The organism is Psychrobacillus sp. MER TA 171, assembly GCF_023713305.1.
In the GTDB taxonomy this organism is placed as follows: Bacteria; Bacillota; Bacilli; order Bacillales_A; family Planococcaceae; genus Psychrobacillus.
In genome coordinates, this window is the sequence record NZ_JAMAWN010000001.1 from 173,015 (window position 1) to 288,357 (window position 115,343).

A 115,343-nucleotide genomic window follows, 5' to 3' on the forward strand; every position below is an offset into this window, starting at 1 on the left:
AAGCTTCGATAAATCGAGCGCACTGCCGCCGCCGACACCGATGACCATGTCAAAGGCATGCTCACGAGTATAGGAAACTAGCTTTTCTCCGATAGCTAAAGGGGGCTCAGGCACAACCTCTGTATAAATATCAACCGTGTAGCCGGCAGACTCGAGTGGCTCCGAGACTTGATTCGTCAAACCGATATCCTTTAAAAATGGATCGGTGACAATCAGTATTTTCTTTACTTTAAAGCGTTCCACTTCAGCTAGTAGATGGGACAGTGCATCCCATCCTGTGTAGCTGATTGGTGTGAACGTAATTTTTTCTGACATACTGCTCACTCCTTATTGATTATTCCAAACAACAAGCTTCGTTTCCGTCATTTCGTGGATCGCGTATTTGATACCTTCCTTTCCGGTACCGCTATCCTTCACACCGCCGTATGGCATTTGGTCCACACGATACGTAGGAATGTCATTGATCATGACACCGCCAACCTCTAGAAGCTTGGCTGCCTTAAAGGCTGTCTTAATATCGTTTGTGAAAATGCCTGCCTGTAGACCGAAGCTTGAATCATTGATTGCTTCAATTCCTTCTTCAATAGAAGAAATGCGGCTCACGCCAACGATCGGAGCGAATACCTCCTGACAAGAAACCTTGGAAATTGCATTCACATTTTTCAAAATCGTAGGTTGGAACACATCATTTTCAATCTTCCCGCCTGTAATAATTTCAGCACCGTGACCGACTGCTTCCTCGACCCATTCCAAAGCACGTTCCGATTCCGTAGTAGCAATCATTGCGGATATATCTGTAGCTGGATCGAAGGGACTTCCAACGACAAGCTTTTTCGTCATTTCACTAAATTGTTCAATAAACTCATCGAAAATTTCATCCATCACATACGTGCGCTGTAAGGAAATACATACCTGGCCTTGATTGGAAAAGGCACCCATTACACATTTTTGCACGACATTAGCAAGGTCTACATTTTTATCGATGATCAAACCAGCGTTAGAACCAAGCTCCAATGCAACCTTCTTCAAGCCAGCCTTGTTACGGATTCCCTTACCTACAGCAGGACTACCAGTGAATGTAATCATCTTTACCTTGTCACTTTCTACTAAAGCATCGCCAACCTCGCGACCGCTACCAGTTACAACATTAAAAGCACCTTTTGGTAGAGCCGTTTGTTCAATCAATTCAGCTAAAAATAAAGCGGACAGTGGAGTCTGAGACGCTGGCTTCAATACAATCGTATTCCCGGCCGCAATCGCAGGTCCCACTTTATGAGCTACTAAATTTTGTGGGAAGTTGAACGGAGTGATAGCTCCGATGACACCGATCGGCTCCTCAATCGTATAGCCAAATCGATCGACGCCATTTTTTGCAGCGTCCATTGGAATCATCTCACCCGTTAAACGCTTCGCTTCCTCGGCAGCAAACTTATACGTTTCAATCGTACGGTCAATTTCCCCATACGCATATTTCAGTGGCTTTGCGGCCTCTAATGAAATAATTTTTGCAGCCTCTTCACGATGTACGGCGAACAGCTGAGCAATTTGCTCCAAAATAGCAGAGCGCTCGAATGCTGTCAGAGCTGCCATTTTTTCTCGCGCACCATGTGCCACTTCAATTGCTTCATCCACTTCCTCACGAGTTGCCTGTGGAATCTTCGCGATTAGCTCTTTCGTATGAGGGGAATATAGCTCCGCATATCTTTCAGAAGATTTCCATTCACCGTTTACATAGTAGTTTTTTTCCATGTCGATCATCCTTTCATTCGTTACAGCTGTAACAATATTTTACCATGCGAGGATGCCATATATGTTTAGTCCGCTTTCTGATCCTTCATGAAGGTGTTGTCGACCTCACCTCTAAAGAAATGCTTACCGTAGATTAATAAACAAAGTATGATTCCTACAGCAAACGCCCAAGCAGCACCCTTTATGCAAAGTACGGCACCAATAATACCAGCGATACCTAGGTCACGTTGACTACGTGATTCTAAAATACCGACCTTAACACTAACATACCCTTGAATGAGTAAAGTTAAAGCTAAGGCTACTCCTAAAATTGGCTCTACTAAACTAACGATTGGTAATAAAAGTAATCCAGTGTTAGTTCCCCAACGGAATGAGCCAACTCCACCAAAGAACGAATCCATTGCTTTTCGTCCTTTTTTAAACCGTTCAACCATCACGACCTGCATAGCTGACCATAATGGACCACACATCGTTACGTCTGGACCTAAAATACTCATCGCACTATTACGTATTCCAAATATCAAGTGAGCACGACTCGGATTGTATTCGATTTTTTCATCAGGACGTGAAGCAGCCCCTTCTTCCACTAATGCTTTCGTTTGTAGCACGTCTCCGAACAACACGATATACGCTGCTAGCACTGTTGGTAAACCAGTAAGGAACATCATCAGTGGTGGGAAACCTAAACCAAATATTGTATATTCATTCCACAGCGTGACGAAGTCAGGTGTTGAAAAGCCCCATTGAAGTGTTGGCCATGGTGCTTCTCCAAAAATTGGAGCGATCACGACCGCCAAAATAATAACAGGAAATATCCCGAGCTTAGCAATCGTCCCCCAAAACGGATTTCGGTTTTGGAAAGTAGCAAAATGGTTAGAGAATAATAGATAGAAAGCTATGCCGATTGCAATTGTGATCGTCCATGGGAAGGACTCAAATCTTCCTCCGATTTGGAAAACAGAGATAACAGCTGCAAAACCTGCCCCAAGGATAACCCCTGATTTAATGGCAGGTGGGATTAGCTTAACAACCTTAGATGCGAGACCGGTTGAACCGAGCAGCAAGGAAAGAATCCCTAGCGTCATCTGGAAGGCGATCAAGGCATGAACCCGTTCTGCACCTTCAGGGAACTGCTGGCAATAAAGCATGATCAGCGGTATAGCTGGAGTAATCCATCCCGGAACTGCTGGGTCACCAAGTAAATGATGTAACAAATAAAAGATTCCGTTTAATAATACGATTGCCATAGCAACCTCAAATGGCATTCCCAGCAACTCGATTAAAAGTGGAATCGCAGATAAATCGACTGCACACATGAGCAAGCCTTGCACATAATCTGGCCATTCAAAACGGTAGTGAATAAAAGGTAAGCGGATCTTAAAAGGGCCCGCTGGTATGTACGGGGATTCCTCTCCATACTTTCGGTTTTTCCATAACATAAACTAAATCTCCTCCCAATTTTTAATGTAACCCCTTACATAAAACCCCTTTTGAATACGTAACCATTTTATTGGAAAGTAAAATGGTTACGTATTCATTGCTAGAGAAAAAATAAAACAAACCTGGCTTCATTAGTTTGTTTTAAGTGCTCTCGTCGTGCTTCTTTTAAATACTTTAACAGACTCCGTAATTTGTGTGCAACTATTTTTTTTATTTTCAATCATTTCTATTAATTCCTGAATAGCTAAAAATCCTAGATTCTCCTCAGAGATGCTACCCACTGTTGTTAGTTGAATCGACCCGTGCATACTCATATCCACGTTATCAATTCCTATAATACTCAAGTCATTTGGGATCGATAGACCGTGCTGAAAAGCTTCATCCATTAAAAATAACGCGAGCGAATCCGAGCCTCCACAAATAGCTGTAGGACGATCCTCTAAATTTTTCAGCTTTTCAAAAGCCAAGGCAATATCCTGTTTGGAGGTATCTGTATTAAATATATACCTCTCAGATACATGTAGTTCAAAATCCTCCATAGCCTTCTTGTAGCCAAGATAGCGATTATGGAAGGTACTAACAGACAATGGGCCACCAACCCAAGCAATCCTTGTATGGCCCAGCTCCACCATATGCTTGACTGCTAAATAACCGGCTTGAAAATTATCGATTTCCACAAAATACTCATTATTTTTATGCTTGCGGTTATAGGTGATAAAAGGAATGTTCATCCGCTTGAGCTTATCAAAAATAGGATCATCCAATAAAATACAAGATAAAATAATGCCGTCAATTTTATGCTCAAAGGCAGTCGCATATGCTTCACTAAGCTTTTCATCGTTTACAAACTGTACGCTTACACGATATCCCATTTCATTCGCATAATTGACGATAGCAGTAGTACTGTCCACAAAAAATGGATTATGTAGCGGTCCAGATAGAAGGGCAATCGACCCTGTCTTATTTTGAACTAAAGAGCGCGCATGAAGATTCGGCATATAGTTTAACTCATCAATCGCCTTCATAACTTTTTCAAGAGTGGGCTTCTTAACTAACTCCGGTGTATTTAAAACACGAGATACTGTCGTTTGGGAAACACCCGCATGCTTTGCAACGTCTTTTGAGGATACCAAGACAAAACCTCCTTTTAGGTCTATTCTATATCGTTTCTCCCAGAAAAAGAAGGATTATAAATACCCTTGTGGAAATAAAGGAAGGAGGGGAGAGGAAGAAATGTTCCAAACTATAATAGAACCAAGAGTCTCAGAAACCGATGGAGTAGGGCATATCAACAACACCACCATTCCGATTTGGCTAGAGGGTGGCAGAAACCAATTATTTACCCTCTTCAACCCGGATTTAAGCTTTCATAACTGGAAAATGATTATCCTAAAAACAACCGTAGAATATAAAGCGCAAATCTATTACGGAAAACAAGTAGAAATCAAATGCTGGATCAAACGAATCGGCAACTCCAGCCTCGAGCTATACGAGGAAATCTGGCAGGAAGAAAAGCTAACAGTCCAAGCCACCACCATTTATGTAAATTACAATGTACAAGAGAATAAAAGCGAGGTAATTCCAGACGATATAAGAAGAGAGCTGGAGAAGCATATGTATGTGGGAGATTGAAGAAAATTGATCAGCATCAAACTCTTTAAAATCTAATTGGTGCATTCGAGCAAGCTCGAATGGCATTTCAGTCTTGTTTCTCAAGGTATATCTGGGGCATCATTTCGAATCCATGTAATATATTACATAAATATCCCTGCAATACTACTTAATAGATACATAGGAATGACCTAGTATTATCAGAGTAGTCTTTGTGATATAATGTCTATATAGTTCGAATTTTGAAGGGAATGTTTTCATGTTTAAACCAAACCAACCAAAGACATCCAATAGATTGAAAACAATACTAGAGTTCAGTGACCTATGGGAATTAGATCAACAGGAGCGCTATGTTTTCCAATACTATCACAATAAGCTTAAGGGATTAGACCCAAACCAAATTAACATCCATGGTGTGGCATTGCATAAAAATGATAACGGGTTTATTATGACTGCAATCATTCGTCACTCCCTACAAAAAACATTGAATATGGAAGTCATTAGATTAGTAGTAAGAGATAAGGATGGCAAAGATATAGCACGTAAGGAGTTCAATATGGAGGTATTCGGTCTATTAAACTCTTTAAGAGCACGTCCTTGGATTTTTGAATTCGACAAAGATTCCTTGCTTGTGCCAGAGGAAGAAATAAAAGACAAAATGGAATTCGAAGTACTGTTTGAATACCAGCAGCCAGTTGTATCTGATTTCACATTACAATTAGATGAAAACTGGTCCAATGGGCTGTCTCCAGAGCAGATTGCTTCACTTGAGGCTTCATTAGCTTCCATGGAGGCTGTGGAAGAAAACTCCCTTTCCGTTAATGCCTTTCACTTTGCAGAAGTTGAAGACGGCGTTCATGTATACGTGGTACTACGCAACGGATACAAAGAAGAAATCACAATCAGCAACCTTCCAGTTCAACTATTAGACGCGGCAGGCGATGTAGTTGCAAAACTAGGCTTCCCATTAGAACAATTTGCTGTAGGATCTCATCAGGCTAGACCAGTAAGTCTTCACTTCCCGAAAAACGTATTCCAAAAAGAATCACCAGATTTCTCAAGCTGGAATGTTCAGCTAACACCACAAAACTAATCCAAAACTCCCTACCATTCACTTGGTGGGGAGTTTTTTTGTGGGAAAGATATAACTGGCGACAAAATTTCATGATATAATCCCTTTATTGTAAGAATATTGTAAAATAATTAATATCAATCATGCAGGGCGATGAGCTCATTTACTCAGCGAGCAAGATTTACAACAATCAAAGCATAATTGACAACAATCAAAGTAAAATTTACGACAATAGGCAGCTAAATTACTACAATCAGCGTCTACTTTACTACAATGGCAATCCAGTTCAACCCGCCAAGCCAGATTTACGACAATCAAGGCAAAATTTACAACAATAGGCTGCTAAATTACTACAATGAGCGTCTAATTTACTACAATCCAACATTACTTTACTACAATCACGAGCAAACACGAAAAGAAGCTCTTCAACTAGAGTGCTACTACTAAAAGTGATGCTCTTCAAGAGACAACCCCAATGAGGAGGACGACCATGACACACATTCTATACATAGAAGACGAAATAGATATAGGCACTTGGGTTACGAAGGATTTAACAGAAAGAGGATATGAGGTGACGTGGCTGAAGTCTGGGGAGGATGCGGAAAAGTATGTTTCGCAGGTGGATCTTGCTATTTTGGATGTGATGATTCCAGGGCTCGATGGCTTTTCGGTTGGAAGGCGGATGAAGAAGGAGAAGGGGGACCTGCCTATTTTAATGCTTTCGGCGCGGACGGCGGTGGAGGATAAGATAGAGGGGCTTCATTTTGCAGATGATTATTTGACGAAGCCGTTTCATCCGGATGAGCTGGCTGCTCGGGTGGAGGTCCTTTTACGGAGATACCAAAAGAATGACGATGTATTAAAGCTTCAGCATCTAACCATACATACAAAGGATATGCGCATAGTGGACAATGAAACAAATGAAGAAATCCAGTTAACTGGCAAGCAGTATCATCTGCTGCAGTTTTTTATTCGTCATCTCAATCAAATCCTAACGAAGGAACAGCTGTATGAAGGGGTTTGGGGAGAGCGATATATGGAGGGCGATAAGACGCTGATGGTTCATATTCGTTACTTGCGGGAAAGAATTGAGCGGAATCCGGCAAAGCCTCTAATCATTGAAACGATCCGCGGAATTGGATATAGGGTAAAACTATGAAGAGATTATTCCAATCCTTACTAGCGAAGTATATGCTGCTGATTTTGTTAGCGATGTTTATCGTTCAGGCTGCATACTTGATTATTGCCTTGTTTGTGTTTGGTGTTTCCTATAATTCTGGGGAAACGCAAAATAAAGGTGCGGTTGAGGAAAGTGCAGTAGAGGACAAATGGCATCAAGAAGCAAACGCCATGCAAAATGCAACGACCGAATCCGTTCAACAGGTTTTTGATCGTTGGAAGGAGCAGTATCCACGAGCATCCATGTTTTGGGTGGATGGACAAGGGAAACTCGCGAGCCAAAAGGACGTACAGGAGCAGCTCCCTACTGAGTGGTCGCCCGCCTATACGGCAAAGTTTATCAAACAGCGTTATGGAGGGAACCCTTTTACCGTTATTGCGTTTGTTGGACAAGATGAGACGAACGGCTTCGTTGTACTCGAGCTGCCAAGGTCCGAGTTTGATCCGCCACTTGCCAATATGTATGACAGATATGGACTCATTTTCATAACAGGTGTGATGGCTATCATTTTCCTGTTCCTATTCATGTCCTTTCTATTCTTTAGAAGCATTCGAAAGCGGTTATTGCATTTACAGGAGGCAATGGAAATACGGGATGTAGACGGGCTGCCAATTGGAATTCCGGTAAAAAAGAAGGACGAAATTGGACAGCTTGAAAAGACATTCAATCAAATGGTAGGCGAGCTGAGGGAGAGCAAGCAGAGGGAACAGAAGGAGGAGCAGCTACGTCGAGAGCTGATTGCCAATCTGTCTCATGATTTGCGAACTCCGTTAACGAAAATAAGAGCTCAAGCGTATTCGATTGCAAAAGAGGATTTATCTGACGAAGGAAAGAAAGCGATCCAATCGCTTGAGTCCTCGGTTGTGAATGTGGACAGACTCATTGAAAATCTGATGTCTTACACGCTACTCATGGCTAGTAAATACAAATTTGAATCGAAGGAAATGGACGTTGTCCGCTATGTAAAGGAATGTCTAGCTTTATGGTATCCCGTATTCGAAAAGGAAGGGTTTGAAGTGGACGTCCACTTGGTTCCTTTTGAACGAAATAATTGGAGGATCGACCCGATTTGGTTAGGGAGTATACTAGATAATTTATTGCAAAACGTGCTTCGCCATGCAAAGAATGGAGCTTATGTTTGCGTCAAAACGGAAACTACCGACCAATATGATGCTATCGTTATTTCCGACAGAGGGAAAGGGATGAAGAACGAATCCGATGAAGCTGGGGCTGGAATAGGCTTGTCCATCGTCGATATGATGGTGAAGGGCATGAAGCTGGACTGGGACATGGAGTCTAGTGAAAATGGAACGACTATCAAATTGAAAAAATACAAGTAATGGTGTAGGAGAATAACTGAATAAGTAACCGAAAAACGCATAGATACTTACGTCTATGCGTTTTATTATGCATATTTCACATTGTACAATCGCGATTCTTGTTAACACTCTAGGTACCAGAATCTACAAGGGTGATAAGCCTACCAAGGTGGCCTTTTTAATTGGAAACGGTCGGTTTTTGCTCGTAATCGGTCGGTTCGAGTCAATAATCGGTCGGTTTCTTCGAATAATCGGTCGGTTCAGGTCAAGAATCGGTCGGTTATCTCGAATAATCGGTCAGTCAAAGAAGATCAAGTGGAAGAAATACAAGTAATGCAGTATGAGGAAAAAATATAACTAAATAAGTAACCGAAAAACGCATAGACCATTACGTCTATGCGTTTTTCCTTTGCCTTATTTTCTACAATCATTGTCAGCTATAATTAACCAATAATAGAACAAAGAGTACACAAGAGGTTACAAGATTGACAAGGGTAATAATATATTGTCTTTCTTCTCGTTCGTATTTATATTCTACATAAGCGCGGAGACTAAGTAAAACAACGCCAATAGTAATTAGTAAATAGACCCATACCCAATGCTGCACAAACCAAAATAAACCAATGATAATAATTACTAGAACAAACAAGAATATTTCTATCCATTTATGTGTATTATTCACAAATTTAAAAAATCTATCAGGAGTAGTAATGTTATATTTCCGTCTTAAGAAGTACTGTAAAACGAAACTGATAACCATTAGTAAAAAAACTAAAGCAATATACATATCGACAGTCATCATTCAACACCCCTTTCTACCTGTAATGTTCATTTCTATATAATGTATTTTAACACAATAAATACCTGAATATTCAAATACTTTCAATATAACAAGCTCCCATTGTATAGCGCCCATTCCCACCACCATTTTTAAACAAAATTTAACCTTTCCCCTTACGTTCTTTTAACCTTTCATCTTTAACATAGATAAAGAGGTGAGGGAAATGGAATATGTAGTACAAACAAATAATTTATCAAAACGTTTTGGAAAGGAAGTAGCCGTAGAAGGGCTAAATATGAAAATACGTAAAGGAGAGATTTACGGATTTTTAGGACCGAATGGAGCGGGGAAGACAACGACGATCCGTATGCTGTTAGGGCTGATGAAGTCGTCGTCCGGCACAATTCAAATCTTTGAAAAGGATTTACATAAAGAGCGCATCAATATTTTAAAAAGAGTGGGCTCCCTAGTAGAGAACCCATCATACTATCCCCATTTAACGGCGTATGAAAATTTAGAGGCATTACGGAAGATCCTAGGGGTACCGACATCAAGAATCCATGAGGTATTAGAAATTGTCCGATTATCTGAGGTGGCCAATAAAAAGGTCAAAGGATTCTCGCTAGGAATGAAGCAACGCTTAGGAATAGCGGCTTCCTTATTAAACAGTCCGGAGCTATTAATATTAGACGAGCCAACAAACGGATTGGACCCATCCGGCATTATAGAAATTCGTAACCTAATCAAACAGCTGCCCGCTGAAACTGGGATGACTATTTTAATCTCCAGTCATTTATTGTCCGAGATTGACCAAATGGCGACGACCGTTGGAATCGTTTCAAAAGGAAAAATGATTTACCAGGACTCCATCGAGGCTCTCCGCATGCATGCGAAGCAAAAGATTTTACTGAAGGTGAGCAATAGTGAGCAGGCATGGCGTTCGTTATTAGGGAACGGGATAAAAGCAGAATGGCAGGAAGGGGTTATCCTACTGTCCGAGCATTCCGATGAAAAAGTAGCGAAGGCAATCCAGACCCTCGTGCACGGAGGCTACTCCATTTACCGAGTGGAAGAGGAAAAAAGATCGCTTGAAGATACGTTCCTTCAAATGACCGCAGAGGAGCAGTTCGTATGATTGGAAAACTAATAAAGGCAGACTTTTTGAAGATAAAACGAAAAGGATTATGGTTTCTAGCATTTTTAGGGCCGTTCGGAGTGATTGCGCTGCAAATGGTCAACTACGGCGTTCGGAAAGATTATTTACTAAAGCAAAGTGATGATGATTGGGGCTATTATTTAGCAAACGTACACTCGTTTACCCCATTAGCACTTGTATTAGGAATCGCTATTTTAACTTCATTTATAGCAAGTATAGAAAATGAGACGAATGCTTGGAAGCAGCTGATTTCATTGCCGGTCTCCAAAATGGGCGTGTATTTATCGAAGTTCACGGTTCTCGCAAGCCTGCTTTTTGTATCCTCCTTGCTTGTAGGAATATTTTCTTTAGTATATGGCATTTTTCTGAACTTGGGAGATGACATTCCTTACTTGGAGCTACTCAAATATAGCTTTTATCCTTATTTGGCAGCTCTGCCAGTACTAGCGCTACAGCTATGGATTGCGTCCGTCAGTCAAAACCAAGGTATTCCCATTACAACAGGAGTGTTAGGTGTCATTTTTGCCTATTCGGCCTTCGTTTTACCAGACTGGATGATTTGGAAGTGGCCATCTTTGATGAATGAGTGGGATGAGCCAATCATTAATGTCCTGCTTGGGGTTGGGGTAGGGCTTGTATTGTATATCGCAGGAATGCTCGACTTTATGAGAAGGGACGTGAAATAAATGCTCTCGATTTTACAATCAGAATGGTTTAAGTTTCGCCATTCCAAAATTTTGTTCATGATCTTGACCGTGCCCCTTGTTGGTATTTTTCTTGGATTTACTAACGGTTTTTCAGATGACCGTGTAAATGAATGGTATCTATCCTTACTAACGATGAATTTTACGTATGGCTTACTATTTTTACCTTTGTTAACAGGAGTTTTAGCAAGTGTGATTTGTAGATACGAGCATCAGGCAGGGGGCTGGAAGCAGCTGCTCGCATTGCCAGGGACAAGAGGAAAAGTATTTGCAGCGAAGTATATATTGTTATTATTGCTAGTGCTGGTCATTCAATTATTATTTTTTGCTTCCCTTTACGTAGTAGGTATCATGCAAGGGTTCACCGATCCATTTCCCATGCAAATTGTATGGAAAAGCTTAGTCGGGGGATGGGTGGCGACATTACCGTTAGTCGCATTACAGCTATGGATGGCTATCATGTTCAAGAGCTTTGCGGCACCGTTCGCGGTTAATGTAATTTTAACATTGCCTACGATACTAGTTGTAAACTCCGAGCGCCTTGGCTCATTCTATCCGTGGGCTCAGCCATTTTTGATGATGTATATCGGAGGGGACACGAGTGATACGTTCTTCGTTCCATGGGATCAATTATTAACGGTAGTGGGCGGAAGCTTTTTATTATTCTTCATTGGAGGATATATCTATTTTCAAAGGAAGGCGGTATAAAAAATGGAACGGAATTTTATAGTAGTTATGGTTATCTTGCTTGCAGTTATATTGACGGGGTGCAGCAGTAAAGCAGCTGATAACGCAGAATCATTTATTTCAACCGTAGAAGCGATGGATATCCCGGACGGTGTGAAGGTCATCGGCTTAGGGGAGGCGACACATGGGAATGTGGAGTTTCAAGAGCTGAAAAAAGGTGTATTTGAATCGCTAATCAAACAAGAAAACGTTCGAGTATTCGTCATCGAGGGTGACTTTGGTGGCGGCCAGCAAATAAACGATTTCATCTTAAATGGAACGGGCACAGCTGAAGAAGCGGTAAACACGCTGGACTACGCTATTTATAAAACAGAGCAAATGGTCAATCTCGTACAATGGATGCATGATTATAACGCAACCGCAAGCGAGGAAGAGAAGATTTACTTTTACGGAAACGATATGCAGCGCTATGACTATAGCAAAAAAGGCGTGCTGGACTTTTACCAAACGGTTAACGAAAATGCGTTGACGAACTATGAATCAAAGCTCGAGCAAGTTTCTAATGAGAGCATGCGTGAACTAACAACAGAGCAGCTAAATGATATCAATCAAACAGTAGAAGAGATTATTCAAGATTTACAATCTAACGAAGCAGCTTATATAGAGAAATCAAATAAAGAAGCTCACTCTCTTGCGCTACAATATGCTCAAATCATGAGGCAGCGTACTCAGCTATTCTTAAATGAAAAGGATTATATGCAGCTACGAGATGAATACCTGGCTCAAAATCTGCAATGGATCATGGAGTTCGAGACAGCCCGTGGCAACGAGAAGGTTTTCTTTAATGGTCATAACGGACATGTGGAAAAAACGTCTGCATCGGTAGCTGGCTACAAATCGATGGGGCATTATTTAGACGAGCAATATGGAGAAGCGTACTTTGCAATTGGTACGGACTTCACCGAGAGCAAGTTTCAGTCCAAAAATGGCAGTGGAGAGCGTAAAGACTATAAAGTAAAAAACAACAATGACTTAACCGATGCCTTTAGAAAGGTAGAGTCCAATATTTTCTATGTGGATTTTGAAAAAGCAGAAGAGTCGGAGGTATTAAAGGATATTATATCGAAGGAGCAAAAGATGGCTAATATCGGAGATGACTTCCGTTACTGGTACAAGTTTTTGAAGATGTTCTATACAATCGAAATGACGCCAAATGAAGCATATGATGGTGTCATTATCGTTAAAGAAGCAACACCGACAAGAGTGAATGAATAGAAATAGCAAGAATCCATTTTATTTTAGAATGGATTCTTGCTTTCTATTCCACGATAATCGAAAAAGCATAGTTCCCATCTCCATTGTTCCAGAAAGCTGTCAGATTGTAGAGATAGAGCCCTTTTTCTTTTGGAGCTACGAAGATATGATCATGAATCGGAATTTGAGTGACATTATTTTTGCCTTGCTCCACCTTCAGGGATTCCGCAACTGGTTTCATCCTAAATTCTATGTTAATTTCTTCTCCTGGCGAAACCGAGGTAGGAGAGTCTAACGGTCTGACTGGGTTAGCGCAGGCAGTAGACAGGATTCCACTCCAACAATAGTAACCTTGTGTAGTAGAGATATGTGTGTCGCCTGCCGTAATAGAAGGTAAGGGAGGCTCGGTACGAAAAGGCTCGAATACAAGCAACCCCATGATTATCAATCCAATTATACTAATGACAGTGAATATCTCTCTAATTGAAATCGCCTCTTTATCTACAGTAGAAGTTTATTTATCTATCACTTTAGTTTATTGGGCAATTACCTTTGCAGGCTCGATGTCTTCAAAATGTACTGCACCGCTTCTAGTTAGCTTGTTCCAATTGGTTCTGCTTCCGAAAAAGTATAAAATAGTGCCGTAAGTAAAGAAAAAGGTGTCCAGAAAGCGATAGGTGATGGACTCCCACATCGTGAATAGGATGATACGAAGCCAGTGTAAAACAGAAAATTTATAGCCGTAATGTCCTGCTCTTTGAACTGCCACTAAACGGAGTATAAACTCACTAAACCAAGCGATAGCCATCAACAAAAATGTAATGCCGGATACGTTTCCGAGTATGATGGAGATTGGAAATATGACGAGTGCTACTGTCCCCACTATACTAAGCGTGATTGATTCAAATAAGAGAAAACTAGAAAACTTCTTACCCAAGTTAATGAAAAAGTCTTTCTTATATAAATTAATGCAATCTATGAATCCCTTTTGCCAGCGAATACGCTGATGCATGAGGGATGCAAAATTCTCTGGAACTTCTGTGTAACAGACAGCCTCGGGTATAAAAATCATTTTTTCTCCCAAATTTCTATTGTGTATATATTTTTGAAGTCGGAAGGTGATCTCCATATCCTCACCAAGCGTATCCCGATAACCACCAATTTGTTTAAGGACATCTCTTCTAAATGCCCCGAAGGCCCCAGACACTACATTTAACACATTTAGTTTCGCTTGTGTGACCTTCCTTACGTAAAAGGATGAAAGATAACCAGAAACCTGATACTTTATAATCCAGTTTTTAGTGTAATGAATAAGGCCTTGTTTATTTATTTGCTGTCCGACGTGGACCATCCCGCCACCGGCTATCACCTTTGGATCAACAAATGCTTCATTGATCTTGTTTAAGCTATTCTTTTCTAATATAGAGTCAGCATCCAAGGTGATGACAATTTCACCAGTCGCTATAGATATTCCTGTGTTTAAGGCTGCTGATTTCCCGCCGTTATACTGATCCACAACTAGAATGTCAGGATATTTTTTACTTAGGTAAACATTTTTAATCACCCCAGAATCTAAGAGACTAGCAGAGTCTCTAAGCGCATCCTCTAGGTCAAGCATCTCCTGTAATACCTTCAAGGTAGAATCAGTAGACCCGTCATTTATAAAGATGGCCTCTTTTTTCATATAGTCCAACCTAAACCAGCTATCTAAGCATTGCTTGAGAACCAGCTCCTCATTGTAGGCTGGGATTAATACAGAAATCTTTTTCTCCGGCAGAATAAGAAGCTTCGTTTTAGTTGTATTCAGAGAGCTGTATATATACTTTAATTGTAGGAGCAAATAAAGTATAAAAATTATGATTAAGCCAATAGATAGTAAATCCAAATAAATCCTTCTTTCTCTATTTATTATTTTTGATAAATTCTTACGTAATCCACTTCCATATAGGCTGGAAATTGTGTTGTTGCGTTTGGGTCACCAACCCATGTACCACCAACTGTTACATTCATGAGTAAATACATTTCTGTATGAGAAACATTACTTATTCGGAAGGTTATTTCGTCATCTATATAAAAAATGAGCTCATCCGGTGACCAATCGAGCGTATACGTATGCCACTCGGAACCATCTATTTGTTCATTCAGATGAAATGCACGGCTACCTTTCTTCTGATGAGCGACATGCCAAAGCTCATTTGGCAATTGGCCAAGCATCTCCACTATGTCGATTTCCGGATAAGATGAATGGTCGGTAGGGAGCAGCCAGATAGCAGGGAATAGCCCCTGACCTTTAGGAAATCTCGCTCTTATTTCAAACTTTCCATACATTTGCTCGTGTAAGCCCTGTGTCGTAACGGCTCCGGAACGGTAAGGGTAGCTTTCATAGGGGGTATCACTAACCTCTAGCTTTAGAACACCAGAATCGGAGGTTACCTCATCTGGTAAGTAGTGATGTAATCTACCATGATCTTTGTAGCCACTATTTAAAAGGTTCCAGTTAGTAGAGGAGACCTGACTCACGTCAAATTCATCTCGAAAGGTAAGCCTCCAGCCAGCTTCAGTGTGCTGATCCACATATGGTACTTCTACTATTGCTGGCTCAGTTGGATGCTTGATGATTTCCACCTCTTCTTCCTTTTCATTTATTTCTTTTACCTCATCCTTAGTTATTGGATTACTGCTGACCGGCTCACTATTACAACTGCATAAAAGTATTATGAAAACAATAAAAATTGCCCTGATTAGTTGCCCCTCCTCGATGAGAAGTGAATTTACAAAAAATGGTTTTTAAGGATTTCTAAGAGTAATGAAAATAGCAAATGAATGATAAATATTACATTGCATTTCTTAAGTACTTACTAATATTAAAATAGTTTTCAATTAGCTAAAACTGAGTTTTGTTAAGAGTTTTTCATTTATAATATTGAGGAATGTTAAGGTACAAGCCATAATCGAAAAAAAGAGCACTCCAATAGGAGTGCTTTTTTTAGTATTTTAATATAATAAATTTAATGGGGTATATAAACGGAACATAGTATATTTTGTAGATTTTTAACTACTGTTGTTAGCTAGATATACACATTTTGCCGAAAAAACATAAAAAACCCTCCACAAAAGTGAAGGGTATAAAAGTGTTAAGTATTAATTCAAATATCTTCGTGCCCCTGCATAATTCGTCTTAAAAGTCCCAGCATTCATCGACTCGATTCTTACTTTAGAGGAAGAGCTCGGTGCATGCAGCATTTTACCCTCGCCTACGTAAAGCCCTACGTGATATACCTTTCCTTTCCCACGGTTGCCAGCGAAGAATACTAGATCCCCCGGCTGGAGGTTGGCTTTCTTTACAGCAATCCCTTTTGTTGCTTGAACGAAGGAATCCCTTGGAATAATGATTCCATGATTTTTATATACAGAATAGATGATGCCTGAGCAGTCATAGCCATAAGAGGACGTACCAGCCCAAAGGTATGGGAGGTTTAAAAACATTTTAGCGCTGTTTACAATATCCTTTTGAGTCGGCTTCGGAATAGATTTGTAGTTTTTGAAAATCTTAGAGTCTTTCTTTAGCATATACTTCACGCCGTTTTGTGGCGTCTGTACATGCAGCCAGTCGCCCTCCTCTTTGACTACTGGAAGGATAGTAGAGTAGCTAATGCTGATATATTTATTCTTCTTAGCAGTGTCGCTATAGAGTGTTGTGCTTTTTGCATTTACAACGGCAATGGCACAATCGGAATAGTCCTTTATAGTTTCATAAATATGTGATTTTGGAACCCATCCTGGATAACCTTCCTTTTGGTGAGGAACATATTGATCCTTAATAGCAATTTTAACCCAGCTACCACTTGTCTTTAAAATCGTAACCTCGTCACCAAACAGTGCTTGGGTGTCGACTTTATTTACTAGCCACCATTTTTCCTTGATGCTCATATTTTTCGTCCATTTATGGATATCCACTGGAGCAGAAATCGACGGCTTATCTACTGCACGATACGCGTTTGGCGTCTTCCAAAGAGAGGTGACCTGGACGTTTACCTTCACTATTTTCTTGTTGCTTGGCTTTTCGCAAGATTTTGCAGGAGGGACGGGCTGGGCTGGTTGAGCAGTTATCTTACGTAAACTTGGCTCCATACTATGAGCTAACCAAACGACGAAATCTCCTTTTGTCACATTTTCGAGTGGTCGAAATGTATTGTCGGTAGTCGAGCTTATGATGTTGTGGGATTGAAGAGTTTTGATAGCATCCGATACCCAATACTCCGGTAGCACGTCTTGAAAAGTCTTCGAAACCGTTCCAGTCAAACCAAAGCCTTGAACTAAAAAGACGGCAGCCTCGCCACGAGAAAATGGCTGATCTCTATTAAACGCATGATCACCATCGAGATTCATTATCCCTTTTTCAACTAAAGCAGCAACTATTGGGTAGCTTGGGTGATCTCGATCAAAATCTGATATGAGTACATCAAATTGCTTTTTGGTATCGATATTTAATGCTTCGACAAGTAGCTCGGCAGCCTCTAATCGATTTATTTCCTTGGTGACTCCAAAATTACTAGTGGCATTTGTAATGATAAGACCTTTATTTGCTAGGTAATCGTAGGCAGCTTTGTCGGGATGGGAGTCATCCACATCCTTAAACAATGCAGCAGCAGAGGCAGTATTGAAGGTAGATAACAGCAAAATAAACAAGGTGATAATCATGGTGAGTTTTTTCAAAAGTAAGGTTCCTCCTATAAATGAATTACCTCTAATATTACTATAAAATGATTACATAATGTAACCTAAAATGGTAAAAATTCACTTTTGGTATATACATATAATGAAGTAGTAGTAAGTTCATTCTTAATAGCGTTCCTCTTTTTTTCAAGCAAGTCGAAATAACTCAATATAATTAGCTAAAAAACTATAAATTTCCCTAAAGTCCTCCATTTTTCTATCAAACACTAAGTAAAACAAACATAATATGTAATTTTATAAGTATTTTTGTAATATATTATTATGTTATAAGTTGAAGAGTTTAAAAATTAAGGGTATTATGGAAACGTGAGTAGAAGGTAATATTTTCATAATTACCCAAAAATAAAAGGAGGAATACTATGAGTAAAAACTTCGTAAAAAAATCAGTGGCAGCGGCTTTGTTAACAACATCGGTATTATCATTTGCACCTGCTGCACTGGGGGCAACTTCGGTTGACCAAACAGTGAACAAAGTAAAAACAGAATTGAACAAGGCGACTACACACTACGTGTATCCTTCCTTGGAACGAAAGCTTGTACCGAGCAGCACGTTATATCCAGCTCTAAATAGTGCAAAGAAAAATTACCAAAATGCTCGAAAATCCATTCAAGGAGCTTCTGGACTTTCCACAGCTCAAAAGAATGCAAAGCTGGGTGAAATCGATTCCCTTTATAATGAAAAAATTTCTGGAGGATTAGTGCCATATATTGATGCGCATAACTATGCGACAAAATACTTGGTGCCAATCATGAATGAATTAAACGAAGCACAAGCAAGAAATGACTTCGCGGCAGTAGAAAAAGCGTACCATAAGCTTTCTTATCAGCTAAAAGGTAGAACTGCAATTCTATACCGTTTCTCTGGTAAAGCAGCTCGCGATCTATTATTAGAGCAGTACAAAAAACCTGCAGATGCAAAACGTGATGAGTTAATGGTTCCTGTCACAATCTACATGGAGCTTGTTAAAATCAATGATTTCTTAGCTACAAACAAATTGACAGAAGCAAAAGCTTCACTAGCGGAAGTGGAAGCTCTTTTACCTCGCTTAACTACGAACAAATTCACAGCTGCTCTTATTGTAGAAGTGGACAAGGCTCGTAAAGCGGTGAATGGTACGATTACACCGGCACCAACGCCACCAATCACTAACCCTGGTAATCCGCCTGCAGATGGTGGAACGACGACACCAGCTCAGCAGCAACAAATTTTAGATACAAAAGTTGCGGCTATTATTGCCACTTTAAATGCAACTCAATCTGATATTGCAACAGTGGAGAAAACTGGAGCAAATGCTTATACAGTAACTATTAAAGAAGACGTAAAGCCTGAAGCGATTAATAGCTATTTAGGCAAAGGTCTCTTTGCACAGCTTGTTACACAAGTGGGCGTAACACATGTGAACGGTCTAAATCCACTATCACCAGAAGGTGTTAATTATCTTAAAAACCAAATTCCTACAGATATTAAATCTGCAGACGAATTAAAAGGTAAATCATATTCTCTTCCTGTGACAGTGAACAACGGATCGGCTATTGACGTTACTTTCTCTGTAACTTTTAAATAAGTTTAAATTCAAAAAGCCCATTTCTTGTATAAAGGATGGGCTTTTATACATATTTTTACTAATTTCGACACTATTCTACTAAGTATCGTGCTAAACTAGTTGTACTTTTTACTAGGAAAGGAGATATTCTATGAAAAAATTAAAAGTATTTTCTATCATAGCTCTTGCCGTTATTATTGCAGGTGGTGGGTACTTATTGTATCTATTTAATTTCAAAGAATATGATGTAGCAGACGAGGAAGTGAAAGAGATCGTAGAGAAGGAACCATACAAGGTGGAACTCCCAGGTGGTATCACGATCTTAATGGATGAAAATGGAGAAGTTGTAGAAGAAACTACTGAGGGAACAGAACCAAATGGAACTACAGGTACCTCAGATGGTGATACACAAGCAGTCTCCGGTCCTGCAAGTGCAGCTTCCAATTCTAATAATGCATCGACACCCTCTCAGAGTACTGGGAAAACAGCAAGCTCTGGAACTTCAAGTTCTCCAAAGCCAAGTGTGGGTGGCACGGATTCTACCTTACAAAGTGAGTCAGTAGATACGATCATGGAGAAATATCGTCCAGCAATGGAAGGTCTCGAAAGCCAAGCAGACACCAAGATTAATGCACTAGTTGGACGAGCTAAAACGGAGTACAGTACGAAAAAAGCCAACGGGGAAAGTATCGACTACGGTTACTTCTACAATAAATATATGGCGGCTGCCAAGGACTTAGAGGGAAATACAGATAAAGTATTTAACGCAGTGTTAAAAGCTGTTGAAAAAGACCTAGCAGCAAATGGGCATGATCAATCACAAGCTAAGGCAATGAAAAAAGAGTATGAAGCGAAGAAGAAGGCTCGCCGTGACGGGATTCTGAGTCAAGTGATGGGTAATTAATATCAAACAAAAAGGCTGCCAGTATATACGGCAGCCCTTTTTATTATTACATCGCAAGCTCACTCTTCAATGTAGTTTGAATCGTGCCAAGCTCATTTTCGTCCATTATATAGTACCAAACGCCATTAATCATTTTACCTTGTCCTTTTTGGATATAGAGCTGATTGACATTACCTACAGCTCCGCGGTAATTGGATTGGATAGATACCATTTCATCAAATGTTAAATTTGTTCGTATATTTTTGCCTAACGCAGCAAAGATGGTCTTATAATTCATAATACTTCCGACAGAAGCACCTTGCTTCAAAACTCCCTGGATCACTTGCTTTTGTCTGTCCTGGCGACCGAAGTCTCCACGTGGATCCTCATAGCGCATGCGTATGAAGGACAATGCCTCTTCGCCATTTAAGGAAAGTGCCCCTTTAGCGAAGGTATGTCCACCAGCAGCAAAGTCGATGTCATTATTTACGGTAATTCCACCAACAGCATCCACTATGTCCTGGAAGCTTTCCATGTTCACTTGAACGACATAGTCAATCGGGATATCTAATAAGTTTTCAGTTGTTGCCATAGACATCTCAATCCCACCAAATGCGTATGCATGGTTGATCTTGTCTTGTATGCCTTTTCCTACGATTTCCGTATACGTATCTCGCGGAATGCTGACCATTGTTGTTGTATTCGTTAAAGGGTTAACGGTCATGACGACCATCGTATCGGAACGTCCCTTGTCATTGTCTCGCTCATCTACACCTAGCACTAATACAGAAAAGGGGTCCTTTTCCTTGAATGTAACAGGCTCCGTACGTTTCTCAGAAACCTTTCGATCTATCGGCTCATGCATGTCTTTCACTGTATCAGTGACATCTTTATATAGGAAATACCCTAACAAAACAGTACCAACTACTAATATCCCACTAATTCCAAGTATCCACGACCATATTTTTCGCTTGTTTTTCACTGTTTTCCTCCATTATTGACTGGTAAAGTATGAACTCAGAAAACTACTCCACAAATTAGCACCATCACTATTTGGGCTGTTATCTTCCGTCAGAAATTCTGTGATTGCCACATCATCCGTCGCTGGCCAGTCAGTCCAGTGATTAATATAAGGGATATCATTGTCGTTTGCAAATGTTTCCAATGCTCTAACTTGTGTTAAATAGAACTGAGCTTGATAGAAGGGATGTGGGGGCTGTAACATCACTATTGTATCCTCAACTTCCTCTCTAGCTCTTTCCTGTACGGCTAAAATATGATCATGCTCATCCTCGATTGTCACTAGCCCGTTATTGTTTAGTGTAAATGGTTCCATTAGCACTAAGTCATATTCGGTATCCCATGCGATTTCTTCTAAATGCGTTTCCACGAACTCTTCTGAGGTGACATCCCAAGGTGAAAGTGTAATCTCAAATAAGCTGCCATATGTATTAGTTAGTGCCTCACTAAGCTGCTGACCGTATCCAGGGTTACCATCATTCATAACCGTAGAACCAACAATAAGCATTTGAATATTCTCGCTCTGGTCATATCGATCTAATACTAGCTCCTGTATTTTGGCATCAGCATTACTAAGTGCCGCGACCAATTCTTCTCTTGTTAACTCTAGCTCTTCAGGTAATGATGTCGTCTCCCCGCTGGAGGTTGGTTCCTCTTTTTGAACCTTTTCAATTTGAGGATCTATAGCAGTTTTTGACAAATTCTGTGCATTTTCTAGCTTATCCTTCCACATAAAGTAGCTCAATATTAAGATGATGACACAAAGTATCGATAGTACTAGCATAATAGACTTATGTAAATTCAAGTAATAACCTCCGTTTGGTTAAATAGGTATTATTTTATTTCAGATGGTTTTATTATACTGCCCTATGATAGAATAATAAAGATAATATATGTTATACTGAGTCAAAATTCGTAAAAGATAGAGAGAAGGAGTTATCAATTAATGGAAGAAACAATCAGTCTCCAGGATCTTTTTAAGACGTTAAAAAAGAGATTAGGGCTCATCATTGTCATGACAATTTTAGCAATAACAATTAGTGGTGTCGTTAGTTTTCTATTACTGACACCGATATACCAAACCTCGACACAAATTTTAGTGAACCAAGAGAAGACAGACGCAACTAACTTTAACTCCCAGGAAATACAAGCAAACCTACAGCTGATTAATACATACAATGTCATTATTAAAAGTCCAGCTATTCTTTCCTTAGTTATTGAGGAGTTAGATTTAGATACAACTACTACTGCCTTAACGGAGCAGATTACAGTAAATAATGCGGAAAACTCGCAGGTAGTCAATATTACGGTCCAGGACCCAGACCCAAAACGAGCAGTCGATATTGCCAATATGACGGCCGAGGTATTCCAAGCAGAGATTAAGAATTTGATGAAGGTAGATAACGTCAGTGTGTTAACACCGGCTATTCTATCGGATAATCCATCTCCAGTGAAGCCCAACCCGATGCTGAATATGGCGATTGGAGCAGTTATCGGCTTAATGCTAGGAGTAGGAATTGCCTTCCTAATGGAATATTTAGATACGACTGTGAAAAATGAGCAGGACGTAGAGGACGTATTAGGCTTACCAGTATTGGGACTGATCAGTGTTATTTCCGATAAAGATCTTCAAAGCACGAAGCTTGAAGTAGCAAGCAGACGAAAGAGGGCATAAAATGGCTAAGAAAAAAAAGAAAATCATCCAAACAGCAGCGAGAAAGCTCATCGCAGCAGCTAACCCTAAATCGATTGTTTCTGAGCAGTTTCGAACACTTCGAACAAATATCAATTTTTCCATGCCGGACAAGCCGATTAAAACATTAGTATATACTTCCGCCTCTCCAGGAGAAGGAAAATCGACGGTCGCTGCAAACACAGCGGTAGTATTTGCACAGGAAGGTAAGAAGGTACTGTTAATAGACGCGGATATGCGTAAACCGACCGTGCACTACACGTTTCACTTAACGAATACAGTAGGGTTATCCAATTTGTTAACTAGACAAGTATTACTAGAGGATGCGCTAAAGCAGACCGAAACGGAAAACTTACACATTATTACGTGTGGTCCTATTCCTCCAAATCCTGCAGAGCTACTAAGCTCCAATACAATGGGAAAACTAATTGAGCAATTAAAAGAACAATATGACCTAATCATTTTCGATGCACCGCCGATATTATCTGTGACAGATGCACAAATACTTTCGAACATATGCGATGGAACAATCTTAGTAATGAGTTCTGGAGAAACGGAAAAAGAAGCGGTCGTAAAGGCGAAGGAAGCATTAGTTTCTTCCCAAGCGAACATATTAGGAGTCGTTTTGAATAATTTCGTTCTTCAAAAGGATCATTATTATCAATATTATGGTTCGGGAGAGTGATTGGGCAACAATACCAATCACTCTTTTAATTTACAAAAAAGGGGATAAAGGTTATAAAATGGTAGATATACATGCTCATATACTCTATGGAGTGGATGACGGGCCAGCTACATTAGAAGAATCGCTTGGTTTATTATATCAGGCGGAAAAAGAAGGGCTAACTGATATTATCGTAACACCACATGGCTATCACCCACAATTTAATGTTCAAAGAGAAATCGTTTTGGAAAGATTTAATGAAATTCAAGAATTGGCAAAGGATAGAGGCATTTCGATCAATTTGAAGTTAGGTCAGGAAATTAGAATTGGTGAATCTACTATTCAACAAGTAGAATCTGGAGAGGCTTTTACATTAGGCAGCTCCAAATACGTTCTATTAGAATTACCTTCTTCTAGTATACCTGCGTATACAGTTCCAATTATCCAAGGAATTTTAAGCTTAAACAAAGTCCCGGTTATTGCTCATCCAGAGAGAAACAAAGCGATTGCAGAAAATCCAGGGAGACTGTTGAAGCTTATTAATCATGGAGCCATTGCTCAAGTAACAGCAGGAAGTCTCGCAGGACATTTTGGGAAAAAAGTTCAAAAACAATCCCTACAATTAGTAGATTGTAATTTAGTCCATACATATGGATCGGACGTACATAATTTGAAAACACGCCCATTTTTATTTGATGTTGGGCTAAGCTATTTGGAAAAACATAAAAGATTGAATGCGGTAGATATATTTTTGGAGAATAATGCACGAATTATGGAAAATGGAGAGGTCATTATGCTAGAGCCTGGGTCTCCTAGCACTAAAAACTGGTGGAGTCTATTTTAATGGAAATGTAATATTCGTAAAAAAATAGGGTTTGTCGAAGTGATGAGGATATTTGAATCATCACTTTTTTACTGTTATTAAATAGATTTTTGTTGTCTTTATGAACGCAAAGACCCTTTAATAAACCAGTAAAAGGTAAAAATAAAATAAGTTCGAATGAACTATAAAAATAACATTAATATTAAATAACGAACGTACGGCTCATATTTTACATATTTTTGATAGAGCTATTGATAAAAAATGTTAGTATAATAAATCATATCGATGATAGAGGTAGTAAAATAGTCTTTGTTATGACAGAATGTTTCATTTTCATGACGTTGAAACAACTAACTTCTTCTATCAAAAGTGCTATAATAATATGTAACTGGAAAGTTGTATATACACTGGTACTAGAATGGGAGAGTGCTCCATGTCATTAAAAAGAAGAATGTCGATGCTGATTTTTGTAGATTCCTGTATAGTTTTGTTCTCTATCTATATAGGATATTTTTTATTGCATCCAATCGACAACCCCTTTACGGATCTCGTTCTGTTGGTTAGCGCGATTTCCATATTTGTAGCCCACCATAGCTTTGCAATGTTCTACGGTCTCTATCGCAAGGTGTGGGAATATGCCTCCATTAGAGAGTTGCTCTCTATTTTCAAGGCTGTGAGCTTTTCTATCCTAACCGTTGCTGTTATTCAATGGCTAGCCATGGGCGATGTACTCTTTAGAGCGTTATTCATCACATGGATGCTGCATTTACTGCTGATCGGCGGGACAAGACTCTCGTGGAGAGTGTTCCGTGATACTTTCATAACCGGACAAAAAGCAAATGACACGAAAAAAAGAACCTTAATCATTGGAGCGGGAGCAGCCGGTACGATGATTGCCAGACAGCTACTAAAAAATGTAGATTCACCTCTTAGACCAATCGCTTTTTTAGACGACGATGTGGCCAAAAAGGGATTAGACATTTTTAATATGCGTGTCCTTGGTGGAACGGATAGCGTAGAGGACTTTGTGCTCGAGCAAAACATTGAGCATATTATCATCGCCATACCTTCCATGGAAAAAACACGTCGGGCTATGCTACTACAGCAATGCTTAGACACAGGCATACGTACACAAACGATGCCGCTGATTGAGGACCTACTAACTGGTAAGGTCTCTATCAATGAAATACGAGATGTTAAGATTGAAGATTTACTCGGTCGAGACGAGGTAGAGCTAGACTTGGCTACCATCTCCTCGAAGTTAACTGGCAAAAGAATACTAGTTACTGGAGCGGGCGGCTCCATCGGCTCAGAGATTTGTAGACAGGTTGCAAGATTTAACCCAGAACAAATTATTCTTCTCGGCCATGGCGAAAATTCTATCTATACAATAGACATGGAATTGCGTCAAAAGGTTGCATCTGAAACGAAATTAATTCCAATTATCGCAGATGTGCAGGACCGCAATCGTATATTCGACATTGTTTCGGAATACAAGCCGGACGTGATTTATCATGCCGCAGCACATAAGCATGTCCCGTTAATGGAATACAATCCAATGGAGGCAGTGAAAAACAATATTTTTGGAACTAAGAATATTGCAGAGGCAGCGGATGTGTTTGGCGTGGAGTACTTCGTTATGATTTCCACAGATAAAGCAGTGAACCCACCAAACGTCATGGGCGCAACGAAACGCTTTGCCGAGATGATCGTTCAAAACCTCGCGAAGGAAAGCAATACGAAGTTTGCTGCTGTTCGTTTTGGGAATGTATTAGGATCACGTGGAAGCGTAGTGCCTCTCTTTAAGAAGCAAATTGCTGCAGGTGGACCAATAACTGTAACAGACCCTGAAATGACAAGATACTTTATGACAATACCCGAAGCATCGCGCTTAGTTTTACAAGCGGGAAGCCTAGCAAGTGGTGGAGAAGTGTTTGTGTTAGACATGGGAGAGCCAGTCAAGATTGTTGACTTAGCCAAAAACCTGATCAAACTATCCGGCTTTAGAGAAGGAGAAATTGGCATTGAATACTCTGGCATTAGACCCGGAGAAAAACTATTTGAGGAGCTTTTAAACGACAACGAGATTCAAAGTCGATTTGTCTTCCCAAAAATCCATGTAGGAAAAGCAAACCCAATAAGTGAAGCAGAGCTGAAATACGTAATGGAAAAGCTCCCTGAAATGGATAAAGCAACATTAAAAGAAACATTAATCGGATTAGCTAACCATAAATTTGTAGATTCACCGATTAAGGAACATGTCTGATTTCAATTATCTGACAAATGAAGGAGATCGAGGATGAAAAAAGTAAGAAAAGCCATTATTCCAGCAGCAGGTCTAGGAACTCGATTCCTACCTGCTACAAAAGCAATGCCAAAGGAAATGCTACCAATCGTCGATAGACCGACGATTGAATATATCGTAGAAGAGGCAATTGCTTCTGGAATTGAAGATATTATTATCGTTACAGGTAAAGGGAAACGATCCATAGAGGACCACTTTGATCGTAACTTCGAATTAGAAGAAAACCTTCGAGAAAAAGGAAAATACGAGCTGTTAGATAAGATTAACCAATCTTCCGAGGTAGAAATTCATTATATACGTCAAAAAGAACCAAAGGGGTTAGGACATGCTGTATGGTGTGCTCGTAACTTCATAGGAGACGAACCATTCGCCGTATTACTCGGAGATGACATCGTCCAAGCAGAAAAACCATGCCTTCAACAGTTAATGGAGCAGTATGATGAAACGGGCTCATCTGTCATTGGAGTTCAACAAGTGGCAGAAGAAAATACACACCGCTACGGAATTATTGATCCAAGTGGTCAAGAAGGCAGGCGTTATCAGGTTAGTAATTTTGTTGAAAAGCCAGAACAAGGTACCGCACCATCTAATCTAGCTATTATGGGACGCTATGTTCTCACACCTGAGATTTTTGGATTCTTAGATAAGCAGCAGGCTGGTGCTGGTGGAGAAATACAGTTAACTGATGCTATTCAAGAGTTAAACCAAGTTCAAAATGTGTATGCTTACGATTTTGAAGGTAAGCGATTTGATGTTGGAGAGAAGTTAGGGTTTATACAAACTACGATAGAATTTGCTTTGGATAATGAGGTCTTAAGAGAAGAATTATTAATTTATCTAAACCAACTTACAGAAGTACAAATGAATGAAGTAAAAAAATAGTAAAAAAGAGATTTTTAAAAGAAAATTTGAAAGTTCTTTACAGTTGCTTCGATAATCAATCTGCACCTGGAATCGTATGATTAGCTTACAAGTGACTTTGAAAAAAACATGATAATTCATACTTAGGTGCAAAATAAATAAGTAAGTAAGGGTGTATATAATGTACATGAAATTTAAAAGGTTAATCGATATTGTTTTATCTTTATTTGGGCTTATTATATTTTCTCCAGTATTCCTAATATTAATTATAGCAATAAAATTTGAATCCCAAGGTCCCGTTCTTTTTAAACAAAAAAGAATAGGGATTCATAAAAAACATTTTTTTATATTAAAGTTCCGAACAATGAGATTAAATTCACCACAAGATACACCCACTCATTTATTAGACAATCCAGAGCAATACATTACTAAGATAGGAAAATTTCTTAGAAAAACTTCTCTTGACGAACTCCCACAGATTTGGAACATCTTCATAGGCGAAATGAGTATAGTTGGTCCTAGGCCAGCACTCTGGAATCAGTATGATTTAATTGAAGAAAGAGATAAATATCGAGCTAACGATGTAAAGCCTGGATTAACTGGTTGGGCACAAATTAATGGAAGAGATGAAATTACTATAGAGGATAAAGCTAAATTAGACGGAGAGTATGTTCATCAAATTGGATTCGGAATTGATGTGAAGTGTTTCTTTAAAACGATAATTAGTGTTGTCAAGAGTGATGGAATTAAAGAAGGTAAAACCGTCTCGAAATAAAATAAGAAACTAATAGATACAAAGGAGTTTATGTAGATTGAAAAAGATATTAATTACAGGAAAAAATGGATACATCGGAGGAGAATTTGTAGCCTGGTTAACTCACTCGACTAATAACTATCAAATAGAAATGATTAGTGTAAGGGATAACTCCTGGAAAGATGTCGATTTTTCTACATATGATACTGTTCTTCATCTAGCAGGAATCGCTCATGTTTCACGAAATCCAAAAATGGAAGAACTATATTATACGATTAATCGGGACTTGACATTTGAACTGGCTAAAAAGTCAAAGTTAGAGGGTGTTAGTCAATTTATATTTATGAGTAGTATCATTGTATATGGTGAGAGTACAAAAGCTAGTCAAGTTATAAATCAAAATACTCTCCCTAAACCAAGCAACTTTTATGGAAATAGTAAATTCCAAGCAGAAAATAAGATTAAGGATTTAGAAGATACTGATTTTAATATAGTTATTATTCGTCCACCAATGATATATGGAAAGAATTCAAAAGGGAATTACCCTAAATTATCTAAAGTCGCAAGGAAAACACCTTTTTTTCCTAGTATAAAAAATCAGCGTAGTATGTTACATATAGATAATTTATGTGAATTTATTAAACTTATGATAGATAACAAGGAATCAGGTTTATTTTTCCCACAGAATCAAGAGTATACTGAAACTAGTGAAATGGTACGTATGATCGGTGAGGTTCATGGGAATAATATACGTCTTATTCGTATGTTTAATCCATTAATTGTATTTTTTATTGAGAGAATTGATTTTTTGAATAAAATGTTTGGTAACCTAGTTTATGATAAAGAACTTAGTTCTTATAAAGATGTCTATCAGATCAGAAATTTTAAAGAGAGTATATACTTAACAGAAAGAGGGGAAAATATTGATAAAGAAAAGAGTCCTAATTTTAGTAAATCATGATATTGTAATTTATAATTTTAGGAAAGAATTGGTAGAGCGTCTTATTAGTGAAGGTGCTGAAGTTTATATATCATCCCCATATGGTGAAAGAATAAAAGAGTTAATATCCATGGGTTGTCAATACCAAGAAATAAATTTAGACAGACATGGGACTAATATTATTAATGAGTTAAAACTAATAAAGCTATATAAAGATTTGGTTAAAAGAGTTAATCCAGATGTTGTTTTGACTTATACAATAAAACCTAATATATATGGAGGAATAGCTTGTAAATCACAAGGAGTTCCATACATTGCAAATATAACTGGATTAGGAACAGCTGTAGAAAAAAAAGGTATTTTGCAGAAAATTATAATTCTTTTATATAGACACTCTTTTAAAAAAGTTCAAACTGTCTTCTTTCAAAATAAAGAAAATAACCAATTTTTTGAAGACAATAAAATAGCATTAGGGAAACATAAGCTTATTCCGGGATCTGGAGTTAATTTAAATGATTTTTGTTTGCTAACTTACCCACCAGAGGAAAATATAGAATTTTTATTCATTTCGAGAATTATGAAAGAAAAAGGTATTGATCAATATTTAGAGGCTGCACAAAATATCAGAAGTAAATATCCAAATACTAAATTTCATATATGTGGTTTTTGCGAGGAGGCATATGAAGAAGTATTAGAGGAATTACAAAAAAAGGATGTAATAAAATATCATGGCATGCTTAGGAATGTTAAGGAGATTCTAAGCAAAACTCATTGTACTGTCCATCCGTCCTATTACCCTGAGGGTATTTCAAATGTGCTACTTGAAAGTGCTTCTTCAGGGAGACCTATCATTACTACTAATCGAAGTGGCTGTAAAGAGGTTGTTGAGGAGGGGGTCAATGGTTTTCTGGTTGAACCGAAAAATGGTAAAGATTTAACCGAAAAGTTAATTACATTCATAGAAATGAAGTATGATGAAAAAAGAGATATGGGTCTTAATGGAAGGCAGAAAGTTGAAAGAGAGTTTAATCGTAATATAGTAGTTGAAGAATATCTAAAAGAAATTAAAAATATATAGAGGTGTAGTATAAGTGAACTATAAGAAATTAATACGGAGTCAGAAGTTAAGACTAAAAATATTAAAATCTATAGATTTCTTACCAGATATTTTGATGATTAAATTGCAGTATAAAATAAGTACTGGTAGGAAGTTAAATATAAAAGAACCAAGAAGGTTTACTGAGAAAATTCAATGGTATAAGCTCAATTATCGTGATCCTTTAATGGTTAAGTGCTCTGATAAATACGAAGTAAGAGAATATATTTCATCAAAAGGATATAGTGATATCTTAGTTCCATTATACGGGGTTTATAATACCGCTGAGGAAATCAATTTTGAGGAATTACCAAACCAATTTGTATTAAAAACTACTAATGGAAGCCATACTAATATAATATGTGAGGATAAATCTACATTAGACATTGAGGCTACAAAGAATAAGTTAAATAATTGGTTAACAGCATGGGAAGGCAAAGTAGGAAGAGAATGGGCTTATTATGGTATAAAGCCAAAGATTATTTGTGAAAAGCTATTAGAAAAAGATCAAAATAATGATTTAATAGATTATAAATTTTTTTGTTTCAACGGTAAGCCTTTTTCTCTATATGTAATTGTTGAAAGATACCTTAAAGATGGTATTAAGCTAGGGATATTTGATACAGAGTTTAATAAACTCTCTTATCATAGGGATGATATACCCGAACTAAAAAAAAGTATTAACAAACCAGAAAAATTTGAGGAAATGTTAGAAATAGCCAAAGATTTGTCGCAAGACTTTCCCCATGTAAGAGTAGATTTATATAATATTAATGGGAAAATTTACTTTGGAGAGCTAACTTTTTATACTGGAAGCGGTTATCACGGATACTCTCCGGATGAATTTGATTATATTCTTGGAGAAAGATTTCATATACCAGCACAAATCAAATAACGAATGAGAATAGTAATCCTTCTAGGATGAGTCAATCAAAGAGAATTGAATTATTTATAATGGGAGAAACTAAAGATTAATATAATTTGAAATGGGGAGTTTAAAAACTTTATAGAAGAAATATTTTTTTATTAAGGGGAAATAATATGAAAAAAGTAACTATTTTAATGTCTACTTATAATGGTGAAAAATATATCAAAGAACAAATAGAAAGTATTCTTAACCAAAGTTATGAAAACATTGATTTAATCGTTAGAGATGATGGTTCTAGTGATTCTACAATTGACATCCTAGAGGAATATTCTATGCAAGGTAAATTGAAGTGGTATGGAGGAGATACAAATCTTAAGCCTGCTTATAGTTTTTTAGAATTAGTAAGGAATGCTAGCGATACTGATTTTTACGCTTTTGCAGATCAAGATGATGTATGGGATAGAGAAAAAATTGAAGTAGCAATAAACTATTTAGAACCTTTTAAGCAACAAACTCCTATTCTATACTGTTCCACTACAAAATTAGTTGATCAAAATTTAAATGAAATTGCCCCAATTGCTTACAATAAAAGCTATAGACTTTCATTTGGAGAATCACTCGTTCAGTCTGTGTCACCAGGATGTACATTTGTTTTTAATTATAGTTTAAAAAAACATATATCCAATTTTAAAGGTGAGGATATTATTATGCATGATTCATTAGCTTATAAACTTGCTTGTGGATTAGGACAAGTAGTATTTGATAAACAACCACATATCAGTTATAGGCAACATGGAGGTAATGTTATTGGAAATGAAACTTCTTTTATAAAAAAAAATATTAATAGAATGAAAAGATTTATGTTTCCTAGGGTCCCAAATAGTAGGTTAAGATCGGCTATAGCTTTAAAAAAAAATTATGGTGATATATTTGATGAAAAAACTTTAATAACTCTAAATTTATTAATTAATTATAAAAGTTCTTTTTTGAATAAATTAAAATTGATTAGAAATAAAGATATACAAATGGTTAATGGATTAGACAATTTTTTCCTTAAAATTTTAATTTTGTTGGGGAAAGTTTAAGAGGAGAATAGATTAATGGAACAATTGAGAAACAAAGAAGTTAATCTTAGAAATATGCTTTCTGGAATTTTATTAGGAGTTTATTTTTTTTCCCTAATTATTTATCTTGGTTTCCCTGTAAATATATTGATTTATTTAAGCATATTATCTTGTATATTAATTATAATTATCAACAATAATAATGCTGAGTATATAATATCCACTTATCTTGGAATTTTTGTTATTACTTTAACTACCCAAACAAATTACCTAATACCTTTCACTATAATAAACTTCTTTATCTTGATATTCTTTTATAGAAAAAAAATAATTAAATCAATATCCAAGCCTGTACTCTTATTGATTCTTTTAGTATGTTGTATAGCAATTTCAATAGTAAACTCTATAAATTTGAAATTAGCTATAGATGGTCTGACTTCCTATTTTATAGCTACCCTAATATTCTTTAATATTGCTTTTTTGGCAAGAAGAAAATTAGATTTGTCAAATCTGTATTGGTTATTTACTTTTTTTATTTTTACTATGCTATTTGTGTTTTTTTATAGTCATTCTATAAGTGAACTTTCCCAAACACATAGAGCACTAATATATTTTATCGGGGATAGTGGTACACGATCAAACACATTGGCAGGATATCTAGCTGCTTTAATTTTTATTTGCTTTGGCTCTTTTAAACTTAATAAATCTTACTTTAAAAAAATAGTTTCTTTGATATGTATGGGGGCTATTATTTTAATGATGTATTTTTTCATTTCAAGAGGAGCCTATTTGGGTATGTTAGTTGCTATTATACCCTTATTGATTATTAAAGTTTCTCGGACAAGATTTTTGTTAATTAACTTTCTAATAATAATAGGCTTAATATCTATTTCTTTTTCGAACCTAGCGGAGAATAGAATATTTAATCTTAGTAAGGAAGATTATTCTAATGGAAGGATAGAATACTATACATTAGCATTAGAACAACTTAAGTTACATCCTTTGATTGGGAACGGTATGAATCAATTTGGTTTTTTGGCAGGTATGAACAAATTAGAAGATCCTCATAATTGGTTATTAGCATATCTGTCAGCTATAGGATTAGTAGGAACAATCATATTTTTGTTTTTTATATATTATATAGTGAAGACGATTTTTCTTGTTAACCTAAGAGAAACGAAATCTAACAAGGAATTATTAGTAATGGCACAGGCTGTGTCTGTTCCAATAGTTCATGGTATGGTAGAACCGACTATGTCTACAAGTTTGCCCTTCATGTTTTTTTGTATCCTAGCCGCTGTTCTTTATGGAAATTACTTCAAACCAAATAAAAGATTAAATAGTTTTTAAAATGAGGTTGGATATGAAAAATAACATAAATACTTTATTAAAGAATAGTATTAAAAATATGTTTTATACTTTTTCTGTGCAAAGTTTAGCTTTAATAATAAATATGGCAAGAGTACTTTTAATACCTAAAGTAATTGGTATTGAAGATTATAGCTACTGGCAGCTATTTTTATTTTATATTGGATTTGTAGGTTTTTTTCATTTTGGTTTTAACGATGGAATTTATCTTCGATATGGCGGTGTAACCTACAAGGAATTAGATAAAGAAAAATTAAGGTCATATTTTTATATTCTAGTTACTAAGCTGACATTAATTGCATCTGGAATAATTATTTATTCATTAACATTCTATGGAGGGGAAGAGAGATTTACTGTATGGATTGGCACAGCAATTTGTTTAATAGTAAATAATATTATCGGTTATATTGGAATTATACTACAGTGTACAAATAAATTTAAAGATTATTCAAAAATTATTCTATTGGATAAGTTAGTTTTTTTAATTTTATTATTTTTATTGTTATTTTTCAAATTCTTAAATTATGAATATTATATTATTGCTTATGTTACATCAACTTTTATTAGTCTAATTTTTGCTTTGTATATTTGTAGGGACTTAATTTTTGGAAAAGTAATCTCTCTTATGCCTTCCTTAAGAGGGTATCTAATTAACATTAAAATTGGAAGCTTTTTAATGGTAGCCAATATTGCCAGTATGCTCATTTTAGGTTTTGGAAGATTTCTTATTGATGAGATATGGGGAATAAATACTTTTGGGGAAATCTCTCTTTCAATATCAATAACAAGTATGTTATTAATTTTTATTAATGCTATTAGTATAGTCTTGTTTCCAGCACTCAGACAAACAGCTGAAGAAAATCATGCACAAACCTTTGTTACCATTAGGGTATTGTTAACATTTTTATTAATGTGTACTTTGTTATTATACGGCCCGATTGAGTTTTTTTTACAATGGTGGTTACCAGAATACAGTGAAAGTTTGAGGTTTCTAATAATTTTATTTCCACTTTGTATATTCGAGGGAAAAATGCAGATGTTATTAGGTACTTATCTTAAAGTACTAAGATATGAGAAAATTTTACTTCGAGTTAATTTAATTTCTTTGCTTATCAGCGTTTTATTATGTTTATATTCGGGTTACATATTAAAGGATATTAAATGGATTCTAATTTCTATGGTAGTTGGAATAATTATAAGATCTATAATTACTGAATTCTATTTAGCAAAAAAATTTAATGTATCTTTTATAAAAATTTCTCTTAGTGAAATGTTTTTGACAATTATCTTTATGATAGTTACTTGGTACTCCCCAGTTACATTATTTAGCTTTTTCTTTTACTTATTAAGTTTAATAATTTTTACTACAATAAATAAAAGGGAAATTAGAAATTCTTTTAACATAATAAAAAAATATTTTTAGATAAAAAAGTGAATCTATTTATAAAGGAGATTTTATAATTGAAAGGTATAATTTTAGCCGGCGGAAGTGGAACACGTTTATATCCTCTAACGTTAGTAACAAGTAAACAGCTACTTCCAATTTATGATAAACCTATGATTTATTACCCACTCTCCACTTTAATGTTAGCTGGTATAAGAGATATATTGATAATATCTACTCCAGAGGATACACCTCGTTTTAAAACATTGTTGGGAGACGGTTCACAGTTCGGTATAAATTTAAAATATACAGTACAACCTTCACCTGAGGGTCTAGCTCAAGCATTTATTCTAGGTGAAGAATTTATTCAAGAAGATTCTGTGGCTATGGTATTAGGGGACAATATATATTATGGAAGTGGTATGAGAAAAATACTTCGTAAGGCTGCCGAAAAAAAAACTGGAGCCACAGTATTTGGATATCACGTTCAAGATCCCCAGCGATTTGGTGTTGTTGAGTTTAACGATAATGGGAAAGTGATAAGTGTAGAAGAGAAGCCAAAGTGTCCAAAATCAAACTACGCTATTACAGGATTATACTTCTATGATAATAGAGTAGTTGAAATAGCTAAAAATGTTGAACCATCTATCCGTGGTGAACTTGAGATTACTTCTATTAATGAGGCTTATTTGAAATCAGGAGAATTAAATGTTGAATTATTAGGACGTGGATTTACTTGGTTAGACACAGGAACACACCAAAGTCTAGTAGAAGCTACAAATTTCGTGAAAACGATTGAAGAACATCAAGGTATGAAAATTGCGGCATTAGAAGAAATCAGCTTTATTAATAACTGGATTAGTAAAGAAAAACTAATTGAATGTGGAAATATGTTAAGTAAAACAGAGTATGGCCAATACCTCCTTAAAGTAGCAAACGGTGAAATTAAATACTAATTTGGAAAGTGTGAGAAAAGAATGAATTTTATTAACACGGTAATTGACGGATTAATAGTAGTAGAACCAAAGCATCATGGTGATCATCGTGGTTGGTTCATGGAAACATATAATGAGGAGAATTTTTTTGAAGCTGGAATAAATGTAAAGTTTGTTCAGGATAATCATTCTTTCTCGGCTGAAAAAGGAACTCTAAGAGGGTTACATTTTCAATTAAATCCGAAAGCACAGACAAAATTGGTCCGTTGTACAAAAGGGGCAATTTACGATGTTGCTGTGGATATACGAAAAGGTAGCTCTACTTATGGAGAATGGTTTGGAATAGAGTTAACAGCAGAAAACAAAAAACAATTACTTATTCCAAAAGGGTTTGCTCATGGTTTTATGACGTTAACTCATGATGTGGAAGTTCAATATAAAGTGGATGAACTTTATGCACCTGAGTGTGACAGAGGAATCATCTGGGATGATCCTGCAATTGGAATCAAGTGGCCAATGGATATTAGACCTATATTGTCAACAAAAGATGATATGGCACCACTATTAAGAAATGCAGAGAATAATTTCAAGTATGGGGTGTAGTTCGATGAAGATATTAGTGACAGGCTATACAGGGCAACTTGGTTATGATGTTGTACAACAAGGATTACGGTTAGGTTTAAATATGGTAGGAATTGGATCAGAAGATTTAGATATTACAAGTAAGGAGGCCGTTTCTTTATACATAAAAAAAGTGAAACCAAGTGCAATTATTCATTGTGCTGCATTTACAGCTGTTGATACAGCTGAAGATGATAAAGCAAAGTGTCAGCTTGTAAATGTAGAAGGAACAGTTCATTTAGCAAAAGCAGCAAAAGAAATCGATGCGAAGTTTATGTATATAAGCACAGACTATGTTTTTAATGGTGAAGGAGATAGACCATTTGTTGAAACTGATCAACCTAGTCCAATAGGTTACTACGGAAAAACGAAGTTAGAAGGAGAGGAAGTAGTAAAAAAACTATTGGAAGAATGGTTTATTATTCGAATTTCATGGGTTTTTGGTATCAATGGTAACAACTTTGTTAAGACAATGCTAAGGCTGGCAGAAACTAGGGATGAATTAAATGTTGTTGGAGATCAGTTTGGTTCACCCACTTATACGTATGATTTAGCGAAATTATTGATTGATATGATTAAAACTGATAGATATGGAGTTTATCATGCTTCCAATGAAGGTTATTGCAGTTGGTCAGAATTCTCCCGAGAAATATTTAGACAAGCCAATATTCAAGTAAATGTGAACTCCATTTCTACAGAAGAATATCCTACTCGGGCTGTACGACCAAAAAATTCCCGAATGTCAAAACAAAAACTTGTAGACCACGGTTTTAATCCATTACCTACCTGGCAAGATGCTGTTATGCGATATCTAAAAGAATTAAAAGAAGAGGTGAAATAAATGTCAAAAAAGAAAGTGCTTGTTACTGGCGGTGCAGGGTTTATTGGAGGTAACTTTGTACAGTACATGGTTAATAAGTATCCTAACTATGAAATTTTTAATTTAGATTTATTAACTTATGCAGGAGATTTAACAAAGCATTGTGATATTGAGAAAAAAGAAAACTATCACTTCGTAAAAGTAGATATTACGGATTATGAAGCAGTAAGTTCTTTATTTAATGAAAAGAAATTTGATTTTGTTGTTCATTTTGCTGCAGAAAGTCACGTTGATCGTTCAATTACAGACCCAGGAGTTTTCGTTAAGACTAATGTACTTGGAACTCAAGTATTATTAGATGCTTCCAAGCAAATTGGAGTTACAAAATTTGTACATGTATCCACGGATGAAGTTTATGGGGAGTTAGACTTTGACCCGACTACATTTTTCACTGAGGAAACTCCGCTACAACCAAATAGCCCATATAGTGCAAGTAAAGCATCCTCTGACCTCTTAGTTCGTGCTTATCATGAAACCTATGGATTACCGATTAATATTACCCGCTGCTCTAATAACTACGGTCCATATCATTTTCCAGAAAAATTAATCCCTTTAACAATTTCTAGAGTATTAAACGATCAGAAAGTACCAGTTTACGGTGACGGAAAGAACATTCGTGATTGGTTACATGTTATTGATCATTGTGCTGCAATTGATCTAGTGATGCATGAGGGCTTAAACGGTGAGGTATACAATGTTGGTGGTCATAATGAGCGTACAAACCTGGAAGTAGTTAAAGCTATCATTAGTGCTATAGGTAAATCAGAGGATTTAATAGAATTTGTAAAGGACCGCCTTGGTCACGATAAACGATATGCTATTGATCCAACTAAATTAGAAGAACTAGGTTGGAAACCAACGTATACATTTGAAACAGGTATTACTCAAACCATTCAATGGTATCTTGATAACAAAGAATGGTGGGAACAAATTATTAGTGGGGAATATCAAAATTACTTTGATGAACAGTACAGTTTGTAATGCCTGAATGGTAAGAAAGGAAGGCGTGTCTATGTATAAAATTGCAGTAGCAGGAACAGGATATGTAGGTTTAGTAGCAGGTGTATGTTTTGCAGAGGTAGGTCATCAAGTAACTTGTGTAGATATTGATCAAGCTAAAGTAGAACTTATGAAATCTGGTAAGTCTCCTATCTATGAAACAGGATTAGAAGAATTAATGCAAAAAAACTATGCTGCAGGTAGAATAAATTACTCTACTGATTATCGAGCAGCCTATAAAGATGCGGATGCAATATTTATAGGTGTCGGTACACCCGAACAGCCAGATGGTTCTGCAAACCTTTCCTATATAGCAACAGTAGCAAGACAAATCGCAGAGTCTATTGAAAAAGACTGCCTAGTAGTAGTTAAATCGACGGTGCCTGTTGGTACGAATGATAAAGTTGAACAGTTTATCCAAGACTTTCTAGTGAATGATGTTCGTGTAGAAGTAGCTTCTAATCCAGAGTTCTTAGCACAAGGCTCGGCTGTACATGATACGTTACATGCAGAACGAATTATCATTGGTACTGAAAGCAAATGGGCTGAAGAAGTTCTAAAGGACATATATAAACCATTTAATTTACCAATCGTATCTGTAAATAGAAGATCAGCAGAAATGATTAAATATGCTTCGAATGACTTCTTAGCACTTAAAATTTCGTATATGAATGATATTGCTAACCTTTGTGAACTGGTTGGAGCAGATATTCAAGATGTTGCAAAAGGGATGAGCTTTGATAGTCGTATAGGAAGCAAGTTTTTGAACGCTGGTATTGGCTATGGGGGATCTTGTTTCCCAAAAGATACAAAGGCTTTAGAGAATCTTGCAAAACAAAATGGTTATGATCTAAAAACCGTTTCTGCTGCAATTGATATTAATAAAGAACAAAAAACAAAGTTATACAAAAAGGCTAGCAAAAGACTTATTACTTTCAACGGTCTTAAAGTGGCAGTATTAGGCTTAACCTTTAAGCCAGGTACAGATGATTTAAGAGAAGCGGCTTCCTTAGAAAATATCCCTCTTCTATTAGAACAAGGTGCGGATATTTATGCTTTTGATCCCGTAGGTGCTGAAAACTTTGCTAAAGTTCATCCAGAAGGAAAAATTGGCAAAGGTACTATTACCTATGTATCGAATTTAGAGCATGCTTTAGCTGACGCCAATGTTTGCTTTATCTTTACGGAGTGGGGAGAAGTAAAAGCTGTTACTCCTGATAAATATAAAGAGTTGATGAGAACTCCTTTAGTCTATGACGGAAGAAATATTTACTCAGTAGAAGAAATGGAAGCAGCAGGCGTAGAATACTACTCTATTGGCAGAAAACCAGTAACTAGAGATGTATTAGAGCTACAAAAGGAGGCAAAAAGTAATGGGTTACCAACCACTAGACATAAATAAAACCTATCTGGTCACAGGAGCAGCAGGATTTATTGGATACTATCTATCTAAAAAGCTGTTAGATGAAGGGTGCCAAGTCATTGGTTTTGATAATATAAATGATTACTATGACGTCAACTTAAAATACGCTCGTCTAGAAAAGCTTGAACCATATGATAATTTTACTTTTATCAAAGGAGATCTTGCAGATAAGGACGCAGTTACTAACCTATTTGAAAAATATTCTCCTAATATAGTTGTTAACCTAGCAGCTCAAGCTGGGGTACGTTATTCAATAGAAAATCCAGATGTGTATATACAAAGCAATATCATTGGTTTCTATAATATATTAGAAGCTTGTCGCCATTACCCTGTAGATCACTTAGTATATGCTTCCTCTAGCTCTGTATATGGTGCCAATAAAAAGGTCCCATTTGAAGAAACAGATTTTGTGGACAATCCCTTGTCTCTTTATGCTTCTACGAAGAAGTCTAATGAGTTAATGGCACATACTTATAGTCATCTTTACAAAATTCCAGCTACAGGTCTTCGTTTCTTTACCGTATACGGACCTATGGGTCGTCCTGATATGGCATATTTTGGATTTACTAATAAGTTATTTGCGGGGGAGTCTATCCAAATTTTCAACAATGGAGACTTTGAAAATGATTTATACAGAGACTTTACATACGTTGACGATATTGTAGAAGGCATCGAACGTTTATTGAGCAATCCACCAACTAATGAAGGTGTCCAGCATGATGTATTCAATATAGGAAATAATAATCCAGAAAAATTAATGGTCTTTATCGAATCATTAGAAAAAGCATTAAGTAATGCAGCTGGAAAAGAAATAACCTTTGTTAAAGAATTTCAACCTTTAGTAGCTGGAGATGTACCTGCTACCTATGCTTCAACAGATCGCCTACAAGAAAAAGTAGACTTTAAACCTAAAACATCAATTCAAGAGGGTCTGCAGAAGTTCGCTGATTGGTATGTAAACTATTATCAAATTAATAAATAATAAGAAAGCAACTGAGAATTCTTCAGTTGCTTTTTTATTTGTCCTCAATTTTTATGATAGCATTAGCTTCTATATATTAAACCTTCAACTTCTCAATTTTTCATATTAAATAATAAGATTTATTAATAAAACAAAATATGGAATTATTATGTATAAATAGTATAATATGAGTGTAGGTTACACACAGTAATGCAAAATATTAATCAAATAAGAATTGGAGAATTATATGGATAGTAATTGGGTAATGGAGCAATCCAAAACAAGTCACCATAAGATGGCGATTTATCTTTTACCTTTAGTAGTTTTTCTAGGTTTTTTACATCCTGCACTTTTCATAATAGGAATTGTTATTTTTTTTCTTTTAACTTCCTTTAAGATGCTTAAATCTATGTTATTATGGGTGATTATATTAGGTGTTATTTCACTTGTCTTACCTTTCTTAGCTCCTATTATATTTATCATTATGATTGTTTTATTCTTTTTAAGAATTGGTTACGTGCTACAAAATTGGAGACCAATTTTAGCTGGAATTCTCTTATACGGAATGGCATTTATACTCATTTCCCGTTCATTTGATTTGTTTGATTCTAATCATGGAGAATTACTAGTAGATACTATTACTGAAGGTTTAGCTATGAGTGTTTTGAGTTACTTTTTGCTGAGACATTTACTTAAGTGGCTTTATGAATTTAATTATACTAGCTATGCAGCATTAGGTATCATGGGAAGTGCTCCTGTAATAATTATTACATTTGTTTTACCTTTTCTAAAATTACATATAGGTAGTGATTTTTTCACTACTGAAACACCTATTGAAACAAAACCTCTTGCTGGACAAGCAACAGTTACTGCCAGCGAGGTATATAGCTCGCGGACAATCGTTTCCGCAATACAAAATTATATGTACGTAGATGAACACATAAGGACAGCACCTGATGGAGATATTACAAATAATTTATCCTATAATGGACCGGATAAAACAGCTCCAAGTGACGATTTAGTTACTGTAAAATCACATTTAAAAACTAGCACTGATGCTGACTTAACAAATAACTTCTCCTATAGAGACCCTCTAATAGTAGAAGAAACGAGCATAAATACAAATTTAGAGACTTCTACAAAAGATAAGCTTATTGAAAATACACAAGTAACAATTACAGGTCAAGTAGCAATTGTTAGGTTAATAGATGTTTTAAAGAAGCAGCAAAATAAAAAAGAGGTATAAGAATATCTACTTCTGTTTAATCTCATAGAAATGTTAGACCACACTTTGGTTCTAGCCAATACTTATAATCCATAGTCATTAGAAACAGTCTGGAAAGTAGATAGAGTCTTAGTTTTAAAATTAACATGATAATAACAGGGGGAGTTTTTGATGGGTGTATTCCGTGGTGGTGGTAAAATTGCAACTACAGTTCTTGGGGGAGTAGCTAAAGGCGGGGTTATGCTAGTTAGCAAAGCAATATCTACGAAGAATGAAAAAGTAGGTCGCTATGTAGGAGAATTAGGCGACAGTGTTATTGAGGCATCCAAGTATGCGGTGGATTCTGTCGGGCAGTTTGCAGATGGCACCGTCCAAAGGGTTTATGGAATCGTCAAAAAGGATAGTTATCATAAACAACAAGGCTGGGGAGATATGAAGGATTCCACAAGTCGTACTATAAAAGGCATTGGATCAAGTTTGAAATACACGATTAAAAGCACGGGGATTACAATGAATGGCATTCGTAACAATGACAGACAAGAGATTCTCCGTGGAGTAGGGAACTTAGGGAAGGTTGTAGTAGTCAGCACTTTTGCCATTGGAGTTATCGATATTGTGGATGGATCAGACGTTGCACAAGCTGAAGCCTTAGAAACACGGAATGATCATTTACTAGGGTTAGAGCATCCCGAAACTGGGGTTAAATTCATAAACAGTACAATTGAATTGCCCACTGGGGAACTAACAGAAGGAACATTTCCTGTATTCGATTCTCCATTTAGTGTCCTATTAGTGGAAGAAATGTATTTAGAAAATGACAACACACATTTTTTAATTGCCAATGAAACTCTTTACCAAGCAATACAAGAGTCACCAAACGTGGCAAATGATTTGGGGTTGTCCCAATTGGATATACAAGCATTAGCTAATGGAATCACACCGGAAGGCTACGACTGGCACCACAATGAGCAGCCAGGAGTTCTCCAGCTTGTAAATGAAGAGACACATCAAAACACTGGTCACACAGGCGGTAGAGAAATCTGGGGTGGTGGGAGCGAATATCGTTAGTTAAAATAAACATTAAAGCAATTATGGAAGAGTCACTCTTAAGGGGGTGGCTCTTTTTTTTCAATTTTTGAGGCTTTATTTAAAAATAAAGGTATTTTTATAGTTATATAGAAATAAGTATATGTAACTATTTTAGTTGAGGGAGGAATACTATGATAAGTGGAAAGGTATTAAACGAGCAATTTATCGTCATGGCTAGATTTGGGTATAAACAGTTTGAATTGCATCAGGTTTTAATTAGACCAGAGGCTAGAATTATAAGAAAAGGTACAGCAATACCTGAGGATTTATCTAATAGAAAAGCTGATGCATTAATCGTTATGCAAAACCCTGGAAGTTGTCTGCCAAGAGAAGAGTTAAAAGATGGATGGCAGGAAAGTATTCCAGATAAAACTCAATACCAGCTTATGCGGTTGATGGAGCGGATGAATTGGGATGAACTAATTATAGTGAATCTATCCGATATGTGTGAGGGAGACTCCTTTGAATTCAAGCGATTGCTTAAAATATGTGAACTACAGAATCTTCCTAACTCGTGCTATGCCAATAACATCCAGGAATTTATAGAGATGACCAATCTAGTGGATCATGTGCTGTATGGATGGGGATCAAAACCTGAAGCTAAGAGACTTGCAATGGAGCATGGGTTTTTACCGATTGACGGTCTGAAGTTGAATGGAAAAGAACCAAAGGCATACTGGAACAAAGCAAGAGATTATCCAAGACATCCGTTCCCATATTTGCCTAATAAGTGTGAGGAGTGGATCGATGAAATGGCTGCTGTTTTAAAAGGTCTACCAGAAGTGAGTCTAGGAGAGGCTTAAACTTGTAGTGAAACAAAGGAGCAGTTGTTTTAATGGCGGATTAAACTGCTTCCTTTCGATTGGGTTTTAGTGCTGTCCACAAACCTTCTTATAAAATTGCACCCCTCACAAGCCATGCCAATTTGTTTATTTGTTTCCGGATCCACATAGTAAATCTCATCGAATCCACAAACTTCACATTCTTTAATATGCAATATCCGCCTAGGACCTAATTCCTTGTCTAGCTTGCCGTGAAAGTCAGATAACATCTTTTACACCCCATTTTGAAAATTCTTACACAAGTATATTTCGGTCAAATATTTATTTTATTAATAAAAATGTTTTAAAAAAAAGAAATTTTATAGGTTTTTAGTAACTATTTATAAATTGTTGAATTATATTATTTTTATTCCTAAATCTAACATTATAATGAGTTTAATGGTTATTAGGGGTAGGTATACGGAAAGTGTAATATCATATAATAAGCACCAATATTAAAGGGGGGATATATAGATGGATAAGAAATATCCGGAGTTAGATGAGTCGTTACTTGGGGCATTTGTAGGAGCTAGCAAATGGGAATATTATTCCCGCAAGTGGAATTAGGGGCTATCATGGAATTGGGCAGCTTTTTTCCTTTCGTTCTTTTGGTTAGGTTACCGGAAAATGTATGCGTATATTTTAATCATACTAGGTCTTTTTCTTTTATATGATCTGATCATTGTCTTGAGTGGGGTCGATTTTGGGGTAGATTCGACCATAGGAATTACAGTAGGGATCATCTGTGGTTTTTTAGGAAACTATTTATATTTGATGCATGCGAATAAGGAGATTAAGAGAGTCACGGAGCAGCAACATGGCAGCGAGGAATTCGTGCAGTCAGAGCTTCAACTGCGTGGGGGTACTAGCTGGCTTGGGGTGTTGGCTGCCTTTGGGTTGCTGATTGTTTATGGGGTTCTTGCTGGGATGATTTATGGGTTTGGGGGATAAATAGGAAGTCACTCACTTTAATGAGTGGCTTTTTTGTATTTAACTGAAAATTTTATAAATTCATTTAAATTATAGTGAAATTATGATAGCCTTTTTATATAGATAGATAGATAGATTGATAAGGAGGAAGACTATGAACGTTCAAACAGCAAAAGTCCATCATTTTCCGGAGGAGATTGTGCATTACGCGTGGGAGAAGGATCCGAAGCCGGTCCTGACGATTGAAAGTGGGGACACGGTCATATTTAAGACGAGAGAGGTAACGGACAACCAGTTTTCGATTGATTCTACTACTGAATCTATTGCTAGCTTAGATTGGGACAAGGTGTACCCGCTTGCAGGTCCAGTCGCCATTGAGGGGGCAGAGCCTGGAGATACGCTGGAGGTGGAAATTGTAAATCTCGAGACAGGAAGCTGGGGCTGGACGGCTATTTTGCCTGGACTAGGGTTGCTACCAGAGGAGTTTCCAGATGCGTATTTAAGAACCTTTGATTTGACCGATGGGGAGTTTATACATTTCCGCGAGGATATTAAAATTCCGATCGAGCCTTTTTTAGGGACGATGGGAGTGAGCCCTAAGGATGCTAGTGGTCAGCCGATTATGCCTCCAGGAACGTTTGGAGGGAATATGGACGTTCGCCAGCTGACGATTGGAACGAAGCTATATCTACCAGTGCAAGTGGCTGGGGCATTGTTTAGCTGCGGGGATGCCCATGCAGCTCAAGGAGACGGGGAGGTTTGTGTTTCCGCATTAGAGTGTCCGATGACCGCTACCTTAAAGTTCAACCTGATTAAAGGCAAAACGATTCCTTCGCCTCAGTTTTTAACGAGTGGTGAGCTTACTCCTAAGGTTAACCATAAGGGATTCTTCGGTACCACTGGCGTTGGTCCAGATTTGATGAAGGCTTCGCAGGATGCGCTTCGGGCGATGGTAGATCACATTTCAACTACATATGAAATGGAGCCAAAGGATGCCTATTTGTTGTCTAGTCTTTGCGTGGATTTAAAAATCTCAGAGATTGTAGACGCGGGACAATATATCGTAAGCGCTGTTTTGCCGCTGGCGGTGTTTGAGGATTAATGACCTCAGTTAATAGGTATTGAAATATAGATAGTAAAACCGTAGGGACGAGATACTTGTTCCCACGGTTTTTTTGAGTTTATGGGGATCATAATTTATTAGATTATCTGTTAATAAAAGTCATTCTTAACGAATACATTATAGGAAGGAAGTAGCTTTGGTAATTTCCTCAATCTTATAAAAGGGGGACAAGCGTTGAAGAAGAATATCATGTTGGCCATTATTACGGTTTTTGTCTTGAGTATACTAGCAGGCTGCGGGTCTGGAGAAGGTAAAGTGCTAGAGCGTATGGAGAAAAAGAAGGTACTGAATGTTGCTTTTGAGGGAACGTATCCACCGTTTAACTATTTAGATGATCAAGGTGAATTAACTGGCTTTGATGTAGATATTTCCAACGAGCTAGCGAAAAGATTAGGCGTGAAGGCCAATTTTATCACTTCTAAGTGGGAGGGTTTGATAGGTGGTCTGAAGGCAGATAAGTTCGATATTATTATCGGGCAGATGACTGTGACAGAGGAAAGGAAAAAAAGTGTAGATTTCACGGATCCGTATGTTATTACAGGCTCGGTGTTAATCACTCGTGAGGAAACGAATGATATTAGCAAGCTCGAAGATATCAAGGGTAAAAAAGTTGGTGTTGGCGGAGGAACTACCTTTGAGGAAATCGCAAAGAGTGTAGATGGTGCGGATGTGAAGCTATATAAGGCATTTACGGATTATTTAGAGGATCTGAAAAATGAACGATTAGATGTCATCATTAATGACCAGCTGTTAATGAGCTATAACATAAAAGAAAATAAGCTGCCAATCAAGGTTGCAAGCGAGATTCTAAAGGTGGACGAGGTTGGGATGGCAGTGAACAAAGGGAACGAGGATTTTATCGAAAAGGTCAATGAGGCTTTACGTGACATGAAAGAGGATGGGACGTATAACGAGATTTATAAAAAGTGGTTTGGCTCAGATCCTGTGGAGCAATAAAACGATGGGAGGAAATAACACTTGCATATTGTAGTTTTAGGTACGGGAATGATTGGGACGACCGTCGTGAGCGAGCTTGCTAAATTCTCAGAAATAGATGTCATTACCGCGGTGGATGTTAGACAGGAAAGTATTGATAAATGCTTAGAAATCGCTAATAGTCCCAAAGTGACTGGCAGGGTTGCCTCCTTAGAGACTATGGAGGATATCGCGAAGGTGTTGACAGGTGGGGATGTTGCGGTTGCCTGTCTGCCACATTCCTTAAGTCTAGTTGCTATACAAGCAGCAATAGAGTCTAGCTGTCATTTGGTAGATTTAGTTGGGTCTTTATTCCAAGAGAAAATAGAATTACAGGAAGCGGCGAGAAATGCAGGGGTGATCATCGTGCCAGGCTGTGGTGTAGCTCCCGGAATAACGAACTTTTTGGCAGCCCAAGGGATCGAGATGCTAGACGAAGCAGAGGAAGCGATCATGATTTGTGGAGGGATTCCGAGACATCCCGTTCCACCTCTATGGTATCAGGTCGTTTTTCGCTTAGAGAGTGTGCTAGGCCTCTACACAAAACCTGCTATTGCGGTTGAAAACGGACAGCTTGTGGAATTAGCTCCTTTGTCTGGTTTAGAAAAGATGACGTTCCCCCAGCCCGTTGGGGACTGTGAGGCAGTGATTACGGATGCGCATAGCACGGCTTTTATATTGAAGGACAAGGTGAAAAACCTATACGAAAAAACAGTTAGGTATCCTGGGCATTGGGACAAGATGAACGTTTTGAGGGAGCTAGGGTTTCTAGACAATAAACCTATAACAGTCGCAGGAGTTATTACAACTCCTCGAGCAGTTGCAGAACAGATTTTAGCGCCTAAAATGGTTGGTGCCTCCCATGAGGATATAACGGTGCTAAGAGTCGAGGTTAGTGGAATGAAGGAAGGCAAAGCGACTAAATTTACATGGGAAATGGTTGATGTCTACGATCAGGAACGAAACATTACGTCCATGGCTAAAACAACTGCCCTTCCTGCAGCAATTCTAGCGAAATGGATTGCATCTGGAAGGATTGAAGAGACAGGGGTTGTACCGGTAGAGAGCCTTATTGTTAGGGAGAGATTCGACCCGTTTATGAAGGAACTACAGAATTTAGGAATTCATATAGGTTTTAAAGAAGAGGCTGTAATCTAATCCTATCATTTGTCGGAAGGAGGTCGATCTATGGATGTTACGATAATTATTGATTCCCTGCCATCCCTACTGAAGGCAACGCTCATGACTATCTTTTTGGCAGCCATATCCATTATCATAGCGCTCATTATTGGATTTTTCGCCGCAATCATTAGAATTCTAAAAGTAAAGGTTTTAAACGGCATTGCCACAGGCTATGTTTCTATAATTCGTGGAACTCCTTTACTTGTTCAAATATTCGTTATTTACTATGGCTTACCTCAGATCGGTATTTCATTAGATCCCATATCGTCGGGGATCGTAGCATTGAGCTTAAACGCTGGCGCTTATCTATCAGAGTCATTTAGAGCTTCCATTCTTGCAGTGGACAATGGCCAAATGGAAGCTTCATTATCCATGGGAATGACGTATTCACAGGCGTTAAGGAGAATTATTCTCCCGCAAAGTCTTCGCATATCTATTCCTACGTTATCAAACACATTTATCGTACTTATAAAAGATACCTCGTTGGTCTCAGTTATTACCGTTACGGAACTATTGCAAATGTCGAGCTTAATCATTGCCAAAACATTCGAGCCACTTACCATCTATTTAATAGCTGCAGCTATCTATTGGGTATTAATAACCTTCTTCACTACTATTTTAGATAAATTAGAAGTTCGTACATCCAAATACTTGGTCCGATAAATACGAATGATAGGGGATGGCTATGAGTATCATTCAGGTTAATCAATTAAAAAAAAGCTTTGGAACAAATGAAGTATTAAAAGGTATCGATTTGACGGTTGAGAAAAGCGAAGTAGTTGTCATTATGGGCCCTAGCGGTTCAGGCAAATCCACGTTATTGCGCTGTTTAAATTTCTTAGAGGAGCCAACGGAGGGTGTCATTCGCATTGGTGATTTCCAGGTAGATACCGGTGGCAAGTCAAATCGTAGACGTAAAAAAGAAATAAGAGAGCTACGAAAGAAAACTGGATTCGTCTTTCAATCGTTCAATCTGTTTCCGCATAAAACAGCCATCGAAAATGTGATGGAGGGACCAATCGTCATACATGGGACCAAGCTAGAAGAGGCAAGAATAGTAGCGAAGGCACTTCTTACAAAGGTAGGGCTAGGGGACAGATGTGATTATTACCCAGCGCAGTTGTCAGGCGGTCAGCAGCAAAGAGTAGCCATCGCACGCTCATTGGCATTAAACCCAATGGTCATGCTCTATGACGAGCCGACCTCTGCATTAGACCCAGAGCTTGTAAAAGAAGTGCTCCAGGTGATCAAGGACCTGGCGCGTGAAGGAATGACGATGATTATCGTGACTCATGAAATGAGCTTTGCCAAAGACGTAGCGGACCGTGTCATTTTCATGGACAAGGGTGTAATCGTGGAAGAGGGAACATCAGAGGAAATCTTTCTTCAACCGAAGGAAGAGAGGACTAGACAGTTTTTGTCGATCGTGGAGTAGTTTGGTTTTGTGTGCGTCCCTGTGTCACAAACAATTCACTACAATTTGTGTGTGCGTCCCTGTGTCAGACACAATTCACTACAATTTAGAAGGTATGCCTGTGTCAGTAGCGTTTGGAGGCTGACACAGGTATTTTTGTTTGTAGGTTTGTCCCTGTATAAGACACAATTTACTACAATTCGTCGGGTTACCGTGTGTGTCCCTGTCAGACAAAATCCTCTACAAATTTACCGTTTTCTACTTTAGTACTAGGCAATAAAAATGGAAAACGTCTTGACTAAAGAAATATTCTTAATTACTATTAATATAATAATCAGAATATATTATTATTTCGTAATATTATGTCTAATTATAGCGAGTAGGAGGTCTACATGAAAAATACAGTAGTAGAAGAGAATGTTTTACTTAAAGAAGCGCTTGAGATTAAGGAGAATTTAATACAGTGGCGCAGACATCTTCACGTGAATCCTGAACTATCATTTGAAGAATATGAAACCTCCAAGTTTGTTTTAGAAAATTTAAAGGATCTTGGTTTTGAAATTCAAGCACCGGTTGCCAAAACTGGAATTGTGGCTCTTCTAAGAGGCACTGAGCCAGGTCCGACAGTTGCATTAAGGGCAGATATGGACGCTCTTCCTATACAGGATGAGAAGTCGGTTTCATACGCATCATCGGTTCCAGGTGTTGCACATTTATGCGGACATGATGCCCATACTTCGATGCTGCTGGGGGCAGCTAAAATACTAAGTAAGCATAGACCGACAAAGGGAAATATCAAGTTGATATTTCAGCCAGCAGAGGAAGGGCTAGCAGGGGCCTTACATATGGTTCAGGAAGGGGTTCTTCAAAATCCCGATGTGGATGTTATTGCCGGTTTGCATGTACATCCTACAGCACATACAGGGTTTATAACGGTTGCGAAAGATGTCGCAATGGCATGTGCGGATTCTTTTGATATCGAAGTGATCGGAGAGGGGGGACATGCGGCTCATCCACATATGTCTATCGACTCGATAACAGTAGCAGCGGAAGTAATATCTTCCTTACAGCAAATTGTAAGTCGGTCGATTGACCCTCTAAAGCCAGCCGTTTTGACAATAGGAAAAATTGAAGGTGGCTTTAAGCGAAATGTTATCGCACCGTCCGTTCGACTAGAAGGAACGGTTAGAGTGCTAGATCCTTCGCTGCGTGAGGTCATTTCCAAAAGAATGGAGCAATATATTAAAGGCGTTTGCGAAGGGATGGGGGCTACTTATAAGTTCGATTATCAATTTGGCTATCCTTCCGTGAAAAATGATAATCGATTGATTCCATTATTAGATGCAGTCTCTGAAAAAATATTGGGAGCCAATACTTTATCGATTATTAATCCGAGCATGGGAGGAGAGGATTTTGCTTACTATGCGGAAAAGGTGCCTGGGATCTTCTTCCGATTAGGTACTTACAATGAAACGAAGGATTGCATCTATCCCAATCACCATCCTAAATTCGATATTGATGAAGATGCGCTGCCGTATGGCTCGGCTTTATTGGCCCAGTTCGCTCTTGATTACATAGAGAGTAATACGAACGAATAATAAGTATAGGTTCAATGAAATTATATATATAAAGGGGAATGACTATGAAGAAATGGGTAGGATTAGCAAGTTCTGTACTTTTGACAGTAGGATTGCTAGTAGCTTGTAGTGGAGATGATTCTTCTACTTCTACTTCTACGACTAAAAAAGAGGATGACAGGACATTGACGATTGCAATGGGAACGGACATGGTAACATTTGATGTTCATAACCATGTTAATACTTCTACAGAAGCGATTCACGTGAATATGTTTAACTATTTGTTTAAACGAGACAATGAAACTGGTGAGATTTTACCAGACTTAGCAGAGGGTTATGAAAAAATTGACGATAAGACGTGGGAAGTGAAATTAAAAGAAGGAGTTAAGTTCCATAACGGAGAGGCATTAGATTCGGAGGATGTTAAATTCTCACTTGAACGTGTTGCGCATGATTCCACACTGCTTGATCACATTAACTATAACTCTATTAAAGAGGTACAAGTTGTGGATGAGTTAACGTTACGTATCGTTACAAATGAGCCAGACCCGGCTCTATTAAATAGAATTTCAAGGATTGCTTCTAGTATCCTTCCTTCTGAATATATTGAAGAAAACGGAATGGATCACTTCTTGGAAAATCCAGTTGGGACAGGACCATTTAAATTTTCTAAGTGGGTACGTGACGATCGTATCGTGCTAGAAGTCTATGATGATTATTTTGACGGTAAAAATGAGGAATGGGACGAAGTGGTATTCCGTGTCATCCCAGAAAACTCTACACGTGTTTCTGAGCTCCTAACAGGTGGAGTTGATATTGCGACAAACATGCCACCAAGTGAGTGGAAACGTATTGATGACAACGATGGAACGCATTTATCGCAAGGTACTTCTAACCGAACTATGATGATATTTGTCCGTTCAACAGAAGGATATCCAACTTCGGATCCTAGAGTTAGAAAAGCTTTGGACTTGGCTATTGATAACAAGGCAATAACGGATAACCTGTTAAATGGAGCAGGTATACCAACAATCACTCGTGTCGCACCAGGAAACTTTGGTTTTGCAGAGGATCTTTATGACACGTATAACTATGACGTGGAAGAAGCAAAGAAATTATTGGCTGAAGCAGGCTATCCAGATGGATTTGAGATGACATTCCATTCTCCAAAAGGGCGTTATTTACAAGATGCTGAAATAGCGGAGATGGTTGCTGGCATGTGGACTGCAATTGGAGTAAAAGCAAATGTTGAATTCATGGAGTGGAGCAGCTTCGTTGAACTTCGTAATTCAGGCAAAAACAAGGATGCTTATTTACTAGCTTTAGGTAACTCGATGTTTGATGCGGCAAATGCATTAGATTGGTATAACTACGAAAGATTCAAAGGTCAAATTGATTATCATAATGAAGAAGTAGAAGAGTTATTGGCAGCTGCTGCTCAAAATATGGACCCAGAAGAAAGAGCAGAGCAATATATTAAAGCACAGCATTTATTAGCGGAAGACACGGCTCATATTGTATTACACCAGGAATCTATTAACGTAGGGGTAAGTGATGCAATTGATTATACTCCGACAATGGATGAAATCATTTACGTGGATTCTATTAATAAAAAGTAGATTCTGTTAACGGTAGGGAGAGCTTGCTCTTCCTTCCTTTACTATTAGGTAGAAAATTTAGTAGGTTTGTTCAAGTTAATAGATGATTGTAGCGGAAGGTGACGACTCCAGCGGGATGAGTAATGGCTTATCACTCACCCCGCGGAAAGCGTCCGCCTGAAGCGAAAATCCATTCTACTTTCTTATTTTAAAAAGATATCCTATAGGAACAGGATTATGAAATTAATTCATTCTACAAATTCATTTCAAAATATGTGTGAGGTGACAATTGATGAACAATTACTTCGTTAGGCGAATACTACAAATAATACCCGTATTATTAATCATTTCATTTATTGTCTTTTCACTAGTCTTTATAGCAGGAGATCCCGTGGCATTAATGCTACCTGATGACGCCTCTCAGGAAGATGTCGAGCTATTAAGAGAATCCTTAGGCTTAAATGAATCCTTTATCGTTCAATACACTACATACCTAATGAACCTTGTACAAGGTGATTTTGGAGAATCGTATCGTTATGGGCAGGATGCGATGTCCATCGTCTTAGAGCGTCTCCCTGCAACACTTGAACTAGGTATTGCAGCACTTCTAATAGCAATTGTTGTATCGATCCCACTTGGTATTTGGTCTGCTACCAAACAAAACTCTAGTCTAGATTTAGTGGCGACAGGCGCTGCTGTAATAGGAAAAGCGATGCCGAACTTTTGGCTAGGAATCATGTTAATTTTATTATTTTCCGTTACGTTAAGCTTCTTCCCGGTTTCCGGAAGAGGAACGCTTATGCATTTGGTTCTCCCTTCTGTCACTCTGGCTACTGGTATAGCAGCGGAAATGACGAGACTCATCCGGTCTAGCATGATTGAAACCTTAAATCAGGATTACGTACGCACAGCAAAGAGTAAAGGTTTAAAGGATAGAATCGTAGTTTATAAGCATGCGTTCCGAAACTCCCTTATTCCGGTTATCACAATCACTGCACTACAAACCTCTACTTTGGTTGGTGGCACATTGATCACTGAAACCGTCTTTTCATGGCCAGGTTTAGGGCAACTATTAATACAGGCCGTAAATACACGTGATATGGCGATTGTTCAAGCCAGTGTATTTGTCATCGCAACACTCGTCATTCTTATGAATCTAGTAGCAGATATTCTTTACCGACTATTAGATCCACGGATTAAATATAGCTAGGGGGGAAGTTAAGTTGACCCAATCACAGACAATAAGCATGACACAAAACAAACCCTCTTCTTTTAAAAGGTGGAGTAGATTACTACTTAGAAGTAAGACAGGTACAGTAGGATTTTTTATCGTATTATTTGTTTTCTTAGTGGCCATTTTTGCGCCATTCCTAGCACCACATGATCCCGCTGCTATAAATGCGGCAAATATGCTCAAGCCTCCTTTCTGGATGGAAGGTGGTAGTACCGCAAATCTATTGGGAACGGATAATCTTGGGAGAGATATTCTTAGTCGAATTATTTATGGTTCTCAAATTTCCTTATTAGTAGGTATTACATCTGTAGTTGTTGCCGGAATCATCGGTGTGACGATTGGCTTGATCGCAGGGTATTACGGAGGTTTTATAGACAATTTGCTCATGCGCCTTGTAGATTCCTTCCTTGCCATCCCGACTATTCTTTTTGCGCTAGTAATACTTAGTGTTTTTGGCCCTAGTGTGATTACGCTTATTTTCGTTCTCGGTGCTACGAACTGGGTAAACTATGCACGGCTTGTTCGCGGCGAAGTGTTAACTATAAAGGAACGTGACTTTGTAAGAGCTGCTCGTTCCATTGGAGTGAAAAACCATAAGATAATTACTCGTCATTTATTGCCAAATGTAATTTCCTCTTTTATCGTAATTTCCACGTTAAGTGTGGCAACCACGATCATTCTAGAAGCGTCACTTAGCTTTTTGGGACTTGGTGTTCAACCACCGACTGTTTCATGGGGATCTATTTTGAGTGATGGAAGAGATTATTTAGCGACTAGCTGGTGGCTGGCAACTTTTCCTGGTCTAGCCATAACAATAACAGTGCTTGGAATCATATTCTTGGGTGATTGGTTAAGAGATGTTCTTGATCCACGCTCTATCAAAAAATAATCTAAAGGAGGAATCCCAATGGCGGAGGAAGTACTGAATGTAAAAAACCTCAAAACTTATTTCCATACTGAAAATGGGATTGTTCCCTCAGTCGATGACGTTTCTATAAAGATAAATAAAGGTGAGACAGTAGCTATAGTAGGTGAATCGGGCTCAGGGAAAAGCGTAACGTCCCTTTCTATTATGCGTTTAATCGAATCGCCAGGGAGAATTGAAGATGGACAAATTTTGTTTAAAGGAAAAGATATTGTTCCGATCTCAATGAAAGAGATGCGCAGCCTTCGTGGTAATGAAATTGCGATGATTTTCCAAGAGCCTCTTACTTCCTTGAACCCTGTTTTCACAATAGGAAATCAAATGGCAGAATCTATTATGCTGCACCAAAAGAAGAATAAGAAGGAAGCACGTCAAATCAGTATTGAAATGCTGAAAAAGGTAGGAATACCAAGAGCGGAGAAGGTCATTGACTCATTTCCCCATTCCTTAAGTGGTGGTATGAGACAGCGTGTCATGATTGCGATGGCACTCTCCTGTAATCCGGAATTGTTGATTGCAGATGAGCCAACGACCGCTCTAGACGTAACGATTCAGGCTCAAATTCTTAAACTAATGAAGGGCTTAATCACGGAGTTTGATACATCTATTTTGTTAATCACCCATGACTTGGGGGTTGTGGCTGAAATGGCAGATCGTGTAGTCGTGATGTATGCAGGTCAGGTAGTGGAAGAAACGGATGTATTTACATTGTTTAGAGAGCCTAGACATCCATATACAAAGGGTCTTATGGATAGTACTCCTAAAATCCATGAATTAAAGGATGAACTAACCTCTATACCGGGCACTGTCCCAAGTCCGTTAAATTATCCAACTGGTTGTCGGTTTATGGATCGCTGTCCGTATGCCATGCAAAAATGTGCGGAGGCTCAACCAAAGCTTGAAGAAATTCTGACAAATCACAAGGTCAGATGCTGGCTCCATGAAGAAAAGGTGGTTGATTTGTATGAAACAAAATCATTTGCTGGAAGTTAAAGGGCTGAAAAAGGCTTTTGATATATCGGAAGGTTTCTTAAAAAGAAAAAAACAGTTTCTTTATGCAGTCGACGGCTTGGACTTTTATGTGGACGAGGGAGAAACGCTTGGTATAGTTGGAGAGTCAGGATGTGGGAAGTCGACTACTGGAAACCTGATAGGTCAGCTACTGGATGCCACTGAGGGTGAGATTTTATTTGAAGGAGAAGATTTAACAAAGCTAAAAGGAGAGGTGTTAAGAAAGAAACGAGCCGATATCCAAATGGTATTTCAAGACCCTTTTTCTTCCTTGAATCCACGTATGCGCGTGTTTGATTTGATAGCTGAGCCGTTAAGGACTCATAAATCTCTCCATAAAAAAGAGCTCACTGAACGAGTAATGGAGATTATGGACCTAGTTGGGTTAAATCGTGCTTATGTCAATCGATATCCACATGAATTTAGTGGAGGACAGAGACAACGAATTGGAATTGCTCGTGCTATTTCCTTAAATCCCAAGCTTATCATATGTGATGAGCCAGTTTCTGCACTGGATGTATCGATTCAGTCCCAAATATTAAACTTACTATCTAAGCTACAAAAGGAACTCAATCTAACATTCATTTTTATAGGACATGGACTTCCGGCAGTAAAGCACATCAGTGACAGAATTGCCGTGATGTATCTTGGTAAAATCGTGGAGCTGACGACAAAGGAAAAGTTGTTTTTACATCCTATGCATCCATATACAGAGGGTTTATTGTCCGCTGTGCCAGTTCCAGATCCTACTCAACGGAACATCGAGGGAAGACAGCTTTTAGAAGGCGATATCCCGAGTCCGGCAAATCCACCCCCTGGCTGCAATTTCCATACAAGATGCCCTTATGCTCAGGATATTTGCAGTAAAACAGAGCCTGTATTTGAGGAAAAAGCGTCAGGTCAATTTGTAGCTTGTCATTTCCCGCTTGAAAATGGTAAAGGAATTATCAATGAAGAGAAAGTGAAGGTAGATGCGTGATGGACTATCTGAGGAGAAACCTTGAGCCGATGCTTGAGCTCATAGAAAAATTAGTAAATATCGATAGTGGCTCAACGTGTAAAACTGGAGTAGATAAAATAGGAGAAATCCTAATAAATGAATATAAACAAATGGACCTCTCTATTGAAATTAAAGAAAATGAGGAATTTGGTAATAACATTGTCATTAAACATAAAGAAGCCTTGAAGCCTGAAATACTGCTAATCGCCCATATGGATACGGTGTTTCCGATTGGAACCGCAGCAGAAAGACCATTTACCATTAAGGATGGCCTTGCATTTGGTCCAGGAGTAGCGGATATGAAGGCAAGTCAGGTAACTCTATTGTATGCTATGAAATATTTGTATGAGAAAAACGATGCTGCTTTGAAAAATGTCATCATTATTTTAAACAGTGATGAGGAAATAGGTTCCCCGACATCCAGGGAGCTCATTGAGGAAATTTCAAAGGAAGTGAAATATGCATTGGTTATGGAGCCTGCCCGTAAGGATGGATCGATTGTGTCCTCACGAAGAGGGGGCGGCAGATATACGCTGCATGTACATGGAAGATCTGCACACTCCGGAGTAGCACCAGAAGAAGGCAGAAGTGCTATTGAGGAGCTTGCATATAAAACGATCAAGCTCAATCATTTAACTGACCACGAACAAGGAATATCCGTAAGTGTAGGCATAGTAGAAGGCGGAGACGCGGTAAACATGATCCCGGACAGCGCCACTGGATATGTAGATGTACGCGTCGAAAGTGATGAGCAAAGCTTAGAAATTGCCAAGCAAATCGAAAATATTTGCTCCGTACCAGACGTACCAGGCACCACCATCGATCTAGAAGGGGGCATCACTCGTCCACCAATGGAGCTTGATGATAAGAACCAGAAACTCCTAGAAATCGTGAAGGAGGTCGGAAACTCCTTTGGCTTAAAGGTAACCGATTCCCATACCGGTGGAGGATCAGATGCATCATTTCCCTCTCACCTAGGCGTAGCCACCATAGACGGTGTAGGACCAATCGGTGGGAAGCTACACAATGAAGGAGAATATCTCGAAATAGACTCACTGACGGAAAGGTGCTTTTTGTTGGCTGAGACTGTGTCGAGGTTATCTGGAACTGGTGAGTAGGATGGAGGGTGTCCCTGTGTCAGACACTATTCTGACAATTGACTACAATTCTCGGTAATTGCATCCCTTTGTCATACATAATCGGCAGTGAGCAGTTGGATACAAAGCCTCGGAAGCGTGTAGGCCCAAGGAGACTGATTGTTGTTTAAGATGGATAAATTAGAGGTCACTCATTAGTGAGTGGCTTTTTTTATGTATATAGGAAAAGCCGCGAAAACTAAAAAAAGCAGGATTTTTTCGTGTCTATTGCGAATAAATAACGAAGGATATTAAGAGGGGCATGTATGAACAATTTAATTATGGTAAGCCGTGGGATGTCAAAGGGTGGAGGATAAATAGATGATTAAGCTTAAAGAAATGAATAACCATGAATTTAATACCTACTTAGATTTTATGATCCCGGATTATGCGAAGGATATTTCGGACAACTATAATCTTCCTATAGATAAAGCGATGGAAGAATCAGAAATGATGATGAAGGATTTGTTTCCAGATGGTTTATCCACCGATGGACAATTTTTATACAACCTCTATGATCCTGTAATAGCTAAGGAAGTAGGAATCATCTGGTTTAGTGTAAATCTGGAAATTAATCGCGCCTATCTTTATCACCTTTATATTAAAGAAGCATACAGGCAAAAGGGTTACGCAACAAAAGCCTTAGAGGAATTACAAGATAGAGTAAGAGGGCGTGGAATAGATTCAATCTCTTTAAGCGTATTCGGAAATAATGAGCATGCTTATCGACTATATACAAAGCTGGGGTTTACCTCTTCTGCTATTTCGATGCACAAACTGTTGTAGCTGTCCCTGTGTCAGACACTATTCTGATAATTAATTTTTAAATAATTTCTACATATTTCGTACTGCAGACTTTAATATTCAAACGCTAGAGAGTAGCGGTGTTAAAGCATTTTCTTTAAGCGAGATAAAGCGGTCTTCCAATTTGAATTAAAAAATTTTAAATAAATATTGATAAAAGATGTTTAATGCTATTATAGCGGGGTATATTAATAGTACAAGGCGGAACTACCGAAGGAAAGGACTGGTAAACTATGTGTTTACAAGAAACTCCAAAGGATGATTTGCACAGCCTTGGCGGAAGATTTGCTTTACTGACGAAAGGTACTCTCGTCGGGAACCGATATATTTAGGTTTCGATTCAGCGTATTTTAGCAAGTGAAAGAAAAGTTTTTTGTTTTAAGTGCACCTAAATGTCTGGTTCATTAACAGAAGAATTGTCAGTTATGATTTACAACGCAACATAAAGTGAATTTTCCGAGTGTATTCCCTTTATAGGGAAAGAAGAAGCGTAATCCGAAATTTGGATTACGCTTTTTTCTTTGATTAGAATGGAAAAAGGATGGAGTGACTGACGTCGCTCCATCTTTTTTTTAATATAGCTTCCCTTGTCGATACAACACTGTAGACAAACGAATCACAGCATGGATATAGCAGTTTTGACGAAGTGGTAATGGGTCGCTGAAGTATAGCGGAAGCAGTGTGTCCATTGTATGCTTCATTTTATCGAGAAGCTGGTTGTAGACTTCTTCCACGGAGTAAAATTGGGTTTCGCGTCCTTGAAGCCATTCTAGATAAGATACGATTACCCCGCCGGCATTGGCTAGAATATCCGGTATGATGATCACGCCTTTTTGACTTAGGTAATCATCCGCTTCCCTTGTCGTTGGAGCGTTTGCGCCTTCTACAATAATTCGTGCTTTAATCTCGGCTTTATTCGTTGCGTTTAATTGATTTTCTAAAGCAGCCAGGAATAAAACATCCACATCCATCGTGAGAATTTCTTCTCTACTCCGGATAGACGCTTTGACTCCCGCTTCTTTTAGCTGCTCCTCTGAAGTCGGTAGGTCACCCTTGTTCCCAGCAGAAAATTGGACAAGTGCTTGAATGTCTAGTCCTTCTTCATGGAAGAGGGTGACATTGCGGTCGCTTACTGCAACCACTTTATTTTGTAAGTAAGAGCAATTGGCAGCCTCCAGTGCTGTAACAGATCCAACATTACCGAAACCTTGAACGGCTACTCTTAACGGACGGTTGGCATATTCCATGAGCGTTTTCGCATAAGGATTATCCGAACCAGTTAATGTTTGTTCATGCTCCTTGGCATAGTTGCCGAGCATATAGCGGAAGGTGAAATAAACACCCTTACCAGTAGCCTCTCGACGACCTAATGACCCACCATTGGCAACACTTTTACCCGTAAAGCTGCCGAGGTATGGCTGACCTTGGTTAATCTTTTTGTACTCTGCCATCATCCAGTCCATTTCACGCTCACCAGAACCAACGTCAGGTGCTGGAATATCACGGTCAGGTCCCAGTACGTCGTTAAAATAACGAACATATTTAATACAAATACGATGCAGTTCCTTGTCCGTAAAGTTCTTAGGGTTTATAACGATTCCGCCTTTTCCTCCACCAAATGGAACATTGTGCAGGGCGTTTTTTAACGTCATCAGAAACGCTAAGTTAATAACCTCTTCCTCATTTACCGACTCATGAAAACGAATCCCACCTTTGTAAGGTCCAAGAGCATCATTATGATGCACCCGATAAGAAGGAATCCTTACGACCTCTCCACTCTCAAGCGGGACACGTAGGAAAGACTTATGTATCTGATTCGGCGTTGATAGAATGGCATTCAGCGAAGTAAATGCCTTTGTCCGCATCTCTCCCTGTAAATCCGGTAAAAACGTCTCATTCTCCAATAATGCATTCAGTGACTGCTTCACAATTGATATCGTTTGCTCTTCCACTAATTCCAGCACCTCCAAATAATTGTTCATCGTTGTTAGTTATACCCTAAAGTTTTGGGAAAAAACGTAGGAAATTTAATTAATGATCTAGCTTTCATAACTATTTTTGAGAGCAATTTATTGGTATGATTTGTTTTAATTAGACTAATAAAAAGGAGCCTTACTAATGAATCTAAATAACTTTCAAGAAAGATTAAACCAAGAAATATTACAGCGAGGCTTTAACTATTATAGGGAAAATCGGGTTATGAGGAGCTATAACGAGGATAATTTTATAGTACAAGGCAGTGAAGATTATGAAGTTATTGTCAAAGTAGACGAAACAGGTAATATAACTTATTCGGCATGCGATTGTCCTTACGATTTTGGACCTATTTGCAAACATGAGGCTGCTGTTTATTTTAAACTAATGGAAGCTGAATATGAAGGTGAAATGGTGGGGAAGAAAAAGCCCGCTGTCTTTGAATTGTTAAATGATTTATCTAAAGAGGAACTGGTAGAAATATTAATGGATATGACAAAGCAAGATCCAAAGTTTGGTGAAAAATTAGTCTTCAAATACGCGAAAGTGAATGAGATAAATTTGTTAGATCAGTGTAAAAAGCTGGTGTCTTCTATTGTTAAAGAGCATAAGGGGAGAGAAGGTTATATCTCTCGACGAAATGCGTATGCATTTGTTGTAGCCTTCGAAGAGCTTATGGAGAAGATTCGAGATACAGAGGACGCATTATTAGCTATCGATATTGGATTGCTCGTGCTAGATGAAGGGATGAAGGCGTTTCAATATGTTGATGATTCGGACGGGGATATTGGTTATCTCGTAGACGAAACGATAGGACTAATCGGGAAGCGTGCAATGGCATGCAATCCGTTAGATTTGGATTTAAGAATAGAGATATTTAACAAGCTGTTGAAGCATGGAGATCGACGTATATTTGAAGGATGGGAAAATTTTAAATTGAAATTACTCGAAATCTGCGAGGAATTTTCGGATATAGAAGTCGTGAGGAAAAAGTACAGAGCCAAATTGGAAAAGTTGATAAAAGAAGAGTCAGACGATGCGTACTCGAATTATTATAAGGAAAGTCTTCTTCAGTTATTATGGATTTTAATGGTAAAATACGATTCTGAAGAGGAAAAGGCTTCTTTTATTCAAGAAAATATTCATTATAAATTCTTTCGACAGCTATTGATAAATCAGCATATGGAAAAGAAAAATTATGAGCGAGTGATAGATCTTGCTTTGGAGGGAGAAAAGCAGGACCAAAAGCTCCGAGGTTTAGTGATACATTGGAAGAAGGAGCGATACGGAGCTTATAAAGAGCTTTCACTTCAAAAAGAGCAGAAGGAGCTTGCGAAAGAGCTATTGCTGTCCGGTGACTTTGAATATTATAAAGAGTTAAAAGAGCTTGCCCAAGACGACACATTTTATGATTCTCTAATCAATGAATTAAAGGCTTCCGAAGGGTGGAAAGCAAGGGAAGTATACTTGAAAATTATCCTCGAAGAAAACGATTTAGAGGAGTTATTGCATTATGTGAAGCAATCTCCAAGCCAGCTAGAAAGCTATGCTGATCAGCTAGCGGAAAAATATCCAGAGGACGTTATAGAAATTTATCAAAATTATATACATGACACCGCAAAATCAGCCACGGACAGAAAGCGATACAAAGGCGTATGTAAAATAATTAAGAGATACAAAAAGTATGCTGGTGAGGAAAAACAAGCAGAGCTAATCCAGCAATTAAGCACCGAGTATGCAAAAAGGCCAGCATTTATAGATGAGCTCGGCAAGCTATAAGCAACAATAAGTCGATGAAAGAGAATCATTCTCTTACATCGGCTTTTTTATTGAGTTGAATTTTGTCCTCCTTCCATTATACATATGACAACTAGTTGAAGACCAAACTACGAAAAACAGCTTTATGATTGATTCCTGTTTATGTGTGCTTTCTCCTTGGTTAATGGGACACTTTTTGATTTTTGTGTGCTCGATTTAGTTAATGGGTCACTTTCTTCATTTTATGGGACATTTCTACTTGATTAATGGGCGCTTTCCGCATAGTTAATGGGACACTTTTGGACTTCTAATGGGCACTTTTGCGGTTTATGGGCGTTTATCTTTCATTTATGGTGCACTCTTAGTATATTTATGGGCACTTTCAGGTGTTAAATGGGACACTTCTTAACTGTTATGTACCACTGTCATAATTTTAGGTGCGAATCTCCAGTTTAGGTGAGGTTATCTCTGATTTAGGTGTCACTTTAAAGGTTTTATGTGCGCATCTTCAGTTTAGGTTACACATTAACAATTTTTAGGTGACATATTGCCCCCTGTTTAGGTGCGAATATCTCTGATTTAGGTGTCACTTCAACAATTTTAACCGTTCCCATATCTCTCTATTCACACCAGATCTTTTTACCGATTTTTCATTAAATTCACAATATATTTAATTCATTTTTAGAAAGTTTACAATACCTTAACATTTAGTTAATAGAGGGTTAAGAAATTAACTTTATGATGGAGAGTAGATAGAAGTCTATAACTTTTGGAGGTTGTCCATGTTATTTAAAAAAGCGATTGTTTCTCTCGTGATTCCGTTTGCGTTGTTAGCTGGCTGTGGAGGTAATGACTCAGGGCAGGATAGTGGCGATAAGCAGACGATCTCTATATCTGGGTCTACTTCGGTTGGTCCTTTGGCAGAGAAGTTGGCGATGAAGTATGAGGAAACGGAATCGGTCAAAATAGAGGTAAACCAGATTGGTTCGTCAGCTGGGATTACCAATGCAACAAATGGTGTTTCGGAAATTGGGATGAGCTCTCGTGATTTAAAGGACGAGGAAGCGGCTCAGTTAGAAGAAATTATTATTGCTTATGATGGGATTGTTATTGTGACGCATCCATCGAATAAGGTGGAGAACTTAACGATGGAACAGGTGAAGCATATTTTCACTGGTGAGGTGAAGAACTGGAAGGAGCTTGGTGGAGAAGATTTGGAGATTGTGGTTGTTTCGCGTGAGGACGGCTCTGGTTCTCGTGATGCGTTCCAGGAAATTGTCGGCTATTCCTCTGGGGAATTGATTCGAAATGCGATTGTTGCTAGTGGGAACGGTAATATCAAGACAACAGTGGCAACAAATAAGCACGCAGTTGGCTTTATTTCCTTCGAATATATCGATGAAACGATCTACCCGATGCAGATTAATGGAGTAGAGCCGACCGCACAAAACGTGCTAGACGAAAAGTACAGTCTTTCAAGACCATTCTTATTCGTTTATAAGGAAGGCGAGTTAACAGCTGCTGGGCAGCAATTTATCGATTATATTTTAAATCCTGAAGGACAGCAAATAGTTTCGGAGGCAGGAGCTATCCCTATTCTTCAATAAAATCTGTGAAATTACATAATGGGAGGAACTTGCGTGACTACACCACCATTCGAGAAGCAAACCGTTGAAATAGAAAAAGCGAACAAACGCAAGTATTTTCTAGAAGGTTTATCTGCAAAGGTTTTCCTTGCTTGCGCCTTATTATCGGTCATCAGTTTAGCGTTAATAGTAGGTTTTGTATTTTATAAAGGATCCTATCCGTTTATAGCAGAGGGCTATAGCTTTATAGATTTTATTTTCGGCTCGGACTGGGTTCCAAGTGAGGATAAATTCGGTATTTTTCCAATGATCGTGGCTTCTCTATTCGCGACAATTGGTGCATTAATTATTGGAGTTCCAATTGGCTTGTTCACGGCGATTTTCTTAGCAGAGATTGCACCTAAGTGGCTAGCTAAATTAATTTCCCCGGCTATTCAGCTATTAGCTGGTATCCCTTCTGTATTATACGGGGTATTTGGACTTGCGATTATCGTTCCTTTTTTACAGGACAACTTTGGACTAGCAAGAGGACAAAGCTTACTGGCAGTCATTCTCGTGCTAGCCATTATGATGCTACCTACGATTGTTACAGTAGCAGAGACATCGATACGTGCTGTACCTAAGGCGTACACAGAAGGTTCTTTGGCACTGGGAGTGTCACATATTGGGACGATTTTCAAAGTAATTGTTCCTGCTGCAAAGTCTGGGATTATGGCAGCAATCGTCCTTGGATTAGGGCGAGCAATCGGTGAGACGATGGCCGTTATATTGGTTGCGGGGAACAGCTTGATCATCCCTACAAGCCTTACAGACAGTGTTCGACCGTTGACTACGAATATTGCTTTAGAGATGGGATATGCGTTTGGAACTCATCAGGAAATGTTATTTGCAACGGGGATCGTTTTATTCTCCTTCATTCTCATTTTAAATTTCGTACTAGCCAGAATTACAGCAAGAGGAGGCAACTAATATGAATAGGGTAAAGGATAATATATTACGTGGCCTCTTATGGTTTTCTGCTTTCATATCGGTTGCCATTCTCGTTGTCATTGTTGGCTATATTTTTTATAAAGGCTTCCGATTAATCAGCTTTGATTTTATATTCGGCGATTACTCTCCAACTGAGGGAGGCGGCATCTGGCCGATGATCGTCACCACTATTTACTCGATTCTGATTTCGCTGGCTATTGCAACACCAATCGGTATTTTGGCAGCCGTGTATTTACACGAGTATGCGAAGCAAGGCCGACTAGTGAAAATCATTCGCTACGCAACTGAAAGTTTAACAGGGATTCCTTCTATTATTTATGGCTTGTTTGGTGCGGTATTCTTTGTGGCTACGTTAAAGCTTGGTATGTCTATTATCGCGGCATCCCTGACATTGACGATTATCGTCTTACCGGTCATTATCCGAACGACAGAAGAGGCGTTAAAGACGGTACCAAACACGTATCGAGAAGGCTCTCTAGCACTAGGGACGACGAAGCTACAAACGCTTTATAAAATTATTTTGCCAAGTGCGATGCCAGGGATATTGTCAGGTATTATTCTTTCCATCGGACGTATCGTGGGAGAATCGGCAGCTATCTTCTTAACAGCAGGAACAGTTGCTGCTATGCCAGATAGTATTTTCTCTTCAGCACGAACGTTAACAGTACATTCTTACTTAGTTACTCAGGAAACTGGAAATATTGAATTGGCAGCAGCTATCGGTATTGTCCTGATCGTGATTATCTTAGTCCTTAACTTGTCTGCAACGTATATATCGAAGAAATTCAATAAGGCAAATCATTAAACGAAGGAGACCAATATGAAGAAAATACTTTCTAAATCTACCGCTGAAAGCTCTGGTGCAATTACAACTACGGAGCAATCAAAAATTAATGTATATGACCTGAATTTATTCTACGGGGAGAAGCAGGCGTTATATGGTGTTTCCTTAGGTATCCAGGAGAAAGAAGTAACTGCATTAATTGGCCCTTCTGGCTGTGGTAAATCTACGTTTCTACGTACATTAAACCGTATGAATGATTTAATCGATGGAGTGAAAATCACTGGGAGAATTGTGATTGACGAAGAAGATATATATGCAAGTCAGGACGTTATCAAGCTACGCACAAAGGTAGGAATGGTTTTCCAGAAGCCAAACCTGTTCCCGATGAGCATTTTTGATAACGTAGCTTATGGACCACGTATGCAAGGCATTAAAAGCAAGAAGGCTTTAAATGAGATCGTGGAAGAAAGTCTTCGTGGGGCTGCGATTTGGGATGAAGTGAAGGACAGATTAAAAACATCTGCTTTAGGACTTTCCGGTGGACAGCAGCAGCGTGTGTGTATCGCTCGTGCGATTGCCATGAAGCCAGATGTGATTTTAATGGACGAGCCAACTTCCGCACTAGATCCAATTTCCACGCTTAAGGTAGAAGAGCTTATCACGCAAATGAAAAAAGATTACACGATTGTGATTGTGACACATAATATGCAGCAGGCAGCTAGAATCTCTGATAAAACAGCATTTTTCTTAAATGGGGAAGTCATCGAGTACGATCAAACAGACATTATCTTTTCAACACCAAGTGACTCTCGAACAGAAGATTATATTACTGGTCGTTTCGGATAATAAGATGGGAGACGGAAAATGATACGCGAAAATTTTGAAAATAACATGCAAGAGCTAGAAAACAAGCTAGCTGAAATGGTAAGAATCACAGAGGAGCAGCTAGAATGCTCCTATCAAGCATTAGAAACGCAGGACATCGAGCTTGCTTTAAAGACAATTGAAAAAGACAATACAATCGATGACATGGAAAAAGAAATTAACCAAATGGCTATTTGGTTTATCTCTAAAGAACAGCCGCTTGCTCGTGACCTACGCCGAATCATTGGCGTGCTGAAAATATCAAGCGACATCGAGCGCATCGCTGACTTTGCGGTTAACATCTCCAAGGCAACTATTAAAATTGGAGAGCGACCATCCCTGTTACACATGACAAAGCTTGAGCCGATGAAGACGGTATCCATTACGATGCTACAAAAATCGTTGAAGTCGTTTGTTGATGAAGATATTGCCCTTGCGAAGGAAGTAGCCGACCTTGATGACCAGGTCGATGCTAACAGTAGAGCTAATTACCAAAATCTTATTCAATACTTAAGCGAGCATCCCGAGGACACAGCCCAGCTAGTACAGCTACTATTCATCAACCGTTTCTTAGAACGCACAGCCGACCACATCACCAACATAGCAGAAAGCACCGCTTATCTGATTAAAGGTAGGATGTATGATTTTAACTAATTGGAAAAGCCGATAGAAAGAGTTAATCTCTTTTTTATCGGCTTTTAATGTGTGTATATAACAAGGCACCCTAAAACATGTTCATGGAAGAAAAAAGCTAATTTATTACTTTCCGAGATAAATCAATTATTTGTTTACCATCAGTTGGCCCTATAACTGTAACAAGTGGAATAAGATTAATAATAACATTTAGATACGATACAAAAATAAAACTATCCAAATAGTTTCGGAAGACAAAGAATTCATATCCAGTTAAAAAATGAAGTGTCAAAGCAGATAGTAAATTAAAGAGAACCCCACCGAGGTAAAAGAACATTTTTTTGTTTTTGCTTAGTATTTCGATGTTCTCAGGGACAACCCGACCGCCGGCGAAATAAGCAGTTTTAATGAAAAAAACATTTTTCTTCCACAATACATTGCCATTTCCGATTGCAAACTCCTTTACTGCCCCTCCGAATAATTTCAAAAAAAATGCATGACCTAATTCGTGAATTAGAGCGATAACTGGAAAAATAAATAATGTTATAATGACAAAATTTACTATGAAATCCATTTTCGTCCTCCTTTTTAAAATTATTTACGCAAATAAAAGTAAAAAGTTTCAACTTTTTCTCTAATTAAAGGGAGAAGTGAAATAAATTGAGGGAAATATTTTCAACATTGACTGCCCCTAACTGTACTGGAGAAGAAATATCTTTTGAGCTTGATAGATTTAACAAAGCGGTTAAAAAATTATTTAAACGTAGAAATGTGGCTCATTTCTTTAAAGGGTGCATTCGTAAACTAGAAGTGACACAGGTCAAGAGCAATATATTCCTCTACTTTATAGTCCTTCGCAAAAGGTTGCAAATTTATAAAGCTATTGAATGTCTGATTACCCGTTAGTATCCAATAACGGATTACTTATCGTCTGTCACATAATTTGGTGTAAATTTTCCTGCTTTCTCCCTGGCCGAACAAAAAGACTGAAATTGTTTGACCTTCGAGATTCAGGATATTTGTAATTTTTTTATGAACAATCGTAAGTCTAGGTTGTTTTGTGTTTTATGTATTTTCGTATTCTCACTTATGAAATATGGATAGATTAACTTCTTCTATCGAAGTACTTGTTCAACCATTAGTATTGTTTTTTCTAAAACACTTTTAGTTGATAAAACTATAGATTGGAATATGATATAATAGTGTAGGCTTTATGTGAGGATATTCACTAAGAGTATAACTTTAAGTGTTTGGATAACATAAGAGCATATAGATTTTGGATATTCCAAAGGAGGAACACGTAAGTGAGTTTAAAATATGCAATTATCGGGTGTGGACGAATCTCTCCTAATCATGTTGCTGCAGCTATAGAAAATAACTTAAATATTGTGGCGTTATGTGATGTGGACGAGAGTAAAATGGATGCAACAATTTCCATGTTTGAGCTTCCAGAAACAGTGAAGAAATATACGGATTACAAGGAAATGCTTCAGCAGGAATCTCCTGAGCTAATCGGGATTTGTACGGAAAGCGGAAAGCATGCACAAATCGCTTTAGATTGTATCGAGCATGGCAGCAATCTAATTATCGAGAAGCCAATCGCATTATCTTTAGAGGAAGCAGATCAAATCATCGCTTTAGCTAAAGAGAAAAATGTTAAAGTAAGTGCTTGTCACCAAAACCGCTTTAACAAGTCTGTTCAAAAAATGAGAGAAGCTGTTGAAGAAGGTCGCTTTGGTCGATTACTTCACGGAACTGCTCATATCCGTTGGAACCGTGGGGAAGATTACTATACGCAAGCTCCATGGCGCGGAACTTGGGAGCAAGATGGCGGCGCGTTGATGAACCAATGTATACATAATATTGACTTGTTACGTTGGATGATGGGCGACGAAATCGTAGAGGTTGTTGGTATGACGGACAATCTAATGCACGGCTTCATCGAGGCAGAAGACCTTGGTATGGCTTTAGTTCGCTTTAAAAATGGAAGCTACGGAATTATCGAAGGTACAACGAATATCTTCCCTAAAAACCTAGAAGAAACACTTTATGTGTTTGGTGAGGAAGGTACTGTTAAAATCGGTGGTAAATCTGTTAACATCATTGAAGAGTGGATGTTCGCTGATGACAAGGATAACTCAGAAGAAGTAAAAGCAAAATACTACGAAAATCCACCATCTGTATACGGTTTTGGGCATAACCCACTATATACAGACGTGATCGATGCTATTAAAAACGACAGAGATCCTTATGTAACAGCAGTGGACGGTAGAAATGCACTTGAGCTAGTGTTAGCTATTTATAAATCAGCTGCAGAAGGTAAAAGTGTTAAACTTCCATTGGAAAAATGTAGCACAATGGACTTTGCAGGAAGATTTTCAAAATAAATATATTTTAGCAGCCGGAGTTTCACTTCGGTTGCTTTTTTTAATTAAAAATAGAATAAAATACCTTTTTCTTACTGAAACATTTATAATAGAGTTACTATTGTTTAGAAAGAAAGAAGGAGATCACTTGTCTTCAATTAATGAACAACTTTACAATTATTTGATTGAAAATTCTCCACATATTTCCCAGCAGTGGCTAGTGGAAAAAAGAAATTTTACTGATCCTTTTTATTCAAATAATCCTAACCCTTCAATAGATGAACTGTTGAAGGAACAGAATGCATTGACGATTAGGACAGTTGCCACTTCCTTATTGGATGAGAAAACATTTTCCGAGCTATTAGAGACATGGGCTGAAACAGTCGCAAAAAATAGAGTAGAAAATAATATAGCAATTCATAATGTGATCGAGGCACTTAACAAGACGAGAGAGATTATTTGGAGCTATGTAGAACGTTTTGTTCAAGGTCAAGCAGGAGATATTACAACTAAAGATGTTTTAAAGTGGAGCGCCATTTATAATCAATCCTTTGACCGATTAATCTTTGAATTCTCTAAACGCTATTATTATCTGTTTACGACTCGGCTTAATGCTCAACAAATGCTAATACGTGAATTGAGCAGTCCTATCATACCTATACTAGAAAAGGTTGGTGTCTTGCCAATCGTTGGGGACGTGGATACATATCGCGCAAAATCTCTAAGTGATGAGATTCCACAAAAGTGTATAGAGCTTGGGTTAGATAAGCTGTTTATTGATATTTCCGGAGTTTCTATAATAGATACGATGGTTGCCAATGAGCTGTATAAGTTTATGGAGGTTTTAAGCTTACTAGGAATTCGTCCATATATTTCGGGTATTCGCCCAGAGGTGGCACATACCTCTGTCCAGCTAGGACTAGACTTCGGTAAGATTTCTACATTCAGTTCGTTAAAGCAAGCCTTGCTTCGGACAGGCGTTTATAAAAATATGTAATGTTTAATAGCAGCTGGAGCTATAGCTTTAGTTGCTTTTTTGATAAGAAAAGCTTTAAAGGTGAGGTTATATGTCGAAAATTTGGTCGTATTTAGCAGTGGTTTTATGGATGGGGTTAATCTTCTTTTTCTCCAGCCAACCAGCTGATGATTCAAAGGAATTAAGTACAGGGGTAACAGAGGTAATTTTATCAGTGGTGGAAGTTGTTGCTCCGGAGTCGGATTTATTTGTTGATCATTTACATCATTTCGTACGAAAGAATGCACATTTTCTTATTTATTTTGTATTGGGAATATTGGTTGTCCGAGCGTTCCGGTTAAGTGAGATTCAAGGTAAGAAAAGTATTGTATTTGCTTTAGCTATTTGCATTGTTTATGCGATTAGTGACGAGCTTCATCAGCTGTTTGTGCCTGGTAGGGGCGCGCAGGTGAAGGATGTATTGATCGATAGTACTGGCGCATTTGTTGGAATCATACTATATAGTTGGCTAAAGGGTTTGCGGAGTAGTTCAAAAGCATAGATTTGGGGGTGGCTTTTATTTCACAGGGAAAAATTGATGTTCAGAGATACATAGATTCTCCAGAAGAAATCCAGCGACTATATAAAAGAACGTTGTGGATAGTCGTTTTGTCGCAGGTTTTTGGAGGAGCAGGATTGGCAGCTGGAATAACAGTCGGGGCTTTGATTGCTCAGGATATGCTAGGGACAGATAGCTATGCAGGTATACCTACTGCCCTGTTCACGTTAGGGTCAGCAGGAGCGGCGTTAATGGTTGGTAGGATGTCACAGCGTTATGGTAGGAGGTACGGCTTGTCCGGCGGATTTATCGTCGGTGGTATTGGTGCCATTGGGGTAGTTGCTGCTGCTATGACTGACAGTATCATCTTACTGTTTGCCTCCTTGTTAATATATGGTGCAGGATCAGCGACAAACTTGCAGGCTAGATATGCAGGAACGGATTTAGCCACTGCCAAGCAGCGAGGTACTGCCATTAGTATTGCGATGGTATCGACCACATTAGGGGCATTTGCGGGTCCAAATTTAGTAGGGGTTATGGGAAGGTTTGCTGAGTCTATAGGGGTTCCATCTCTTGCCGGGCCATTTATATTGGCGGCAGCTGCCTATTTATTGGCTGGAACAATTCTTTGGGTTTTATTGCGACCAGATCCGTTAGTGATTTCGACTGCTATTAATAAGCAGGTGGAACAGGATACTTCAAGTGTAGAAGAGGAAGTAGAGGATAGGAGAGGTATTTTCATCGGGGCTGCCGTTATGGTCATCACTCAGGTCGTGATGGTTTCCATTATGACAATGACTCCCGTGCACATGAGGCATCATGGACATGACTTGAACGCAGTCGGTCTTGTCATTGGCTTTCATGTGGCTGCGATGTATTTACCCTCACTTGTTACTGGGATACTAGTTGACCGTTTTGGTCGTGTGGCGATTGCGGTAGCTTCTGGATTTACACTGCTGGCTGCAGGGTTAGTGGCAGCATTTGCACCAGGTGACTCTTTAGGAATGCTTATTGTGGCGCTTGCTTTACTTGGGCTAGGCTGGAATTTCGGATTGATCAGCAGTACTGCTTTGATTGTAGATTCCACCGTACCTGCCACTCGAGCGAAAAGACAAGGGTCGATTGACGTGTGGGTGGCGCTCGCTGGTGTTTCGGGTGGCGGCTTGTCTGGTGTTATTGCGGCTCAAACTAGCTATATGACACTTTCACTAGTGGCCGGGATTTTATCGTTCATACTCATAGTTGGCTTGTGTAAGGTTCCAGGTAGAGCTTGGAAATTTTCGTGGAAGAGTTAAAATATGAAGGGCTGTTTTGTTAGGTGTTTTTGTGCCTGACAGACAGCTTTTTTTGTGTGTCCCTGTGTCAGACACAATTTATCAAGCTCTGGATTATGATAATCCACATAAATAAATGCTCATCAAATCCCACATTTTTTGTTTCATTACCTATAAATTTATTATCCGATTTCCAGAAATCTTATTTTTTTGAAATGAAGAATCCTTTTTGGTTGTACATCCTATTTAGAATCTCCCTTTATTCTATATTGTTTCTGTTTACCGAAGAACTAAGAATGGAAAGCGGGTGGATATGAGCGGAAATCAAATCTACTTCTTGTTTATAAAAGTATTATGGTTTCCCACTTTACTTTGGTTATCAAAAAAAGTGATTTAAATCTAATTTTACAAAATATTAATGAATGGATGGTTGTTCTTAATATGTAAGATTGCTATATTTGCGAGGAACAATGGAATGCAGAATATTACTTTTGTCTAGTGACTAAATATATGGAGGGATATCATGAACAACAAGATGAAGAAATTTGTCATGGCAGTCTTACTCATCACGTCTATACTGGCTTCAAGCAATGTAGGGTATGCAAACGGTTCACTACAATCTATTGTGGATCAGGCAAGAAAAGACATGAAGGAGGCTGCATATTCATATGTAGTTCCTGCACAAAACGGTACTGTTGCAACTAGCGCAGAGTTGTATCCAGCATTAAATTTAGCGAAGATGAATTATCAAAAAGCGAGAAGTGCTATACAAAAAGCTAACGTTAGTAACAGGGATGCTTTATTAAAAGATTTAGATGCTTTATACGAGGAACGTATTTCTAAAGGAATACTACCTTATATTGATGCTTATAATTACACAGACAAGTACTTAAACTCTATAATGGCGGACATAAAAAAGGCAGAGAGTACTAAGGACTGGGAAAAGGTTGAGGCTCTTTATCATAAGCTTTCTGTCCAGCTTAAAAGTAGAACAGTTATCCTTTACCGTTTTTCTGGGAAGGCAGCTAGAGATCTATTACTAGACCAATATAAGGAGCCTGCAAATCAAAAACGAGATCAGCTGATGATACCTGTCACTATTTACATGAAAGTGAAGGAAGCGGATAAGCTACTTGCAGCAGGGAAAAAGGAAGAAGCTATTAAAATATTAGAATCTATTAAGCCGTTAGTTATTCGTTTACCTTCTCCTAGTGATTTACCTATGGTGAAGGAGCTTATCGATAAGGTGACAGAGGTATCGAAAAAAGCGGGAATGGATATTATTATTCCAACTCCAATGCCTGCTCCTACCCCAAAAGCGCCAATGGCTACAAATATACCTGCTATGAACCTGAAGGTAGGACAATCAAAGTCCATTAATTTGATGGATTACTTCTCTGATCCAGATGAGGATGAGCTGACGTTTACTTCCACATTAGGAACGATCAAAGGGTCAGTATTAACTGTTGATCTGGAAGCGGGTACGTACATTGTAGGAGTTACTGGATCAGACGGTGAGAAAGAAGTAACTACGCAATTCAGTGTAGTTGTCTCAGCAGCAGGCTCGCCGACAGATAATTATTATAAGGATGCTCTTGGTAAAGAAGGTGCTGCGCTAAAAGCTGCCCTTCATGAAATTATCGATGACCATACCGAATTATCTTATAGTCAAGTATGGGATGCATTGAAAGAAACGGATGAGGACCCGAAAAATAAAAATAATGTGATCTTGTTTTATTCCGGGAAATCCCGCTCTAAAACTGCCAACGGAGGAAATGTAGGACAGTGGAACCGCGAGCATACGTGGGCTAAGTCTCATGGAGATTTTGGTACAAGTAAAGGTCCTGGAACAGACATCCATCACCTCCGTCCCACGGACGTTCAAGTGAATAGTGCTAGAGGGAACCTAGACTTTGATAATGGCGGGGCGCCAGTTAGCGGCTGTGATGGCTGCTATAAGACGAAAAATTCCTTTGAGCCACCAGATAGAGTAAAGGGTGACGTTGCTCGTATTCTTTTTTATATGGCTACACGGTATGAAGCAGGAGATCGAGTAGATTTAGAGCTAAATGAAAAACTAAACAATGGCTCAGCTCCTTTTCATGGCAAGCTTTCTGTTTTACTAGAGTGGCATGAACAAGATCCTGTAGACGAATTTGAACTTAACCGAAACAATGTTATCCAGGAATGGCAAGGGAATCGCAATCCATTTATCGATCATCCTGAATGGGTGGAGTTAATATGGGGAGAAGCAGGTTCTTTAGCTCTTCCGAAAGCTTCATAAGCCATATTAAAAGACTGGAAATTTTCGCACATCAATGAATTTGCATGGGTAGTTCGAGTTGGCCAAGTTTAACATCTGATTTTAGGTGGTTTACGACAATCACTGCTTAGATTACGATAATTCCGCTCCTGAATGCGACAATGAGGGCCCGGATTACTACAATCAAGCTCAGGTTTACGATAATCGCCCCGAAGATTACGACAATCCCTAAAACGGCTCACCGGTAAAAGTTATGTTTGCGACAATGAGCACCCGGATTACTACAATCAAGCTCAGGTTTACGACAATCGACCCAAAGATTACGACAATCCCAAAACCGCTCATCGGTCAAAGTGACTTTTACGACAATGAGGGCCCGGATTACTACAATCAAGCTCAAGTTTACGACAATCGACCCAAAGATTACGACAATCTCTAAATCGGCTCACCGGTCAAAGCTAACTTCACAACAATCCACCCTATCCTACAATTAAAAAACCTGGACCCATATAAAGGAGGTCCAGGTTTTTATTATTTACGTTTTGTTAAGCGACCAGCAAGGAATGCAGCTGCTGCTAGTCCAATAACGGTGTTTGTTTTTTTATTGAATACTTGTTTGGTGACAAGTGCTAAGTTTTGTGGGCGTTCAGCTAGACGGCGCATGAAGTATCCATACCAGTCACTACCAAAAGGTACGTATGTACAGAAGTTGTATCCTTCTTTTGCTAGTTGAAGCTGCATGTCCTTGCGGAAGCCGTAAAGCATTTGGAATTCGAATTTATCGTTAGGGATATCATTGATTTTAACAAATTGCTTCACATGATCAATCACGTTATGGTCGTGAGTCGCAATGGAGGTGAACTTGCCGTTTAGCAAATGATACTCGATCAATTGGATAAACTTGCGATCAATCTCTGCTTTATCCTGATATGCGATGTTAGCTGGCTCTTTATAAGCACCTTTAACGATTCTTAAACGATAGTTTTTATATTTCTCAATATTTTCAACTGATTCATGGAAGTAGGCTTGAATTACTGTACCAATATTATCGTGCTGTTCGCTTAGTTCCTCCATTAGCTCAAAGGAAGGATACAAACGGCCATAGTCTTCCATATCGAAGTTGACGAAAATATCGTATTCGTCCGCCAAGGCAACGATTTCTTTTAGATTTTCATAACAAAAATCTCGATCTATATCTAGTCCTAGCTGTGAAGGTTTTAAAGAGATATGTGCATCCACACCATGTTCATGTATTGCTGTAATAACCTCTAAGATTTGCTTCTTAGCAGCAGTAGCCTCTGATTTTTCGAACACGAACTCACCTAAATTATCAACCGTACAGGAGATTCCCTGTTGGTTTAGTTCTTTAATGCTCTCAATCGTTTCTTGAATATTAGTTCCTGCAACAACACTTTGTGCACCCATTTTTAAACCATATTTTTGAGCTGCACTGTTGAGTGTACGGTTTTCAGATAAAGCGATAAAAAAGTCACGTAATGCCATCTAATATCTCTCCCTCATGTTCATCAATCAATTTCTCAAGCATTATAACATATATTTTAATATTGTGATAAATTTATCTTTTTTTAATATAAATATATTTTTGCACAAATCCCTATATGACGGGGTTTATTATTAGAAAATAATAAAAAAATAAAATTATATGAATGCAATATACTTTTCAAAACATATTAAATATTATATGTTTTAAGTTAAAGAAGAAATTAATAGAAAGTGAGGACAAGTATGGATCAGTATATTTTAAGTTTAGAAACAATCGATACACATACGATGGGAGAGGCAACGCGTATAGTTGTCAACGGTTTTCCAGATATTGTTGGAGAGACGATGATGGAGAAAAAGGAGTATGTCAAAGAAAATTACGACCACCTTCGCAAGCTATTGATGAACGAGCCAAGAGGGCATAAAGATATGTTTGGCTCCATTTTAACTGAACCATGTAATGAAAAATGTGATATAGGAATAATTTTCATGGACAGTGGCTCCTATTTGAACATGTGTGGTCATGGTACTATAGGCACCGTTACGATGTGTTTAACTAAAGGGATTATTCCTAAAAAAGAGCTTATCTATGTAGATACGCCTTCTGGAGTTATAGAATGCAGAGCGTATTTTAAGGGAGATCAGGTGGAGAGTATCGAATTTACGAATGTCCCTGCGTTTATCTTACATAAAGGGTTATCTATCAAGTTAAATGACATAGGTGATGTATCCGTAGATATTGCATTTGGAGGAAGTTTTTTTGGGATAATCAATTCCTCTGATATAGGGGTCAATATTGACCTATCGGACAAACAAAGAATATTAGAGCTTGCTACTGAGGCAAGGGATTATATCAATCACCATATCAATATTGAGCACCCGACTATTCCAAACATCCGAACGGTGGATTTGATCGAAATTACGAATAAGATTAGTGACAATCATTATAAAAATGTAGTTGTATTTGGAGACGGACAGATTGATCGCTCACCTTGTGGAACTGGAACGTGCGCTAAAATGGCTGCCCTCGAATTAGAAACTGGTGCCTCCATCGTTCAAGAAAGTATTATTGGTTCAACTTTTGAAGGAAGGGTATTAGGCAAAACAAAAGTCGCAGAAATGGATGCTATTATCCCAGCTATCAAGGGGTCTGCTTGGATTACTGGAGAGCACAGATTTATTCTTCAGGAAGCAGATATTTATGCGGAGGGCTTTGCGATTTAGAGAAGGTTTTTATTTAAAGGGGGCAAAAAAATGGAAAAGAAATTATCTTTTTTTCAAATTGTAGCCATTGGGTTTATGTTATTTGCTATGTTCTTAGGTGCGGGTAATGTGATTTTTGCTCCAGTTCTAGGGCAACAGGCAGGGACCAATACACCGATTGCCATGGCAGGATTCTTAGTAACTGGAGTAGGCTTAGTTTTACTAGCAATAATTGCACTAACTAAAGGTGGAGGAACTGTGGAAAAGCTGGCAAGTAGGGTTTCCCCTAAATTTGCTGTTGTTTTCTCGGTTTTGCTGTTTTTAACGCTAGGACCGATTTATGTTATACCCAGGACTACCTCGGTAGTTTATGAGATTGCTATTAAACAGCTGATTACTGACACTAGTATGATAGGTTTATTTCTACTTGTCTTTTCTATCATTTTTATCGCTTTGACGGTTTACCTATCATGGGAGACTACTAAATTTGTTGATCGATTAGGCAAGTTAATCACACCTGTCTTTGCAACGCTTTTAGTGATCATCGTCGCTAAATCTATTTTCACTCCGATGGGCTCAGTACATGGACCTGTGGATGGAATGGGCTACGAAACTGCCAGTGATGCATTTTTAAAGGGGTTCACACAAGGGTACTTTACGATGGACGTGTTAGCAGCATTTGTCTTTGGTGGGATCTTTATTAAATCAATTGATGCTTTAGGTATTCGCTCTAAAAAGGAAGTATCCAAGGTGTTTATCAAGGCGGGTCTCGTTACTGTAGTTGGACTAGTTCTTCTGCAGGTATCGATGTCTTGGATAGGGGCAACTAGTGTAGATGCAGTAGGCTATACAACAAACGGCGGAGAGCTGATTGCACTTGCTTCAAAAGCGCTGTTTGGTCAAATTGGGATTTATTTAATTGGGATTGTAATTTTATTAACTGGTATTACGACGAATGTAGCTTGTTTAGCTGCTGTAGCAGAATACTTTGAGCGGATTATTCCGAAGGTGTCGTATAAGAAATGGTTAATCATCTTCTCGCTAGGGAGCTTAATTATTACTAACTTCGGATTAACTAAAATCTTGACTATGGCTTCACCAATATTAATGCTGCTGTACCCAATTGCTATTGCACTAATTATCTTGATTTTTACGGATAGCTGGTTCAAGGGTTCACGTGCGGTATATGTTGGTACTATTATCGGAGTAAGTATAGTTGCTATTATGGATGCATTAAAAGATGCGAACATTGCGGTAGAAACGCTTAACAATGTATTTGGCTTTATCCCGTTGTTTTCAAACGGAGCAGGGTGGATTGTTACTGGTCTGATTGGTGCAATCATCGGCTTTTTCTTTAAAAAGGAGAAGCAGGAAGAGACGGGGGAACTGCGAGAGGCTTAGTGTTTGTCCCTGTGTCAGACACAATTCATTTGGGCGGAATATTGAGCTAGGTGGGTTGCGGGGGAAGTTGTGTGTGTCCCTGTGTCAGACACAATTCGCCCAGGCGTACGATAATCTTTTTAATACGAAAAAGCTCCCATATTAGGGAGCTTTTCTTGTCTAGCTTCATCGCCTTGCCCCTCGGGGTCAAATGGATAAAAGCTCCGGTGGCTGAGGAACTGCCTCCTCGCTTTTTCCCATTTGCCTGTCGGGGCAGTGACAGGCGATTCCGCTTTTCTTGATGTCCAGCTTCATCGCCTTGCCCCTCGGGGTCAAATGGATAAAAGCTCCGGTGGCTGAGGAACTGCCTCCTCGCTTTTTCCCATTTGCCTGTCGGGGCAGTGATAGGCGATTCCGCTTTTCTTGATGTCTAGCTTCATCGCCTTGCCCCTCGGGGTCAAATGGATAAAAGCTCCGGTGGCTGGGGAACTGCCTCCTCGCTTTTTCCCATTTGCCTGTCGGGGCAGTGACAGGCGATTCCGCTTTTCTTGATGTCTAGCTTCATCGCCTTGCCCCTCGGGGTCAAATGGATAAAAGCTCCGGTGGCTGAGGAACTGCCTCCTCGCTTTTTCCCATTTGCCTGTCGGGACAGAGATAGGCGATTGCGCTTTTCTTGTGTTTATAAGAATTTTTGGTTATATAGCAGGATTGCTTTAGCTCTTGATTTCACGCCTAGCTTGCTGTATATCGTTGTTAGGTAAACGCGTATGGTTCCTTCGGATAGAAATAGTTTTTGTGCGATTTCCTTGTTGGTTGCACCATCTACAAGTAGTTGGAAAACTTCCAGCTCTCGAGGTGTTAGTTGGTCTAGTATGCTGCTCTCCGCTTGGCTGCTGCTTTCTATGAGCCGTTCTACGTAGCTTAACGGCACCGAATTCCAGCCTGTCTTTTTATGTTTTTGTCGTTCTTTGGCATAGGCTTTTAATAATTTAATACTACCCTCCTCATCTAGGAAGGTTCGGACGTAATCATAAGTAGAGCCGTAGCTCAAAGCTTCATGCAATGCGTTCAAGGCGCTGTCCTTATGGTCCATTTCCATTTCACAAATTGCTTCTAACAAGGAAGCTTCTACGATTGTGGATACTTGATCTTCCTCTATTGCTTTAGTTTTCACTTGGATTACAGTCTTTAAGGCTTCTTCTACCTTTGCTGTTGCTAGCAACAGTCGAGCATGGACGAGTAACCAAAAAGGTTGTCTCGATTCAGCTTTTCGTAGCTCTGCTTCTGCTCTTAACGTATTTCCTTCTAATAAAAAGCAACGAGCTTTCATCGTGAGTATAATATTTTGCCAATGCTTATCATTTATTGAATCTAGTACGTTATCTAATAATGCATGAGCTGCTACAAAGTTTTTATTTAAGGCATAAATTTGAGACTTTAAAACATACATGGGAATAAATAATCCAGGATCTTTTAGGCTATGGCCATACTTTAAAGCAATTTCTAATTCTCCAATGGCCGCATCGATATAGTTTCTTTCATACAATGTTTCTGCTGACGCCCCGTAGCTGAAGAGAGTCATATTTTTTTCCTTAAATTCTGTTTCACGGAATAACTTTGCAAACGGAATCGCTTTTTCTAATGACATAAACCTACCCTTGGATCCAATGCTAGTTCGAGTAAGCTTATGTTCGAATAAGTTGAACCTTATCGGTATTCCATCCCACCTAGAACTAACATATCCTTGGTCTACTTGCCTTTGAATTATTTCTATCGCTTTTTCAATCCCTGTCCCCATGCTAATAAGTGCATATACCTGCAGTGTTGTAAAAATATCAGCTATTCCTTTGTTCTCCTCTTTATCCATCCATTGTTCTAATTGTTGCTTTAGCTCTAACTCATAAATGATTAGACCCGCTTCTTCTATTTGAAGGGCAGATATTAAGGTAATGGTGTACATCACTAATATTTCATAATTAACTGGGTAATCGTTTCTTCTTAAAGTTTGGACCCAACCTAAAAAAGTGGAGGTTTCTCCATTCTTGAATATTTCTACTAAATGTTCTGTTATCCACGACTCCGCTAGCGTAAAGGCGCTTTCTTGTAAGGCCAAGTCAATCGCACTGTTGATATCACCTTTTAAGTAAAGCAGCTTCGCGGTTTCCAAGATGATGGATGAAACAAATTCCTTTGGATAACGATTTTTAAGTTCAATTTGTAAAGCTTCTGCGAATAAATGATGGTAACGAAACATCGGTTGGGCATTGTTTAAACGAACAGTGAAAATTCCCTTGTTTTCTAGTTCTATAAGCATTGCATAGCTATCACTTCGGTTCGTTAGGCTATTACAAATTTCCGGTTCTAAAGATTGTAAAAAAGACGTCTTCAGAAGAAAATCTTGAATAGTTGACGGAAGTGTATCTAGTATCTCTTGCAATAAAAAATCAGTGATCAAGGGCTGTAAAGGGTTCATCTTGTCTAATGTTAATGCATTGTTGGAGTTGGTCCTCATTGAAATACTCGTTAATTGGATGCCGGCTGGCCAGCCTTCTGTGGTGTTTAATACGTGATGTAGTAGCTTCTCTTCGAGGTTTTTCTTTTCGTAAAATTGTTCAATTTCCTCAAATGTAAAGCACAGTTGTTCCATGCTTATCTCATTGAGCCAGGATTTAACTCGCCACTTGGCGATTGGGAGGGGGAGATTCTCACGACTAGTTACGTAGACGTGTACGTTGTCAGGTAGATATTCGATTAGTTGGGTAAGCATTTGATGAATCACTTTATTGTCAATTAGATGATAGTCTTCCAACACAATACTAATGGGACGTTCCATTAAACTCATTTCGTTTAAGAAAGAATCAATCAAAAATTCTAACGTGGAAGGATCCTGTGATTGGAACAATGAGGCGAGCGTGTTATACATGTTACTCTCCGTAACATTAGATGTCGTATGAATAACATATTTCCAAAATCGTATTGGATCATTGTCAGATGTATTCAGGGAAATCCATGTAATGGTGTCATTTGCTTGGTTAAACCATTGGCTTAATAGCGTTGTTTTACCGTAGCCTGCTGGTGCTTGAAGAATGGTGATTCTCTTTGAATGGTTTTTCTGAAGTAATTCATATAATCTTTCTCTATCTAATGCTTCTGCTGTAGCTTTTGGTACCGTTGTTTTGGAACTCAACCAGACCATTTGCATCCTCTTTTACCTCCATGGGTTGCTTATACTTTGGAAAACATAAGAATAATTAACTAGTCTCCTTGTAAATCTATTATACTATTAATCTGCAACTTTTTATTCAAAAAAATAAAATAATTAACATTCCTCAATATTTTCTGAAAATCATTTCGTATAAGCTTAAGTGGTATGTGTTTTTAAGGGATTTTGCGAATGAGAAATGGTTTCTTAAAGTAGTTAGGAGGGATACTTGATAAAGTATAGTATATTAATGATCTTTTGAATAATGCACTAAGAATTGAAATAAAAAACTGAGCAATTCAATAGGAGGAATAGTTTTGAGAAATAAAGGATGGAAGACAGCAACAGCGGTAGCCTTATTAACAAGTTCGGTTTTAGCCTTTTCACCAATTGCGTATGGAAAATCATTTTCAGTGGAGCAATCGGTAGCCACGGTGAAAGGTGATTTACACAAGGCAACTACACTATACGTATCTCCGGCGCTTGAAGGGAAATTAATCCCTAGTGACTCGCTCTATGCTTCGTTAAATAGTGTGAAGAAAAAATATGAAATCACAAAAAGTGTCGTCACCTCATCCAAATTATCGGCAGGCGAGATAGAAGGCACGTTGAAGGAAATGGATGCCATTTACAATGAAAAAGTAACTAAGGGATTAGTTTCTTATATAGATGCGTATAATTACGCAACGAAGTATTTAGAACCTTTAATGAGGGAAATTAGCCAAGCAGAAGCGAAGAGTGATTTTGCAGGGGTAGCTGCTGGATATCATAAGCTTTCGTATCAGTTAAAGGATCGATCCTCTATTTTATATCGCTTTTCTGGTAAAGCTGCACGTGATTTACTATTAGAAAAGTATAAAAAGCCTGCTGATGCTAAGCGTGACGAACTAATGCTACCAGTCACCATTTATATGAAATTAGTAGATTTAAACAGCTTATATGCAGCTGGGAAACAATCGGAAGCTTTAAAAGTATATGCAGAAATAAATGCCTTAATGGAAGGGTTACTGAAAACAAGTAAGTATTCGCCTATTCTATTGGCTGAAGTAGCTAAAATTAAAGCGATAGTGGAAGGACTTCCTAACCAGTCCACAGAACAGCAGGTACTTGATGCAAAGGTGGAAGGCTTCGTGAAGGCAGTAAATGCTAGCCAAAAAAATGTTCTTTTATCATCTAGCACGTCCAATTCTATAACGATAACAGTTCAGGAAGATATCAGTATGTTAGACTTTTTGAGTAAAGGATTTTATCCGACCCTCATTAGTAGCTTAGATGTGTCTAAGGTGAATGGAAACGATCCATTGTCAGAGGCAGCTATGAATGAATTAAAGGCTTTGTTTCCTGCAGATGCAAAAGTGCTATCCGAATTAAAAGGCAAGTCATTTAATCTTCCAGTCACCGTTAATAATGGTGCCTTGGATGTCGTATTTATACTAGTTTTTAACTAAACAAAATAAGACCATGTAAAAGCTAAACTTTTACGTGGTCTTTTTTTGTTCATGATGAATGTTCATTTTGGAAACTGAAGGTTTTCACATAATTGCACCCTTCACAAGCGTGGCCTATTTGTTCTTGGGTATCGGGGTGCTGATAGTAAATTTCATCGTACCCACAAATGTAACACTCCATGACATGAAAAATGAGACGAGGACCAATGACGTTGTCTAACAGCTGATTAAAATCGGACTGCATATTCTACATCTCCCTCTGCTTTTGTATCAATATAGCAAGTTAAAACCATATTATTCGTCGAAAGCCGGCAGAAATTTGGATTTGATTTCGACTATTTCCTGTTAATAGATTATATGGAGGGAGCGTGTTCTATTATGAACGTTTTTTTAGGAGGAACATACTAAAGGCTAGGTCTATTTGTAATCTTTTATTCATAGTAATTGAACTCTATTTCCAATTAAAAAGAACGATTTTTATTCGACGGTGGATTGTTTGTCGGAAAGAGAGGGAAATAAGGGAAAACGGTTAGAAAGATAGATTCATGCTCTGTGCAAGACAGTCAGAATCTCATGCACCTCTTTTTTCGTTGTGGTAGAATAGAGGCATTTTACCCACTTTTTGGAGGCATTTGATTTGATTTGTCGTATTATGGAGGGGAATGAGGACACTTGAGGATGTAAGAAATGAGGAATGCGAAATGATCGAACTCCGAGATGTGCGAAAAAAATATCGTTCAGGGACAAAGCAGATGGAAGTATTGCGCGGGATGGATCTTCGTGTGGAGCAGGGAGAGTACGTGGCAATCATGGGGAAGTCCGGTTCAGGGAAGAGCACGATGCTCAATTTGTTAGGAACTCTGGACTTGTTAGATAAAGGAAGCTATGTGTTAGCTGGAAAGTCAGTACATAAAATGGGTAAAGCTCGTCGGGCAAAGCTACGGAATGAGGAGATAGGATTTGTCTTTCAGCATTTTCAGCTGATTCCCAACTTGTCTGTCTATCAAAATGTGTTACTCCCTTTAACATACGGGAGAAAAAGGCTAAAACGAAAGAAAGCTCGCGTTCTTGCTATGTTAGAAGAGATGGGTATTTTAGATAAGAAAAACTACAAGCCAGACCAATTATCGGGTGGTGAAAAGCAACGTGTCGCTATTGCAAGGGCCTTGGTCAATGAGCCTTCGCTTATACTTGCCGATGAGCCGACAGGGAGCTTGGATGAGGAAACAACGAAAAGTATTTTGAACTTATTTGATCGAGTACATGAAAAAGGAGCAACCCTTATTATCATCACGCATGACATGGAAGTAGCTTCTCGAGCACAGCGCATTTTAACATTGCAGAATGGGGTGCTTATATGAAGCTATTTACATCATTTAAATTGGCCTGCTTTGGTTTATGGTCGAATCGGCTTCGCGTGTTATCTGCGATGACTGGGGTGATCATTGGGATGTTTGCAGTCATTGTGTTATCTGCGATTGCTATAGGGGTAAAAGACACGCTGATGAAGCAGATGGGGAGCCTAGGAGCAGAACAAATTCTTGTCATGCCTGGTAGACTACTCGATACTACAAACGGAGAGAAGGATTTACTTAGCGGATTGACTAGTGTGCCAAGTACGCTTACATATGAGGATGCAGAAACTCTGTCGGAAAAAGAGCATGTTAAAACTGTAACCCCCATATTAGAAACAATTAATATTGCAAAGTATGGTGAAAAGAGTGCTCAGTCTTCCTTGGTTGGGACGACAAATCAATTTTTACGAATTCAGCATGCTGAGCTCTCAGAGGGGCGTTTCTTTACTCAAGAAGAACAGGAAACGAAGGCCAGAGTAATAGTATTGGGGAATAACATACATGAAACACTTTTAGACAAAAAAGAAGATTCTACCGAGGAGGGTAATCAAGAAAATGAAACAAAAGTAGAATCTGAGCCATGGTGGAAGCGTATTATGGACAAAATTTTGGGGGAAAGCGCTTCAGCTGAGGAAGCTTTGACCTTAGTTGGCCAAACCATCACGATAAATAAAGAAGACTTTGAGGTTATTGGTGTATTGGCCCCAAATGCTACACTTGGCTCTAGTACTGACAACAATGTTGTTATCCCTATTCAAACTGCTCTAGAAACAACTGATATGAAGAATCTCACAAAAATTATTGTGGAAGCTTCTAGTGTAGAAACAGTTGATCAAGTGGATAAAGATGTATTTAGTGCTATTAAGGCAAACCACTCGGAAATAGATTTCAGTGTGGTGAAGCAGGAGCAGATGCTTGGAGCGTTAGGAAAGGTTACTTCTATATTGCAGGTGATGTTGTTCGGAATTACTGCCACGGCCTTAGTGATCAGTGGTATGGGAATTATGAATGTCATGGTGATGTCTGTCCGAGAAAGAACGAAGGAAATTGGTATAAGAAAGGCACTTGGTGCTACCACCATCGAAATTTTGATGCAGTTCTTCTTTGAAACTTTGCTGCTATGTGTAATCGGTGGAGCTGCTGGGATTGGTCTTGGATATTTGTTTATAGAGTTTTGGAACAATAATGTGGATATCTTTGCCTTGGTGCTTCCTTTATGGGCGGTTAAGCTTGCGCTGTATACATCCTTTGGTATCGGTAGCCTGTTCGGCATTTATCCTGCATGGAAGGCTGCTCGTATGAATCCTAGTGAGGCTTTGCGGTTTGATTAGTTTTGGACCTTTGGAAAAGCAAATAGGATTATTATAGGAATATTATTACAGGTGCCTGGCACCTGTAATAATATTTGTTTTGCTATTTGATTTTTATGGAGCTTGTACTTTTTTTATTTACCTAAAGGTTTTTTGATGTAATTTAGGGAATAAGATAAGATATAGAGTTTTGTAGAAGGGGGAAAAATAGTGAAACAAAAGGTACAAATATTATTGGTTTTATGTTTGTTTGTCTTTAGTGTAAATATGCCAGCAGCTTTTGCGGCGAATGACAAAATAGATTACGTGGCGTTAGGAGATTCCATCGCTAGTGGTCAAACGCCATATGGAGAAAGAGTTGGACGTGGATTTACAGACATAATTAGCGAGAAGCTTGAGAAGGAAGGACGTTTAGGCTCCTTTACGAAGGAATTTGCTAAATCCGGTGAAACGACGGAAGGACTGCTAGAAAAGCTTAAGCGAGAAGATGTTCAAAAGGCTTTAAAGGAAGCAGAGCTTGTAACAATTGTCAGTGGTGCAAATGACTTTATCCAAGTCTTCTATGACCCCAAGGATGAAAGTGTAAATGTTGATCTCACTGCAGCAACTTTAATATTGAGTAAGGTGTCGGAGAATCTGACGACTGCGGTTAAACAAGTAAAGGCTATTAACCCAGATGCCGAAATCTATTTGTTCGGCTACTTTTTTCCGTTTCCACATATGACGGATATTGCTACGAGACAACAGCTACAAATGGCATTCAATATTGTAAATAATCGAATTGCATCTATTGCAGAAAGTGAAGGTGTGCATTTTGTTAATGTGGCGCCAGCGTTTGATGCAAAGGGAACGGTCTATTTAGAAAATCCAAAGGATATTCACCCAAACGAAGCTGGCTACCAAGTAATTGCTGACCAATTTTTCTTAAAAACGCTGCCTGAGCTACCACTTGGATGGGGCAGGGTAATGGAGAAAAATATACCTGTAGCCTCTGATAAAAAATGGACAATTACGTTAAGCAAGGATGTCGACAATGCAAGTTTGAATCAATCCATTTTTGTCATGAAGGATGGGTCAATGGCAATACCAGTTGATAAAGCCGTGTCCAAGGCCAACGGAAAGCAAGTCGAGGTATTCGCTCCTAAAGATGGATACAAACCAGGTTCCTACGAGTTGATGATCACCAATGAGCTGAAGGGGACAGATGGAAAACCCTTAACGGAAAGTGTGTTAGTGAAATTTGTAGTGAAGTAGAGGATAGTTTTGAGGAAATTACGATTTTTAGTCGATCTAAGATTCCCAAAGTAGTTGGCGGTTGGGGAAAGAAGAAAAGCCTATTTCATCTATAAGAGATGAAATAGGCTTTTTCATGTATTTAAAAACGGTTATTTAAGAAAAGTGGTTGAGTCTTATTATATGGATATTATTACAGGTGCCAGGCACCTGTAATAATAATGTTAGAAAAGTGACTAAATTTTCTGTTAGTATGTTATTTAAATATATTAATGATGTGGGTGGTGATTGGTTTGGTTTCAGTTGAGCAGTTGGCTTGTAGGCTAGAGAAGTATGGGATTCTTTTGGTTGGTGGGGAGAAAGGGAAGGGAAGAGGAATAGATTATATTAATATTCAGGAGCTTCCGTTAAGGAGTGAGCGTGTTCATCCTTTTGGGTTTATTTTGACTACTTTTGCGGCTTTTGAGGGTGAGCAGGGAATCGTTTCGCATGTGGAATGGCTGATTTCACGAAAGATATCAGCACTAGGTATCCATGCTGCTGGTTGTGCGGTGGTCCCAGAAAGCTTGTTGGAGCTTTCTAATACGCATTCGCTTCCTATTTTTACAATACCAGTTGATTTGTCTTATAAGGAGATTTTTAAAGAGTTTAATGAGCTACTTTTAGGAGAGAATGATGCTCTTCGTGTTCAAATTGAGGAGATGAATCTTCAATTACTAGAGGCAGTTGCGCAAGATAAGGGAGTTAGTTATATCGTTGCAACGTTAGGGAAGTATCTTGCTTCACCAATCGTTTTTCTGGATCAAAGCTTAAACATTGTTTCTATTTGGACTAACAATACATACAATCGAGAGGAATATAGCCTTACTGTTAAAGCCGTCTTAGAGCAAGAAAAAGAATCGTTATACAAGGGGAAATACATGGAGGTAGAAAAGGTATTGACCGAGTCGTTTTCTACACAGCATGATTTGGCATTTTCGGTTCTCCCTATTATGGAGCATACAGAAAATCACGGATTCTTAATCATATGTAATAACGGGGTGGAGGAGTTGATGGTTAACTCTGCCATTCAGTATGGGAGGACGGCATTACTGCTGGATGCCGTAAAAAGAAAATCGTTAGAGCGTTTCTTGAAAAACCAAGAGATACGAACATTGGAAGCGATTATTGAAAATAAACGCCGTGAATCTAGTCGCTCTTCTAGCCTTTCTTCTTCTCTAAAAAAAATGCCTTATCTGTATGTATTTCGTTTTGATAATGAAGATTTAATTAATTATGGATTTACCGTCATTTACGATAAGCTGGGTGGAATAAATTCAGATAATATTATTTGGATATATGAACAGGAGGTTATCTGCCTCACTTCCATTCCGTATGAAATACAACATTTGAAGGAGCTATTATCCGCTTTGCAAGGAGTTCAATGTGGAGTTAGTGATGGAAGACCTATTAAGGTTGAAGCAGATCTTTCGCTTAAGTATAAACAAGCAAAGCGTTGTCTAGAGCTTACAGATCAATGGAATAGTAATCTAATTCTATTCCAGAACATAGGTGTGGAAAGATTTTTATTTTTGATTAAAGAGGAGAGCTCGATGCAGGAGGCAGCAAGGGGATTGCTTAAGCCTTTATTAGAATTTGATGAATGTAATCATGCAGAATTAACAAAAACATTGGATGTCTATTTAAAGAATTTTTTTAGTCTGAAAAAAAGTGCAGAGGAATTATTTGTCCATCGTAATACTGTGAGCTATCGACTAGAAAAAATTCAAGATCTATACCCGGATATTAGCTTTGAAAATCAAAATCATTACCTACTATTTGCGATTGCCTTAAGGTTAATCGACTAATTTTGTTTAGAGGCTATAAAATAGTCTCTTTTTTTTGTGCTCCTTAACTAATGGAAAATTTATTAGAAAAATCTAAAATTTCTATTAACTAAAGAGAGGACGGGGATATAGATGCAGACTATTTTGTATAACTGCTCGTTAATTGACGGACTAAATAAAGATATAAAGGAAAACGCTTATCTGATAATAGAGGATAAAAAAATAGTAGAGGTTGGCACTGGAAAAGTAGAGCAGACGGAATCTGCAAATTTAGTTGACGTAAAGGGAAAGTTTGTTATGCCAGGGTTAATTGATTGTCATGTGCATTTAGTATGGGATGGAACGGAAGATCCGCAAAAGAAGATAGAGCATCTAGACGAATCGAAGGTTGCCCTTCAGGCGTACTCGCATGCACTACTAACGATAAAGGAGGGGATCACCACAGTTCGAGACGTTGCCTCTCCAGGGAAAAGTGTTTTAAATTTACGAGATGTGATAAACAGCGGAAGTCTAATTGGCCCAACAATTGTTGCTTCTGGTCCTGCAGTTTGTATGACAGGGGGACATGTCCATTACTTAGGTAAAGAAGCAGATGGTCCCGATGCTGTTCGGCGAGCTACCCGTGAGGTAATGAAGGAAGGCGCTGATCTGATCAAGCTTATGGCAACTGGAGGTATTTATACTTTTGGAGAGGAGCCAGGTTCTCCGCAGTTAAATGTGGAGGAGATGAAGGCGGCCGTCGAAGAAGCACATAAGAAGAATAAGAAGGTAGCAGCACATGCTGAAGGCTTGATAGGAATTCACAATTGTATAGAGGCAGGAGTGGACACAATTGAGCATGCCATTTATGCAGATGAAAGTGCGCTCAAAAAAATGAAGGAGAATGACACTTATTTAGTGCCCACGATGATTGTTATGAAAAGATTAGCTACGGATGAGCATATACCAGCATGGGCGTTAGAGAAGGCAAAGCATGTAGTGGAACCACATGAGAACATGCTAAAGCAGGCTGTACAGCTTGGAGTTAAGATAGCAACTGGGACAGATTGTGGTTCACCGGTTACTCCACCGAGCTACTATTTTGACGAATTATTAATAATGGAGGATGCGGGAATGTCTAGAATGGAAGTTCTCCAAGCATCTACCCAAGTAGCTGCAGAATGTTTAGGGCTGAGTGATAGGGGCTTATTAAAGAAAGGAATGTACGCAGACCTATTAATTTTGGAGGATAACCCATTAGACGATTTATCTATTTTAAAGGGTAACAAGAGGATTATGAAGGATGGACACTTTATTAATTAAGAAAGGGGATAAGCATATGAATTTGGAAAAGAGGGTTCATCAGTTACGCCAGGTAATGGATGATAAGGAGCTGACATGTTCAGTTATTTTGAACTTTGAAAACCAATATTATTTTAGTGGATTAAAGGCAATCACATATTCTAGACCGATCGTTTTGTTTGTAGATCAACAACATACAAAACTAGTAGTGCCATCTTTAGAAGAGACTCATGCCAAGGAAAAGTCTATAGCGGACCATCTACTTGTTTATTATGAAACACCTTTGCATCAAACACAGGCTAATTCTTATACAGAACTATTTGAAGAAGTGATTGCCTCTTATCCGAAAAATTCCAAGATTGGAGTCGAGTTTGCCTCTCTGCCAGTTGAATTAGGAAAGAGGTTGAGAGATAAGGGATTTGATTTAGTTAGCATAGATGATGAAATTATCCATATGAGAGCTATTAAAGAGGAAGCAGAGATAGAACAAATTATTGAATCAGGTAACTTGGTCAGCCTGGCATTAAAAGAGTCGTTAGAGCATGCAACGCCTGAAATGACTGAAATGGAGATAGATCAATTTGGAAATACAGCTCTTTTTCTAGAGGTAGCAAAGAGGCATCCTAATTCGACGTTAGATTACTTCGTTATGTCACCTTCTGGAATAGAACGTACGAATATGCCGCATGTCTTCTCTAATACACGGCAGCTTAATAAGAATGATCTTGTGATTCACAGCAGACAGGTTGGTATAAATGGATACCGTGCAGAATGTGAACGTACTTTTTTTGTTGGTAATCCTTCATTAGAACAGGAGGAAGCATTTAAGCTGGCTCAAGAAGCGCAACAGGCTGCATTAGACTTTATACGTGTGGGTGTAACAGCAGCAGAGGTAAACGAGGTTGCTTTACAGGTTTTCCGAGATGCAAATATGGAGCAATATGTGAGACATCGGACTGGTCATGGTATAGGGATAGGTCTTCATGAGGAGCCGTCATTAAAGTATTCTAATGACCTTGTATTACAGGAAAATATGGTGTTTTGTGTGGAGCCAGGGCTATACATACCAGGTGTTGGAGGCTTTAGGCATTCAGATACAGTCATTTTAAGGGGGGAGGGGACACAGCTAATTACTCATTATCCAAGTAAGCTAGAGGATTTAATTTTATAACTAATTAGGGGAGGGAAAGGAATGAGTATTTATTTAATAGCCGTCGTTATTTATTTAGCTGTAATGGCCTTGATGGGGGTTTACTTTAGTAAAAAATCAATTGCGACTAGCAAAGATTTTATGGCAGCAGGCAGAACACTCCCCTTATGGGTTATGACTGGAACTTTATTAGCTACCTTTGTAGGTTCAGGGACGGTTGTGGGTGGAGCAAGCTTCATATATCAATATGGTCCATGGGCAGCCATTTTCAATCTGTCGGGTGGAATCTTCGGTATTATCGTACTTTATTTTATCGCAGGTAGGGTTCAAAAAGGGGAAGCTTTTACTGTTCCAGAAATTATTGAAAAGCGTTTTGGAAGTCAGGCCAGACTTGTTGCAAGTGTTTTAATACTTCTGGCGTATGTGGGTATTACAGCTTATCAGTTTACTGGTGGAGCGTATGTATTACAGATCACGACAGGGCTGCCAATTCAGACAGGTGCTATTATTATTGCTATTCTTGTTATTTTCCTTACAGTGAGTGGTGGATTATTCTCGGTTGCATACACAGATGCGCTAAGTGCACTGCTAATTGTTTTTGGTTTTTTAGTAGGGTTGCCTTTCGTGTTAAATGGAGTTGGAGGCTTGGAGGGATTGTCTCTAAATCTCCCAGAGCAGACAAAGCAATGGAATGGCGGGCTCAGTAACTTACAATTATTAGGGTATTTCTTACCTTTGTTTTTATTGATACTTGGTGATCAAAACATGTATCAGCGATTTGCTGCGGCAAAGGATGAAAAAACAGCTAGAAATTCTACGATAGGTTTTTTTGTAGGAAGTGTTCTGGTAATTGGATTAACGATAACTTTTGCAACTGCGGCAATTGTAATGTTCCCTAATATTACTCCTGATACTGCAGTGCTGAATATGGCGATAAATGGGTTGCCATTAGGAATCGGGTTGGTAGTTCTCTGTGCGTCTGTGGCCTTTATCATCACCACGGGAACGTCGTATTTACTCTCGGCTTCTGGAAACATTGTCTATGATATGTACAAAAGGTATAGCAAAAAAGATATCCCAGATAAAAAACTATTAAAGATGAACCGCTATGTTGTTGTAGGGTTGGGCGTGTTAGCCTATGTGCTAGCCATGTACTTCCCATCCGTACTGGCCATTCAAATGTATTCGTATACGATGTACGGAGCAGCGGTTACCCCTGCACTGCTTGCGACGATTTTATGGAAGCGTGCAACTAAACCAGGGGTGTTGAGCTCCATGGTAGTAGGAGGAGTAAGCACGATCTTATGGGAAGTAGTGTTGAGTAAGCCATTTGAGCTAAATAGCGTATTATTCGCATTGCCGATGGCCGTCCTCACTTTAATAATCGTCAGCCTACTTACCCAACCAGCAGCTAGCGTAAAACAAAAACTGGCCAGTAACTAGAGTGATAAAGTGTTACCGGTGCCGAGCGGTGTTACAGGTGCCAGGCACGTGAAATATACTAGAATATATAGTTGATGGGAATCCCTTGTTCTGAAATCGGAGAACAAGGGGTTTTTCTTTTTTTAGAGAGAAATAGTATAGAGATAGTGTGTTGTGTTACAGGTGCCTGGCACCTGTAACAAACTGTCTCTTGTAATGTTAATAAATAACAATTAATTTATAATAATATTTTTATCCTTAATAAATAGTTAAGAGTTTACCATAAATAACTATTTATTTAATTAGAAAGATTGATTTTTCTTTGTTTTAGTGTGAATTTCTTGTTTTGCATAGATTATTTCTTTATGTTAAAGTTAAGAGTAAATTATTATTTTAAAATAATAAATGGCTCAAAAAAAGAAAAGGAAGTGGATTTATGAAAAAGAATTCTATTAAAAAAACGGTAGCTGCTACTGTGCTTGCCACGTCATTATTTGCTTCTGCAAATGTAACTTTTGCTAGTAGTTCGACTCAACAAGTTGTAGATCAAGCTCGTATTGACATGAAGAATGCGGCATATGCTTATGTGGTACCTGCACAAAAAGGTAAAGTTGCTACAAGTCAGGAGTTATACCCAGCTTTAAACAAAGCGAAAGCAAGCTATAATAAAGCAAAGGCTCAAGTATCTAAGTCTAATGACAAAAATAAGGCGAAAATCTTGAAAGAGCTTGATGCAATGTATGAAGAAAAAGTAAATGGTGGTATTGTTCCATATATTGATGCTTACAATTATGCAGACAAATATCTAAACCCGATCATGGAGGATATTGCTGAAGCAGAAGCTTCACGTAACGTATTCCAAATCGAAAAATCTTACCATGAATTATCAGCTCAGCTAAAAACTAGAACGTCAATCATGTATCGTTTTTCAGGTAAAGCTGCACGTGATTTATTGTTAAAAGAATACAAGGATCCAGCTAATGCGAAACGTGACGAATTACAAGTTCCTGTAACTATCTTTATGCAAGTAGTCAAAGCAGATAAGTTAGTGCAAGAAGGTAAAAAAGCAGAAGCAAAAGAAGTCCTTCAAACTGTCGGACCTTTAATTAATAAAATGCCAGAGTCTAATATTTTCCCAGGCCTTAAACAGTGGATAAATGAAAAGTATGACGCAGAAATAAAAAAGGCAAAGTAAGTTAGCTATTTCTAACCGCTTAGCGCTTAGGTATGGATGAATTTCTATGTAAACTCTATAGAAAAAATAGCAGCTTACTCGTATAGAAGGGACTCCATAATCTCTAACTATTTTAAAACTAATAGAAAGACCAGTTCAGTAATCTACTGAGCTGGTCTTTTTTGAATTTAAGCGGTGGTAGAAATCTCGCACAATAGGTTACAGGTGCCAGGCACTCGTAATGATAAATTTTCACAAGGATTGGTAGTGTGGACAGAATGGTACAAGATATAGCGAAGAATACTTATATCAAGAATATTACAAGTGCCAGGCACCTGTAATATAAACGCTATAATCCAGTATTTTTGTGTGTTTGTTTACTAGATTTTTGGATATGTTCTATGTATTTTGATAGATTTTACATAGTCTTAACAGGGAGTGTATTGTTTTAGTTACGATAATTGATTATCTTTAAGGAAGTACCTAATTATTTTATGTTTTATAAATAGGTAGACTAGTTAGAGTATTAATTATAATTAGAAACAGGAGTGGGATTGTGAAAAAAGATTCTATTAAAAAATCGGTAGTTGCTGCTGCACTTGCGACTTCATTGTTTGCTTCAGCAAATGTGACTTTTGCGAGTAGTTCGACACAACAAATTGTAGACCAAGCTCGTATGGACATGAAAAATGCAGCGTATGCTTACGTTGTGCCAGCTCAAAAAGGTAAAATTGCTACTTCTAAAGAATTATATCCCGCTTTAAACAAGGCGAAAGCAAGTTATGCGAAAGCGAAAGCTGCTATTGCTAAATCTAATGCAAAAAATAAAGCTACTATGTTAAAAGATTTAGATGCTTTGTATAATGAAAAAATTTCAAAAGGAATTATCCCTTATATTGATGCTTATAATTATGCGGATAAATACTTGAACCCAATCATGGAGGACATTGAAGAGGCAGAAGCTTCTCGAAACGTATTCCAGGTTGAAAAGTCTTATCATGCTTTATCTGCTCAGTTAAAATCTAGAACATCTATTATGTATCGTTTTTCTGGTAAAGCGGCACGTGATTTATTGTTAAAAGAATATAAAGATCCGGCTAACGCTAAACGTGACGAGTTACAGATTCCAGTAACTATTTTCATGGGTATAGTGGAAGCGGATAAATTAATGCAAGCAGGTAAGAAAGAGGAAGCTAAGGCTGCTCTTCTTAAAGTTTATCCATTAATTGATAAGGTTCCTGCTTCTAATGCATTCCCAGGATTGAAACAATTTTTAAAAGATTTATATAATCAAAAGTTTGGTGACGAGGTTGGAGATAAAGGAACTGTTTCTTTACGTATCTTAGGAACTTCTGATATTCATACTAATATCGTAAACTATGACTATTATAAAGACACTGCTTCTAACAGCTTAGGTCTTGCTAAAACAGCAACATTAATTAAAAATGCACGTACTGAAAATAGTAATTCATTGTTATTTGATAACGGAGATTCTATCCAAGGGACTCCTCTAGGCTCTTATAAATCTTCAGTGGACAAGCTAGTGGATGGAGAAGAGCATCCTTCTATTACAGCGATGGAGCTTTTAGACTATGATGGTGCAACATTCGGTAATCACGAGTTTAACTATGGCCTTGAGTTCTTAGACGAGGTAATGGATGATGCAGATTTCCCTTATGTAAATGCAAACGTTCGTGATGCAGCTACTGGTAAGTTAGCTTATACACCATACGTATTAATCGACAAAGAAGTGGTTGATGCAGCTGGTAATAAATCCACGGTTAAAGTAGGGGTAACTGGTATCGTACCTCCACAAATCCTAAAATGGGATAAATCTCATTTAACAGGAAAAGTGACAGTAGATGATTCAGTTCAAGCTATCGAAAAAGTTGTTCCTGAAATGAAAAAAGCAGGAGCTGATGTAGTAGTCGTTCTTTCTCACTCAGGTATGGGTGATGCAACACATGAGGTTGGCGAAGAGGATGTAACTTATTTATTAACTAAAGTTAAGGATGTAAATGCAATTATCACAGGTCACGCGCACCAAGTGTTCCCTGGCAAAGTGGATGCTTCCCTAACTAATGTGGATATCGACAAGGGAACGATGAACGGCGTGCCAGTTGTAATGCCTGGTAAGTTTGGTAGTCATTTAGGTGTAATTGATTTAACGCTTGAAAAAGACGGCAAAGGCTGGAAAGTTGCTTCTTCTAAAGCAGAAGTTCGTACAATTGCTAAGGATGCATCTGATGTAGACCAAACAATTGTAAATGCAGTTAAAGAAGCGCATGAAGGAACTATTAGCTATGTTCGCCAAGCAGTAGGTACAACTACAGCGGATATTCACAGCTACTTCTCTCAAGTGCAAGATGATCCATCAATCCAAATCGTTACAGATGCACAAACAGAATATGTAAAAGCTAAGCTAAAAGGAACTGCAAATGAGAACATTCCAGTTCTATCTGCAGGTGCTCCATTTAAAGCAGGAACAAGAAGCGATTCAGAATATTACACATATATCCCTACAGGTCAGTTAGCGATTAAAAACGTTGCAGATCTATACTTGTACGACAACACACTTTCTTATGTGAAAGTAACTGGGGCAGATGTGAAAGACTGGTTAGAGATGTCTGCTGGGCAATTCAACCAAATTGATGCAAACAAAACAGGTGAACAACAGTTAATCAATACAGATTTCCGTTCATATAACTATGATGTAATCGATGGAGTAACATATGAAATTGATGTAACAAAACCAGCGAAATATGATCCAGATGGTAATCTAGTGAATAAAGATGCTTCACGTATTGTTAACCTACAATTTGATGGCAAGCCTATCGATTTAAAGCAACAATTCATTGTAGCAACAAATAATTACCGCGCAAATGGAACATTCCCAGGTGTGCGTAATGCAACCGAAACAGAAGTATATCCTGATGAAAACCGTCAAGCAATCATTGACTACATTCTAGAGAAGAAAACAATCGATCCTTCTGCTGATGGAAACTGGAAATTTGCACCTCTTCCAGCAACTGCAAAAATCGTATTCGAATCTTCGAAAAATGCAGCAAAAGTAATTCCAGCTGATGGCAACATTCAATTCATGGGTGAAGGCACAGACGGATTTGGTAAGTATTCTATTAAATAAGGTGAAATAAAAACCTTTAAAAATCCTTTCTAGCATTATTCGCTAGAAAGGATTTTTTTGTTTGGCATGCTACGACTTGTGTTACAGGTGTTGTGTTACCTATATCTTTGTTACAGGTGCCAGGCACCTGTAACAAAAGAGAGGCACCTGTAACATAAGAAAGAAACAAACAAGCGAGAAACCTGTACCACAAGAAGTAATAGCACTGTGGCAGCTATTAATATTAATGAAAAAGCAGTCGAGGCTCTTTTAGTGAGCTTCGACTGCTTTTAAGTTGTTAGAAAGCGTTTGGAGTTTCTGAATCTGTCCTACCGCCGTAAGTAGAGTAGGTGGTTGCAGAGACGAAAGATAAATCTTTGTCTTCCATTTTATATCCCTTAGCAAGTAGTAGATTGGTAATTTCCTCTTTAAGTGCATCTCTCTTGTCTATGAGCTTGTTGTAAGGAATGATGAATTGTTGATTGACGTATCGAATAAGATTTTTGTACAGAATTTGGCTGATTATATAAGGGACGCTTAGGAAATAGATTGGGGCAAAGATTAAAAAAGCAATTAAATAATCGTGTGAGATAGTGGAAACATAATATGCCACTGCACAGTATGTTACATACGCGCAAAAAACTAGGAGCCATACGGTAGCTTTTAACTGTTTATGTCTTTCTTGCAAGTCAAATCTTGTGATGATGCCTGGACTTAAATTCTTTACTATTCTCTCGCGCTTAAAATCGTTTAGTGAGTTTACTGCTTCTAAAAGTTCTTTACTTGTCATATCACTTACGTTCATTAATGCTCTTTTTAGTATAAAAATATCTTTCTTTAAATTTTCTTTTTGAGTAAGGAAACGTTGATATCCTAGCATAAACACTAGTTTAGTTTCATCATTGTACATAAAAGAAACGACGAAAGTTGAAATTAAAGTTGCTATCAAAATAGTATCCGTCATTGGTAATCCTAAAAGTAAAGATATTAAGTAGGCTGCTGCTATGGAAGTAGCAGTGTTGATCATCACAATGGTGAAGCCATATTCTGCTTTTTTGCTTAAACTCACATAAATACAAGAAACGGCTACTGGATATGTCAGATATAAAAGAAGGTATAAGGGCGTATTTGCTATAAATAGATACATTACAGAAATTGAGCTTGCTGCTAATAAGCTTTGATTAATAGAATTCTTAGTTGCTTTTTCTGAAATTAAAAACGAAGTGGTGATCAGTAAAACTAAAAAAGTACCTCCGACCACTGACAAACCTATCAATGATAGAGAAAATATAAATTTTACAACGTAAGTAAGTTGAAGAGCTATTCCTGTAAACACAATTACTTGTCCGACCATATAGCTTGAGAATATACGGAGGATTGTTATAATAACCGTCATTAATGTAAATAATAAAAGTATGTTGAATGTCGGTAAAGCTATATGTATTACTTTGCTAAATATGTAAGCTGTAAAAAGGGTGATAAAAAGGTGTTCGTTTAGGTTATGATCTTCTTTCATTTCCTTACCTCAATTCAAAAAATGGAATTGTCAAAAAATAGACTAATATGATTGTAATACAAAAGTCTTGCTTTGGGTACTAAAATAGTTCTACAAATTTCGATATATTTTTTAATTTAAGTATTATTAATAAGTATTTTTAAATGATAATATGGTTTGAAATGGTATTAATAGGTGGTCTGCAGAGAGTTTAATAATAGGAGAGGAATATAGAACTATGAGGAAAATTTTTCTATTTGGTGTAGTAATTATATGGATGGGAATTATTTTTTATTTATCTCAACAGCCAGCAAGTGTCTCTAGCCAGCTGAGCTCTAACGTAGCGCATACTATTAAACAGGCCGCAAATGTTGTTGCACCTGAAACGAATATAATTAAAGATGACTACTACATCGTTATACGGAAACAAGCTCATTTTCTAGTGTATTTTATCCTTGGTATTCTTTTAATGCAGTATTTAAAATCTACGCGATTAAATCTCCTACCAAGTATGGCATTTTCACTAGTTATTTGCGTGGTCTTTGCTATAGCAGACGAGACACTACAGTTATTTGCACTAGGCAGGGGGGCTCAAGTGAGAGATGTATTTATAGATACTGTGGGTGCTAGTATTGGAATTATTGGGTATGTACTACTTTCTAAAATTCGTGTATTCATCTCCCGGTTGAATTCTTCCAATTAGTTTATCTGTGTATGCCACTTTTGCGGTATTTATGGTATTCTATAATAAAGAATAAATATTCTGAACTTAATGGGAGGGCTCCTATTTATGAGAAAGATAATTTCATTTTTAATATTAATAGTTTCTCTTACATTACTTCATTCTGTAACCGCTGAAGCAGTTGGAAAAGTAATGTGGGGAAAAACAGAGCTAAAGGTTGGTCAAATTGGAAAAGTAACGGTCCAATCCGATACAACTCTTTGGAAACTAGAGGCTGATCAATCTTTAACAAAGGTACGAAGCTTGAAAAAGGGCGAGGAATACCGCGTATATCGCTATATTGGTGCCCACAATGGTCTTTATGGTGTAGGAGGAGGGAACTTCGTGAAAAAGGATATATCTATTAAGTACGAAACTCCATCGAAAGCTAAGCTAAAATTATTAAAAGGTGATAAACCAGATGTAATCGAAACGCCAGCTAATCCAAAACCAGGAGATACGCTTCCAGTTGAGCCTCCTAAAAAAGATAATCTAACTGTCATCTCAGTTGATTAGCCTAATTCTGTCCCATCATTGAGTTGATGGGACATTTTTATGTGTATCTGTTTGGTAAATATTGAAATAAATAATTAAAAATTACCTAAATTTAGTAATATTTTTACCTTAATTTACATGTTATGATTAATATAAAAGGAAGGGAGCACCATATGCGAAAGTCTAAAACGTTCAAAATTTCTATAGCAGCCTCAGCAATTGTAGCAGCTACGCCATTAACCCAAGCGGACGCTGCAACAAATGTGAATCAGCTTGTAATAAATGCGCAAAACGCAAGCACCATTTTAAAGTGGGCCATTTCTGTAGAAGGATTTGCAGATTTCAAAACAAAGCCATATGAAGAATATAATACAACGAAAAAATACATAGAAGCAGCAGAAAAAGCGGCTGCAAGTCTCTCGAGCTCTAAAAGATTAAGTGTACAGGCATCACTGGTAGACGCAAAGGTCCAAGTAAAGCGAGCACAGGCATACATAGATGCAATTACTTCAAGTGAAAAAATAAAAGTCCTAACGTCGAATGTTCAACAAGCAATATCATCTGGAAATTTAGATGATATAGAAACTGCCTACCACGTGGCCTCGGAAGAGTATCGTAAGCAAGCCAAGCTACTGGATCGAGTCTATGGGCAGTCCACTAGAGACGGAATACGAAACTCAGTAAAGCCCACCTTTGAACATCTCATACAAAGTATTCGATACGATGTAACCGTACATATGCATATAAAAAAGGCAGAACAACTTTTGAAGGAAAATAAATACATAGAAGCTGATTTAGAGCTGATGAAGGCTCATCAATACTTAACCGATTTCGAGAACAACCACAGATTTCACTCCAAGTTAGTAAACAAATACGTGGCTGTAGAGGATGTCATTCCTATGTTACCTCTTTTTGCAACACCTGAAGGCCAACATACTGTAACCTTGAAATTGTCAAAAGCAATGGATCAAAATGTTAATCATTTAGAACCTGGTCAGTTTATTATTCCGGGGGAAATAATTCAGCAGGCCAAGCTTTCAGATGATCGAAAGTCTATTAAATTATCAACTTCAGAATTAGAATCAGCTACGGACTACACCCTGAAATGGAAAGGGCATTCCGTTCAATTTACGACACCTTCAGTTGAGGACACATCAGGTATTTCATTAACTGATCTAAAAGATCAATACCTTGAAACAACGGATACTCGTGTGTATATTGCGAAGTTTACAAATGGCGATGGTTCACCTTATAACGGCCGAGTAAAAATAAACCTGGCTCAACCTAATGGAGAAGCTACGACAGCTATTATTACTTCCTTTAATGGTCAGGTTAATACTGGAAGTCAGGAATGGAGCCATTATGCCGACCAGAACGGTCATGTCGTTTTTACGGTAAAGGCTTCTTCAAGTGAGGCAACGAGCGTGCAACCAACCATTCAAAAGCTTGATGGCAATCAAACAAGTAAAAAAGCTGCAATTACTTATTTCCATCAGCTGCAACCTAATACAGGAGAATATAATTTAAAGCTGGAAAATGCACCTATTCATAAGAATTCAAATTTCATAGTAGTTAACGGTATTAAATACAAATGGGATACGAATGACTTATTTTTTATTCATGGACAGATTGTTTCTGTAGATGAATTTGTAGCAGCTTTGACTGAGGGAGATATGCTGACGGTTGGGTATAATCTTCATCCAAAGGATATATCAACGTGGAATATTATTTCGGATATCACTCGTTATGCCCCTGTTACCATTAAGAACCCTGTTAAATCATCTGTTACTTTTGATGGCTCATATTACGAGATAAGTGGAACAGCTGAACCAGGAAATAAAGTGAAGGTTTATCGTAATAGTGCTTATGTTGGTATGGTAACTGTGGACAAGGAAGGAAATTGGACAGTTGGAACCGTTAGTTTGCTTCAAAACATAGAGAATACCTTTGTTGCGTATCAGTATGGTCCCGGACAGGATGGTATCGATGGCACAGGCTCGGTGGATCAGGCCAATGCTACGATAAAGGAGGGAGCTTTTGCCTCAACATCTATCACTTACCATGACGAAGCCTCCAAAGGAATTTCTATAATGGATACGCTTGATTTCCAATTTATAAATCCTTCATTTAATCACGCCTTTAAGACAAAGATTTCGGGGACGATCACTATAAATGATGGGTTTGGCAGTTCAGTGGAAGTGCGTGTAGATTATGTGGATGAAGATACTTTAAAGATCGTTGATTTTGTTTCAAGAGATGACAACTTTAGTTTTGATGCATCCGTTTTTGTTATTACTTCGACCTCTGGCATAGTCAATCAAGACCAGCTAGAATACAGTGTGAAAGCCTCGAAATTGGATGGAACAATTCTTCGAGATTCTTTAAAATAATCAATAAAGGCTATTCTTCGATATATTTCCCGGGGAATAGCTTTTATTTTTTATAAATTAATGAAAAAAAATATGGATTCTCGCCTAGTTTCGACAATCTTTTCAGTTTTCTTCTTATAGAATATAAAGTAATACTATTCTTTTTACAAACGAGGTGATGAAGTGCTAAAAGTAAATATCATTTTGGGTAAAACGTCCTTTACACAGTACATGATAAATAAACTACAAGAGGATCGCAAAAATATAGTAATTGTCATGGACTATAATCATTCGGACGATAAAGAACCATTTGTAGAGAAGGGAGCTATGTATTGCTCTCCAAACCAAGCCAAAACTTACATAGAAATTGCAGGAGAGGTACTATTCCACCGCTTTGGTTATGTAAAGCCAAGGTTGAACCACTAAGCTTATAGAAAACAGGGTGTTTGAAGATCCACATCTTCGGACAACCTGTTTTTTAGTTTGGAAGAGGAATTTGATTGGAAAAGAGAATGTTTGCGAGGGATTTGACGTAAAGAAATAGCTGATTGTCGTAAACTAGCTGCCTATTGTCGTAAATTTGCCTCGAGTAGGAGAGCGGGCAAGGGATTGTAGTAATTTACGGGTTGATTGTCGTAAAGTAATGCAGGATTGTAGTAAACTATCTGCTCATTGTCGTAAATTTGACTGGAGTAGGAGAGCTGGCTCGGGATTGTAGTAATTTACGGGTTGATTGTCGTAAAGTAATGCAGGATTGTAGTAAACTATCTGCTCATTGTCGTAAATTTGCCTCAAGTAGGAGAGCGGGTAAGGGATTGTAGTAATTTACGAGTTGATTGTCGTAAAGTAATGCAGGATTGTAGTAAACTATCTGCTCATTGTTGTAAATTTGGCTGGAGTAGGAGAGCGGTCAAGGGATTGTAGTAATTTACGGGTTGATTGTCTTAAAGTAATGCCGGATTGTATTAAACTAGCTAGCTCATTGTCGTAAATTTGGCTGGAGTAGGAGAACGGTCGAGGGATTGTAGTAATTTACGGGTTGATTGTCGTAAAGTAATGCTGGATTGTAGTAAACTAGCTGCCTATTGTCGTAAATTTGGCTGGAGTAGGAGAGCGGTCGAGGATTGTAGTAATTTACGGGTTGATTGTCGTAAAGTAATGCAGGATTGTAGTAAACTAGCTGCTCATTGTCGTAAATTTGACTGGAGTAGGAGGTCGGCAGGGACTGCAAGCCTATTCTTGCATACCAAATACTCACTTAGTAAACGGATAAATGAGTTCCTTCTATTATAAATAGCTAAAACTTTCATAAACGGAACATAAAGCTGTATGAAACGGGTAAACTAGTTGTAATTATTCGAAGGAAATATTGGTGTAATCTGGGGGAGAATGGATGAAGATTCGTATTGAGTGGACTTATACAACGCCTAGAGGGGCAGAGACGTTTTTTCGGTCAGATGAAATGCCTGTTGCTAAAGCACTCCTTATTGCAGAAGATATTCAAAAAACAGGTAGAGTAAAGCAGATGGATTTTATTGATCAGTATGATAGCTCGTGGCTTTTAAAGGAGTTAAAGAGCTACTTGAAGAGTATTGAAACGGAGCCTCATAATGTGCGTGTTTACTTTGATGGAGGCTTTGATATTCAAACAAAGATGTCGGGTATGGGGTGTGTAATTTATTATGAGCAGAGTGGTAAGGCGTATCGCCTTCGGAGTAATGCTCCTTCCGCACATTTAATATCTAATAATGAGGCGGAGTATGCTGCTCTACATATGTGTTTGAAGGAATTGGAGCTGCTTGGTGTTCACCATTTGCCTGTGACGTTTATTGGTGACTCGCAGGTTGTTATTAATCAATTGAGTGGGGAGTGGGCTGTTATTGAGCCGAGTCTATCGGGCTGGGCCGATCGCATAGAAGTGAAGATGAAAAAACTTGGGATTGATCCAACGTATGAGGCAGTGCCTCGCAAGGAGAATAGTGAGGCAGACAGGCTAGCTACCCAGGCATTGAACGGCATTGAGATAATAGCTAACAGTGAACTACTGTAAATAAGAAAAGCGCAAGCGCCTATGTCTGCCCCGACAGGCAAATGGAGAAAAGTGAGAAGGCAGTTCCTCAGCCACTGGAGCTTTTATCCATTTGACCCCGAGGGGCAAGGCGGTGGAGCTAGACATCAAGAAAAGCCTAAGCGCCTATGTCTGCCCCGACAGGCAAATGGAGAAAAGCGAGGAGGCAGTTCCTCAGCCACCGGAGCTTTTAACCATTTGACCCCGAGGGGCAAGGGGCTGGAGCTAGACATCAATTTATCCATAGGTTCAGAGTCATAAAATTTCCTAAACAATAAAATCCACTTCCTTTAGGAAGTGGACTCTAATTTTTATCGAACATTCATTTCGTTTGGATGAGAGCCTTTACGTCGATCTTTGTTTAGGCTGTTGATTTGTTCCATTTCATCGTTAGTTAATTCAAAATCAAACACCTGGAAGTTTTCTTCGATTCTCGATGGAGTAACTGATTTTGGGATTACGATGGTGTTGTTTTGTAAATGCCAGCGTAAAACGGTTTGTGCTGGTGATTTGCCATGCGTGTCTGCAATTTTTTGAATGATGGAATCTTGCAGGACCTCGCCACCTTGGTCTAGAGGACTCCATGCTTCTACAAAAATATTATGCTTGGCACAGAATTCCTTTAGTTTACTTTGATCTAAGTAAGGATGACATTCTACTTGGTTTAATACCGGTGGGATTTCACATTCCTCTAAAATGCGCTCTAAATGTTCTATTTCAAAATTGCAAACACCGATCGCCTTTACTCGTCCATCTTTGTATAGCTTTTCCATCGCTTTATATGTTTCAACATAACTATCAAATTGAGGGGTTGGCCAGTGAATTAAATATAAGTCAACATAGTCAAGACCTAGACGTTCCAGGCTTTCTTCATATGCGCGTAAGGTATTTTCGTAGCCTTGGTCGCTATTCCAAACCTTTGTAGTGATAAATAAATCTTCGCGAGCTACATCGGCATTTTTTAATGCCTCACCGACGCCTTCTTCGTTTTTATAAATCATTGCTGTATCAATGGAACGATATCCAGCTTCAATTGCTTTAGAAACTGCTTTCGTAGCTTCTTCACTTGGTACTTGCCAAACTCCAAATCCAAGCTGGGGCATTTTCAAACCATTATTTAAGGTAATATAATTCATTCTAGCATTACTCCCATCTCTCCTATATTTTGCATACAATTACCATTTTAGTTTAATAGAAAATAATTATTTTTGCATTTAATTGGAACTCCATTCAAGGAAAAAACCTGTACTCTAAGTACAGGCTTCTGATTACTATGGATTCATTCTTTTTGTGTTTTCTTGTTTCGCTGGAGAATCATTGTTGGATTCTTCTAGTGATTCCTCTGTAACAGGTGTTTGTTTTTTATGTGATTTTGGGTAGTTGTTTTTCCCTTTTTTATCTTGGGCATTAGCATTGAAATATTGAATACTTGTCATTGCACCTTCTTCAATCATACGGTTATCATCTGGATCCCCAGGATCAGAAAACCCTGTTTTCGTCACATATGTTGGTGAATTTTTGCGTGAGTCCATATAAGAATCCATTTTTGCTTTCGTATTTTTTAAAGCGACCTTAGCTTTACTACGATTTTCTGTTTTATATAAATAAGTAATGGCGAAGGCTGCGACGCTTCCGATGAGTAATGCTTGCTTGTTAACTTTTGACATTCTTATCACTCCCTTTTGAGTCTTACTTAAATAATACCCACTTCAAATCTTAACCAAACACCTCCCAAATAAAATTATCCTCTACCCATCAAGCTCCTCATTTTACATAGTAGTCGTTCTCGTCTCTTTTTAATTCCAGAAACAGTTATTCCATACCTTGTAGCAGCTTGTTTGAGAGAGGTCTCCTCCACAAATAGCCAGCGTAATAATTCTTTTTCGTCGACCGATAATTGTTTTATAGCATTGGACAATTGGTCATGTTCAATAGTAGGGAGCTTGTCATTCTCTAGTAGGTTGCTCAATTGTTCTTCTTCTATAACTTGAAAACGTTCTTCGTTGAGGTGTTCCTTCTTTAATTCATCGAGTAATGCTCCATAGATTGTCCGGTATGCAAAGGGAGCAAAGTCGCCTTTGGTAGCGTCATACTTTAACCAAGCTTTCCATAGTGCGATATATCCAGCCTGTCTAAAAGTGTCGTAGTTTTTATAAATATTTAATTTTCTAATGCAGGCAGATATCATTGGCTTATAGGCAAACAAAATATCTTCAAAACGTTCCAAATTTTTTCCCGTTCCATCATGCATGACTATTTTTTTCCTAGGTATTCCATAGCATAACGAGAAGTCTCGCGATATTCGAATGTGGAAATATGAAGAATTGACATACATACGTTATATTTGTTTTGCAAAATTTTAATGAAATACGACAAAATAAATTAAAATCCATATTATATTAATAATTACAATTATTCAGTTAATTCAGACTATACAAAGGAGAGGGTATTTAGTATTATTTATTTAAGGGGAAACAGGGGAGTGAAAAAACTGCTGTATAACGATTCTTTATTGATAACGAGATATACACTTATGATTCAATCAGCATTTTGTGGGGGATATAAATCCATTATCACTACAACACATGGAGTTTTCAGATCTTCCTTATCCGTCAATCAACTACTGAATTTAGCATGTATTCGCCATGCTTCTACATTAGAAGGTCGAATGGAAGCAACTAAGAAAATGATGAATTATGCAAACAAGTCACCAATTTTAATAGCTGAAAAAATCGGTGCTTTTCCAACAAGATCTTATAAGGACTTAGAATGTATTTGGATATTTAATCATTTGTTTCAAATAGAGAACCAGGGAAGGGGTTTATGCAAGCTTACGTTTTATGACAAAATAAGCGTGGAAGTAGCTGTTTCTAAGTATACGTTGTTGAAGCAGCAGGAGCGATTACACACAACAATGAATTTATTTAGTATGTTAAGTGAGAAGGTAGACTTATTTGATTTGAAATTTCCAAACAAAATGTAATTAAATAGAAAAATAGTTTCTCCTTAATAAAACGGCTGTTTACTCCATAATCAGTCGCTTTTTTATATTAATATATAGTTCTTTAAACCTATATTAATGATACAATCTATCTATTACAATTGTTTATATACGTGTTGAATCAAATTATTGGTAAAAATGAAATAATATTTTGATGTAAAATGGTTTGAATATATGGAGGGAATAGAATGGACGTAGCTAACGTTTATGTCGACTTTAAACTTGCAGTTGAGGAGGGTACATCGTTCTTTAGAGTTCTTGCCCAGTGTTTCATCTATAAAGATTCTCATGACGATCCAATTCTAATAGGCGAAGCCTCCTTACATTTGTTTAATCCAGTAAAAACCTCTTATCTAGATCTTTGTGGAGAAGCAGATTGCTTGTCTGATAAGCTATCGTACTCTCTAATAAGTTTAGAAAAATTTTGTGAAGTAGATAAGATCAATAGTATCGTAGCTGTTTTTCATACATTGAATCTCAAAGAACCTTGGGATGAAAAGGAGCTTAGCATTGCCATTTATGAAAAGCTGGAGGATCAATTATCATTATTAAATGTTGAATTGATTTTAATTTCGAATAGCCGTCATCACGTAATCGATAACTTAACCAGTATATCACCGTACTATACTGAATTAGGATTTACATCTTACAACATAGAAAAAGAACCTATCATCATGTATAAGCAGATTTCCAGTACATATGTAGAGATAAATTAAAAGTAGGCAGCCAATTTTGTAATGATTGGCTGCCTACGTTTATACCTCCTCTAAATAAAGCTGATATACTTTTTTGGGTCGTCCTCTTAGTTTTTTTTGCTGCTGTGTCGTAACCTTTGCCGCCCCTTTTTCCTCTAGCTTTTTCAGAATACGATTGGCTGCTCTTTCGGTAATACCCAAGTGAATACTTAGGTCCTCCGCTGACAGGATGTTTGTTTGAAGCTTGTTCATTACTGCGATTATTTTCTTCAGCTGAAGGGACGTCGTGTTTAGCTTAGCGCTTAGCTTTTCTGTTGCAGAATCGTACTGAGTATCTACTTGAATATAGTCTTCGCTTCCAAGAGGTCCAATGAGCTTTGCCTCTTTTGTTAATATATAGGACTGTGTTTCCGAAGTTGTACATAAGTGAGCCGCTTTTTCTGCGTTTAACTGTGCTGCTTGAATAGAATTGCCAATTCCCCATCCAATTTTCACTACAAATGGTAGCTCGGCTGAAAGGTAGCTGACTAGTTTGCAGCTCTCCATGTCACTTGTTATTAGTTTGAAGTCGCAGTAATTCGTTATAACTTCATAGAAAAACGTATTTTGATGAATGATAAATTTCATATTATTTCCTCGGCTAAAGTCTAGGATTGCTTTGTATAAGGACATTTGTTTATATTCCAAATCTCTAAAATTTTCCCGTGTTATAGATAGCTCTAAATGTGCTATGACTACTTGATTTTCAATTAGCTGGAGTATTTGAATTTCTTTTAAGAGCTCATTTACTTTTTCGACCATGCTTCTTTGGGAAGGTACAACTAAAATTAAATTTATTCCATACGGCTTCAGTATGTCAGGAAGGCGACTCAGTCGTGTCATGCTAACATCTATTTTCCCTTCCTTCCAAAGCTTCACATGGTAGTTCGTCATTTTTTCATATACCTGGTGATCTGCATAGGACTGCATGGTTGCATCAAAGATATAAGGGAAGTCCTCTTTCTCAGTCCATTCCTTCACTCCAAGATAGTTATTTTCCTCATATAAAAAGTCTATCAAGCAACGTTTCATCTGAAAGTCTCGGTTTGTATACATATATTCAGATAATGCACGATAGAAGTCCGTTTGCGTAACATCAAAATGTAACATCGGAATGTCAATATCGGGGAAGTGCTGCTGGACAAAAAAGTGTGGGATTTGTCCGCTAAATAGAACTCCGTCGACTAATCGAATCTGCTCTAAAAAAATATCCTTTAAATGCTCTAATGATTGGTACACCATAAAACTATACTCACATGGTTCTACTGGTAGTGTTTCTACCTGCTTAACCCATTCTAGTGAATTCTCGGTAGTCAATATTAAAATGCGAGGCATATTTATAATGTTCTCCTTTTTCTAAAAATTTGTTGAATTTTGTCTAATTATAGTTTACCCTATTCTTTAAAGACAGGTACAAAAAGTGTCTTTTAATAAAAAAAGGGGTGATTATTATTACAACTAACAGTGTTGAAATGAAAGATAACGGTAAATTTTCCAAGTTTCTTTCTTTAGTTGAACGGATAGGAAATAAGCTGCCAGATCCATTTATTCTCTTTTTCTATCTAACTTTGGCATTAATGATTGTTTCAGCAATTTTAAATTTAGTTGGTGCAGAGGTTATCCACCCGAATACCGAGGAAACAGTTGCAGTTAAGAGTATTCTCTCGGGCGAAGGTCTCCAGTTTATACTAGCTAATACTCTGACCAATTTCACTAGTTTTGCACCGCTTGGTCTCGTACTAACAATTATGTTAGGAATCGGATTAGCGGAAAAAGTAGGTTTATTGGAAATGCTTATGAAGCGTGCCATTGTAAAAACACCTACTAAAATTATTACGTTTACCGTGTTCTTTATTGGTATTTTAGGAAATATCGCTTCAGACGCTGCATTTGTAGTAATTCCACCTTTAGCGGCTCTAGTTTTTCTATCTCTAGGCAGACATCCACTAGCAGGTTTAGCAGTTGGTGTAGCTAGTACAGGAATTGGTTTTACAGCAAATATACTAATCGCAGGAACGGATGCATTACTTTCTGGTATTTCTACGGAAATTGCTAAGGGTATTAACCCAGATGTAATCGTAACACCGCTAGATAACTGGTTCTTTATGAGTGTCTCTACGTTCTTACTTGCAGCCGTAGGGACCATTATTACTGAAAAGTATGTTGAGCCTAGACTTGGTACATATACAGGGAAGCAACAAGCGTTCTCAAAAGATATTAGCCCTTTGGAAAAGAAAGGATTACGAAATACGTTAATAGCAGCCATTATATTTATTGCAATTGTAGTTATTGGTATGCTGATTCCTAACTCTCCACTTTTAAATGAAGATGGCACTATTTTACGTTCACCATTTTTATCAGGGATTGTTCCTGTTTTGTTCTTGTTCTTTGTAACGGTAGGTATTGTCTACGGAGTTACGACAAAAAAAATTCAGTCTACAGCTGATGTTCCAAAAATAATGACAGAGGCGATAGGAAGCTTGTCTGGCTATATCGTTTTAATCTTTATGATTGCTCAGTTTGTTGCCTATTTTAACTGGTCGAATATAGCTATTTGGTTAGCTGTAAATTGCGCAGATCTATTAACAAAGTTCAATATGACAAATATTTTTGTTATCGTGTTATTTGTATTTTTAGTAGCATTTTTAAGTTTGTTTATCATTAGTGGCTCGGCTCTATGGGCATTAGTTGGTCCCGTATTTATCCCGATTTTTATGCTGCTAGGGTATCATCCCGCATTTATCCAACTAGCTTATCGTATTGGAGAGTCCTCTACGAATATGGTGACACCGTTGAATCCTTATTTTGCGATTATCTTATCATTCATGCACCTTTACGATAAAAAAGCAGGTATTGGTACGCTTATGTCACTAATGCTTCCGTATACTATTGTTTTCCTAATCGTTTGGATTGCTCTAATGTTAGTTTTTGCATTTTTCGGAATTCCAATCGGGCCAGGAGTATCCTTGTATTTAAATTAAATGAATTAAGGAGTGAACGTACTTGAGTTTATTTACAATTCCTTCGAATTCATTAGAACAAATGAAGGTATGGAGAAGAAGCTTCCATCAATATCCAGAGGTAGGATGGACAGAGTTTCGAACCGCTTCCATTATAGCAAATGAGCTGAAAAATCTTGGTTTTCAAGTGCAGGTAGGTAGAGAAGTAGTATCAGAGAATCGTATGGGAGTACCATCAGAGGAAATCCTAACGAAGGTTTATGAAAGTGCCGTGAAAAACGGGGGACATATCGAATACTTAGAAAAAATGGTCGGTGGATATACTGGGGTTGTAGGAACTATACAAGGCTCCAAGCCAGGGCCGACAATTGGTTTTCGTTTCGATATGGATGCTTTAGATATTTTAGAATCAAAAGAGACTACTCATCTACCGATAGAGGAAGAGTTTGTATCTGAATATGAAGGCAGGATGCATGCTTGTGGTCACGATGCTCATAGCTCGATAGGTTTAGGGCTGGCTACTATTCTCTCGCAAAATAAAGAGAATATAGAAGGGATTATCAAGATTATATTCCAGCCAGCAGAGGAAGGAGTGCGAGGAGCAAAGTCCATGGTCGATGCTGGTGTAGTAGATGACGTCGATTACTTTCTCAGCATGCATGTCGGTACAGGATCACCTTTAGGCACGGTAATTGGAGGTTCCAATGGGTTTTTAGCTACATCTAAAATAGATGCAACCTTCACTGGGAAGGCTGCTCACGCAGGTGCTGAGCCTGAAAAGGGTACGAATGCATTATTAGCTGCAGCCTCTGCCATTCTTGGACTTCACTCCATTTCGCGGCATAGTGGTGGGGCTTCTCGTATTAACGTGGGTACGTGCATAGCCGGGGATGGGCGGAATATTATTCCCTCTCATGCATCGTTAAAGCTTGAGACACGTGGAGAAAACAGTGTGGTGCATACCTATGTGCATGAGCAGGCTATTTCCGTATTGGAAGGGGCAGCTAAAATGCACGGGGCAAACCTTTCCTATGAAATTGTAGGTGAGGCAAGAACATGCTCTTCCTCCAATGAATTGGCGGAACTTGTGATTAAGGCAGCGAAGGAAGTTGCTGGTGTAAATGAAGTTATACCTACAGCTAATTTTGCTGCTGGATCAGAGGATGCGACATTCATGATGGAACGAGTCCAACAGAATGGTGGTTTATCTACCTATTCCATTTTCGGAACAACACTAGCAGCTGGTCATCATCATGAAAGATTTGATATCGATGAAGCGGTGCTACCTATTGCATTGCAAACTTGGTTAGCTACGATCGAACAAATTTATCAACATGAAAGGTGAGTGCTAATGATTAAAATAGAAGATCAAATAACTAGTCTAATAGAATCATACGAAGAGGAAATTATCCAACTAAGTGATCGTATATGGGATATTCCAGAAACAAGATTTCAGGAGTTCGAATCTTTTAAGATATTGAGTAACTTTTTAGAGGAAAAGGGCTTCATAGTGGAGAGAGGTGTCGGCGATATTGAGACTGCCTTTACCGCTACCTTTGGGCAAGGTGGGCCGAATATTGGTATTTTAGGTGAATTCGATGCGTTGTCTGGTTTAAGCCAAAGAGCTGGAAGTCCAGTCAGAGAGCCGATTATTGAAAATGGTAATGGACATGGCTGTGGACATAATCTTTTAGGTACAGCAGGGATAGCTGCTGCTCTTGCGGTGAAGGATTTGATCGAACAAGGCAAAATTACTGGTACCATCAAATATTTTGGTTGCCCTGGAGAAGAAGGCGGGTCGGGTAAAACGTATATGGTCAGAGACGGCGTCTTTGACGGGATTGACGCGGCCCTTACCTGGCATCCAAATTCGTATACGGGAATCTTTTCTTTTTCTTCGCTTGCGAATTATCAGGTTTATTTCTCGTTTGAAGGAAAGGCGGCTCATGCGGCTAACTCTCCACACTTAGGGAGAAGTGCGTTAGATGCTGTTGAGCTAATGAATGTAGGGGTTAACTATTTAAGAGAGCATATTATTTCCGAGGCAAAGGTACATTATGCAATTACCAATTCTGGAGGGGCGTCCCCTAATGTCGTTCAGTCAGATGCAGAAGTGTTATATTTAATCCGAGCTCCCCAGTTAAAAGATGTAGAAGCAATCTATCAGCGAGTTGTTAATATTGCGGAAGGTGCCGCGTTAATGACGGGTACAAAGCTCACGGTGAAATTTAATAAAGCCTGCTCTAATTATATTCCTAACCATACATTGAATGTTTTGATGGATGAAAAGCTTCAGCAATTTGGATTACCTACCTATAACAATGAGGAAATGGAATACGCTAAGGCGATGGCTAAAACTATTACTTCTGAAGAAGTCGAGGCTGCGGTAATTGATGCAGAAAAGCTTTCTGCATATACAGTTTCGGAAGAGTTTTATTCGGCAGATTCTCCATTCTTTACGGAAATTATTCCTTATGTGAAAAATCGTGAGGTCATGCAGGGCTCGACCGATGTAGGGGATGTCAGCTGGATTGTGCCAACTGCTCAGTTTTTCACGACTTGTTTTGTAGCGGGAACACCGTTACACACATGGCAGCTCGTATCTCAGGGGAAGACATCATTAGCACATAAAGGATTGATCTATGCAAGTAAGGTAATAGCTGCAAGTGCAGTAGACTTGTTTGATAATCCACAGCTAATTGAGGATGCAAAAAAAGAATTAGTAAAGCAAGTCGGAGATGGATACCAAAATCCACTGCCAGCAGATTTACGCCCAAGCGCTATGTAAAATGAAAAATTAATCGAAACTAAAAAACAGACCAAAAAGAATGATTCTTCTTGGTCTGTTTTTTCAAATTGCCGTATTTTGATAAGGGTTGGGTGAAGAAAAAGTGATACGTTAAACCAATTGCAATGCCTACTATACCCGCACTAATAAAAATTATGCCATGTGTTCTTCTATTCTTGTGTCGCATATATAAACCGGAGGCAATTTGTCCAAAACAGATTATTAGCAACAAGAAAAGTAAGATCGGTCTCATATTTTTTTCACTCGATTCTACTTAAGTATTTGTTTGCTAATTAATAATCAACTATCTATTTTATTAAATCTTTCTATCTAACATTCCCTTGAATTATGAAATAGTTTATAGTTGTCGGCAAGCTCTACTATCCACTACGCTAAACTAGAATTCTTCTACACGTTTTACTTCCAATGGTTTGTCTGAAGCAGATGTATTTTTAATTTCGCGCTTTGCCCAATAGGTTGCAAGGAATGTACCGGTAATAACCTGCCAAGCAGAAGAAAATGCACTTGGCAATGCAGCTAATGGAGAGAAGTAACTATTAGCCAGTGACACTCCTAGTCCAGCGTTTTGCATGCCTACTTCGATAGATATTGCACGTTGGTCCTGCTTAGATAATTTAAATAGCTTTGCTGCAAAGTAACCGAGAAGTAAACCAAATGCATTATGCAGTAACACAGCAACAAATACTAAAACTCCAGCTGTTGCAATATTCTCTTTATTACCAGCAATGATCGCAGAAATAATAATAGTGATAGCTACTATTGAAACGAGTGGTAGAATCGGAATGCTTTTTTCTGTAACAATCGGTAGAAACTTGCTTACGACTAACCCTAAAATAATAGGTATGATAATAACTTGGATAATAGACATAAACATGGACATCGGATCAACTGGAAGCCATTGCCCGGCAAATATGAGCAGTAGCAAGGGAGTCATCACGGGTGCAAGTAATGTAGAAACACTTGTCATGGTAATAGATAAGGGGACATTTCCTTTTGCTAGGAAGACCATGACGTTAGATGAGGTGCCTCCAGGAACACTTCCGAGTAATACCAATCCTGCTGCAAGTTGTGGCGGAAGATTTAATAGATATGCTATTACGAAAGCAATTGCTGGCATAATGGAAAATTGAGCAACCAGCCCTATTAATACAGGGATAGGATTTGTAAAAACGAGTTTAAAATCAGAGGCTTTAAGCGTTAGCCCCATTCCAAACATGACAATACCGAGTAAAATCGTTATGTATGCAGAAAACA

The 115,343-nt window shown here is 38.2% G+C and carries 101 protein-coding genes and 2 pseudogenes (2 of these 103 running past the window's edge); 80 read left to right on the top strand and 23 right to left on the bottom strand.

Annotation, left to right across the window (positions count from 1 at the left end; genetic code table 11):
- The 4 genes from M3627_RS00765 to M3627_RS00780 form a co-directional block, all read right to left on the bottom strand.
- Window positions 1-315, bottom strand: partial view of an iron-containing alcohol dehydrogenase gene (locus tag M3627_RS00765; RefSeq protein WP_251552575.1) — the beginning only. 858 nt of this gene lie to the left of the window's left edge; only the first 315 of its 1,173 coding nucleotides appear in the window; the start codon lies at window positions 313-315; the stop codon falls past the left edge of the window.
- Window positions 316-327: 12 nt separating this feature from the next.
- The gene (locus M3627_RS00770) at window positions 328-1,749 is read right to left on the bottom strand and encodes an aldehyde dehydrogenase family protein (RefSeq protein WP_251552576.1); all 1,422 of its coding nucleotides are present in this window, start codon (window positions 1,747-1,749) and stop codon (window positions 328-330) included.
- 65 nt (window positions 1,750-1,814) lie between these two features.
- Window positions 1,815-3,188 (bottom strand): DUF3360 domain-containing protein, encoded by a 1,374-nt coding sequence (locus tag M3627_RS00775; protein ID WP_251552577.1) that lies wholly within the window; start codon window positions 3,186-3,188, stop codon window positions 1,815-1,817.
- Between the two features lie 132 nt (window positions 3,189-3,320).
- Window positions 3,321-4,322 carry a LacI family DNA-binding transcriptional regulator gene (locus M3627_RS00780; protein WP_251552579.1) on the bottom strand — a complete coding sequence of 334 codons (1,002 nt, stop codon included), beginning with the start codon at window positions 4,320-4,322 and terminating at the stop codon, window positions 3,321-3,323.
- A 100-nt stretch (window positions 4,323-4,422) separates the two neighbouring features.
- Between M3627_RS00780 and M3627_RS00785 the strand changes: the two genes are divergently transcribed.
- The 4 genes from M3627_RS00785 to M3627_RS00800 all read left to right on the top strand — a co-directional run bounded on the left by M3627_RS00785 (window position 4,423) and on the right by M3627_RS00800 (window position 8,392).
- Complete coding sequence (locus tag M3627_RS00785; protein WP_251552580.1) at window positions 4,423-4,821, top strand: acyl-CoA thioesterase; 399 nt, start codon at window positions 4,423-4,425, stop codon at window positions 4,819-4,821.
- Window positions 4,822-5,059: 238 nt separating this feature from the next.
- Window positions 5,060-5,893 (top strand): SLAP domain-containing protein, encoded by an 834-nt coding sequence (locus M3627_RS00790; RefSeq protein WP_251552581.1) that lies wholly within the window; start codon window positions 5,060-5,062, stop codon window positions 5,891-5,893.
- A gap of 469 nt (window positions 5,894-6,362) precedes the next feature.
- Window positions 6,363-7,031, top strand: a complete 669-nt coding sequence (locus M3627_RS00795) for a response regulator transcription factor (RefSeq protein WP_251552582.1) — start codon at window positions 6,363-6,365, stop codon at window positions 7,029-7,031.
- Entirely contained in the window at window positions 7,028-8,392 is a 1,365-nt protein-coding gene (locus M3627_RS00800; protein ID WP_251552583.1) for a sensor histidine kinase, read from the top strand. The genes M3627_RS00795 and M3627_RS00800 overlap by 4 nt, the downstream gene beginning before the upstream one ends.
- Before the next feature lie 412 nt (window positions 8,393-8,804).
- Here the strand turns inward: M3627_RS00800 and M3627_RS00805 are convergent, their stop codons facing one another.
- Window positions 8,805-9,173 carry a DUF4181 domain-containing protein gene (locus tag M3627_RS00805; RefSeq protein WP_251552584.1) on the bottom strand — a complete coding sequence of 123 codons (369 nt, stop codon included), beginning with the start codon at window positions 9,171-9,173 and terminating at the stop codon, window positions 8,805-8,807.
- A gap of 202 nt (window positions 9,174-9,375) precedes the next feature.
- On the opposite strand from M3627_RS00805, the gene M3627_RS00810 reads away from it, so the two are divergent.
- The 4 genes from M3627_RS00810 to M3627_RS00825 are packed head-to-tail and all read left to right on the top strand — an operon-like array spanning window position 9,376 to window position 12,974.
- The gene (locus M3627_RS00810) at window positions 9,376-10,287 is read left to right on the top strand and encodes an ABC transporter ATP-binding protein (protein WP_251552585.1); all 912 of its coding nucleotides are present in this window, start codon (window positions 9,376-9,378) and stop codon (window positions 10,285-10,287) included.
- The gene (locus M3627_RS00815) at window positions 10,284-10,994 is read left to right on the top strand and encodes an ABC transporter permease (RefSeq protein WP_251552586.1); all 711 of its coding nucleotides are present in this window, start codon (window positions 10,284-10,286) and stop codon (window positions 10,992-10,994) included. The genes M3627_RS00810 and M3627_RS00815 overlap by 4 nt, the downstream gene beginning before the upstream one ends.
- Window positions 10,995-11,720 carry an ABC transporter permease gene (locus M3627_RS00820; protein WP_251552587.1) on the top strand — a complete coding sequence of 242 codons (726 nt, stop codon included), beginning with the start codon at window positions 10,995-10,997 and terminating at the stop codon, window positions 11,718-11,720. It abuts the gene before it with no gap.
- A 3-nt stretch (window positions 11,721-11,723) separates the two neighbouring features.
- Window positions 11,724-12,974, top strand: coding sequence for an erythromycin esterase family protein (locus tag M3627_RS00825; protein WP_251552588.1), 1,251 nt, complete (start codon window positions 11,724-11,726; stop codon window positions 12,972-12,974).
- A gap of 43 nt (window positions 12,975-13,017) precedes the next feature.
- Here the strand turns inward: M3627_RS00825 and M3627_RS00830 are convergent, their stop codons facing one another.
- The 4 genes from M3627_RS00830 to M3627_RS00845 all read right to left on the bottom strand — a co-directional run bounded on the left by M3627_RS00830 (window position 13,018) and on the right by M3627_RS00845 (window position 17,669).
- Window positions 13,018-13,392, bottom strand: a complete 375-nt coding sequence (locus tag M3627_RS00830) for a hypothetical protein (RefSeq protein WP_251552589.1) — start codon at window positions 13,390-13,392, stop codon at window positions 13,018-13,020.
- 96 nt (window positions 13,393-13,488) lie between these two features.
- Window positions 13,489-14,838, bottom strand: a complete 1,350-nt coding sequence (locus tag M3627_RS00835) for a glycosyltransferase family 2 protein (protein WP_251552590.1) — start codon at window positions 14,836-14,838, stop codon at window positions 13,489-13,491.
- Between the two features lie 23 nt (window positions 14,839-14,861).
- A complete protein-coding gene (locus tag M3627_RS00840; protein WP_483315269.1) occupies window positions 14,862-15,578 on the bottom strand; it encodes a glycoside hydrolase family 16 protein in 717 nt (238 codons plus the stop codon).
- A gap of 516 nt (window positions 15,579-16,094) precedes the next feature.
- Window positions 16,095-17,669: an NlpC/P60 family protein gene (locus M3627_RS00845; protein WP_251552591.1), complete on the bottom strand. Its 1,575-nt coding sequence runs from the start codon at window positions 17,667-17,669 to the stop codon at window positions 16,095-16,097.
- Window positions 17,670-18,049: 380 nt separating this feature from the next.
- Here M3627_RS00845 and M3627_RS00850 point away from each other — a divergent pair, with 380 nt between their 5' ends.
- Together M3627_RS00850 and M3627_RS00855 are read left to right on the top strand one after the other, a co-directional pair.
- Window positions 18,050-19,255, top strand: a complete 1,206-nt coding sequence (locus M3627_RS00850; RefSeq protein WP_251552592.1) for a hypothetical protein — start codon at window positions 18,050-18,052, stop codon at window positions 19,253-19,255.
- A gap of 130 nt (window positions 19,256-19,385) precedes the next feature.
- Window positions 19,386-20,138 (top strand): hypothetical protein, encoded by a 753-nt coding sequence (locus M3627_RS00855; protein ID WP_251552593.1) that lies wholly within the window; start codon window positions 19,386-19,388, stop codon window positions 20,136-20,138.
- A 46-nt stretch (window positions 20,139-20,184) separates the two neighbouring features.
- Here M3627_RS00855 and M3627_RS00860 read toward each other — a convergent pair whose 3' ends face one another.
- Together M3627_RS00860 and M3627_RS00865 are read right to left on the bottom strand one after the other, a co-directional pair.
- Window positions 20,185-21,099 (bottom strand): LCP family glycopolymer transferase, encoded by a 915-nt coding sequence (locus M3627_RS00860; RefSeq protein WP_251552594.1) that lies wholly within the window; start codon window positions 21,097-21,099, stop codon window positions 20,185-20,187.
- A gap of 12 nt (window positions 21,100-21,111) precedes the next feature.
- Window positions 21,112-21,942: an SGNH/GDSL hydrolase family protein gene (locus tag M3627_RS00865; RefSeq protein WP_251552595.1), complete on the bottom strand. Its 831-nt coding sequence runs from the start codon at window positions 21,940-21,942 to the stop codon at window positions 21,112-21,114.
- Window positions 21,943-22,083: 141 nt separating this feature from the next.
- Between M3627_RS00865 and M3627_RS00870 the strand changes: the two genes are divergently transcribed.
- The 21 genes from M3627_RS00870 to M3627_RS00970 all read left to right on the top strand — a co-directional run bounded on the left by M3627_RS00870 (window position 22,084) and on the right by M3627_RS00970 (window position 43,893).
- The gene (locus tag M3627_RS00870) at window positions 22,084-22,812 is read left to right on the top strand and encodes a YveK family protein (protein ID WP_251552596.1); all 729 of its coding nucleotides are present in this window, start codon (window positions 22,084-22,086) and stop codon (window positions 22,810-22,812) included.
- Between the two features lies 1 nt (window position 22,813).
- Entirely contained in the window at window positions 22,814-23,515 is a 702-nt protein-coding gene (locus M3627_RS00875; protein WP_251552597.1) for a CpsD/CapB family tyrosine-protein kinase, read from the top strand.
- Window positions 23,516-23,573: 58 nt separating this feature from the next.
- Window positions 23,574-24,338, top strand: coding sequence for a tyrosine-protein phosphatase (locus tag M3627_RS00880; RefSeq protein WP_251552598.1), 765 nt, complete (start codon window positions 23,574-23,576; stop codon window positions 24,336-24,338).
- 412 nt (window positions 24,339-24,750) lie between these two features.
- Window positions 24,751-26,583: a polysaccharide biosynthesis protein gene (locus tag M3627_RS00885; protein WP_251552599.1), complete on the top strand. Its 1,833-nt coding sequence runs from the start codon at window positions 24,751-24,753 to the stop codon at window positions 26,581-26,583.
- A 33-nt stretch (window positions 26,584-26,616) separates the two neighbouring features.
- Complete coding sequence (galU, locus tag M3627_RS00890) at window positions 26,617-27,504, top strand: UTP--glucose-1-phosphate uridylyltransferase GalU (protein WP_251552600.1); 888 nt, start codon at window positions 26,617-26,619, stop codon at window positions 27,502-27,504.
- A 160-nt stretch (window positions 27,505-27,664) separates the two neighbouring features.
- Window positions 27,665-28,258 (top strand): sugar transferase, encoded by a 594-nt coding sequence (locus M3627_RS00895; RefSeq protein ID WP_251552602.1) that lies wholly within the window; start codon window positions 27,665-27,667, stop codon window positions 28,256-28,258.
- Between the two features lie 37 nt (window positions 28,259-28,295).
- Window positions 28,296-29,198, top strand: a complete 903-nt coding sequence (locus M3627_RS00900; RefSeq protein ID WP_251552603.1) for an NAD-dependent epimerase/dehydratase family protein — start codon at window positions 28,296-28,298, stop codon at window positions 29,196-29,198.
- The gene (locus M3627_RS00905; protein ID WP_251552605.1) at window positions 29,161-30,255 is read left to right on the top strand and encodes a glycosyltransferase family 4 protein; all 1,095 of its coding nucleotides are present in this window, start codon (window positions 29,161-29,163) and stop codon (window positions 30,253-30,255) included. Before M3627_RS00900 ends, M3627_RS00905 begins: the two co-directional genes overlap by 38 nt.
- 13 nt (window positions 30,256-30,268) lie before the next feature.
- Window positions 30,269-31,168, top strand: a complete 900-nt coding sequence (locus M3627_RS00910) for an ATP-grasp fold amidoligase family protein (RefSeq protein WP_251552606.1) — start codon at window positions 30,269-30,271, stop codon at window positions 31,166-31,168.
- 146 nt (window positions 31,169-31,314) lie between these two features.
- Complete coding sequence (locus M3627_RS00915; protein ID WP_251552607.1) at window positions 31,315-32,226, top strand: glycosyltransferase family 2 protein; 912 nt, start codon at window positions 31,315-31,317, stop codon at window positions 32,224-32,226.
- 15 nt (window positions 32,227-32,241) lie between these two features.
- On the top strand, window positions 32,242-33,555 hold the full coding sequence (locus M3627_RS00920; RefSeq protein WP_251552608.1) for an O-antigen ligase family protein: 1,314 nt from the start codon (window positions 32,242-32,244) through the stop codon (window positions 33,553-33,555).
- A gap of 13 nt (window positions 33,556-33,568) precedes the next feature.
- Window positions 33,569-34,996, top strand: a complete 1,428-nt coding sequence (locus tag M3627_RS00925; RefSeq protein ID WP_251552609.1) for a lipopolysaccharide biosynthesis protein — start codon at window positions 33,569-33,571, stop codon at window positions 34,994-34,996.
- A 38-nt stretch (window positions 34,997-35,034) separates the two neighbouring features.
- Window positions 35,035-35,913 carry a glucose-1-phosphate thymidylyltransferase RfbA gene (gene rfbA, locus M3627_RS00930; protein ID WP_251552610.1) on the top strand — a complete coding sequence of 293 codons (879 nt, stop codon included), beginning with the start codon at window positions 35,035-35,037 and terminating at the stop codon, window positions 35,911-35,913.
- Between the two features lie 21 nt (window positions 35,914-35,934).
- Window positions 35,935-36,495 carry a dTDP-4-dehydrorhamnose 3,5-epimerase gene (gene rfbC / locus M3627_RS00935; protein WP_251552611.1) on the top strand — a complete coding sequence of 187 codons (561 nt, stop codon included), beginning with the start codon at window positions 35,935-35,937 and terminating at the stop codon, window positions 36,493-36,495.
- Between the two features lie 4 nt (window positions 36,496-36,499).
- Window positions 36,500-37,354: a dTDP-4-dehydrorhamnose reductase gene (gene rfbD / locus M3627_RS00940; RefSeq protein ID WP_251552612.1), complete on the top strand. Its 855-nt coding sequence runs from the start codon at window positions 36,500-36,502 to the stop codon at window positions 37,352-37,354.
- Complete coding sequence (gene rfbB, locus M3627_RS00945) at window positions 37,355-38,374, top strand: dTDP-glucose 4,6-dehydratase (protein ID WP_251552613.1); 1,020 nt, start codon at window positions 37,355-37,357, stop codon at window positions 38,372-38,374.
- A gap of 31 nt (window positions 38,375-38,405) precedes the next feature.
- Window positions 38,406-39,794, top strand: a complete 1,389-nt coding sequence (locus M3627_RS00950; RefSeq protein WP_251552615.1) for a UDP-glucose dehydrogenase family protein — start codon at window positions 38,406-38,408, stop codon at window positions 39,792-39,794.
- A complete protein-coding gene (locus M3627_RS00955; protein WP_251552616.1) occupies window positions 39,766-40,797 on the top strand; it encodes a GDP-mannose 4,6-dehydratase in 1,032 nt (343 codons plus the stop codon). The genes M3627_RS00950 and M3627_RS00955 overlap by 29 nt, the downstream gene beginning before the upstream one ends.
- 226 nt (window positions 40,798-41,023) lie before the next feature.
- On the top strand, window positions 41,024-42,022 hold the full coding sequence (locus tag M3627_RS00960; RefSeq protein WP_251552617.1) for a hypothetical protein: 999 nt from the start codon (window positions 41,024-41,026) through the stop codon (window positions 42,020-42,022).
- 150 nt (window positions 42,023-42,172) lie between these two features.
- Window positions 42,173-43,069, top strand: coding sequence for an HNH endonuclease (locus tag M3627_RS00965; protein WP_251552618.1), 897 nt, complete (start codon window positions 42,173-42,175; stop codon window positions 43,067-43,069).
- 152 nt (window positions 43,070-43,221) lie between these two features.
- Window positions 43,222-43,893: a DUF1643 domain-containing protein gene (locus M3627_RS00970; protein ID WP_251552619.1), complete on the top strand. Its 672-nt coding sequence runs from the start codon at window positions 43,222-43,224 to the stop codon at window positions 43,891-43,893.
- 29 nt (window positions 43,894-43,922) lie between these two features.
- On the opposite strand, the gene M3627_RS00975 is transcribed toward M3627_RS00970, so the two are convergent.
- The gene (locus tag M3627_RS00975; protein WP_251552620.1) at window positions 43,923-44,141 is read right to left on the bottom strand and encodes an acyltransferase; all 219 of its coding nucleotides are present in this window, start codon (window positions 44,139-44,141) and stop codon (window positions 43,923-43,925) included.
- Window positions 44,142-44,493: 352 nt separating this feature from the next.
- On the opposite strand from M3627_RS00975, the pseudogene M3627_RS00980 reads away from it, so the two are divergent.
- The 14 genes and pseudogenes from M3627_RS00980 to M3627_RS01045 form a co-directional block, all read left to right on the top strand.
- Window positions 44,494-44,862, top strand: a pseudogene (locus M3627_RS00980) (DUF2628 domain-containing protein); the annotation flags it as partial.
- A gap of 133 nt (window positions 44,863-44,995) precedes the next feature.
- The gene (locus M3627_RS00985) at window positions 44,996-45,943 is read left to right on the top strand and encodes an acetamidase/formamidase family protein (RefSeq protein WP_251552623.1); all 948 of its coding nucleotides are present in this window, start codon (window positions 44,996-44,998) and stop codon (window positions 45,941-45,943) included.
- Between the two features lie 195 nt (window positions 45,944-46,138).
- Window positions 46,139-46,921, top strand: a complete 783-nt coding sequence (locus M3627_RS00990) for a transporter substrate-binding domain-containing protein (RefSeq protein ID WP_251552625.1) — start codon at window positions 46,139-46,141, stop codon at window positions 46,919-46,921.
- Between the two features lie 21 nt (window positions 46,922-46,942).
- Complete coding sequence (locus tag M3627_RS00995) at window positions 46,943-48,097, top strand: saccharopine dehydrogenase family protein (RefSeq protein ID WP_251552626.1); 1,155 nt, start codon at window positions 46,943-46,945, stop codon at window positions 48,095-48,097.
- 30 nt (window positions 48,098-48,127) lie between these two features.
- Window positions 48,128-48,784, top strand: a complete 657-nt coding sequence (locus M3627_RS01000; protein ID WP_251552627.1) for an amino acid ABC transporter permease — start codon at window positions 48,128-48,130, stop codon at window positions 48,782-48,784.
- A gap of 22 nt (window positions 48,785-48,806) precedes the next feature.
- Entirely contained in the window at window positions 48,807-49,556 is a 750-nt protein-coding gene (locus tag M3627_RS01005; RefSeq protein WP_285841605.1) for an amino acid ABC transporter ATP-binding protein, read from the top strand.
- A gap of 371 nt (window positions 49,557-49,927) precedes the next feature.
- Window positions 49,928-51,133, top strand: coding sequence for a M20 metallopeptidase family protein (locus tag M3627_RS01010; RefSeq protein ID WP_251552628.1), 1,206 nt, complete (start codon window positions 49,928-49,930; stop codon window positions 51,131-51,133).
- 44 nt (window positions 51,134-51,177) lie between these two features.
- Window positions 51,178-52,731 carry an ABC transporter substrate-binding protein gene (locus M3627_RS01015; protein ID WP_251552629.1) on the top strand — a complete coding sequence of 518 codons (1,554 nt, stop codon included), beginning with the start codon at window positions 51,178-51,180 and terminating at the stop codon, window positions 52,729-52,731.
- A 271-nt stretch (window positions 52,732-53,002) separates the two neighbouring features.
- Window positions 53,003-53,920, top strand: coding sequence for an ABC transporter permease (locus tag M3627_RS01020; RefSeq protein ID WP_251552631.1), 918 nt, complete (start codon window positions 53,003-53,005; stop codon window positions 53,918-53,920).
- A gap of 37 nt (window positions 53,921-53,957) precedes the next feature.
- Window positions 53,958-54,833, top strand: a complete 876-nt coding sequence (locus M3627_RS01025; RefSeq protein WP_251552814.1) for an ABC transporter permease — start codon at window positions 53,958-53,960, stop codon at window positions 54,831-54,833.
- An 18-nt stretch (window positions 54,834-54,851) separates the two neighbouring features.
- Entirely contained in the window at window positions 54,852-55,862 is a 1,011-nt protein-coding gene (locus tag M3627_RS01030) for an ABC transporter ATP-binding protein (protein ID WP_251552633.1), read from the top strand.
- Window positions 55,834-56,859: an ABC transporter ATP-binding protein gene (locus M3627_RS01035; protein ID WP_251552634.1), complete on the top strand. Its 1,026-nt coding sequence runs from the start codon at window positions 55,834-55,836 to the stop codon at window positions 56,857-56,859. The genes M3627_RS01030 and M3627_RS01035 overlap by 29 nt, the downstream gene beginning before the upstream one ends.
- A 29-nt stretch (window positions 56,860-56,888) precedes the next feature.
- Window positions 56,889-57,998 (top strand): M20 family metallopeptidase, encoded by a 1,110-nt coding sequence (locus M3627_RS01040; RefSeq protein ID WP_251552635.1) that lies wholly within the window; start codon window positions 56,889-56,891, stop codon window positions 57,996-57,998.
- 339 nt (window positions 57,999-58,337) lie between these two features.
- On the top strand, window positions 58,338-58,802 hold the full coding sequence (locus tag M3627_RS01045) for a GNAT family N-acetyltransferase (RefSeq protein WP_251552636.1): 465 nt from the start codon (window positions 58,338-58,340) through the stop codon (window positions 58,800-58,802).
- A 590-nt stretch (window positions 58,803-59,392) separates the two neighbouring features.
- Here the strand turns inward: M3627_RS01045 and M3627_RS01050 are convergent.
- Entirely contained in the window at window positions 59,393-60,772 is a 1,380-nt protein-coding gene (locus tag M3627_RS01050) for a Glu/Leu/Phe/Val family dehydrogenase (protein WP_251552815.1), read from the bottom strand.
- Between the two features lie 166 nt (window positions 60,773-60,938).
- Between M3627_RS01050 and M3627_RS01055 the strand changes: the two genes are divergently transcribed.
- The 6 genes from M3627_RS01055 (at window position 60,939) to phoU (ending at window position 67,430) form a co-directional block, all read left to right on the top strand.
- Window positions 60,939-62,573 carry an SWIM zinc finger family protein gene (locus M3627_RS01055; RefSeq protein WP_251552637.1) on the top strand — a complete coding sequence of 545 codons (1,635 nt, stop codon included), beginning with the start codon at window positions 60,939-60,941 and terminating at the stop codon, window positions 62,571-62,573.
- A 761-nt stretch (window positions 62,574-63,334) separates the two neighbouring features.
- Window positions 63,335-64,159, top strand: a complete 825-nt coding sequence (locus M3627_RS01060; protein ID WP_251552638.1) for a phosphate ABC transporter substrate-binding protein — start codon at window positions 63,335-63,337, stop codon at window positions 64,157-64,159.
- 33 nt (window positions 64,160-64,192) lie between these two features.
- A complete protein-coding gene (pstC, locus tag M3627_RS01065; RefSeq protein WP_251552639.1) occupies window positions 64,193-65,107 on the top strand; it encodes a phosphate ABC transporter permease subunit PstC in 915 nt (304 codons plus the stop codon).
- A gap of 1 nt (window position 65,108) precedes the next feature.
- Window positions 65,109-65,933 (top strand): phosphate ABC transporter permease PstA, encoded by an 825-nt coding sequence (gene pstA / locus M3627_RS01070; protein WP_169361325.1) that lies wholly within the window; start codon window positions 65,109-65,111, stop codon window positions 65,931-65,933.
- A 15-nt stretch (window positions 65,934-65,948) separates the two neighbouring features.
- Entirely contained in the window at window positions 65,949-66,758 is an 810-nt protein-coding gene (gene pstB / locus M3627_RS01075; protein ID WP_251552640.1) for a phosphate ABC transporter ATP-binding protein PstB, read from the top strand.
- 18 nt (window positions 66,759-66,776) lie between these two features.
- The gene (gene phoU / locus M3627_RS01080; protein WP_251552642.1) at window positions 66,777-67,430 is read left to right on the top strand and encodes a phosphate signaling complex protein PhoU; all 654 of its coding nucleotides are present in this window, start codon (window positions 66,777-66,779) and stop codon (window positions 67,428-67,430) included.
- 97 nt (window positions 67,431-67,527) lie between these two features.
- On the opposite strand, the gene M3627_RS01085 is transcribed toward phoU, so the two are convergent.
- Window positions 67,528-67,983 carry a site-2 protease family protein gene (locus tag M3627_RS01085; RefSeq protein WP_251552644.1) on the bottom strand — a complete coding sequence of 152 codons (456 nt, stop codon included), beginning with the start codon at window positions 67,981-67,983 and terminating at the stop codon, window positions 67,528-67,530.
- 107 nt (window positions 67,984-68,090) lie between these two features.
- Here M3627_RS01085 and M3627_RS01090 point away from each other — a divergent pair, with 107 nt between their 5' ends.
- From M3627_RS01090 to M3627_RS20995, 7 genes and pseudogenes are all read left to right on the top strand, one after another.
- Window positions 68,091-68,315 carry a rep family protein gene (locus M3627_RS01090; RefSeq protein ID WP_251552816.1) on the top strand — a complete coding sequence of 75 codons (225 nt, stop codon included), beginning with the start codon at window positions 68,091-68,093 and terminating at the stop codon, window positions 68,313-68,315.
- 398 nt (window positions 68,316-68,713) lie between these two features.
- Window positions 68,714-69,796 carry a Gfo/Idh/MocA family protein gene (locus M3627_RS20985; RefSeq protein WP_169361322.1) on the top strand — a complete coding sequence of 361 codons (1,083 nt, stop codon included), beginning with the start codon at window positions 68,714-68,716 and terminating at the stop codon, window positions 69,794-69,796.
- Between the two features lie 127 nt (window positions 69,797-69,923).
- On the top strand, window positions 69,924-70,772 hold the full coding sequence (locus tag M3627_RS01100; protein WP_251552645.1) for an STAS domain-containing protein: 849 nt from the start codon (window positions 69,924-69,926) through the stop codon (window positions 70,770-70,772).
- 70 nt (window positions 70,773-70,842) lie between these two features.
- Window positions 70,843-71,292, top strand: a complete 450-nt coding sequence (locus M3627_RS01105; RefSeq protein ID WP_251552646.1) for a VanZ family protein — start codon at window positions 70,843-70,845, stop codon at window positions 71,290-71,292.
- Between the two features lie 8 nt (window positions 71,293-71,300).
- Entirely contained in the window at window positions 71,301-72,584 is a 1,284-nt protein-coding gene (locus M3627_RS01110; RefSeq protein WP_251552647.1) for an MFS transporter, read from the top strand.
- Window positions 72,585-73,209: 625 nt separating this feature from the next.
- A pseudogene (locus M3627_RS20990) lies at window positions 73,210-73,614 on the top strand (S-layer protein); the annotation flags it as partial.
- 438 nt (window positions 73,615-74,052) lie between these two features.
- Window positions 74,053-74,847 carry an endonuclease I family protein gene (locus tag M3627_RS20995; RefSeq protein WP_483315271.1) on the top strand — a complete coding sequence of 265 codons (795 nt, stop codon included), beginning with the start codon at window positions 74,053-74,055 and terminating at the stop codon, window positions 74,845-74,847.
- Window positions 74,848-75,357: 510 nt separating this feature from the next.
- Here M3627_RS20995 and M3627_RS01120 read toward each other — a convergent pair.
- Window positions 75,358-76,329, bottom strand: coding sequence for a proline dehydrogenase family protein (locus tag M3627_RS01120; protein WP_251552649.1), 972 nt, complete (start codon window positions 76,327-76,329; stop codon window positions 75,358-75,360).
- 243 nt (window positions 76,330-76,572) lie between these two features.
- Here M3627_RS01120 and M3627_RS01125 point away from each other — a divergent pair, with 243 nt between their 5' ends.
- Complete coding sequence (locus M3627_RS01125; protein ID WP_251552650.1) at window positions 76,573-77,553, top strand: proline racemase family protein; 981 nt, start codon at window positions 76,573-76,575, stop codon at window positions 77,551-77,553.
- A gap of 30 nt (window positions 77,554-77,583) precedes the next feature.
- Window positions 77,584-78,933 (top strand): branched-chain amino acid transport system II carrier protein, encoded by a 1,350-nt coding sequence (gene brnQ, locus M3627_RS01130; protein ID WP_251552651.1) that lies wholly within the window; start codon window positions 77,584-77,586, stop codon window positions 78,931-78,933.
- A 658-nt stretch (window positions 78,934-79,591) separates the two neighbouring features.
- On the opposite strand, the gene M3627_RS20705 is transcribed toward brnQ, so the two are convergent.
- The gene (locus tag M3627_RS20705; protein ID WP_285841608.1) at window positions 79,592-82,114 is read right to left on the bottom strand and encodes a winged helix-turn-helix domain-containing protein; all 2,523 of its coding nucleotides are present in this window, start codon (window positions 82,112-82,114) and stop codon (window positions 79,592-79,594) included.
- Window positions 82,115-82,431: 317 nt separating this feature from the next.
- Between M3627_RS20705 and M3627_RS01145 the strand changes: the two genes are divergently transcribed.
- Window positions 82,432-83,562 carry a hypothetical protein gene (locus tag M3627_RS01145; RefSeq protein ID WP_251552652.1) on the top strand — a complete coding sequence of 377 codons (1,131 nt, stop codon included), beginning with the start codon at window positions 82,432-82,434 and terminating at the stop codon, window positions 83,560-83,562.
- A 49-nt stretch (window positions 83,563-83,611) separates the two neighbouring features.
- On the opposite strand, the gene M3627_RS01150 is transcribed toward M3627_RS01145, so the two are convergent.
- Window positions 83,612-83,806, bottom strand: a complete 195-nt coding sequence (locus M3627_RS01150; RefSeq protein ID WP_251552653.1) for an acyltransferase — start codon at window positions 83,804-83,806, stop codon at window positions 83,612-83,614.
- 457 nt (window positions 83,807-84,263) lie between these two features.
- Between M3627_RS01150 and M3627_RS01155 the strand changes: the two genes are divergently transcribed.
- The 9 genes from M3627_RS01155 (at window position 84,264) to M3627_RS01195 (ending at window position 97,458) form a co-directional block, all read left to right on the top strand.
- A complete protein-coding gene (locus tag M3627_RS01155) occupies window positions 84,264-84,923 on the top strand; it encodes an ABC transporter ATP-binding protein (RefSeq protein ID WP_251552654.1) in 660 nt (219 codons plus the stop codon).
- Window positions 84,920-86,248, top strand: a complete 1,329-nt coding sequence (locus tag M3627_RS01160) for an ABC transporter permease (RefSeq protein WP_251552655.1) — start codon at window positions 84,920-84,922, stop codon at window positions 86,246-86,248. Before M3627_RS01155 ends, M3627_RS01160 begins: the two co-directional genes overlap by 4 nt.
- A 189-nt stretch (window positions 86,249-86,437) precedes the next feature.
- Window positions 86,438-87,481 carry an SGNH/GDSL hydrolase family protein gene (locus M3627_RS01165; RefSeq protein ID WP_251552656.1) on the top strand — a complete coding sequence of 348 codons (1,044 nt, stop codon included), beginning with the start codon at window positions 86,438-86,440 and terminating at the stop codon, window positions 87,479-87,481.
- Between the two features lie 272 nt (window positions 87,482-87,753).
- Entirely contained in the window at window positions 87,754-89,307 is a 1,554-nt protein-coding gene (locus tag M3627_RS01170; protein WP_251552657.1) for a helix-turn-helix domain-containing protein, read from the top strand.
- Between the two features lie 111 nt (window positions 89,308-89,418).
- Window positions 89,419-90,588: a metal-dependent hydrolase family protein gene (locus tag M3627_RS01175; protein ID WP_169361218.1), complete on the top strand. Its 1,170-nt coding sequence runs from the start codon at window positions 89,419-89,421 to the stop codon at window positions 90,586-90,588.
- A 16-nt stretch (window positions 90,589-90,604) separates the two neighbouring features.
- The gene (locus tag M3627_RS01180) at window positions 90,605-91,738 is read left to right on the top strand and encodes a M24 family metallopeptidase (RefSeq protein ID WP_251552658.1); all 1,134 of its coding nucleotides are present in this window, start codon (window positions 90,605-90,607) and stop codon (window positions 91,736-91,738) included.
- 21 nt (window positions 91,739-91,759) lie between these two features.
- Window positions 91,760-93,160, top strand: a complete 1,401-nt coding sequence (locus tag M3627_RS01185; protein ID WP_251552659.1) for a sodium:solute symporter family protein — start codon at window positions 91,760-91,762, stop codon at window positions 93,158-93,160.
- Window positions 93,161-93,575: 415 nt separating this feature from the next.
- Complete coding sequence (locus M3627_RS01190) at window positions 93,576-94,334, top strand: hypothetical protein (protein WP_169361221.1); 759 nt, start codon at window positions 93,576-93,578, stop codon at window positions 94,332-94,334.
- A 535-nt stretch (window positions 94,335-94,869) separates the two neighbouring features.
- Window positions 94,870-97,458, top strand: a complete 2,589-nt coding sequence (locus M3627_RS01195) for a bifunctional 2',3'-cyclic-nucleotide 2'-phosphodiesterase/3'-nucleotidase (protein ID WP_251552660.1) — start codon at window positions 94,870-94,872, stop codon at window positions 97,456-97,458.
- A gap of 277 nt (window positions 97,459-97,735) precedes the next feature.
- On the opposite strand, the gene M3627_RS01200 is transcribed toward M3627_RS01195, so the two are convergent.
- On the bottom strand, window positions 97,736-98,833 hold the full coding sequence (locus M3627_RS01200; protein WP_251552661.1) for a hypothetical protein: 1,098 nt from the start codon (window positions 98,831-98,833) through the stop codon (window positions 97,736-97,738).
- Between the two features lie 337 nt (window positions 98,834-99,170).
- Here M3627_RS01200 and M3627_RS01205 point away from each other — a divergent pair, with 337 nt between their 5' ends.
- From M3627_RS01205 to M3627_RS01225, 5 genes are all read left to right on the top strand, one after another.
- The gene (locus M3627_RS01205; protein WP_251552662.1) at window positions 99,171-99,635 is read left to right on the top strand and encodes a VanZ family protein; all 465 of its coding nucleotides are present in this window, start codon (window positions 99,171-99,173) and stop codon (window positions 99,633-99,635) included.
- An 87-nt stretch (window positions 99,636-99,722) separates the two neighbouring features.
- Complete coding sequence (locus M3627_RS01210) at window positions 99,723-100,169, top strand: VCBS domain-containing protein (RefSeq protein WP_251552663.1); 447 nt, start codon at window positions 99,723-99,725, stop codon at window positions 100,167-100,169.
- A 152-nt stretch (window positions 100,170-100,321) separates the two neighbouring features.
- Window positions 100,322-102,538: a hypothetical protein gene (locus tag M3627_RS01215; RefSeq protein ID WP_251552664.1), complete on the top strand. Its 2,217-nt coding sequence runs from the start codon at window positions 100,322-100,324 to the stop codon at window positions 102,536-102,538.
- A gap of 162 nt (window positions 102,539-102,700) precedes the next feature.
- Window positions 102,701-102,943 (top strand): hypothetical protein, encoded by a 243-nt coding sequence (locus M3627_RS01220; RefSeq protein ID WP_169361226.1) that lies wholly within the window; start codon window positions 102,701-102,703, stop codon window positions 102,941-102,943.
- A 967-nt stretch (window positions 102,944-103,910) separates the two neighbouring features.
- Window positions 103,911-104,567, top strand: a complete 657-nt coding sequence (locus tag M3627_RS01225; RefSeq protein ID WP_251552665.1) for a ribonuclease H family protein — start codon at window positions 103,911-103,913, stop codon at window positions 104,565-104,567.
- Between the two features lie 329 nt (window positions 104,568-104,896).
- Here the strand turns inward: M3627_RS01225 and M3627_RS01230 are convergent, their stop codons facing one another.
- The 3 genes from M3627_RS01230 to M3627_RS01240 form a co-directional block, all read right to left on the bottom strand.
- The gene (locus M3627_RS01230) at window positions 104,897-105,721 is read right to left on the bottom strand and encodes an aldo/keto reductase (RefSeq protein ID WP_251552667.1); all 825 of its coding nucleotides are present in this window, start codon (window positions 105,719-105,721) and stop codon (window positions 104,897-104,899) included.
- A gap of 135 nt (window positions 105,722-105,856) precedes the next feature.
- On the bottom strand, window positions 105,857-106,252 hold the full coding sequence (locus M3627_RS01235) for a hypothetical protein (protein WP_169361442.1): 396 nt from the start codon (window positions 106,250-106,252) through the stop codon (window positions 105,857-105,859).
- A gap of 74 nt (window positions 106,253-106,326) precedes the next feature.
- Complete coding sequence (locus tag M3627_RS01240; protein ID WP_251552668.1) at window positions 106,327-106,836, bottom strand: sigma-70 family RNA polymerase sigma factor; 510 nt, start codon at window positions 106,834-106,836, stop codon at window positions 106,327-106,329.
- Between the two features lie 231 nt (window positions 106,837-107,067).
- On the opposite strand from M3627_RS01240, the gene M3627_RS01245 reads away from it, so the two are divergent.
- Complete coding sequence (locus M3627_RS01245; protein WP_169361440.1) at window positions 107,068-107,568, top strand: competence protein ComK; 501 nt, start codon at window positions 107,068-107,070, stop codon at window positions 107,566-107,568.
- Between the two features lie 206 nt (window positions 107,569-107,774).
- The gene (locus M3627_RS01250; protein WP_169361439.1) at window positions 107,775-108,302 is read left to right on the top strand and encodes a hypothetical protein; all 528 of its coding nucleotides are present in this window, start codon (window positions 107,775-107,777) and stop codon (window positions 108,300-108,302) included.
- A 39-nt stretch (window positions 108,303-108,341) separates the two neighbouring features.
- Here M3627_RS01250 and M3627_RS01255 read toward each other — a convergent pair whose 3' ends face one another.
- Complete coding sequence (locus M3627_RS01255; protein WP_169361438.1) at window positions 108,342-109,655, bottom strand: helix-turn-helix domain-containing protein; 1,314 nt, start codon at window positions 109,653-109,655, stop codon at window positions 108,342-108,344.
- 137 nt (window positions 109,656-109,792) lie between these two features.
- Here M3627_RS01255 and M3627_RS01260 point away from each other — a divergent pair, with 137 nt between their 5' ends.
- The 3 genes from M3627_RS01260 to M3627_RS01270 are packed head-to-tail and all read left to right on the top strand — an operon-like array spanning window position 109,793 to window position 114,068.
- Entirely contained in the window at window positions 109,793-111,301 is a 1,509-nt protein-coding gene (locus tag M3627_RS01260; RefSeq protein WP_169361446.1) for an AbgT family transporter, read from the top strand.
- 22 nt (window positions 111,302-111,323) lie between these two features.
- Complete coding sequence (locus tag M3627_RS01265; protein WP_277347142.1) at window positions 111,324-112,625, top strand: amidohydrolase; 1,302 nt, start codon at window positions 111,324-111,326, stop codon at window positions 112,623-112,625.
- A 6-nt stretch (window positions 112,626-112,631) separates the two neighbouring features.
- On the top strand, window positions 112,632-114,068 hold the full coding sequence (locus M3627_RS01270) for a M20 family metallopeptidase (RefSeq protein WP_251552669.1): 1,437 nt from the start codon (window positions 112,632-112,634) through the stop codon (window positions 114,066-114,068).
- 397 nt (window positions 114,069-114,465) lie between these two features.
- Here M3627_RS01270 and M3627_RS01275 read toward each other — a convergent pair whose 3' ends face one another.
- Window positions 114,466-115,343, bottom strand: partial view of a bile acid:sodium symporter family protein gene (locus tag M3627_RS01275; protein WP_251552670.1) — the 3' portion only. 103 nt of this gene lie beyond the right edge of the window; the window shows 878 of its 981 coding nt (coding positions 104-981); its start codon lies off the right edge, out of view; the stop codon is at window positions 114,466-114,468.

Excerpts from the sequence above, each read along its gene's own strand:
- M3627_RS00955 (WP_251552616.1), top strand. The coding sequence starts at position 39,766 with ATGGGTTACCAACCACTAGACATAAATAAAACCTATCTGGTCACAGGA.
- M3627_RS01040 (WP_251552635.1), top strand. The coding sequence starts at position 56,889 with ATGCTTGAGCTCATAGAAAAATTAGTAAATATCGATAGTGGCTCAACG.
- galU (WP_251552600.1), top strand. The coding sequence starts at position 26,617 with ATGAAAAAAGTAAGAAAAGCCATTATTCCAGCAGCAGGTCTAGGAACT.
- M3627_RS00790 (WP_251552581.1), top strand. The coding sequence starts at position 5,060 with ATGTTTAAACCAAACCAACCAAAGACATCCAATAGATTGAAAACAATA.
- M3627_RS00885 (WP_251552599.1), top strand. The coding sequence starts at position 24,751 with ATGTCATTAAAAAGAAGAATGTCGATGCTGATTTTTGTAGATTCCTGT.
- M3627_RS00810 (WP_251552585.1), top strand. The coding sequence starts at position 9,376 with ATGGAATATGTAGTACAAACAAATAATTTATCAAAACGTTTTGGAAAG.
- M3627_RS01250 (WP_169361439.1), top strand. The coding sequence starts at position 107,775 with ATGGACGTAGCTAACGTTTATGTCGACTTTAAACTTGCAGTTGAGGAG.
- M3627_RS00875 (WP_251552597.1), top strand. The coding sequence starts at position 22,814 with ATGGCTAAGAAAAAAAAGAAAATCATCCAAACAGCAGCGAGAAAGCTC.
- rfbC (WP_251552611.1), top strand. The coding sequence starts at position 35,935 with ATGAATTTTATTAACACGGTAATTGACGGATTAATAGTAGTAGAACCA.
- M3627_RS01125 (WP_251552650.1), top strand. The coding sequence starts at position 76,573 with ATGGATCAGTATATTTTAAGTTTAGAAACAATCGATACACATACGATG.
- M3627_RS01255 (WP_169361438.1), bottom strand. The coding sequence starts at position 109,655 with ATGCCTCGCATTTTAATATTGACTACCGAGAATTCACTAGAATGGGTT.
- rfbB (WP_251552613.1), top strand. The coding sequence starts at position 37,355 with ATGTCAAAAAAGAAAGTGCTTGTTACTGGCGGTGCAGGGTTTATTGGA.
- M3627_RS00925 (WP_251552609.1), top strand. The coding sequence starts at position 33,569 with ATGAAAAATAACATAAATACTTTATTAAAGAATAGTATTAAAAATATG.
- M3627_RS00820 (WP_251552587.1), top strand. The coding sequence starts at position 10,995 with ATGCTCTCGATTTTACAATCAGAATGGTTTAAGTTTCGCCATTCCAAA.
- M3627_RS01210 (WP_251552663.1), top strand. The coding sequence starts at position 99,723 with ATGAGAAAGATAATTTCATTTTTAATATTAATAGTTTCTCTTACATTA.
- M3627_RS01060 (WP_251552638.1), top strand. The coding sequence starts at position 63,335 with ATGTTATTTAAAAAAGCGATTGTTTCTCTCGTGATTCCGTTTGCGTTG.
- M3627_RS01200 (WP_251552661.1), bottom strand. The coding sequence starts at position 98,833 with ATGACGGTTATTATAACAATCCTCCGTATATTCTCAAGCTATATGGTC.
- M3627_RS00785 (WP_251552580.1), top strand. The coding sequence starts at position 4,423 with ATGTTCCAAACTATAATAGAACCAAGAGTCTCAGAAACCGATGGAGTA.
- M3627_RS01120 (WP_251552649.1), bottom strand. The coding sequence starts at position 76,329 with ATGGCATTACGTGACTTTTTTATCGCTTTATCTGAAAACCGTACACTC.
- M3627_RS00855 (WP_251552593.1), top strand. The coding sequence starts at position 19,386 with ATGAAAAAATTAAAAGTATTTTCTATCATAGCTCTTGCCGTTATTATT.
- M3627_RS00970 (WP_251552619.1), top strand. The coding sequence starts at position 43,222 with ATGATAAGTGGAAAGGTATTAAACGAGCAATTTATCGTCATGGCTAGA.
- pstB (WP_251552640.1), top strand. The coding sequence starts at position 65,949 with ATGAAGAAAATACTTTCTAAATCTACCGCTGAAAGCTCTGGTGCAATT.
- M3627_RS00895 (WP_251552602.1), top strand. The coding sequence starts at position 27,665 with ATGTACATGAAATTTAAAAGGTTAATCGATATTGTTTTATCTTTATTT.
- M3627_RS01030 (WP_251552633.1), top strand. The coding sequence starts at position 54,852 with ATGGCGGAGGAAGTACTGAATGTAAAAAACCTCAAAACTTATTTCCAT.
- M3627_RS01225 (WP_251552665.1), top strand. The coding sequence starts at position 103,911 with ATGAAGATTCGTATTGAGTGGACTTATACAACGCCTAGAGGGGCAGAG.
- M3627_RS00830 (WP_251552589.1), bottom strand. The coding sequence starts at position 13,392 with ATGGGGTTGCTTGTATTCGAGCCTTTTCGTACCGAGCCTCCCTTACCT.
- M3627_RS01055 (WP_251552637.1), top strand. The coding sequence starts at position 60,939 with ATGAATCTAAATAACTTTCAAGAAAGATTAAACCAAGAAATATTACAG.
- M3627_RS00815 (WP_251552586.1), top strand. The coding sequence starts at position 10,284 with ATGATTGGAAAACTAATAAAGGCAGACTTTTTGAAGATAAAACGAAAA.
- M3627_RS01205 (WP_251552662.1), top strand. The coding sequence starts at position 99,171 with ATGAGGAAAATTTTTCTATTTGGTGTAGTAATTATATGGATGGGAATT.
- M3627_RS00915 (WP_251552607.1), top strand. The coding sequence starts at position 31,315 with ATGAAAAAAGTAACTATTTTAATGTCTACTTATAATGGTGAAAAATAT.
- M3627_RS01230 (WP_251552667.1), bottom strand. The coding sequence starts at position 105,721 with ATGAATTATATTACCTTAAATAATGGTTTGAAAATGCCCCAGCTTGGA.
- M3627_RS01025 (WP_251552814.1), top strand. The coding sequence starts at position 53,958 with ATGACACAAAACAAACCCTCTTCTTTTAAAAGGTGGAGTAGATTACTA.
- M3627_RS01180 (WP_251552658.1), top strand. The coding sequence starts at position 90,605 with ATGAATTTGGAAAAGAGGGTTCATCAGTTACGCCAGGTAATGGATGAT.
- phoU (WP_251552642.1), top strand. The coding sequence starts at position 66,777 with ATGATACGCGAAAATTTTGAAAATAACATGCAAGAGCTAGAAAACAAG.
- M3627_RS01240 (WP_251552668.1), bottom strand. The coding sequence starts at position 106,836 with ATGCATGATGGAACGGGAAAAAATTTGGAACGTTTTGAAGATATTTTG.
- M3627_RS01190 (WP_169361221.1), top strand. The coding sequence starts at position 93,576 with ATGAAAAAGAATTCTATTAAAAAAACGGTAGCTGCTACTGTGCTTGCC.
- M3627_RS01155 (WP_251552654.1), top strand. The coding sequence starts at position 84,264 with ATGATCGAACTCCGAGATGTGCGAAAAAAATATCGTTCAGGGACAAAG.
- M3627_RS01035 (WP_251552634.1), top strand. The coding sequence starts at position 55,834 with ATGAAACAAAATCATTTGCTGGAAGTTAAAGGGCTGAAAAAGGCTTTT.
- M3627_RS00920 (WP_251552608.1), top strand. The coding sequence starts at position 32,242 with ATGGAACAATTGAGAAACAAAGAAGTTAATCTTAGAAATATGCTTTCT.
- M3627_RS00975 (WP_251552620.1), bottom strand. The coding sequence starts at position 44,141 with ATGTTATCTGACTTTCACGGCAAGCTAGACAAGGAATTAGGTCCTAGG.
- M3627_RS01105 (WP_251552646.1), top strand. The coding sequence starts at position 70,843 with ATGTCGAAAATTTGGTCGTATTTAGCAGTGGTTTTATGGATGGGGTTA.
- M3627_RS01150 (WP_251552653.1), bottom strand. The coding sequence starts at position 83,806 with ATGCAGTCCGATTTTAATCAGCTGTTAGACAACGTCATTGGTCCTCGT.
- M3627_RS01085 (WP_251552644.1), bottom strand. The coding sequence starts at position 67,983 with ATGGATTTCATAGTAAATTTTGTCATTATAACATTATTTATTTTTCCA.
- rfbD (WP_251552612.1), top strand. The coding sequence starts at position 36,500 with ATGAAGATATTAGTGACAGGCTATACAGGGCAACTTGGTTATGATGTT.
- M3627_RS00770 (WP_251552576.1), bottom strand. The coding sequence starts at position 1,749 with ATGGAAAAAAACTACTATGTAAACGGTGAATGGAAATCTTCTGAAAGA.
- M3627_RS01005 (WP_285841605.1), top strand. The coding sequence starts at position 48,807 with ATGAGTATCATTCAGGTTAATCAATTAAAAAAAAGCTTTGGAACAAAT.
- M3627_RS01215 (WP_251552664.1), top strand. The coding sequence starts at position 100,322 with ATGCGAAAGTCTAAAACGTTCAAAATTTCTATAGCAGCCTCAGCAATT.
- M3627_RS01235 (WP_169361442.1), bottom strand. The coding sequence starts at position 106,252 with ATGTCAAAAGTTAACAAGCAAGCATTACTCATCGGAAGCGTCGCAGCC.
- M3627_RS01015 (WP_251552629.1), top strand. The coding sequence starts at position 51,178 with ATGAAGAAATGGGTAGGATTAGCAAGTTCTGTACTTTTGACAGTAGGA.
- M3627_RS00825 (WP_251552588.1), top strand. The coding sequence starts at position 11,724 with ATGGAACGGAATTTTATAGTAGTTATGGTTATCTTGCTTGCAGTTATA.
- M3627_RS00880 (WP_251552598.1), top strand. The coding sequence starts at position 23,574 with ATGGTAGATATACATGCTCATATACTCTATGGAGTGGATGACGGGCCA.
- M3627_RS00950 (WP_251552615.1), top strand. The coding sequence starts at position 38,406 with ATGTATAAAATTGCAGTAGCAGGAACAGGATATGTAGGTTTAGTAGCA.
- M3627_RS01260 (WP_169361446.1), top strand. The coding sequence starts at position 109,793 with ATGAAAGATAACGGTAAATTTTCCAAGTTTCTTTCTTTAGTTGAACGG.
- brnQ (WP_251552651.1), top strand. The coding sequence starts at position 77,584 with ATGGAAAAGAAATTATCTTTTTTTCAAATTGTAGCCATTGGGTTTATG.
- M3627_RS00965 (WP_251552618.1), top strand. The coding sequence starts at position 42,173 with ATGGGTGTATTCCGTGGTGGTGGTAAAATTGCAACTACAGTTCTTGGG.
- M3627_RS01185 (WP_251552659.1), top strand. The coding sequence starts at position 91,760 with ATGAGTATTTATTTAATAGCCGTCGTTATTTATTTAGCTGTAATGGCC.
- pstA (WP_169361325.1), top strand. The coding sequence starts at position 65,109 with ATGAATAGGGTAAAGGATAATATATTACGTGGCCTCTTATGGTTTTCT.
- M3627_RS00960 (WP_251552617.1), top strand. The coding sequence starts at position 41,024 with ATGGATAGTAATTGGGTAATGGAGCAATCCAAAACAAGTCACCATAAG.
- M3627_RS01160 (WP_251552655.1), top strand. The coding sequence starts at position 84,920 with ATGAAGCTATTTACATCATTTAAATTGGCCTGCTTTGGTTTATGGTCG.
- M3627_RS01270 (WP_251552669.1), top strand. The coding sequence starts at position 112,632 with ATGATTAAAATAGAAGATCAAATAACTAGTCTAATAGAATCATACGAA.
- M3627_RS01020 (WP_251552631.1), top strand. The coding sequence starts at position 53,003 with ATGAACAATTACTTCGTTAGGCGAATACTACAAATAATACCCGTATTA.
- M3627_RS00775 (WP_251552577.1), bottom strand. The coding sequence starts at position 3,188 with ATGTTATGGAAAAACCGAAAGTATGGAGAGGAATCCCCGTACATACCA.
- M3627_RS00850 (WP_251552592.1), top strand. The coding sequence starts at position 18,050 with ATGAGTAAAAACTTCGTAAAAAAATCAGTGGCAGCGGCTTTGTTAACA.
- M3627_RS20705 (WP_285841608.1), bottom strand. The coding sequence starts at position 82,114 with ATGCAAATGGTCTGGTTGAGTTCCAAAACAACGGTACCAAAAGCTACA.
- M3627_RS00800 (WP_251552583.1), top strand. The coding sequence starts at position 7,028 with ATGAAGAGATTATTCCAATCCTTACTAGCGAAGTATATGCTGCTGATT.
- M3627_RS01175 (WP_169361218.1), top strand. The coding sequence starts at position 89,419 with ATGCAGACTATTTTGTATAACTGCTCGTTAATTGACGGACTAAATAAA.
- M3627_RS01045 (WP_251552636.1), top strand. The coding sequence starts at position 58,338 with ATGATTAAGCTTAAAGAAATGAATAACCATGAATTTAATACCTACTTA.
- M3627_RS00795 (WP_251552582.1), top strand. The coding sequence starts at position 6,363 with ATGACACACATTCTATACATAGAAGACGAAATAGATATAGGCACTTGG.
- M3627_RS00985 (WP_251552623.1), top strand. The coding sequence starts at position 44,996 with ATGAACGTTCAAACAGCAAAAGTCCATCATTTTCCGGAGGAGATTGTG.
- M3627_RS00805 (WP_251552584.1), bottom strand. The coding sequence starts at position 9,173 with ATGATGACTGTCGATATGTATATTGCTTTAGTTTTTTTACTAATGGTT.
- M3627_RS01010 (WP_251552628.1), top strand. The coding sequence starts at position 49,928 with ATGAAAAATACAGTAGTAGAAGAGAATGTTTTACTTAAAGAAGCGCTT.
- M3627_RS00870 (WP_251552596.1), top strand. The coding sequence starts at position 22,084 with ATGGAAGAAACAATCAGTCTCCAGGATCTTTTTAAGACGTTAAAAAAG.
- M3627_RS01000 (WP_251552627.1), top strand. The coding sequence starts at position 48,128 with ATGGATGTTACGATAATTATTGATTCCCTGCCATCCCTACTGAAGGCA.